Annotated in this window: 116 protein-coding genes, 2 pseudogenes and 1 other annotated feature (2 of these 119 cut by a window edge); of the genes and pseudogenes, 49 read left to right on the forward strand and 69 right to left on the reverse strand. The window is 66.9% G+C overall.

Annotated elements, in window-relative coordinates; all coding sequences use genetic code 11:
- Positions 1 to 497, forward strand: the 3' portion of a protein-coding gene (locus VH88_RS02015; protein WP_045809763.1) for an NADPH-dependent FMN reductase. Its footprint begins 58 nt before the window's first position; the window shows 497 of its 555 coding nt (coding positions 59–555); its start codon lies off the left edge, out of view; its stop codon occupies positions 495 to 497.
- On the opposite strand, the gene VH88_RS02020 is transcribed toward VH88_RS02015, so the two are convergent.
- Positions 494 to 934, reverse strand: coding sequence for a hypothetical protein (locus VH88_RS02020; protein ID WP_045809764.1), 441 nt, complete (start codon positions 932 to 934; stop codon positions 494 to 496). The genes VH88_RS02015 and VH88_RS02020 overlap by 4 nt on opposite strands.
- Positions 935 to 1,049: 115 nt before the next feature.
- Positions 1,050 to 1,262: a cold-shock protein gene (locus VH88_RS02025; protein ID WP_017505731.1), complete on the reverse strand. Its 213-nt coding sequence runs from the start codon at positions 1,260 to 1,262 to the stop codon at positions 1,050 to 1,052.
- Between the two features lie 239 nt (positions 1,263 to 1,501).
- Here VH88_RS02025 and VH88_RS02030 point away from each other — a divergent pair, with 239 nt between their 5' ends.
- Complete coding sequence (locus VH88_RS02030) at positions 1,502 to 1,693, forward strand: hypothetical protein (RefSeq protein WP_017505732.1); 192 nt, start codon at positions 1,502 to 1,504, stop codon at positions 1,691 to 1,693.
- A 3-nt stretch (positions 1,694 to 1,696) separates the two neighbouring features.
- Here the strand turns inward: VH88_RS02030 and VH88_RS02035 are convergent, their stop codons facing one another.
- From VH88_RS02035 to VH88_RS02050, 5 genes are all read right to left on the reverse strand, one after another.
- Complete coding sequence (locus VH88_RS02035) at positions 1,697 to 3,175, reverse strand: SulP family inorganic anion transporter (protein ID WP_231576565.1); 1,479 nt, start codon at positions 3,173 to 3,175, stop codon at positions 1,697 to 1,699.
- A 58-nt stretch (positions 3,176 to 3,233) separates the two neighbouring features.
- Positions 3,234 to 3,297, reverse strand: a sequence feature (sul1 is cis-regulatory element that is thought to sense ions involved in sulfur or methionine metabolism; They are found in Alphaproteobacteria).
- A gap of 49 nt (positions 3,298 to 3,346) precedes the next feature.
- Positions 3,347 to 4,015 carry a DUF1501 domain-containing protein gene (locus tag VH88_RS16380; RefSeq protein WP_231576552.1) on the reverse strand — a complete coding sequence of 223 codons (669 nt, stop codon included), beginning with the start codon at positions 4,013 to 4,015 and terminating at the stop codon, positions 3,347 to 3,349.
- A 132-nt stretch (positions 4,016 to 4,147) separates the two neighbouring features.
- Positions 4,148 to 4,528, reverse strand: coding sequence for a DUF1501 domain-containing protein (locus VH88_RS16385; RefSeq protein WP_231576553.1), 381 nt, complete (start codon positions 4,526 to 4,528; stop codon positions 4,148 to 4,150).
- Positions 4,525 to 6,015: a DUF1800 family protein gene (locus VH88_RS02045; protein ID WP_045809765.1), complete on the reverse strand. Its 1,491-nt coding sequence runs from the start codon at positions 6,013 to 6,015 to the stop codon at positions 4,525 to 4,527. Before VH88_RS02045 ends, VH88_RS16385 begins: the two co-directional genes overlap by 4 nt.
- 87 nt (positions 6,016 to 6,102) lie before the next feature.
- Positions 6,103 to 6,939 (reverse strand): metal-dependent hydrolase, encoded by an 837-nt coding sequence (locus VH88_RS02050; protein WP_045809766.1) that lies wholly within the window; start codon positions 6,937 to 6,939, stop codon positions 6,103 to 6,105.
- A 47-nt stretch (positions 6,940 to 6,986) separates the two neighbouring features.
- Between VH88_RS02050 and VH88_RS02055 the strand changes: the two genes are divergently transcribed.
- Genes VH88_RS02055 through VH88_RS02065 form a run of 3 tightly spaced genes read left to right on the forward strand, consistent with a single transcriptional unit; the run spans position 6,987 to position 9,895 of the window.
- On the forward strand, positions 6,987 to 7,580 hold the full coding sequence (locus tag VH88_RS02055) for a TetR/AcrR family transcriptional regulator (protein ID WP_045809767.1): 594 nt from the start codon (positions 6,987 to 6,989) through the stop codon (positions 7,578 to 7,580).
- A gap of 37 nt (positions 7,581 to 7,617) precedes the next feature.
- On the forward strand, positions 7,618 to 8,196 hold the full coding sequence (locus tag VH88_RS02060) for a GNAT family N-acetyltransferase (RefSeq protein ID WP_039244861.1): 579 nt from the start codon (positions 7,618 to 7,620) through the stop codon (positions 8,194 to 8,196).
- Between the two features lie 31 nt (positions 8,197 to 8,227).
- Positions 8,228 to 9,895 carry a bifunctional diguanylate cyclase/phosphodiesterase gene (locus tag VH88_RS02065; protein ID WP_045809768.1) on the forward strand — a complete coding sequence of 556 codons (1,668 nt, stop codon included), beginning with the start codon at positions 8,228 to 8,230 and terminating at the stop codon, positions 9,893 to 9,895.
- Between the two features lie 3 nt (positions 9,896 to 9,898).
- Here the strand turns inward: VH88_RS02065 and VH88_RS02070 are convergent, their stop codons facing one another.
- Positions 9,899 to 10,765 (reverse strand): MBL fold metallo-hydrolase, encoded by an 867-nt coding sequence (locus VH88_RS02070; protein ID WP_045809769.1) that lies wholly within the window; start codon positions 10,763 to 10,765, stop codon positions 9,899 to 9,901.
- Positions 10,766 to 10,836: 71 nt separating this feature from the next.
- On the opposite strand from VH88_RS02070, the gene VH88_RS02075 reads away from it, so the two are divergent.
- The 5 genes from VH88_RS02075 (at position 10,837) to VH88_RS02095 (ending at position 15,232) form a co-directional block, all read left to right on the forward strand.
- Positions 10,837 to 11,169, forward strand: coding sequence for a helix-turn-helix transcriptional regulator (locus VH88_RS02075; protein ID WP_045809770.1), 333 nt, complete (start codon positions 10,837 to 10,839; stop codon positions 11,167 to 11,169).
- A 5-nt stretch (positions 11,170 to 11,174) separates the two neighbouring features.
- The gene (locus VH88_RS02080; protein WP_197070965.1) at positions 11,175 to 11,723 is read left to right on the forward strand and encodes a rhodanese family protein; all 549 of its coding nucleotides are present in this window, start codon (positions 11,175 to 11,177) and stop codon (positions 11,721 to 11,723) included.
- A gap of 4 nt (positions 11,724 to 11,727) precedes the next feature.
- Positions 11,728 to 12,510 carry a sulfite exporter TauE/SafE family protein gene (locus VH88_RS02085; protein WP_045809772.1) on the forward strand — a complete coding sequence of 261 codons (783 nt, stop codon included), beginning with the start codon at positions 11,728 to 11,730 and terminating at the stop codon, positions 12,508 to 12,510.
- Between the two features lie 42 nt (positions 12,511 to 12,552).
- Positions 12,553 to 14,253 (forward strand): bifunctional protein-serine/threonine kinase/phosphatase, encoded by a 1,701-nt coding sequence (locus VH88_RS02090; RefSeq protein ID WP_045809773.1) that lies wholly within the window; start codon positions 12,553 to 12,555, stop codon positions 14,251 to 14,253.
- A gap of 142 nt (positions 14,254 to 14,395) precedes the next feature.
- Positions 14,396 to 15,232, forward strand: coding sequence for an outer membrane protein (locus tag VH88_RS02095; RefSeq protein ID WP_045809774.1), 837 nt, complete (start codon positions 14,396 to 14,398; stop codon positions 15,230 to 15,232).
- Positions 15,233 to 15,255: 23 nt separating this feature from the next.
- On the opposite strand, the gene VH88_RS02100 is transcribed toward VH88_RS02095, so the two are convergent.
- Positions 15,256 to 15,825, reverse strand: a complete 570-nt coding sequence (locus tag VH88_RS02100; RefSeq protein WP_039244846.1) for a YqgE/AlgH family protein — start codon at positions 15,823 to 15,825, stop codon at positions 15,256 to 15,258.
- Positions 15,826 to 15,954: 129 nt separating this feature from the next.
- Here VH88_RS02100 and VH88_RS02105 point away from each other — a divergent pair, with 129 nt between their 5' ends.
- On the forward strand, positions 15,955 to 16,440 hold the full coding sequence (locus tag VH88_RS02105; protein WP_039244844.1) for a peroxiredoxin: 486 nt from the start codon (positions 15,955 to 15,957) through the stop codon (positions 16,438 to 16,440).
- Between the two features lie 48 nt (positions 16,441 to 16,488).
- The gene (locus VH88_RS02110; RefSeq protein WP_197070966.1) at positions 16,489 to 16,920 is read left to right on the forward strand and encodes a very short patch repair endonuclease; all 432 of its coding nucleotides are present in this window, start codon (positions 16,489 to 16,491) and stop codon (positions 16,918 to 16,920) included.
- On the opposite strand, the gene VH88_RS02115 is transcribed toward VH88_RS02110, so the two are convergent.
- The 5 genes from VH88_RS02115 to VH88_RS02135 form a co-directional block, all read right to left on the reverse strand.
- On the reverse strand, positions 16,896 to 18,788 hold the full coding sequence (locus VH88_RS02115) for an ATP-binding protein (protein ID WP_052689456.1): 1,893 nt from the start codon (positions 18,786 to 18,788) through the stop codon (positions 16,896 to 16,898). The two genes, VH88_RS02110 and VH88_RS02115, sit on opposite strands and share 25 nt — an antisense overlap.
- A 70-nt stretch (positions 18,789 to 18,858) precedes the next feature.
- Positions 18,859 to 19,905, reverse strand: coding sequence for a quinone-dependent dihydroorotate dehydrogenase (locus VH88_RS02120; RefSeq protein ID WP_045809775.1), 1,047 nt, complete (start codon positions 19,903 to 19,905; stop codon positions 18,859 to 18,861).
- On the reverse strand, positions 19,902 to 20,246 hold the full coding sequence (locus VH88_RS02125) for a DUF952 domain-containing protein (protein ID WP_045809776.1): 345 nt from the start codon (positions 20,244 to 20,246) through the stop codon (positions 19,902 to 19,904). The genes VH88_RS02120 and VH88_RS02125 overlap by 4 nt, the downstream gene beginning before the upstream one ends.
- Positions 20,243 to 20,752, reverse strand: coding sequence for a histidine phosphatase family protein (locus VH88_RS02130; protein ID WP_045809891.1), 510 nt, complete (start codon positions 20,750 to 20,752; stop codon positions 20,243 to 20,245). The genes VH88_RS02125 and VH88_RS02130 overlap by 4 nt, the downstream gene beginning before the upstream one ends.
- Positions 20,753 to 20,812: 60 nt before the next feature.
- Positions 20,813 to 21,556 (reverse strand): methyltransferase domain-containing protein, encoded by a 744-nt coding sequence (locus VH88_RS02135; protein ID WP_045809777.1) that lies wholly within the window; start codon positions 21,554 to 21,556, stop codon positions 20,813 to 20,815.
- Positions 21,557 to 21,602: 46 nt separating this feature from the next.
- Between VH88_RS02135 and gloB the strand changes: the two genes are divergently transcribed.
- Complete coding sequence (gloB, locus tag VH88_RS02140) at positions 21,603 to 22,331, forward strand: hydroxyacylglutathione hydrolase (RefSeq protein ID WP_045809778.1); 729 nt, start codon at positions 21,603 to 21,605, stop codon at positions 22,329 to 22,331.
- Here gloB and VH88_RS02145 read toward each other — a convergent pair.
- The 19 genes from VH88_RS02145 to VH88_RS02235 all read right to left on the reverse strand — a co-directional run bounded on the left by VH88_RS02145 (position 22,328) and on the right by VH88_RS02235 (position 38,754).
- Positions 22,328 to 23,044 carry a DUF4908 domain-containing protein gene (locus VH88_RS02145; RefSeq protein ID WP_231576566.1) on the reverse strand — a complete coding sequence of 239 codons (717 nt, stop codon included), beginning with the start codon at positions 23,042 to 23,044 and terminating at the stop codon, positions 22,328 to 22,330. The genes gloB and VH88_RS02145 overlap by 4 nt on opposite strands.
- Positions 23,045 to 23,144: 100 nt before the next feature.
- Positions 23,145 to 23,870 carry an acetoacetyl-CoA reductase gene (phbB, locus tag VH88_RS02150; protein ID WP_039244832.1) on the reverse strand — a complete coding sequence of 242 codons (726 nt, stop codon included), beginning with the start codon at positions 23,868 to 23,870 and terminating at the stop codon, positions 23,145 to 23,147.
- A gap of 145 nt (positions 23,871 to 24,015) precedes the next feature.
- Positions 24,016 to 25,077, reverse strand: coding sequence for an NAD(P)-dependent alcohol dehydrogenase (locus VH88_RS02155; protein WP_045809780.1), 1,062 nt, complete (start codon positions 25,075 to 25,077; stop codon positions 24,016 to 24,018).
- Positions 25,078 to 25,153: 76 nt separating this feature from the next.
- Positions 25,154 to 25,903, reverse strand: coding sequence for a DUF72 domain-containing protein (locus tag VH88_RS02160; protein WP_045809781.1), 750 nt, complete (start codon positions 25,901 to 25,903; stop codon positions 25,154 to 25,156).
- Positions 25,900 to 26,220, reverse strand: a complete 321-nt coding sequence (locus VH88_RS02165; protein WP_045809782.1) for a type II toxin-antitoxin system RelE/ParE family toxin — start codon at positions 26,218 to 26,220, stop codon at positions 25,900 to 25,902. The genes VH88_RS02160 and VH88_RS02165 overlap by 4 nt, the downstream gene beginning before the upstream one ends.
- Positions 26,220 to 26,465, reverse strand: coding sequence for a type II toxin-antitoxin system ParD family antitoxin (locus VH88_RS02170; protein ID WP_045809783.1), 246 nt, complete (start codon positions 26,463 to 26,465; stop codon positions 26,220 to 26,222). Before VH88_RS02170 ends, VH88_RS02165 begins: the two co-directional genes overlap by 1 nt.
- Positions 26,466 to 26,519: 54 nt before the next feature.
- Positions 26,520 to 28,091 carry an ATP-binding protein gene (locus VH88_RS02175; protein WP_039244795.1) on the reverse strand — a complete coding sequence of 524 codons (1,572 nt, stop codon included), beginning with the start codon at positions 28,089 to 28,091 and terminating at the stop codon, positions 26,520 to 26,522.
- Between the two features lie 146 nt (positions 28,092 to 28,237).
- Positions 28,238 to 29,599 carry a glutamate--cysteine ligase gene (locus VH88_RS02180; RefSeq protein ID WP_045809784.1) on the reverse strand — a complete coding sequence of 454 codons (1,362 nt, stop codon included), beginning with the start codon at positions 29,597 to 29,599 and terminating at the stop codon, positions 28,238 to 28,240.
- A 69-nt stretch (positions 29,600 to 29,668) separates the two neighbouring features.
- Positions 29,669 to 30,388: a 16S rRNA (uracil(1498)-N(3))-methyltransferase gene (locus VH88_RS02185; RefSeq protein WP_045809785.1), complete on the reverse strand. Its 720-nt coding sequence runs from the start codon at positions 30,386 to 30,388 to the stop codon at positions 29,669 to 29,671.
- Positions 30,385 to 30,645, reverse strand: a complete 261-nt coding sequence (locus tag VH88_RS02190) for a Txe/YoeB family addiction module toxin (protein ID WP_045809786.1) — start codon at positions 30,643 to 30,645, stop codon at positions 30,385 to 30,387. The genes VH88_RS02185 and VH88_RS02190 overlap by 4 nt, the downstream gene beginning before the upstream one ends.
- Positions 30,642 to 30,899: a type II toxin-antitoxin system Phd/YefM family antitoxin gene (locus VH88_RS02195; RefSeq protein WP_045809787.1), complete on the reverse strand. Its 258-nt coding sequence runs from the start codon at positions 30,897 to 30,899 to the stop codon at positions 30,642 to 30,644. The genes VH88_RS02190 and VH88_RS02195 overlap by 4 nt, the downstream gene beginning before the upstream one ends.
- 43 nt (positions 30,900 to 30,942) lie before the next feature.
- Entirely contained in the window at positions 30,943 to 32,106 is a 1,164-nt protein-coding gene (locus VH88_RS02200) for an acyl-CoA dehydrogenase family protein (RefSeq protein WP_045809788.1), read from the reverse strand.
- Positions 32,107 to 32,201: 95 nt separating this feature from the next.
- On the reverse strand, positions 32,202 to 33,986 hold the full coding sequence (locus VH88_RS02205; protein WP_045809789.1) for an acyl-CoA dehydrogenase C-terminal domain-containing protein: 1,785 nt from the start codon (positions 33,984 to 33,986) through the stop codon (positions 32,202 to 32,204).
- 3 nt (positions 33,987 to 33,989) lie between these two features.
- Complete coding sequence (locus VH88_RS02210; RefSeq protein WP_039244783.1) at positions 33,990 to 34,472, reverse strand: MerR family DNA-binding transcriptional regulator; 483 nt, start codon at positions 34,470 to 34,472, stop codon at positions 33,990 to 33,992.
- 175 nt (positions 34,473 to 34,647) lie between these two features.
- Positions 34,648 to 35,064 (reverse strand): DoxX family protein, encoded by a 417-nt coding sequence (locus VH88_RS02215; RefSeq protein WP_045809790.1) that lies wholly within the window; start codon positions 35,062 to 35,064, stop codon positions 34,648 to 34,650.
- Between the two features lie 213 nt (positions 35,065 to 35,277).
- A complete protein-coding gene (locus VH88_RS02220) occupies positions 35,278 to 35,496 on the reverse strand; it encodes a helix-turn-helix transcriptional regulator (RefSeq protein WP_039244779.1) in 219 nt (72 codons plus the stop codon).
- A 12-nt stretch (positions 35,497 to 35,508) separates the two neighbouring features.
- Positions 35,509 to 36,036, reverse strand: a complete 528-nt coding sequence (locus VH88_RS02225) for a DUF2975 domain-containing protein (protein WP_045809791.1) — start codon at positions 36,034 to 36,036, stop codon at positions 35,509 to 35,511.
- 123 nt (positions 36,037 to 36,159) lie between these two features.
- A complete protein-coding gene (locus VH88_RS02230) occupies positions 36,160 to 37,605 on the reverse strand; it encodes a protein adenylyltransferase SelO family protein (RefSeq protein ID WP_045809792.1) in 1,446 nt (481 codons plus the stop codon).
- Between the two features lie 315 nt (positions 37,606 to 37,920).
- Positions 37,921 to 38,754: a hypothetical protein gene (locus VH88_RS02235; protein WP_052689457.1), complete on the reverse strand. Its 834-nt coding sequence runs from the start codon at positions 38,752 to 38,754 to the stop codon at positions 37,921 to 37,923.
- Between the two features lie 376 nt (positions 38,755 to 39,130).
- Here VH88_RS02235 and VH88_RS02240 point away from each other — a divergent pair, with 376 nt between their 5' ends.
- Positions 39,131 to 39,682 carry an OmpA family protein gene (locus tag VH88_RS02240; protein ID WP_045809793.1) on the forward strand — a complete coding sequence of 184 codons (552 nt, stop codon included), beginning with the start codon at positions 39,131 to 39,133 and terminating at the stop codon, positions 39,680 to 39,682.
- Positions 39,683 to 39,743: 61 nt separating this feature from the next.
- On the opposite strand, the gene VH88_RS02245 is transcribed toward VH88_RS02240, so the two are convergent.
- The gene (locus tag VH88_RS02245; RefSeq protein WP_045809794.1) at positions 39,744 to 40,445 is read right to left on the reverse strand and encodes an NAD-dependent deacylase; all 702 of its coding nucleotides are present in this window, start codon (positions 40,443 to 40,445) and stop codon (positions 39,744 to 39,746) included.
- A 31-nt stretch (positions 40,446 to 40,476) separates the two neighbouring features.
- The gene (locus VH88_RS02250) at positions 40,477 to 41,133 is read right to left on the reverse strand and encodes a DUF6624 domain-containing protein (RefSeq protein ID WP_052689458.1); all 657 of its coding nucleotides are present in this window, start codon (positions 41,131 to 41,133) and stop codon (positions 40,477 to 40,479) included.
- A 181-nt stretch (positions 41,134 to 41,314) separates the two neighbouring features.
- On the opposite strand from VH88_RS02250, the gene VH88_RS02255 reads away from it, so the two are divergent.
- The 5 genes from VH88_RS02255 to VH88_RS02275 all read left to right on the forward strand — a co-directional run bounded on the left by VH88_RS02255 (position 41,315) and on the right by VH88_RS02275 (position 44,913).
- Positions 41,315 to 42,421 carry an S-(hydroxymethyl)glutathione dehydrogenase/class III alcohol dehydrogenase gene (locus VH88_RS02255; RefSeq protein WP_045809795.1) on the forward strand — a complete coding sequence of 369 codons (1,107 nt, stop codon included), beginning with the start codon at positions 41,315 to 41,317 and terminating at the stop codon, positions 42,419 to 42,421.
- Between the two features lie 61 nt (positions 42,422 to 42,482).
- Complete coding sequence (locus VH88_RS02260) at positions 42,483 to 42,869, forward strand: VOC family protein (protein ID WP_045809796.1); 387 nt, start codon at positions 42,483 to 42,485, stop codon at positions 42,867 to 42,869.
- Positions 42,870 to 43,703, forward strand: coding sequence for an S-formylglutathione hydrolase (gene fghA / locus VH88_RS02265; protein ID WP_045809797.1), 834 nt, complete (start codon positions 42,870 to 42,872; stop codon positions 43,701 to 43,703).
- 7 nt (positions 43,704 to 43,710) lie between these two features.
- Entirely contained in the window at positions 43,711 to 44,670 is a 960-nt protein-coding gene (locus VH88_RS02270; protein ID WP_045809798.1) for a DUF4350 domain-containing protein, read from the forward strand.
- Positions 44,671 to 44,685: 15 nt separating this feature from the next.
- Positions 44,686 to 44,913: a hypothetical protein gene (locus tag VH88_RS02275; protein WP_045809799.1), complete on the forward strand. Its 228-nt coding sequence runs from the start codon at positions 44,686 to 44,688 to the stop codon at positions 44,911 to 44,913.
- 10 nt (positions 44,914 to 44,923) lie between these two features.
- On the opposite strand, the gene VH88_RS02280 is transcribed toward VH88_RS02275, so the two are convergent.
- Positions 44,924 to 45,214, reverse strand: coding sequence for a hypothetical protein (locus tag VH88_RS02280; RefSeq protein WP_045809800.1), 291 nt, complete (start codon positions 45,212 to 45,214; stop codon positions 44,924 to 44,926).
- Positions 45,215 to 45,363: 149 nt separating this feature from the next.
- On the opposite strand from VH88_RS02280, the gene VH88_RS02285 reads away from it, so the two are divergent.
- Both VH88_RS02285 and VH88_RS02290 read left to right on the forward strand, forming a co-directional pair.
- Complete coding sequence (locus VH88_RS02285; protein ID WP_017504687.1) at positions 45,364 to 45,975, forward strand: superoxide dismutase; 612 nt, start codon at positions 45,364 to 45,366, stop codon at positions 45,973 to 45,975.
- A gap of 94 nt (positions 45,976 to 46,069) precedes the next feature.
- Positions 46,070 to 47,008: an MBL fold metallo-hydrolase gene (locus VH88_RS02290; RefSeq protein WP_045809801.1), complete on the forward strand. Its 939-nt coding sequence runs from the start codon at positions 46,070 to 46,072 to the stop codon at positions 47,006 to 47,008.
- On the opposite strand, the gene VH88_RS02295 is transcribed toward VH88_RS02290, so the two are convergent.
- Positions 47,005 to 47,226 carry a hypothetical protein gene (locus VH88_RS02295; protein WP_045809802.1) on the reverse strand — a complete coding sequence of 74 codons (222 nt, stop codon included), beginning with the start codon at positions 47,224 to 47,226 and terminating at the stop codon, positions 47,005 to 47,007. The two genes, VH88_RS02290 and VH88_RS02295, sit on opposite strands and share 4 nt — an antisense overlap.
- A gap of 250 nt (positions 47,227 to 47,476) precedes the next feature.
- On the opposite strand from VH88_RS02295, the gene rpsD reads away from it, so the two are divergent.
- The 3 genes from rpsD to VH88_RS02310 all read left to right on the forward strand — a co-directional run bounded on the left by rpsD (position 47,477) and on the right by VH88_RS02310 (position 51,117).
- A complete protein-coding gene (gene rpsD, locus VH88_RS02300) occupies positions 47,477 to 48,094 on the forward strand; it encodes a 30S ribosomal protein S4 (protein ID WP_017504690.1) in 618 nt (205 codons plus the stop codon).
- Between the two features lie 195 nt (positions 48,095 to 48,289).
- The gene (locus tag VH88_RS02305) at positions 48,290 to 48,670 is read left to right on the forward strand and encodes a hypothetical protein (protein WP_082064339.1); all 381 of its coding nucleotides are present in this window, start codon (positions 48,290 to 48,292) and stop codon (positions 48,668 to 48,670) included.
- Between the two features lie 95 nt (positions 48,671 to 48,765).
- Positions 48,766 to 51,117 (forward strand): bifunctional diguanylate cyclase/phosphodiesterase, encoded by a 2,352-nt coding sequence (locus VH88_RS02310; RefSeq protein WP_045809803.1) that lies wholly within the window; start codon positions 48,766 to 48,768, stop codon positions 51,115 to 51,117.
- A 7-nt stretch (positions 51,118 to 51,124) separates the two neighbouring features.
- Here VH88_RS02310 and VH88_RS02315 read toward each other — a convergent pair whose 3' ends face one another.
- On the reverse strand, positions 51,125 to 52,231 hold the full coding sequence (locus tag VH88_RS02315) for an NADH:flavin oxidoreductase/NADH oxidase (protein ID WP_045809804.1): 1,107 nt from the start codon (positions 52,229 to 52,231) through the stop codon (positions 51,125 to 51,127).
- A 281-nt stretch (positions 52,232 to 52,512) separates the two neighbouring features.
- Here VH88_RS02315 and VH88_RS02325 point away from each other — a divergent pair, with 281 nt between their 5' ends.
- Complete coding sequence (locus VH88_RS02325) at positions 52,513 to 52,893, forward strand: hypothetical protein (protein WP_045809805.1); 381 nt, start codon at positions 52,513 to 52,515, stop codon at positions 52,891 to 52,893.
- Here the strand turns inward: VH88_RS02325 and VH88_RS02330 are convergent.
- The 7 genes from VH88_RS02330 to map all read right to left on the reverse strand — a co-directional run bounded on the left by VH88_RS02330 (position 52,877) and on the right by map (position 57,098).
- A complete protein-coding gene (locus VH88_RS02330; RefSeq protein ID WP_045809806.1) occupies positions 52,877 to 53,317 on the reverse strand; it encodes a thioesterase family protein in 441 nt (146 codons plus the stop codon). The two genes, VH88_RS02325 and VH88_RS02330, sit on opposite strands and share 17 nt — an antisense overlap.
- The gene (grxD, locus tag VH88_RS02335; protein WP_017504696.1) at positions 53,317 to 53,670 is read right to left on the reverse strand and encodes a Grx4 family monothiol glutaredoxin; all 354 of its coding nucleotides are present in this window, start codon (positions 53,668 to 53,670) and stop codon (positions 53,317 to 53,319) included. The genes VH88_RS02330 and grxD overlap by 1 nt, the downstream gene beginning before the upstream one ends.
- Positions 53,671 to 53,761: 91 nt before the next feature.
- Positions 53,762 to 54,664 carry an aldo/keto reductase gene (locus tag VH88_RS02340; RefSeq protein WP_045809807.1) on the reverse strand — a complete coding sequence of 301 codons (903 nt, stop codon included), beginning with the start codon at positions 54,662 to 54,664 and terminating at the stop codon, positions 53,762 to 53,764.
- A gap of 5 nt (positions 54,665 to 54,669) precedes the next feature.
- A complete protein-coding gene (locus VH88_RS02345; protein WP_045809808.1) occupies positions 54,670 to 54,912 on the reverse strand; it encodes a BolA family protein in 243 nt (80 codons plus the stop codon).
- A gap of 56 nt (positions 54,913 to 54,968) precedes the next feature.
- Complete coding sequence (locus VH88_RS02350; RefSeq protein ID WP_082064340.1) at positions 54,969 to 55,493, reverse strand: GNAT family N-acetyltransferase; 525 nt, start codon at positions 55,491 to 55,493, stop codon at positions 54,969 to 54,971.
- Positions 55,490 to 56,227 carry a DNA repair protein RadC gene (gene radC / locus VH88_RS02355; RefSeq protein ID WP_045809809.1) on the reverse strand — a complete coding sequence of 246 codons (738 nt, stop codon included), beginning with the start codon at positions 56,225 to 56,227 and terminating at the stop codon, positions 55,490 to 55,492. Before radC ends, VH88_RS02350 begins: the two co-directional genes overlap by 4 nt.
- A 52-nt stretch (positions 56,228 to 56,279) precedes the next feature.
- Positions 56,280 to 57,098 carry a type I methionyl aminopeptidase gene (map, locus tag VH88_RS02360; RefSeq protein ID WP_045809810.1) on the reverse strand — a complete coding sequence of 273 codons (819 nt, stop codon included), beginning with the start codon at positions 57,096 to 57,098 and terminating at the stop codon, positions 56,280 to 56,282.
- A 98-nt stretch (positions 57,099 to 57,196) separates the two neighbouring features.
- On the opposite strand from map, the gene VH88_RS02365 reads away from it, so the two are divergent.
- Positions 57,197 to 57,964 (forward strand): competence/damage-inducible protein A, encoded by a 768-nt coding sequence (locus VH88_RS02365; RefSeq protein WP_045809811.1) that lies wholly within the window; start codon positions 57,197 to 57,199, stop codon positions 57,962 to 57,964.
- Between the two features lie 162 nt (positions 57,965 to 58,126).
- A complete protein-coding gene (locus VH88_RS02370) occupies positions 58,127 to 59,476 on the forward strand; it encodes an OmpP1/FadL family transporter (RefSeq protein WP_045809896.1) in 1,350 nt (449 codons plus the stop codon).
- A 214-nt stretch (positions 59,477 to 59,690) separates the two neighbouring features.
- Here VH88_RS02370 and VH88_RS02375 read toward each other — a convergent pair whose 3' ends face one another.
- Together VH88_RS02375 and VH88_RS02380 are read right to left on the reverse strand one after the other, a co-directional pair.
- Positions 59,691 to 61,181: a DEAD/DEAH box helicase gene (locus tag VH88_RS02375; RefSeq protein WP_231576554.1), complete on the reverse strand. Its 1,491-nt coding sequence runs from the start codon at positions 61,179 to 61,181 to the stop codon at positions 59,691 to 59,693.
- Positions 61,182 to 61,457: 276 nt separating this feature from the next.
- A complete protein-coding gene (locus tag VH88_RS02380; RefSeq protein WP_045809813.1) occupies positions 61,458 to 62,021 on the reverse strand; it encodes a hypothetical protein in 564 nt (187 codons plus the stop codon).
- 164 nt (positions 62,022 to 62,185) lie between these two features.
- On the opposite strand from VH88_RS02380, the gene VH88_RS02385 reads away from it, so the two are divergent.
- Positions 62,186 to 62,938: a hypothetical protein gene (locus tag VH88_RS02385; protein ID WP_045809814.1), complete on the forward strand. Its 753-nt coding sequence runs from the start codon at positions 62,186 to 62,188 to the stop codon at positions 62,936 to 62,938.
- Between the two features lie 229 nt (positions 62,939 to 63,167).
- Here VH88_RS02385 and VH88_RS15530 read toward each other — a convergent pair whose 3' ends face one another.
- Both VH88_RS15530 and uvrB read right to left on the reverse strand, forming a co-directional pair.
- Complete coding sequence (locus tag VH88_RS15530) at positions 63,168 to 64,589, reverse strand: pentapeptide repeat-containing protein (RefSeq protein WP_082064341.1); 1,422 nt, start codon at positions 64,587 to 64,589, stop codon at positions 63,168 to 63,170.
- A 43-nt stretch (positions 64,590 to 64,632) separates the two neighbouring features.
- On the reverse strand, positions 64,633 to 66,975 hold the full coding sequence (gene uvrB, locus VH88_RS02395; RefSeq protein ID WP_045809816.1) for an excinuclease ABC subunit UvrB: 2,343 nt from the start codon (positions 66,973 to 66,975) through the stop codon (positions 64,633 to 64,635).
- A 141-nt stretch (positions 66,976 to 67,116) separates the two neighbouring features.
- Between uvrB and VH88_RS02400 the strand changes: the two genes are divergently transcribed.
- The 6 genes from VH88_RS02400 (at position 67,117) to VH88_RS02425 (ending at position 71,228) form a co-directional block, all read left to right on the forward strand.
- Positions 67,117 to 67,452 carry a PadR family transcriptional regulator gene (locus VH88_RS02400; protein WP_045809817.1) on the forward strand — a complete coding sequence of 112 codons (336 nt, stop codon included), beginning with the start codon at positions 67,117 to 67,119 and terminating at the stop codon, positions 67,450 to 67,452.
- Between the two features lie 26 nt (positions 67,453 to 67,478).
- Positions 67,479 to 68,591, forward strand: a complete 1,113-nt coding sequence (locus VH88_RS02405; protein ID WP_052689460.1) for a hypothetical protein — start codon at positions 67,479 to 67,481, stop codon at positions 68,589 to 68,591.
- Between the two features lie 72 nt (positions 68,592 to 68,663).
- Positions 68,664 to 69,365 (forward strand): hypothetical protein, encoded by a 702-nt coding sequence (locus tag VH88_RS15895; protein WP_156146728.1) that lies wholly within the window; start codon positions 68,664 to 68,666, stop codon positions 69,363 to 69,365.
- Positions 69,358 to 69,567, forward strand: coding sequence for a helix-turn-helix transcriptional regulator (locus VH88_RS02415; RefSeq protein WP_017504712.1), 210 nt, complete (start codon positions 69,358 to 69,360; stop codon positions 69,565 to 69,567). Before VH88_RS15895 ends, VH88_RS02415 begins: the two co-directional genes overlap by 8 nt.
- A 67-nt stretch (positions 69,568 to 69,634) precedes the next feature.
- Positions 69,635 to 70,717, forward strand: a complete 1,083-nt coding sequence (locus VH88_RS02420) for a bifunctional transcriptional activator/DNA repair enzyme AdaA (RefSeq protein WP_231576567.1) — start codon at positions 69,635 to 69,637, stop codon at positions 70,715 to 70,717.
- Complete coding sequence (locus tag VH88_RS02425) at positions 70,701 to 71,228, forward strand: methylated-DNA--[protein]-cysteine S-methyltransferase (protein WP_045809821.1); 528 nt, start codon at positions 70,701 to 70,703, stop codon at positions 71,226 to 71,228. Before VH88_RS02420 ends, VH88_RS02425 begins: the two co-directional genes overlap by 17 nt.
- On the opposite strand, the gene VH88_RS02430 is transcribed toward VH88_RS02425, so the two are convergent.
- Complete coding sequence (locus tag VH88_RS02430) at positions 71,225 to 71,935, reverse strand: LamG-like jellyroll fold domain-containing protein (protein ID WP_045809822.1); 711 nt, start codon at positions 71,933 to 71,935, stop codon at positions 71,225 to 71,227. The two genes, VH88_RS02425 and VH88_RS02430, sit on opposite strands and share 4 nt — an antisense overlap.
- A gap of 109 nt (positions 71,936 to 72,044) precedes the next feature.
- On the opposite strand from VH88_RS02430, the gene VH88_RS02435 reads away from it, so the two are divergent.
- Positions 72,045 to 72,443: a host attachment protein gene (locus VH88_RS02435; protein ID WP_017504716.1), complete on the forward strand. Its 399-nt coding sequence runs from the start codon at positions 72,045 to 72,047 to the stop codon at positions 72,441 to 72,443.
- A 37-nt stretch (positions 72,444 to 72,480) separates the two neighbouring features.
- Here VH88_RS02435 and VH88_RS02440 read toward each other — a convergent pair whose 3' ends face one another.
- Together VH88_RS02440 and ilvA are read right to left on the reverse strand one after the other, a co-directional pair.
- Entirely contained in the window at positions 72,481 to 74,688 is a 2,208-nt protein-coding gene (locus VH88_RS02440) for a methyl-accepting chemotaxis protein (protein WP_045809823.1), read from the reverse strand.
- A gap of 69 nt (positions 74,689 to 74,757) precedes the next feature.
- Positions 74,758 to 76,272 carry a threonine ammonia-lyase, biosynthetic gene (gene ilvA / locus VH88_RS02445; protein ID WP_045809824.1) on the reverse strand — a complete coding sequence of 505 codons (1,515 nt, stop codon included), beginning with the start codon at positions 76,270 to 76,272 and terminating at the stop codon, positions 74,758 to 74,760.
- A 190-nt stretch (positions 76,273 to 76,462) separates the two neighbouring features.
- On the opposite strand from ilvA, the gene nadA reads away from it, so the two are divergent.
- The 4 genes from nadA to nadC are packed head-to-tail and all read left to right on the forward strand — an operon-like array spanning position 76,463 to position 80,850.
- Positions 76,463 to 77,554: a quinolinate synthase NadA gene (gene nadA / locus VH88_RS02450; protein WP_231576555.1), complete on the forward strand. Its 1,092-nt coding sequence runs from the start codon at positions 76,463 to 76,465 to the stop codon at positions 77,552 to 77,554.
- A gap of 58 nt (positions 77,555 to 77,612) precedes the next feature.
- Positions 77,613 to 78,485 (forward strand): metalloprotease, encoded by an 873-nt coding sequence (locus VH88_RS02455; protein WP_045809825.1) that lies wholly within the window; start codon positions 77,613 to 77,615, stop codon positions 78,483 to 78,485.
- The gene (locus VH88_RS02460) at positions 78,482 to 79,996 is read left to right on the forward strand and encodes an L-aspartate oxidase (RefSeq protein WP_045809826.1); all 1,515 of its coding nucleotides are present in this window, start codon (positions 78,482 to 78,484) and stop codon (positions 79,994 to 79,996) included. Before VH88_RS02455 ends, VH88_RS02460 begins: the two co-directional genes overlap by 4 nt.
- Positions 79,993 to 80,850 carry a carboxylating nicotinate-nucleotide diphosphorylase gene (nadC, locus tag VH88_RS02465; RefSeq protein ID WP_045809827.1) on the forward strand — a complete coding sequence of 286 codons (858 nt, stop codon included), beginning with the start codon at positions 79,993 to 79,995 and terminating at the stop codon, positions 80,848 to 80,850. Before VH88_RS02460 ends, nadC begins: the two co-directional genes overlap by 4 nt.
- Positions 80,851 to 80,871: 21 nt before the next feature.
- Here the strand turns inward: nadC and VH88_RS02470 are convergent, their stop codons facing one another.
- On the reverse strand, positions 80,872 to 81,996 hold the full coding sequence (locus tag VH88_RS02470) for a cell wall hydrolase (RefSeq protein WP_082064342.1): 1,125 nt from the start codon (positions 81,994 to 81,996) through the stop codon (positions 80,872 to 80,874).
- A 449-nt stretch (positions 81,997 to 82,445) separates the two neighbouring features.
- Here VH88_RS02470 and VH88_RS02475 point away from each other — a divergent pair, with 449 nt between their 5' ends.
- Both VH88_RS02475 and VH88_RS02480 read left to right on the forward strand, forming a co-directional pair.
- Positions 82,446 to 82,631, forward strand: coding sequence for a hypothetical protein (locus VH88_RS02475; protein WP_045809828.1), 186 nt, complete (start codon positions 82,446 to 82,448; stop codon positions 82,629 to 82,631).
- A gap of 246 nt (positions 82,632 to 82,877) precedes the next feature.
- Positions 82,878 to 83,234: a DUF6481 family protein gene (locus VH88_RS02480; protein WP_045809829.1), complete on the forward strand. Its 357-nt coding sequence runs from the start codon at positions 82,878 to 82,880 to the stop codon at positions 83,232 to 83,234.
- A 63-nt stretch (positions 83,235 to 83,297) separates the two neighbouring features.
- Here the strand turns inward: VH88_RS02480 and VH88_RS02485 are convergent, their stop codons facing one another.
- Positions 83,298 to 86,537: a PAS domain S-box protein gene (locus tag VH88_RS02485; protein ID WP_231576556.1), complete on the reverse strand. Its 3,240-nt coding sequence runs from the start codon at positions 86,535 to 86,537 to the stop codon at positions 83,298 to 83,300.
- Positions 86,538 to 86,773: 236 nt separating this feature from the next.
- Here VH88_RS02485 and VH88_RS02490 point away from each other — a divergent pair, with 236 nt between their 5' ends.
- From VH88_RS02490 to VH88_RS02505, 4 genes and pseudogenes are all read left to right on the forward strand, one after another.
- Positions 86,774 to 87,955 (forward strand): cell wall hydrolase, encoded by a 1,182-nt coding sequence (locus VH88_RS02490; protein ID WP_045809831.1) that lies wholly within the window; start codon positions 86,774 to 86,776, stop codon positions 87,953 to 87,955.
- A gap of 79 nt (positions 87,956 to 88,034) precedes the next feature.
- Positions 88,035 to 89,972, forward strand: coding sequence for a PAS domain-containing protein (locus VH88_RS02495; RefSeq protein WP_231576557.1), 1,938 nt, complete (start codon positions 88,035 to 88,037; stop codon positions 89,970 to 89,972).
- Positions 89,973 to 90,020: 48 nt separating this feature from the next.
- A pseudogene (locus VH88_RS02500) lies at positions 90,021 to 90,443 on the forward strand (response regulator); the annotation flags it as partial.
- A gap of 69 nt (positions 90,444 to 90,512) precedes the next feature.
- A complete protein-coding gene (locus VH88_RS02505; protein ID WP_045809833.1) occupies positions 90,513 to 91,472 on the forward strand; it encodes an aldo/keto reductase in 960 nt (319 codons plus the stop codon).
- Positions 91,473 to 91,488: 16 nt separating this feature from the next.
- On the opposite strand, the gene trxB is transcribed toward VH88_RS02505, so the two are convergent.
- A complete protein-coding gene (gene trxB / locus VH88_RS02510; protein ID WP_045809834.1) occupies positions 91,489 to 92,496 on the reverse strand; it encodes a thioredoxin-disulfide reductase in 1,008 nt (335 codons plus the stop codon).
- Positions 92,497 to 92,565: 69 nt separating this feature from the next.
- Here trxB and VH88_RS02515 point away from each other — a divergent pair, with 69 nt between their 5' ends.
- Positions 92,566 to 92,856: a hypothetical protein gene (locus tag VH88_RS02515; protein WP_052689467.1), complete on the forward strand. Its 291-nt coding sequence runs from the start codon at positions 92,566 to 92,568 to the stop codon at positions 92,854 to 92,856.
- Positions 92,857 to 92,980: 124 nt separating this feature from the next.
- Here VH88_RS02515 and VH88_RS02520 read toward each other — a convergent pair whose 3' ends face one another.
- From VH88_RS02520 to VH88_RS02540, 5 genes are all read right to left on the reverse strand, one after another.
- On the reverse strand, positions 92,981 to 93,988 hold the full coding sequence (locus tag VH88_RS02520) for a mitochondrial fission ELM1 family protein (RefSeq protein ID WP_197070968.1): 1,008 nt from the start codon (positions 93,986 to 93,988) through the stop codon (positions 92,981 to 92,983).
- Positions 93,979 to 94,452, reverse strand: a complete 474-nt coding sequence (greA, locus tag VH88_RS02525; protein WP_017504734.1) for a transcription elongation factor GreA — start codon at positions 94,450 to 94,452, stop codon at positions 93,979 to 93,981. The genes VH88_RS02520 and greA overlap by 10 nt, the downstream gene beginning before the upstream one ends.
- Positions 94,453 to 94,598: 146 nt before the next feature.
- Complete coding sequence (locus VH88_RS02530) at positions 94,599 to 94,799, reverse strand: hypothetical protein (protein ID WP_045809837.1); 201 nt, start codon at positions 94,797 to 94,799, stop codon at positions 94,599 to 94,601.
- A 54-nt stretch (positions 94,800 to 94,853) separates the two neighbouring features.
- Positions 94,854 to 95,519, reverse strand: coding sequence for a glutathione S-transferase family protein (locus VH88_RS02535; protein WP_045809838.1), 666 nt, complete (start codon positions 95,517 to 95,519; stop codon positions 94,854 to 94,856).
- Positions 95,520 to 95,593: 74 nt separating this feature from the next.
- On the reverse strand, positions 95,594 to 95,794 hold the full coding sequence (locus VH88_RS02540) for a hypothetical protein (RefSeq protein ID WP_045809839.1): 201 nt from the start codon (positions 95,792 to 95,794) through the stop codon (positions 95,594 to 95,596).
- 127 nt (positions 95,795 to 95,921) lie between these two features.
- Between VH88_RS02540 and VH88_RS02545 the strand changes: the two are divergent.
- Positions 95,922 to 97,220, forward strand: a pseudogene (locus VH88_RS02545) (dicarboxylate/amino acid:cation symporter).
- Here VH88_RS02545 and VH88_RS02550 read toward each other — a convergent pair.
- From VH88_RS02550 to VH88_RS02565, 4 genes are all read right to left on the reverse strand, one after another.
- Positions 97,210 to 97,488 carry a DUF1294 domain-containing protein gene (locus VH88_RS02550; RefSeq protein ID WP_045809840.1) on the reverse strand — a complete coding sequence of 93 codons (279 nt, stop codon included), beginning with the start codon at positions 97,486 to 97,488 and terminating at the stop codon, positions 97,210 to 97,212. The pseudogene VH88_RS02545 and the gene VH88_RS02550 sit on opposite strands and share 11 nt — an antisense overlap.
- 70 nt (positions 97,489 to 97,558) lie before the next feature.
- Positions 97,559 to 100,858, reverse strand: a complete 3,300-nt coding sequence (carB, locus tag VH88_RS02555; protein WP_045809841.1) for a carbamoyl-phosphate synthase large subunit — start codon at positions 100,856 to 100,858, stop codon at positions 97,559 to 97,561.
- Positions 100,859 to 100,883: 25 nt separating this feature from the next.
- Positions 100,884 to 101,198, reverse strand: coding sequence for a ribonuclease E inhibitor RraB (locus VH88_RS02560; RefSeq protein WP_038293704.1), 315 nt, complete (start codon positions 101,196 to 101,198; stop codon positions 100,884 to 100,886).
- 136 nt (positions 101,199 to 101,334) lie between these two features.
- Positions 101,335 to 102,036, reverse strand: a complete 702-nt coding sequence (locus tag VH88_RS02565) for an HAD family hydrolase (protein ID WP_045809842.1) — start codon at positions 102,034 to 102,036, stop codon at positions 101,335 to 101,337.
- 41 nt (positions 102,037 to 102,077) lie between these two features.
- Here VH88_RS02565 and VH88_RS02570 point away from each other — a divergent pair, with 41 nt between their 5' ends.
- Positions 102,078 to 102,788, forward strand: coding sequence for an SDR family NAD(P)-dependent oxidoreductase (locus VH88_RS02570; RefSeq protein ID WP_045809843.1), 711 nt, complete (start codon positions 102,078 to 102,080; stop codon positions 102,786 to 102,788).
- Positions 102,789 to 102,802: 14 nt separating this feature from the next.
- Positions 102,803 to 104,110 carry a S41 family peptidase gene (locus tag VH88_RS02575; protein ID WP_231576558.1) on the forward strand — a complete coding sequence of 436 codons (1,308 nt, stop codon included), beginning with the start codon at positions 102,803 to 102,805 and terminating at the stop codon, positions 104,108 to 104,110.
- A gap of 1 nt (position 104,111) precedes the next feature.
- Here VH88_RS02575 and VH88_RS02580 read toward each other — a convergent pair whose 3' ends face one another.
- The 5 genes from VH88_RS02580 to tkt all read right to left on the reverse strand — a co-directional run.
- The gene (locus VH88_RS02580; protein ID WP_231576559.1) at positions 104,112 to 104,342 is read right to left on the reverse strand and encodes a YbdD/YjiX family protein; all 231 of its coding nucleotides are present in this window, start codon (positions 104,340 to 104,342) and stop codon (positions 104,112 to 104,114) included.
- Positions 104,335 to 106,422 (reverse strand): carbon starvation CstA family protein, encoded by a 2,088-nt coding sequence (locus VH88_RS02585; RefSeq protein ID WP_045809845.1) that lies wholly within the window; start codon positions 106,420 to 106,422, stop codon positions 104,335 to 104,337. The genes VH88_RS02580 and VH88_RS02585 overlap by 8 nt, the downstream gene beginning before the upstream one ends.
- A gap of 254 nt (positions 106,423 to 106,676) precedes the next feature.
- Positions 106,677 to 107,873 (reverse strand): formate-dependent phosphoribosylglycinamide formyltransferase, encoded by a 1,197-nt coding sequence (gene purT / locus VH88_RS02590; protein WP_045809846.1) that lies wholly within the window; start codon positions 107,871 to 107,873, stop codon positions 106,677 to 106,679.
- A 5-nt stretch (positions 107,874 to 107,878) separates the two neighbouring features.
- A complete protein-coding gene (locus VH88_RS02595; protein ID WP_045809847.1) occupies positions 107,879 to 108,271 on the reverse strand; it encodes a VOC family protein in 393 nt (130 codons plus the stop codon).
- Positions 108,272 to 108,332: 61 nt separating this feature from the next.
- Positions 108,333 to 109,589, reverse strand: partial view of a transketolase gene (gene tkt / locus VH88_RS02600; RefSeq protein WP_082064343.1) — the 3' portion only. 735 nt of this gene lie beyond the right edge of the window; the window shows 1,257 of its 1,992 coding nt (coding positions 736–1,992); its start codon lies beyond the right edge, outside the window; it ends in the stop codon at positions 108,333 to 108,335.

Consider the following 109,589-nt stretch of genomic DNA (forward strand, 5'->3'; position numbering starts at 1 on the left):
CCATCGGGATGGAACTGAAGGCGCTGGCCGAGCCCGGACTGGAGATCGAGCCGGTCGAGATCGGCGACCTGCCGCTCTATGACCCCGACCTGGAGACCGACAGTCCGCCGCCGGCCTGGAAGCGGTTCCGCGAGGAGGTGGCGACGACCGAGGCGGTGCTGTTCGTCACGCCCGAATACAATCGCTCCATCCCCGGCGCGCTGAAGAACGCCCTGGACGTCGGCTCACGCCCCTATGGCCACAGCATCTGGCAGGGCAAGCCCGCCGCCATCGTCAGCGTCTCGCCCGGCGCCGTCGCGGCCTTCGGCGCCAACCACCACCTGCGCCAGCCGCTGGTCTTCCTGAACATGCCGACGATGCAGCAGCCCGAGGCCTATATCGGCAATGTCGCCGACCTGCTGGACGAGAACGGCAAGCTGAAAAAGGACGACACCAAGGCTTTCTTAAAGAGCTTCACCGACGCCTTCGCCGCCTGGATCGACAAGACGAAGGTTTAGATCTTCAAAGCCGAGAGGAGTTTCGCGGGGTCGCGTACCCGCATGTCGATGACGACCGGATTTCCCTTGGCGGTGAGTGTCAGCCGGACATTCATGCCCGTCCAGTCCTTACGTGCTTCGGCCCTGACGAGGGCGACAGGTTTGCGGAACTCAAGACCGAACGCCCCGTAGGGCATGAACAAGGTGATTGGGAAAACGGGCGAGAGCCAAAGCTCTCGGTCATCGACGACCACCATCAGGCAGTTACTCGCGCCGCCCCACTTGCCCTTCTGTTTACCGGAGGCTCGCGTGTCAGCGTAACGGGCCGAAGCGGGGGGTCTGGGCATGACAGGTTCGCCCCGTGCTCGTCGGCTATTTACCGCATACCAGATCATGACTGGCCAAGTGACGATCACGCCGATTGCCCAGATGGTCAGGAAGATGATCTCTGGTTTCATATGGCCAAGTTAGGACCGAGTTTGACCGAAGTCATCCGTTCCAGACGCAGAGCCCAAAATGAAAACGGCGGCTCCGTGGGGAGCCGCCGTCGCCAGTTCAGCCGTGAGGCTGAAATCAGCCGATGGTTTGCAGCTGGCCAGCCGATTCCTTGCCCGAACGCTTGTCGCGTTCCAGCTCGTAGGAAACCTTCTGGTTTTCGTCCAGGCCGCGCAGGCCGGCGGCTTCTACAGCCGAGATGTGAACGAAGACGTCCTTGCCGCCGTCTTCAGGCTGGATGAAGCCGTAGCCCTTGGTGGCGTTGAACCATTTGACAGTGCCGGTAGCCATTTTGAGACCTCCGTTAGAAATTGACCGAGGGAACGTCCCTGCGGCCTGTCGGGTCTGAATGGGAGCGGCCTTGACTCGTGCGTTCGCAGAGAGAGTGGGCGTTACGCAGAGAGATCGACGAGCCGTATGTGCGCAGATATCGGCTGTGGATGCAAGCTTGGGGCGACGGGTCCGAAAATCCAATGATCGGAACGGTTTAGCTTGGGGTGCGTTACCGAACAGCACGAAAGGCCATCCCCATGAACCGCACCCACGTCGTCGAGCGCGCCTATCAGCTCGCCCGCACCAACGATTGTCTGAACACCGGCGACGTCGTCAAGGCGCTGTCCGGAGAAGGGTATTCGGGCGCCGAAATCTCGCATTTCCAGGGCAGCTCGATCCGCGCCGACCTGAACCGCATCTGCAAGATGCCCAAGCCCGAAGCCGCCTGAGCCCTAATGCGCGCCGGCGCCGTCCGGCAGATGCATCTTCTCGAACCGCCCCACCCGCGTGACCAGGGTGCGGGCGGCGTCGTTCATGCCCGTGACCTCAACGTCCGCGCCCTGACGGCGATAGCGGAAGACGACCTTGTCCACGGCGGCGACGCCGGTCAGGTCCCACAGATGGGCGTCGCTGAGATCGATCTCGACGCGCGTGGGTTGGCCGTGATGCTCAAAGCTGGCGGCGAACAGATCGGCCGAGGCGAAGAACAGCTGGCCTGAGACCCGGTAGCGCAGCACGCCCGGTTCCGGCGTCGGAACCTCGGTCACGGCAATGGTCTTTCCGACCTTGCGCATGAAGAAGGTCGCCGACAGCAGCACGCCCAGGATCACACCCTTGGACAGGTCGTGGGTGGCGACGACCGTCACGGTGGTGGCGATCATGACGATGGATGACTGAAGCGGGGTGGAGCGCAGTTTCATCACCGAGGACCAGTCGAAGGTGCCGATCGAGACCATGATCATGACGGCGACCAGCGCGGCCATCGGGATTTGGGCGACCCAGGTCTGGAGCGCCAGCATCAGGAACAGCAGGAACAGCCCGGCCCACAGGGTGGACAGACGCCCGCGCGCGCCCGAGGTGACGTTGATCATGGACTGGCCGATCATGGCGCAGCCCGCCATGCCGCCGAACAGGGGCGACAGGATGTTGGCGATCCCCTGACCGCGCGTCTCGCGATCCTTGTCCGAGGGGGTGTCGGTGATGTCGTCGATCAGGTTCGCGGTCAGCAGGCTTTCCAGCAGGCCGACGAAGGCCAGTGTCGCCGAGATGGGCGCGATGATGACCAGCGTCTCCCATGTCAGGGGGACGGCGGGCAGGTGGAACATCGGCAGGCTGGTCGGCATCTGGCCCATGTCGCCGACGGTGCGCACATCCAGCTTCAGCACGATCACCAGGGCGCTGATGGCGACGATGGCGACCAGGGGCGAAGGCACGGCCTTGGTGATGCGCGGAAAGCCGTAGATGACGACCAGGGCCGCCGCGACCAGGGCGTAGGTGATCCAGCCCCGGCCGATCAGCTCGGGCATCTGGGCCAGGAAGATCAGGATGGCCAGGGAGTTGACGAAGCCGGTCATGACGCTGCGGCTGACGAACTTGATGTAGCGGCCCAGCTTCAGCAGGCCGATGACGATCTGGAACACGCCGCACAGGATCGAGGCGGCGAACAGATATTCCAGCCCGTGGTCGCGCACGAGCGTGACCATCAGCAGGGCCATGGCGCCGGTCGCGGCCGAGATCATGGCCGGCCGCCCGCCGACGAAGGCGATGGTCACGGCGATGACCACGCTGGCGTAGAGGCCGACGGCGGGATCGACGCCGGCGATGATGGAAAAGGCGATGGCTTCGGGGATCAGGGCCAGGGCCACGACGGTCCCCGCCAGAAGATCGCGGCGAGGATTGGCGAGCCATTGCTGGCGCGCGGAGGCGATGATGGACATTTCAGGATTTCATCTGGATGAGCCTGACCGACGTTTCGGTTTCCGGCGGCTCGGTTTCCCAGCGGATCGGCGGCGGGGATAGCCACCCGTCGCCTGCGAACAGGGCCGGGTCCAAGGTGATGGCGTCCTGATGCGATGTTGCGCCGCAAAAAGCAAGCGTGGCGGCTAGATCAGACCGTCCATCGTCGGCGCCTCGGCGGCGCTGCCGGGAAAGACGCGGGCGTCCAGCGCGGCGCGGTCGAGGCCCATGTGATCGCGCAGCACGCCCTTGAACACCGAACGGATGTCCAGGGTCGGCGCCAGGTCGCGGTTCTCGAACAGGCGGTTGTCGGCCAGGGTCGGCCAGTCGCCGATGGGGCCGCCGCGCTTGACCGCACGGCCTGCCAAAAGAAGCGACGAGCCGGTGCCGTGGTCGGTGCCTTGGGTGCCGTTGGCGCGGGCGGTGCGGCCGAACTCGGTGGCGACGATGACCGCCGTGCGCGACCAAGCGTCGCCTAGGCCGTCCTTCAGGCCCGTGACCAGTTGATCCAGGCCCGTCAGCCGGGTCTGAAGTTGCGCCCGCTGACCCGCATGGGTGTCCCAGCCGTCCAGCGAGACGGCGACGATGTCGGCGCCTTCCGGTCCGGTCATCAGCCTGGCGACGGCCTGACCCAGGCCCTGGACGTCGTTGCGACGCAGGCGTTGGTCGCCGCCGTCCATGCCGACCAGCTGCTCGGTCGCCAGACCCCGCGCCAAGTTCTGGCCCAGCATCGGATCCTCGACATAGAGGTCCTGAAGCAAGGAGGCGATGCGGTCGCCGTCGCGCACCAGACCGCCGGGCGCCCAGCTGGACACCGGCGCGTCGCCGCGCAGGATCAGCGGGGTCTGGGCGCCGATCGACAGGCCCTTCAGCGACGTTCCGCCGGCCGCGACGATGGCGCGGTTCAGCCAGCCGTCGGACTGTTGGCGCAGACCTTCGCCGCCGTTCTACAGCACGTCCTGGGCGTCGAAGTGCGAGCGGATGCGCACGGGCAAGGCGACGGCAGGGGCGAACCGCATCTGACCCTGACCATAAAGGGCGTGCAGGCCCGCCAGCGCCGGATGCAGGCCGAAGCCTTCGCTCAGGGCCAGGGCGCCGTTCGCCTCGCCGGGCGCGGCGATGGCCAGACCGCCGCGCAAGGGGACGTAGTTTGGATCGGCGTAGGGGACGGTGACGGACAGGCCGTCCATGGCGCCGCGCGCAATGACGACGACCCGCTTGTTGGCGGGGCCGGCGGTCTGGGCGGCGACGCGGCCGGCGAAGGCCAGACCGATCCCGGCGGAGGCGGCGGCCAGCAGATGGCGGCGATTCACATTGAGGGCGGTCATCGGCGTTGGAACTCCGGCGACATGAACAGAAGGGTGAGGGCCTCGGGCCGACTTTCGGCGCGGGCGACGGCGAGGCGGGTGCGTTCGCCGAGGCGCGGGCCGAGGGCGGATGCGGCGACCGCATTGGGGTCGCTTGCCTGCGCCAGATCGGCGGCGGTGCGCGACCAGTTCAGCCGTTTGACCAGGACGTCGGGGCCGGCCCAGTCGGCGGCCGTGTCCGGCCAGCCCTCGGGCGACGGGGGCGCGAACGGCGGCTGGCCCATGTCCAGCAGGGCCTGGCGCAACGGCTGGATTCGCTGAGGCCGGGTTCCCAGCGCGCGATGCGCCGAGACGATGAAGTCGTAGGGCGTCTTGACCTTGGCGGGTTGGGGCGTCCAGGTCTCGGGCGCGTCGATCAAGGCGCGGGCGACCTGGGCCAGATCGCCGCCGGAGCCGGTCCAGGCCGCTTCCAGCCGGTCGACCAGGGCGGGAGGCGGATCGTCGGCGACGAAATGGGCGGCGAGACGGCGCGACAGGCGTTTGGCCGTCGCCGGATGCCGGGCCAGGTCTCGCAGGATGGCCTGACCCTGGGCCAGGCCCGCCGCCGGATAGGTCTTGCCCATCACGGTGCGGGCGCCGGGTTCGTGGACGTTGGCGCGGAAGACGAAGCCGTCGGGACCGGGTTCGGCCTGGGCGGCCATGTTGCGCGCGCGGCGCGGACGGTTGGGCTGACGCTGGTCGCGGGCGGCGGGGATCGACCAGCCGGTCAGGGCGCGCGCCAGTTCAGTGACATCGGCCTGGGTGTAGCCCCCGTCAGCGCCGACCGTGTGCAACTCCATCATCTCGCGGGCCAGGTTTTCATTCAGACCGGCGTTGCGGCGCGCGCCGGCCATGCTGTCGGGACCGACCGAGCGGGCCTGATCCAGATACAGAAGCATGGCAGGATGCTGTTCGGCTGCCAGGACCAGATCCTCGAACCGGCCGAAGACGTGGGGGCGGATGGCCTCGCGCTCGTACTGACCGACGAAGGCGCCGCTGGCGAACTTGGCGGCCGAGACCGTCAGGGCGTTCGACCAGAACAGGGCCCAGCGCTCGGCGAAGCCGTCGTCGGTGGTCGCGCCGAGCTGGGCGCGAGCCAGGAACTCCTGCGCCGTGTCCTGGGTGATGTCGCGGCGGGCGGCCTGACGGGCTTCGCGCCGGGCGACGGCCTGCGGATCGGCGGCGTCCGGCATGGCTGGCGAGGGAGCGGGCGCGGCGTCGGCCGTCGCCGGAGCGGCGGCGCGTCGGTCGCGGCGAACGAGGCCGGCGTCGCTCTGATAGTCGATATATTGGGCGACGCGTTCGGTGGTGTCGGCGAACTGGCCGGACGGCTGGGGCGCGCCCTGGGGCCGAATCTGGCCCATGGCCCAGCCGCGCGGATCGGCGGCGACGCGGTCGATCTCGCCCGGCCGGGCGCCCAGACCTAGGCGCGTCAGGGCGACGGCGGCGTCGGTCGGTGATGAAGCCATGGCCTTCTCCTCGTCCGTCCCCCGCACATTGTAACGCCTTTGGGCGAAAACTCCGTCGCGGGGTCGGATTTGAGGTTAGGCGACCAATCAGGCGGGTTGGGCCAAACCGGCCTCCGCGTCCGCGATCAGCTCGCGGTCGTCGACCTGCCACGGGTGGAAATCGGGTTTGTAGAAGGCCAGGTAGTCGCCGATCATCCTGCGATACAGGCCCGGCTTCAGCCACAGCCAGCGGAACAGGCCCAGACGCGCGCGCCAGCCGACGATGCCGTCCTGCTTCAGCAGCATGAAGGTCGTCTCGCGCACCGTGCGGGTGAACAGCAGCGTCGTCAGGAACATGGCCCAGCGGCGGATGCGCCAGCGCTTCAGCAGACTGAGGTCCCGGGTCGCGTGCAGGAAGACGTCATAGGCCACGCCCTTGTGTTCGATCTCCTCGATGGAGTGCCAGCGCCACAGGCGGGCCAGGTCGTGGGGCGAGCCCTTCAGCAGTTCGGGATCGGCCAGCAGCCGATGGGCGAAGGCGGCGGTGAAATGCTCCAGCGCCATGGTCGCCGCCAGCTGGGCCAGGGCCGGACGGGCGCGGGCGATGTCGAGACGGGCGGTGACATAGGCCTCGATCTCGGCGGTGTCGTAGCCGGCGCGTTCGGTGATGGCGTTGAAAGCCATGTGTTCGCGAGTGTGGGCGCCCTCCTGGACCGTGAAGGCGCGGATGTCGGCGGCCAGGGCCGGGGGCGCGTCCTTGGCGAACCGCTTGACCGACTGGATGAAGAACCGCTCGCCGTCGGGGAAGGTCAGGCTGAGGGCGTTCATCACGGCGGTGCCGAACGGGTCGCCGTTCAGCCACCAGCGTGGCGTCGGAGCCTTGCGGTCGATATGCAGGTCGCGCGGCTTGATCTGGAGGTCGGCGGGGGTGGCGGATTTCGCCATGGTTCTGCTCCTCGATTTCAGGCGGATGATGGAGTTAACTGACATCAATGTCAACTAATGGTCCGGTGAAGCGACGGCGCGGGGCGTTGGCGCGCGAAGAGGCGCTGGAGGCGGCGCGCGACCTGCTGCTGACCGGCGGGCCGGCGGCGGTGACCCTGAAGGCGGTGGGCGAGCGGATGGGCGTGGGGCACGCCAATCTGATCCACCATTTCGGCTCGGCGGCCGGGCTTCAAGGCGCGCTGATGGATGCGATGGTGCGCGACCTGGCGCAGCGGATCGAGGCTGGCCTGGGAGAAGGGCGCGACGGCGTCGAGCCGGGGCGGCTGATGAGCGTGGTGTTCGACGCCTTCGGGCCGGGCGGGGCTTCGCAGATGGCGGCCTGGTTGGCGCTGGCGCGCGAGCAGGGCCGGGCGGAGAGCTTCGCCGAGGTGGTGCGCGATCTGGCCGAACGGCTGGCGGCCATGGCGCCCGATGATCCCAGGGCGGCTGAGCGGGCCAAGGCCCTGGTGGTGACGGCGGCCTATATGGCCTTCGCCGAGGGGCTGATCGGAGACATCCTGACGCCGATGCTTGGCGCGCCCGAGGGGCTCGGTCGCGACTTGGCGCTGAAGCTGACCGCGACACTTTTGGCCGAACCGTAAGGTTCAGAGCCGAATCTTGATGCTATAGTCCCCACCGATGGCGCTTCTGGACTGGATGAGCGATGTGGCCGGACCCGTGATCCGGGGGGACGGCGTGCTGCTGCGCCCGCCACGCGCCGCCGATTACGCCGCCTGGTCCACCCTGCGCGACGGCTCGCGCGACTATCTGCAGCCGTGGGAGCCGGCCTGGCCCGAGGACGACCTGACCAAGGCGGCCTTCCGGCGCCGGCTGTCGATCTATGCGCGCGAGATGGAGTTGGGCAACGCCTGGCCCTTCTTCGTCTTCGTGCAGGACGGCAAGACCCTGGCCGGAGCGGTGACCCTGTCGAACGTGCGGCGCGGCGTCGCCGAGACGGGGACGCTGGGCTACTGGATCGGCCAGCCGTTTTCCGGTCAGGGCGTGGCGACGGCGGGGGTTCGGGCCGTGGTCGGATACGCGTTCGACAAGCTGAAGCTGCACCGGCTGGAGGCGGCCTGTCTGCCCACCAACCACGGGTCGCGACGGGTGCTGGAGAAATCCGGCTTTCGCAACGAAGGTCGGGCTCGCGCTTATTTGAAAATTAACGGCGAGTGGGCAGACCATTTGTTGTTCGGCCTGGTCGAGGACGAGCGTTGACGGCCGGGGGCCGTCTGGAAGGGCGAGACGCGTGACACCACGATCCCGATCGCTGGCCTGGGACGCCACGACCGCCATCGAGGCGCTGGCCGCCGCCGAAACGGCCCTGTGGGTCTGGACGCCCGCGGCGGACGAACTGCGGTTCACCGGCGCGACGCGATCGCTGGGCCTGGGGCCGCTTGCGCCGGAATGCACGGCCGCCGGTTTCGTCGCCCTGGCCATGCCGCAGGATCGCAGCCTGGCCGAACGGATGCTCAAACCCCAGGACGAGGGCGCCGAGATCGCCGTGCGTCTGCGCATGCGCGGGTCCGAGACCTGTCTGTGGCGTGGCGTCTGGCTGGAGGACGGCCTGCGCGCCGCCGGCGTCGTGGCGCTGGAGACCAAGTTCGCCGGATCGGACCGCGATACGCTGACGGGCCTTCTGGATCGTCGCGCCTTTCTGGCCCGCGTCAGCGAGGTGCTGACCCAGCCCGGCGAATACGAAATCGTTGTCGGCGACGTGGACCGGCTGCGGCGCCTGAACGAGGCGCTGGGGCACGAGCGGACCGACCTGGTGTTGTCGGCCCTGGGCTCGCGTCTGGCCGCCGCCTTCAACAAGGACGCCTCGGCCGCGCGGATCGGCGAGGACGAGTTCGCCATCATCGTCCCCAAGACCGCGTCCCACACCAGCTATCGCGTGCGTGACGCGCTGGAGCAGCCGCTGCGGGTCGCGGGCTTCGACATCTATCCGACCGTCTCCATTGGGGCGGTGATGGTGGAGGGCGGGCCGGATGCGCCCGACGCCGCCGAACTGTTGCGCCGGGTCGAGTTGGCGGTGGAATCGGCCAAGGGCGCCGGGCGCGGCGGATCGGCCGCCTATGGCCGGGCGCTGGAAAGCGACAGCCTGAGCCGTCTGGCGCTGGAGGCGGATCTGAGGAACGCCTTCGTGCGGGGCGAGATCGTGCCCTTCTTCCAGCCGATCGTGAACCTGAACACCGGGGCCGTCGCCGGTTTCGAGGCCTTGGCGCGCTGGCGTCACCCGCGCCGGGGTCTGGTGCCGCCGGACGAGTTCCTGGGTCTGACCGCCGACCTGGGGATGATGAACGACCTGGGCCTGCTGATGATGACCCAGTCGGCGCGGCAGCTGGCCGAATGGATCGAACGCCATCCGCTGGCCGGCAAGCTGTTCTGCAGCGTCAACCTGTCGGTCGGCGAGATCGAGCGCCCGCACCTGTGCGAGGACGTGGCGCGCATCATCAAGGAGACGGGCCTGCCCAAGGGCGCGCTGAAGCTGGAGGTCACCGAGGGCGACATCATGCGCGACACCGCCCGCGCCGCCGAGGTGCTGCAATCGCTGAAAGACGTCGGGGCGTCGCTGGCGCTGGACGACTTCGGCACCGGCTTCTCGTCGCTTTCCTATCTGGCGCGCCTGCCGTTCGATACGCTGAAGATCGACCGCTATTTCGTTCTGACAATGAACAAGGACGAAGGCTCGGCCAAGATCGTCAAGTCGGTGGTCAACCTGGGCCGCGACCTGTCGCTGGAAGTCGTCGCCGAGGGCGTGGAGAACGCCGAACTGGCCCGCCTGCTGCTGGACGCCCAATGCCACTACGGCCAGGGCTTCGGCTATGCCCCCGCCCTGCCGGCGCAGGAGGCCGAGGTCTATCTGGCCGAAAGCCTGGCCGACGGCACCGCGCCGTTGAAGCAGCGGTCGGCCTAGGGCTTAGATCGCGTTTAGCGGCAGGCGCAGGTAGCGCTGGCCGTTGGTGTCGGGGGGCGGCAGGTCGCCGGCGCGGATGTTGACCTGAAGCGAGGGCAAGATCAGTTGTGGCGCGCCCAGGGTGGCGTCGCGGGCCTCGCGCATGGCGACGAAGGCGTCTTCCGATACGCCGCCGCCGATGTGGATATTGTGCGCGCGTTGTTCGGCAACGGTGGTCTCGAACCGGTAGTCGGTGCGGCCCTGGGGCAGGTAGTCATGGCCGACGAAGATTCGGGTGTCGTCGGGCAGGGTCAGCAGGCGCTGGATCGAGCGATACAGGGTCCGGGCGTCGCCGCCGGGAAAGTCCGTTCGCGCCGTGCCGTAGTCGGGCATGAACAGGGTGTCGCCGGTGAAGACCGCATCGCCGATCCGGTAGCTGACGCAGGCCGGGGTGTGGCCGGGCGTGTGGATCACCTCCACCGTCAGGTCGCCCAGCATGAAGGCGTCGCCGTCCGCGTAGAGATGATCGAAAACGGCGCCGTCCGGGCGCACATCGTCGGCGCCGAACAGGGGACCGAAGGCGGACTGAACCTGGGTGATCCGCCCGCCGATGCCGATCGACACGCCCGTCGTCGCACGCAGATGCGCCGCCGCCGTCAGGTGGTCGGCGTGGGCGTGGGTTTCGAGCACGAGGGCCAAGGTCAGCGTTTCCGACCGCAGCGCCGCCATGACGGCGTCGATCGATCGCGTCGAGGTGCGGGCCGAGGGCGCGTCGAAGTCCAGGACGGGGTCGATGATCGCTGCCTGACCCGTCGCGGGGTCGCTGACCAGATAGGTGACGGTGTGGGTCGCGGGATCGAAAAAGCCGCGGACGTCGGGAGATTGGGCCATGGAGAACGCTCCTTTCGCGATCCAATATATTAGGCATTGCTTATTTAGCAAGTGCGCATATATTGCGCCCCATGATCGACCTTCAGACCATCGGACTTGAGCGTTTCCAGGCCAGCGCGGGCGAGGCGGCGGCGCTGCTGCGCGCGCTGTCCAACGAGAAGCGGCTGATGATCCTGTGTCAGTTGGGCGAGGGCGAGATGTCCGTAGGCCAACTGCTGCCCCAGGTCGGCCTGTCGCAATCGGCCCTGTCCCAGCACCTGGCCAAGCTGCGCGAAGAGGCGCTGGTCAGCACGCGTCGAGACGGCACGACCATCTTCTACCGCATCGCCGATCCGGCCGTCCTGAAGGTCATCGCCGTGCTGGCCGAAATCTATTGTCCCCCTGTTTCCTCCGAAAAGGCATGATTCCCATGAGCGTCCTGACCCCCCTCTCCCCCGCCGAGGTTTCGCGTCGGCTGAAGCAAAAGACGGCCGTGCTGGTCGATATTCGCGAGCCGGATGAGTTCGCCAGAGAGCATGTCGTCGGCGCCGTCCATGCGCCGCTGTCGGCCTTCGACGCCTTTACGCCCGCCGGCGTCGACAGCCGCGACGTCATCTTCACCTGCCGGACCGGCAATCGGACGGGCGTCAACTGCGAGCGTCTGGCGGCCAAGACGACGGGCCAAGCCTTTGTTCTGGAGGGCGGGCTGGACGCGTGGAAGGCGCAGGGCCTGGCCACCCACGCCGACCGCTCCAAGCCGATCGAACTGATGCGTCAGGTGCAGATGGTCGCGGGCGGCCTGATCCTGCTCGGCGCGGCGCTGGGCCTGCTGGTGCATCCGGCCTTCTGGGGTCTGTCAGCCTTCGTCGGCGCGGGCCTGTTCGTCGCGGGCGCGACGGGCTTTTGCGGCATGGCGCGGCTGCTGGCCGTCATGCCGTGGAACAGAACCGCGACCCGGCCAGTGACAAGAGCGGTCTGATCCGATGACGACCGAACTGACCCCGCTGGTCCTGACCGCCTTCAGCGGCGGCGTCGTCACCCTGCTGCTGACCCTGTTCGGCGGCGGCGGGTCGGTTCTGGCCGTACCGCTGCTGCTCTATGTCGTCGGCGTCGCCGATCCCCATGTCGCCATCGGCGTGTCGGCGGCGGGGGTGGCGCTGAACGCCCTGACGGCTCTGGCCGGTCAGGCCAGGGCAGGGCGGGTGCGCTGGCCCTGCGCGACCCTGTTCGCCATCACCGGCGCGGCCGGGGCCTGGTTCGGTTCGTCCCTGGCCAAGATAATCGACGGCCATCAGCTGCTGCTGATCTTCGCCGTGGCCATGGCGGCCGTGGGCGTGTCGATGCTGCGTCCCAAGGCGGCGGTCGCGCGGGACGAGCCCCGGCTGAACTGGTCCATGTCGCCGCGCGTCGGCATGGCGGGCGCCGGCGTCGGCTCGGCCGCCGGCTTCTTCGGCATCGGCGGCGGCTTTCTGATCGTGCCCGGCCTGATGGCGTCGACGGGGATGAGCCTGGCGACCGCCCAGGCGACATCTTTGCTCAGTGTCGCCGCATTCGGAGCGACGACGGCGGGCAACTATGCGCTGTCGGGCTGGGTCGATCCGGGCCTGGTCGCCGCCATGGCGGTCGGCGGGGTCGCCGGGACGGCGGCGGGTCTGCCGCTGGCGCGCCGGCTGGGGTCGAACGCCCGGCTTGGGCGCATCCTGTTTGCGGGCCTGATCCTGGTGGTCGCCGCCTATGTCGCGGTGCGCGCCGTCCTGGCGCTCTGACACCTCTGTTCAGCGGGCCGTCTTTCGACGACAGTTCCGCCCATGACCGACGCCAGACTGGAGATCGCCGCCGGCTTTGCGACCTTGCAGGGGCCCAAGGCGGATAATCAGGACTTCGGCGGCGTTCATATCGGCACGGCGGCCGAGCAGCGCGAGCATGGGGTGGTGGCGGTGATCGCCGACGGGGTGTCGGGATCCAAGGCCGGGCGAATGGCGGCGGAGCTGACGACGCGCAGCTTCATCGACGGCTATCTGGATCAGAACCCGCTGAACGGCATCGCCGCCAACGGCATCAAGGCGCTGAGGGGCTTCAACCGCTGGCTCCATTCGCGGGGACGGATCGATCCGGCCATGGAGGGGGCGGCGACGACGTTCACGGCCCTGATCCTGCGCGGGCGCGAGGCGACGGCGCTTCATGTGGGCGACAGCCGGGCCTGGCATTTCCGCGATGGGGTTCTGACGCGGCTGACGGAAGATCACACGCGGGCCCAGCAGGGGCTCAGCCATGTGCTGTACCGCGCGGTGGGCATCGAGGCGGATGTGAAGCTGGACGTGCGGCAAGTGCGGCTGGAGCCGCACGACCGGCTGCTGCTGACCACCGACGGGGTCCATGGGGTGCTGGGCGATGCGGCGATCGCGAGCCTGTTGGGGCGGCGCAGTTCGCCCGACGCGGACGCCAAGGCGATCCTGGCCGAGGTCGAGGCGGCGGGGCCGCGCGATAACGCCACCGCCATCGTCATCGACGTGGTCCGCACCGGCGCGCCCGACTGGGAGGCGATCACGGCGGAAGCGGAAGGGCTGGCCATCCTGCCGCCGCCCGTCGTCGGCGATAATGTCGATGGCTTCGCGCTGCAGCGGGTCGTGGCGGACGGGCGCTATACGACCCTGTTTCTGGCCAAGGACACACTGGGCGACGGCGGCGCGGTCGTGCTGAAGTTTCCCAAGCCCGCTGTGGTGTCCGAGCGCGGCGCCCGCACCGCCTTTCTGCGCGAGGCCTTCATCGGCCGGCGCATCGACAGCCCCTTCGTCGGCAAGGTGCTGAGCCTGGATGCCGGTCGCCAGAGCCGCCTCTATATCGCCCAGCCCTTCCATGCCGGTCAGACCCTGCATGCGCGGCTGGCGCAGGAGGGGCCGTTCGAGATCGGCGAGGGGATCGGCGTGGCGCTGCGCCTGTCGCGGGCGGTTTCGGCCCTGCACCGGGCGGGGGTGACGCACCGCGACATCAAGCCGGACAATGTGATCCTGGAGACACAGGGCGGGCTGAAACTGGTCGATCTGGGCGTCGCACGCTTGCGGCTGGCCGAGGAGTTCGCCGAGGCCGAGGCGCCCGGCACCGCCGGCTATAAGGCGCCGGAAATGTATGCGGGCGAGAGCGGCGACGCCGCCACCGACCAGTTCGCCCTGGGGGTGACGCTGTATCGCCTGTTCACCCGCACCTATCCGTGGGGCGAGGTGGATCCGACCGATGCGCCGCGCTTTGACCGGGCGCCCGCACCGCCGACGCGACACCGGCCGGACATGCCCGCCTGGCTGGAGGCGGCCATCATGCGCGCCGTCGCCGTCGATCCGAACGAGCGGTTCGAGGATGTCGAGGAACTGATCCATGTGCTGGAAACCGGCAGCGCCGTCGCGGCTCCGCCGCCGCGTCAGCTGTCCTTGATCGAGCGCGATCCGGTGCGGTTCTGGCAGGGGATCAGCCTGGTTCTGCTGATCGCTTTTCTGGTGTCGATGGCGACGCGTTAGCGGCCCATACGCTCAACCTCAGCGATCGGATGTGCGACATTTGGCGATGCAGAAGCTTGGGAACCTGTGGCCGCCTTCGGCTTTTGTGACGGCGAGCGGGGATGTCGCGCCCGCACTTTATCGGCACGAAAGCCTCCCCCAAATGATCAAGACACTTGCCTCCAGCGCCCTGGCCCTGGCCATGGTTTCCACCCCCGCCCTGGCCCAGTCCGTCGCCCCCGACTGGTCCGGCCCCTACATCGGCATCTTCGGCGGCTACAACCAGTCGAACGATGACGGCGACGAGATCCTGCGCTTCGACCGCAATCTGGACGGCAACTACGGCGACCAGGTCACCACGGCCGCCGGCGCCAATGCCTTCAGCCCCGGCTTCTGCGGCGGCATGGCGACCAGCACCGCGCCCGGCACCGGCTGCCGTGACGACAACGACGGCGTCGAAGCGGGTGTGCGCGCCGGTTATGACATGCAGTTCGGCAACTTCGTCGTCGGCGCCCTGGCCGAATACAGCGTCAACAATGTCCAGGATTCGGTGACCGGCTTTTCGACCACTCCGGCCTTCTACACCTTCACGCGCGAGCTGGAGAGCACCGCGGCCGCTCGTCTGAAGCTGGGCTATGCTTATGGCCCGGCCCTGATCTACGGCACCGGCGGCTATGCCTACGGCAAGTTCGAGAACAAGTTCCGCACCTCGAACCAGGCCAACAGCTTCACCGAAACCAGCGAGGGTGATGACGGCGACGGCTGGCAGGCCGGCGGCGGCGTGGAATACGCTCTGGGCCGTGGCCTGACGGTCAGCGGCGAATACCTCTACACCTCGCTAGACGTCGACAGCCCGGTGATCCGCGTCGGCAATACCGGCACGACCCCGGCGACCAACCCGTTCATCCTGGCGCCGAACACCACGGGCACGGACATGGTGCGCGGCAACGGTCGCTTCGGAACCCACATGTTCCGCATCGGCATGAACTACCGCTTCTAATCGTCAAGGGGGGCGGTCTGGCGTCAGGCCCGGCCGCCCTGGCTCGACAGCATGGCCGCGTCCACGCCCAGCTGGGCGAGGGCGCGCGTCCATTTCGACGTGTGTTCGCCGTCGAAAATCAGGTCCAGATCGGCGTCGGCGGTCAGCCAGACGTTGTCGGCCAGTTCTTCCTCCAACTGCCCCTCGCCCCAGCCGGCATAGCCCAGCAACAGGGCCGAGCGGCGCGGACCGGCGACCTCGTCGGTCATGGCGGCCAGCGCCTCGCGCGTGCCGGTCATCGCCAGACCGTCGCCAAAGGCCAGGGTGTCGTCGCCGACCGTCCAGTCGTCGGTGTGCAGCACGAAGCCGCGCTCGCGCTCGACCGGTCCGCCCATTAGGACCGCGCGACCGATGGATTGATCGGGCGCCGGCGCGTCCAGCTTGTCCAGAACCGTCTTCAGATCCACCCCCGGCGCCGGTCGATCCAGCCGCAGGCCCATGGCGTGATCCGGCCCGTGGGCGCAGATCAGGATGACGGCGTGTTCGAACCGGGCGTCGTCGATCCCGGGCATGGCGACCAGCAGTCGGCCGGTCAGGGTGGAGGCTTGGCTCATGATCCTGGCATCATCCGTCCGGAAAGCGGCGCAAGCAAGCCGAACCGGCGCTTGCGGTGTCGCCCGTGGTGTCTATGTGTCGCACACGGCCGTTCAAACGGGCCGGCCTCAAACCTCAGCGAGACAGACATGACCATCCAGATCGGCGATCGCATCCCGAACGCAACCCTCGCCCAAGCGACCGCCGAGGGGCCCAAGCCCGTCAGCACCGACGACATCTTCGCCGGCAAGACCGTGGCCCTGTTCGCCGTGCCCGGCGCCTTCACCCCCACCTGCTCGGCGCGCCACCTGCCGGGCTTCAAGGATCACTTGGCCGACATCCAGGGCAAGGGCGTCGATACGGTCGCCTGCATCTCGGTCAACGACGCCTTCGTCATGAAGGCCTGGGGCGAGAGCCAGGGCATCACCGACGACAGCATCGTCATGCTGGCCGACGGCAACGGCGAACTGACCCGCGCCCTGGGTCTGGTGCTGGACGGTTCGGGCTTCGGCTTGGGCGAGCGCTCGCAACGCTATTCAATGCTGGTCAAGGACGGCGTCGTCGAGCAGCTGAACATCGAACAGGGCGGCGAGTTCAAGGTGTCCTCGGCCGAGCATCTGCTGGCGCAGCTCTGAATTGGATCAATCCACGCTACCGCTTCGCTACTTGAGCGTGGATTGATCGTGAACTCGGATGTGTTCAGCCCGGAGAAGCGCAGCGCCGTGATGCGTCGCGTGAAGGGGCGGGACACGTCGCCGGAACTGGCCGTGCGCAGGATCCTGCGTGCGGCCGGGATCGGCTATCGACTGGGCGGCATGGGTCTGCCGGGTCGCCCGGATGTGGTGATGAAGGGTCGCAAGGTCGCCCTCTTCGTCCACGGCTGCTTCTGGCACGGTCATGATTGCGCCCGTGGATCACGCCAGCCCAAGACCAACGCCGATTACTGGATCGCCAAGATCGGTCGAAACCGCGTTCGCGACGCTGTTGCTGTCCAGGCGCTGGAGGCCTCGGGCTGGCGCGTGGTCGTCGTCTGGGAATGCGAGATAAAACGGCCTGATTTCGCCGCGCGTCTGACCGCGACCATTCGGGGTCAGGCGGCCTCGGTCGCGGCCTGAGCGGCGGTGTCGTTCAGGACGTGCTGCAAGGCGCCGATCAGGGCGGGCGGCGTCAGGGGCTTGGAGACGAAATAGGCCATGCCGGCCGCCTGACAGGCCGCGACGTCCTCGGGCGCGGTGTCGGCGGTGACGGCGACGACCGGGGTGGCGGCGTTGGGTCCGCCGCCGGCGCGCAGGCGACGGGTCGTCTCGCGCCCGTCCAGCTCGGGCATGCGCACATCCATGAAGATGATGTCGAACACCGCCTCCTGACAGCGTTCCAGCGCGATCATGCCGTCGGCGGCGGTGGTGATCTCGCAGCCCAGCGGCTGAAGGATCAGCTGCACCGCGCGGCGGTTGATGTCGTGATCGTCCACGACCAGCAGGCGCAGCGGTTGGTCTTCGGCCTCGTCGGCGACGGCTGGGTTCGCGACGACCGGCTCGGGCGCGGGTGCTGGTTCAGGCGCAGGCGAGACGGCTGCGGGCTTGGGCGCGGGCGCGACCGAGGGCGTCAGCGAGCGGGCGATGTCCAGGCGGCTTTCATCGACGACCTCGACGATCTGCGTCGCCTCGTCGCCACGCGGCAGGATCAGCGAGACGGTGAAGCGCGAGCCCTGACCCGGCGCGCTGCGCACGGTCAGTCGGCCGCCCATCAGGTCGATCAGGTTGCGACTGATCGCCAGTCCCAGGCCCGAGCCGCCGTAGCGGGCGGAGACGCCGTCCGCGGTCTGGTCGAACGGAGTGAACAGGCGGGCCAGTTGATCGCTCGTCATGCCCGGACCCGTGTCCACGATCTCGAACAGCAGGGCGTATCCCGACGGTTCCTCGGGCCAGGCCTGGACCCGCAGGGTGATCTGGCCCTGCTCGGTGAACTTCATGGCGTTGGACATCAGGTTGTTCAGCACCTGACGGATGCGCATGACGTCGCCCTTGACGTGGCGGGGCATGGCCGAGGCGCCTTCGATGCGCAGCTTCAGCCCCTTGGCGTCGGCGACGCCGCGCCACAGCATCAGGGTCTGGGCCAGCATCTGCCGCAGGTCGAAGTCCTTGGCCTCGACCGTCATCCGTCCGGCGCCGATCCGGGTGTGGTCCAGCAGGTCGTCCAGCAGGGCCTTCATCATCAGGCCGGCGTCGGTGATCAGGTTGGCGCTGTTGCGCGACTGGGCGTCGGGCGCGCGCAGCTCGGCGGCGCCGGCCAGGATCGCGCCGATCGGGGTGCGCAGGTCATGGCCGATCGCGGCCAGGAAGGTGGTGTGGTCGGCCAGGCTGCGCTCGGCCCTGAGACGGGATTCTTCGGCCAGGGCGTGGGCGCGAACGACGGTGACGCTGGCCTCGACCATGCGCTGGCCGGTGATGGCGACATAGAAGGTGAACAGCACCACGGCCGCTGCGGCCGACATGACCAGCGGGCCGGGCGCGTGCAGCGCATAGACGAAGAAGGGGGTCGCCAGCAGGAAGCCGACCTGGGGCGCGAGGCCGGCGACCATCACGGCCTGGCATCGGGTGGCGTTCACGATCGCCGTCAGCATGACCGCGGTCAGCATCAGGACGGCGCACACACCGCCGAACGCGCCGCCGATCCACCACAGGACCAGGGAAAGCGAGGAGAAGACGGTCGAATTGGCGAAGACGACGGCCAGGATCGCCAGCTTGCGGCCCGTGGAAAGCTCGTCGGGACCCTTCAGGATCGGTCGATAGACGACCACCTCCATGGCCTGGACAGCCATATACAGGACGACCCAGCCCAGGGTGAACCGCACCCCGACCATCGGGGTCACGACCAGGGCGACAGCCGCCGCCGCCACGACCCGTTGCACCGCCGCGCCCGTGCGCTGACGAACGGCGGCGGTCCAGCTGCTTTCAGCGATATCGACGGCGGTCGATTTCATTCAGGCCCTCGAATGACGAACGCAGATCGCTCGCATCGGTCACTCTAGGCCTATCGACACTAACGCTCCGTCAACGGGGCGCGCCGACCGCCTCGGCGGCTGTGGAAAAGCCGTCGGCGCGCAGGCGGGCGGCCAGATCACGCTTGATGCGGGCGACCAGGCCGGGGCCTTCATAGATCAGGGCGGAATAGATCTGGACCGCCGAAGCGCCCAAGCGGATGCGGGCATAGGCCTCGGCCCCACTGTCGATGCCGCCGACAGCGATCAGGGGCAGACGACCGGCCGCCGCCTCGGCCGCCGCGCGCAGGGCCTTTTCCGCGAACGGACGGATGGGCGCGCCGGACAGGCCGCCGGTTTCGCGGGCGTGCGGCGAGCGCAGGCTCTCGGGACGTTCCAGCGTGGTGTTGGACACGATCAGACCGTCGATCCGGTGGGCCAGAGACGCCTCGACGATCATGCCGATCTCATCGGCGATCAGATCGGGCGCGATCTTCAGGAAGACGGGTACGCGGTCAGGCGCGGCGACGGGACGGGCGGCGTCGATACGGCCCAGCAGGTCATCCAATTGCTCGCGGCCCTGAAAGGCGCGCAGGCCGGGCGTATTGGGTGAGGAGATGTTGACGGTGAAATAGGAAGCGCGGCCGGCGAGGCGTTGCAGACCGGCGACATAGTCAGCCGCCTTGTCTTCGGTGTTCTTGTTGGCCCCCAGATTGGCGCCGACCACGACGCCCCTCGGGCGCTGGTCCAGCCGCTCGGCGAAGGCGTCCAGCCCGGCGTTGTTGAACCCCATCCGGTTGATGATGGCCCGGTCCTCACTGAGGCGGAACAGGCGGGGCTTGGGATTGCCGGGCTGGGGCCGGGGCGTGACCGAGCCGCATTCGACGAAGCCGAAACCAAGGCGCGACAGGCCGCGCAAGGCCTCGCCGTTCTTGTCCAGACCCGCCGCCAGGCCGACCGGATTGGGCAGGTCCAGCCCCGCCAGCTGTGTTTTGAGGATCGGATCGTCGGCGGGCGGGACGGGCAGGGGGGCGAGGGCCAGTCCCCTGATCGCCAACTGGTGCGCCTGCTCCGGGTCTAGCTGACGCAGCAGGGCGGCGCTCACATTCGCCAGGCTCATGCGTCGTCCTCGAATGCCATCTCGCCGTCGGCCGTGACCGAGAAGGCGCGCGAGGCCGTGACGGTGGCGACGGGCAGGGGGGCGTAGAGATGCGGAAACAGATCGCCGCCGCGCGACGGCTCCCAGATCAGGTGGTCGCCGAACCGGCCGAGATCGACGGTCAGCAGCAGCAGGTCGCCGCGCCCGGCGAAATGCCGTCGCGCAGTCTCGGCCAACTGCGCCTCGGTCGACATATGGATGTAGCCGTCGGCCAGATCGACGGGCGCGCCGTCGTATCGGCCCTCGGCGACGGCGGCGCGCCATTCGGCGGCATCGACGATCTTGTAAGCGACGTCGCTCATGCGGATGGCGCGCCCAGCGACCGCGGCGTCAGGAAGCCTTCGTAGGTGCAGCGCCCCGCGACATCGACGCTAAACAGAGCGGCGGCGCCGGTCGGGAAGCCGGCCGACAGCTTGTCCACCACCGCCGGCGAGGCGGCGCTTTCGATCAGATATTCGGCGGCCAGCACGTGCACCCCTGGATTATGGGCCAGGATCAGCAGGCAGCCGGCCTCGTCCTCGCTGGCCTCGACGAAGCGGCGGATCACGTCGGAGGGGGCGTTGTAGAGGGCGTCCTCGTCGCGGACTTCCACATCGCCGAAGGCGTCGTGCATCTGCTCCCAGGTCTGGCGGGTGCGCACGGCGGTGGACACCAGGGCCAGGTCCGGCTTCAGGCCCCGCTCGGCCAGGGCGCGCCCCATCAGCAGGGCCTCGGCGCGGCCGGCGGCGGACAGGGGGCGGGCTTCGTCGCCGCCAGAGGGGGCGGAGGCTTCGGCCTGGGCGTGCCGCATCAGGATCACTCGGTGCATGGCCTTCGCCATAAGGCGGTTTCGTGCTGCCCGCCAGATGGGGCGACGGTCAACTCGCCGTCAGTCGCGGTGTTCGCCCCGCGAAGAGACGGAGGCGGCCGGCTGGGGCGCCAGGACGGGGGCCGCGACGCGCTGGGTATGGCCGCTGGGGCGGATGCGGGCATAGCTGTGTCGCGAGGCCTCCAGCAGGATCAGCCCGGCGGTTCCGGGAAAGACCCGGCGCCCGACTTGTTCGAACCCTTCGGCCAGCGGCAGCATCGGTCCCCAGGGCGGGACATAAAGGGTTTGGGACCAGGCCATCGGCTCCAGCCCGACATCACGCACCAACCGCTCCAGCTGGCGCCGGGTAAAGGGTCGGCCGTGACCAAAGGGGGTGTTGTCCGCCCGCGCCCACAGGCCGCCGCGCGCCGCTGCCGCCAGGATGATCCGCCCGGTCGGCGAAAGCGCGCGCACCGCTTCCAGCAGCAGGGCGGCGGGGTCGTCGGCCTCTTCCAGAGCATGGACCAGCAGGATGCGATCGAACGATCCGGCGGGGAAGGGCAGGCGGCGGTCGTCCACCAGCAGGGTGCGGTTGCGCCCGACCGTCGGCCAATGCTCGACGCCTTGCCCGCCCGGCATGGCCGCGACGACGCGCCGCGCGCCGACGAAGGCGTCTAGCCAGGGGGTGGCGTAGCCGACGCCCAGCACGTCGCAATCGGCCGCCTCGCCCCAGGCGTCGTCCAGCCGTCGCGCCACCAGCCGTCGCGCCAGCGCCCCGGTCGGCTCGCCGTAGAAGGTTCGAAGCTCGTCGATGCTGCGCCGCATGGGCCCACTATAGGCCTGTCGGCGGCCCTGCTGCTAGGATGGGCGCATGACCCTGGATGTGCATCTGTTTCCCTGCCGCAGCGACAACTACGGCTTCCTGATCCGCGATGCGGCGACCGGCGTGGTCGCGGCTGTCGATACGCCGGACGCGGCGCGCATTCTGGAGGAGCTTGAGGGCCTGGGCTGGGGGCGTCTGGACCTGATCCTGAACACCCACTGGCACCCCGATCACACCGAGGGCAACGCGCGGCTGAAGGCCGAATGGGCCTGCGAAATCGTCGGGCCGGAAGAGGTGCGCAAGATCGCGCCGCTGGACCGCTTGGTCGCTGACGGCGATGTGGTGATGGTGGGTGAGACGCGGTTCGAGGTCGTCGAAACGCCCGGCCATACGCTGGGCCATGTGGTGTTTCATGCGCCGGGGGACGATCTGGCCTTTACCGGCGACACCCTGTTCGCCCTGGGCTGCGGCCGGTTGTTCGAAGGCACGCCCGAGCAGATGTTCGAAAGCCTGCAGCGGCTGAAGGCCTGGCCCGACCAGACCGTGATCTGGTGCGCGCACGAATATACGGCGTCCAACGCGCGCTTCACCCTGAGCCTGGATGACCGGCCCGAGACCGCCGCCCATGCCGAGGCGATCTTCGCGGCGCGTGAGCGGGGCGAACCGACCGTGCCGACGACGCTGGGGGTGGAGAAGCGGTTCAACCCGTTCCTGACCGCGACGGACGCCGATCAGTTCGCCGCGCGCCGGGCGGCCAAGGACAGCTTCCAGGGTTAGCGGTTCAGGGCGTCGCCGCCGACGACCCGCACGATCCGGGCCGACGACGGGCGGCCGGCGATGCCGGCGTCGGCGTCAATGACGATCCGCAGCGTGCCCTGGACCAGGCTGACGCCGGGACGTCCCTGATCGGACACCACGACGCGACGTACCCGCTCGACCTGGGCGCGCAGGTTGGAGGACCGCGCCATGCGCACGATGGCGTCGCTGGCGGCCGAGACGGTGTCGGCGGCGACCTGTTCAGAGCCGGGCTGGATATCCACGTCGATGACGATCAGCCGGCCCATCGCCTGGCTGGCGCGGTAGCTCTGGCGCATGAAGTAGTCGACCAGCTGCGCGCCGGTCATGGCCGCGCTGGCCAGACCCGGCGCCTCGCCAACGCGCGAGGCGGGCGAGCCTTGGGGGGCGGTGGTCGTGTAAAGGGTGATCGCGCCGTCGGGCGTGACCTTCAGCACCTGATCGCCATTGTCGTTGCGATAGATGATGTCGCCGCGCGGCGCGGGAGTCGGCCGCAAGACCCAGATCTCGGTCGAGCGTTCCAGCCGCATCAGAGGCCGCGACCCGGAGGTGTCCAGGATGAACCCCTGACCGTTGCTGCTGACGTAGCGGGCGGTCGGCGGCACGGTCCGGCGGGACTGGGCCTGGCTTTCGGTCGGGACGACCACGGGCGCGGCGACGCCCACGCCAATGACCGCGATGGCGGCGACCGCCATCGCGGTCACGCGTGGCGACTTTTTCGCCCTGACCGATCCCAACAACTTCATGACAGACTTGATGAAACCCGCGCGCGGCGGATTTTGGGCGAAGCCCGCCTCAACCCACCAGGTACTGACCGCCGTTCAGCGACAGTGTGCAGCCTGTGACATATCCGGCACGCTCGCCCACCAGCCAGGACACCATGTCGGCGATCTCCTCGCCCTTGCCCAGGCGACCGACGGGGATGTGGCTGATGATGCCTTCCAGCACCTTGGGGTCCATGGCGCCGACCATTTCGGTGTCGATATAGCCCGGCGCGATGCAGTTCACGGTCACGCCCTTGCGCGCATTTTCCAGCGCCAGCGCCTTGGTGAAGCCGATCATTCCGGCCTTGGCGGCGGAATAGTTGGTCTGGCCGATCTGACCCTTCTGGCCGTTGATCGAAGAGATGTTGACGATGCGCCCGTGACCCCGGTCGCGCATGCCGTTGATGACCTGGCGCGTCATGTTGAAGACGCTGTCCATATTGACGCGGATCACGTCGGACCACTGGTCGTGGCTCATCTTGTGGAAGAAGCCGTCGCGGGTGATGCCGGCATTGTTGACGAGGATGTCGATGGGGCCGAGCTGTTCCTCGACCTCCTTCACCGCGCGGGCGCAGTCGTCGAAGCTGCCGACATTGCCCTTGACCACCATGACGTCCAGCGCATCGGCGATGGCCTTGGCCGCCTCGTCGTTGCCGGAATAGCCGGCGGCGACCTTGAAGCCGTCCTCATGCAGGCGCTGAACGATCGCCTTGCCGATGCCCCGGGTCCCGCCCGTCACGAAAGCTACGCGCGCCATATCGTCTCCTGTCCCTGTGCAGACCCTTCAGAAGGCCTTGTCGCAGTTCAGGATTAACGTGCGAGCGCGAGCGCGCAAGGCGAGAATCTGACGCGACGGAAGTTTCATGCCTCCGTCGCGTTTCGTTGATCTTCGCCTCAGGCGATCAGGCGGCCAGCTTTTCCATGTCGATGACGAAGCGATAGCGGACATCGGATTTCAGCATCCGCTCATAGGCGTCGTTGATCTGATCCGGAGCGATGGTCTCGATGTCGCAGGCGATGCCGTGCTCGGCGCAGAAGTCCAGCATCTCCTGCGTTTCGCGAATGCCGCCGATCAGCGAGCCGGCGATGCGGCGACGACGCCACAGCAGCGGCAGGGCGAAGACCGGCAGGCCCTCGGTCGTCAGGCCCAGCATGATCATGGTGCCGTCGCGCGCCAGCAGCTGAATGTGGCTGGCGATCTCGTGCGTGGCCGAGACGGTATTGATGATCAGGTCGAACTTCTCGGCCGCCGCCTTCATCGCATCCTTGTCGGAGTTGATCAGGAAGTGTTTGGCGCCCATCCGCTCCGCGTCGGCCTTCTTGCGGTCCGAGGTGGACAGGACGGTGACTTCGGCGCCCATCGCGGCCGCCAGCTTGACGGCCATGTGGCCCAGGCCGCCCAGGCCGATGACCGCGACCTTGGAACCGGGGCCCACGCCCCATTCCTTCAGCGGCGAATAGGTGGTGATGCCCGCGCACAGCAGGGGGGCGGCGACGTCCAGGGCCAGGCTGTCGGGGATGGACAGGACGAAATGCTGATCGACGGTGATGTGGTCGGAATAGCCGCCCTGGGTGATGGCTTCCGACGTGCCGCCCTTCTTGTCCTTGCCGCCGTAGGTGCCGGTGAAGCCGGGGATGCAATATTGTTCGACGCCTTCCCGGCAGGAGGCGCATTCGCGGCAGCTGTCGACCATGCAGCCGACGCCGACGCGGTCGCCTTCCTTGAAGCGGGTGACGTTCGATCCGACCGCCCTGACCACGCCCGCGATCTCATGACCCGGCACCAGGGGGAAGGCCGTGCCGCCCGTCTCGCCGCGCGCGGCGTGCAGGTCGGAGTGGCAGACGCCGCAGTATTTGATGTCGATCAGCACATCGTTCGGGCCCGGATCACGGCGCTCGAAGCTGTAGGGGGTCAGCGGCTTGTCGGCGGCGGTCGCGGCGAAGGCGCGTGTGGCGATCGGCATGGGAAAGTCCTTCAGGCTTTGCAGTGAGTCGGCCTCAGATGAGAGGGCGGCCGCGGGTCCGCAAGCGTACGGACCGCTATTTCAGCTTGGCGATCAGCGCCTGAGCCGCCGCAGGGTTCCGCACCTTCGCGCCCGAGATGAAATAGGCGAAGACCTCGCCGCGTTTGGCCCAGGCTTTCGCCTGATCCGCCACCGCCTCCAGCTCGGCCGCCGTCATGCCGGTCGGCTCGTCCTCGCGGCTGGACATCAGCCGCGCGTAGCTGAAATCGGCGGTCGCCACGTCGATCTGGGGCCAGGTCGGCTCCTCATCATCGACCGCATAGACGATGGCCGCGCCGTATTTGCGGGCCAGGTCATAGAACTGTTCGGTGGCGAAGGTCGGGTTTCTGACCTCAAGCGCGTGCCGCAGCCGCACCCCGTCCTTCTCCTTGGGCAACAGCTTCACGAAGCCCTCGAAGTCCTCGGCATCGAACTTCTTCGTGCCCATGAACTGCCAGTTGATCGGCCCTAGCTTGTCGCCCAGCTCGGTCAGGCCCTGAGACAGAAATTTGTCGAAGCTTTCCGCGCCTTCGGACAGCACCTTGCGATTGGTGCAATAGCGGCTGGCCTTGACCGAAAAGACGAAGCCGTCCGGCGTCTCGTCGCGCCATTTGCGCCAACTGTCGGGCTTGAAGGTCGAATAATAGGTGCCGTTGATTTCGATCGAGGTCAGTTTCGACGCCGCATATTCCAGCTCGCGCTTCTGAACCAAACCCTCTGGATAAAAGACCCCGCGCCAAGGCTCGAACGTCCAGCCGCCGATGCCGACATGGATGGGGTGGGTCATGGTTCGCTCCGTTCGTCGCTCGATCCGACGCCAGTTGCGTCGGACTGCCAGTCTTCCAGCGCGTGCCGAATGCGTCGGACGAACACGTCCGCATCGTCGATTCGATAGAGGATGGCGTGGCTTTTGTAGAAGATCACATGGGCGTCCGCGCTCAACTCTGGTCGAGCCGCCCCAAGACGTGGAAAATCCGCAAGCAAGTCCAGTTTCGCGAACAGACCCTCGATATAGTCATCGGCCTGACAGCTCCCGAACAGCTCGAGGCCTTGCAGATAGACCTGCTGCAAGTCCGCCCGCGCCGCGCGGCTTAGGCGGAGCATCAGGAGGCGCGACGCAACTGGGCGCGCAGTTCCTCGATCACTTCACGTGGCGACTGGTCGGAAACACCGGAGGCGTCGGCCTCTACGATCAGCCTTTGCCAATGCGCAATCTTCTCGGCCTTGACCTGCTCGCGGCGGATTAGGTCGCGCACCACGTCCGACGTGTTTGCGTAGCGCCCGGATTTCGCCTGTTCCTCGACCCAGGCCTTCATTGGATCGGGCAGTGAGATGTTCATCGTCGCCATGGTCAGCTTCCTATCAACGAGAATGGCCGCTTGGCAAACTTTGTCAATGTCGGATCAGGGCGCGGTCGCCGCCTGGATGCCAGCCAGCAGGCTGGCGGCCGTGATGGGCTTGGGGATGTGCAGGTCGGCGCCGGCGTCGCACGCCTGGTCGCGGTGCTCGCTCATGGCGTTGGCGCTGAGCATGATGATCGGCGTGCGGGCCTGATCGGGACGGGCGGCCTCGACCTGACGAATGGCGCGGGTGGCGGTCAAGCCGTCCATGCCCGGCATCTGCATGTCCATCAGGATCAGGTCGAAGGTCTCGGACTGGAAGGCGGCCAGGGCCTGTTCACCGTCAGCGACGGTGACGACCTGCATGGCGTGGGCCGCCAGGATCAACTGCACGACGCGCTGATTGACCGGGTGATCCTCGGCCAGCAGCACGCGCAGGGGCGCCAGGGGGCGGTCAGCCTCGGCCGCACGCGCGCGTCGTTGGGCATCGTGTTCGGTCAGCGAGGCGGCGCGCTTCAGGGGGATCTCGACGGTGAACCGGCTGCCGACGCCTGGGGTGGAGGCGGCGGAAATCCGCCCGCCCATCAACTCGACCAGCGAACGACAGATCGATAGGCCCAGGCCCGTGCCGCCGAACCGGCGCGTGATGGTGCTGTCCGCCTGGCTGAACCGATCGAACAGGCGGGCCGCGTGGTCGGAAGAAAAGCCGACGCCGGTATCCTCGACCCGCAGCGTCAGCTGGGTCAGGCCGTCGAAATCCTCGTCCACCGCAAGGACGACGCCGACCGAGCCCTGATGGGTGAATTTGATGGCGTTGGACAACAGGTTGTCGAGCACCTGACGGATGCGGGTGCTGTCGCCGACGAACATGCCGCGCGCATCGGCGTCGCGGCGGATGTCGAAGGTCAGTCCCTTGGCCTCGGCCTTCAACCGCATGACATCCAGCGGGGCGGCGATGGCCTCGTCCAGATCGAAGGGTCGGCTTTCCAGGTCCAGATGCCCGGCCTCGATCTTGGACACGTCCAGAATGTCGGACACCAGCCGTTCCAACGTCACGCCGGATCGTGCGATCAGGGCCACCATCTCGGCCTGCTCGGGCGTCAGCTCGGTGCGCGACAGGGCGTCGACGATGCCGATCACGCCGTTCAGGGGCGTGCGGATCTCATGGCTCATATTGGCCAGGAAGTCGGACTTGGCGCGGTTTGCGGCCTCGGCGGCGGCGGTGGCCTCGCGCAGGGCGCGTTCGGCAGCGACCTTTTCGGTCACATCGCGCGCGATGCCATAGATGCGGTCGCCCTGGCGATGGGCGCGCCACTCGACGGTGACGTAATGACCCGCCTTATGGCGATAGCGGTTGATCTGGCCGATGACCGGATCGCCCGGCCGCCGGTTTTCGACCTCGACGATGCTCTGGCGGGTCGCGGCGTGGTCATCCGGGTGGATCAGCCGCAGCAGGCCCTGGCCCTCGATCTCGTCGGGGCGATAGCCCAGCACCGTGAACCACGAAGCGCTGGCCTTGACCACGCGCCCATCCAGTTCGCGCACCACCAGCAGGTCCAGCGACACATCGAAGAAGGTGTCCAGATCGACATCGGCTGTGGGAAAGGCCAGGGCCGCAACGGGCGAACAGGTCATGGCGCACTCTCTCGAACTCAAACCCATGTTACGGCGCATCGGTTAAGCTCGCCTTTGCAGGGGATCGAAATGCGCCGACGGCGACGGCGACAGCCTATCCGAGCGGCGCCTCGCGATTCGAAGATTCGCTGGAGAAGCCGCCGTCCCTAGTAGGCGAAGTCGGCGTAGATGCGCTTCACGTCGCCCTGCCAGGCGCCGTGATACAGGTCCAACAGGCGCTCGGCCGGGGTGATCCCGCTGTCGGCGATGTCTTCGAGTTCCGACAGATAGCCGCGCTCGTCCACCATGCCGCCCGAGAATTTGGCGCGGTTCTTCAGCCCCTGTTTGGCGATGTTCACGAGATCGACGGCGATGTCGCGCACCGACCGGCCCGCCACCTCGGCCTTCAGACCCAGCCGGGTCACGTCGCGGCGCAGGCGTTCGTGATCGGCGATGTCCCAGTCCTTGACCAGATCCCAGGCGGCGGCCAGCGACGGCGCGTCGTACAGAACCCCGGCCCACAGGGCGGGCAGGGCGCAGATCCGGCTCCACGGTCCGCCGTCGGCGCCGCGCATTTCCAGATAGGCCTTCAGCCGCACCTCGGGGAAGAGGGTGGTCAGATGGTCGTTCCAGTCCTTCAGGGTCGGATATTGACCGGGCAGGGCGGGCAGCTTGCCGGCCTGGAAATCGCGGAACGACTGGCCCGAGGCGTCGATATAACGGCCGTCGCGCTTGGCGAAATACATCGGCGTGTCCAGCGCATAGTCGGCGTAGCGCTCGAAGCCGAACCCGTCCTCGAACACGAAGCCCAGCATGCCGGTGCGGTCGGCGTCGGTGTCGGTCCAGACGTTGGCGCGGGCCGACAGGAAGCCGTTGGGACGGCCCTCGGTGAAGGGCGAGCAGGCGAACAGGGCGGTGGCGATGGGTTGCAGCGCCAGGGAGGTGCGGAACTTCATCACCATGTCGGCTTCTGAATCGAAGTCGAGGTTGGCCTGGATGGTGCAGGTGCGCAGCATCATGTCCAGGCCCAGTGTCCCGACCTTGGGCATATAGGCGCGCATGATGTCGTAGCGGCCCTTGGGCATGACCGGCACCTGTTCGCGGGTCCATAGCGGGTCGAAGCCGGCGCCCAGGAAGCCGAGGCCGATCTGGTCGGCGACCTGCTTGACCTCCATCAGGTGCTGGCCGGTCTCGTTGCAGATGTCATGGATGGTCAGAAGCGGCGCGCCCGACAGTTCGAACTGACCGCCCGGTTCCAGGCTGACGGAGGCGACGAAGCCTTCGCTGTTCCTGCGCTCCAGTCCGATCAGAAAGCCGTTTTCCTCGACGGGCGACCAGCCGAAGCGTTGCAGCCCCTCCAGCATCGCTCTGATGCCGTTCGGGCCGTCATAGGCGGGGCGGGCCAGCGTGGTCTTGTCGAAGCCGAACTTCTCGTGCTCGGCGCCGATGCGCCACAGGTCCTTGGGCTTGATCCCCTTGGACATGGCCTCGATCAGAGCGTCTCTGGAAAGCGGCGCGTTCTCGGCCATCTGTAACCCCTGCTGTCGCGGCTAGATGGCGGCTAAAGCCAAGTTCCTCAAGGGGTGGAGCAGAGTATTCTATCGCGCCCAATCACCGACGGCCGCCTGCCACAGGGTCATGGCGGCGATGGCGGCGGTGTCGGCGCGCAGGATGCGCGGGCCCAGCGACACGGCGGTTGTGAAGGGCAGGGACCGCAGCCGCTCGCCCTCTTCCGGCGAAAACCCGCCCTCCGGCCCGATCAGGATGGACCAGGGGCCTTCGCCTGCGTCGCGCAGGGCCGAGACGGCGGGCGCCCCGCCCGTCTCGTCGCAGAACATCAGCCGGCGTCCAGTCTCCCAGCCGTCCAGCAGGGCGTCCAGCTTGATCGGATCATCGACGGCGGGCACGTCCATCCGCCCGGTCTGTTCGGCGGCTTCCTCGGCGATGGCGTCCAGACGGTCCAGGCGGATGCGGTCGGCGTTGGTGCGTTTCGTCAGGACCAGCCGCACCCGGCGCGCGCCCAGTTCGGCGGCCTTCTCCACGATGGTCTCGACCCGCGCCTTCTTCACCACCGCAACAATCAGTTCCAGATCGGGGCCGAGGGTCTGGGGTCGCACCTGTTCCTCGGCGCGCAGGATGACGCCCTTCTTCAGCACTTCCGCGACCGTGCAGCGCCATTCCCCGTCGCGCCCGTTGAACACGAGCAGATCGTCCCCGGCCTTCAGCCGCATGACTTGGGTCAGATAGCGCGACTGGTCCAGCGTGGGCGCGACGGGCGCGGCGACGGCGAGCGGCGATGTAACGTGAAGGCGGATCATCGGTCGTAGTGATAGCGGCATTGGGCGATCAGAAGCGCATCGTCGGTCATGCGATAGACGAGGCGATGTTCCTGGTCGATGCGCCGCGACCACCATCCCGCAAAATCGCCCTTCAACGGCTCTGGCTTTCCAGTCCCGGAAAAAGGCGTCCGCTGGCATTCCATGATCAGCCGATTGAGCTTTCGCAGCATCTTTCGATCATGCTCTTGCCAGTGAAGGTAATCCTCCCACCCGTAGGTCTGGAAGGTCAGCTTCATTCTTCGATCAGTTCGCGAACCTGACCGCCGCCCGCATCGAGTTCGGCGATCGCTTCACGCAATCGCGCGGCGTTCGCCGGGCTGCGCAGCAGATACTCCGTCTCCTGCCACGAGGCGAAATCCTCCAGCGACATCAGCACCGCCGCCGGCTTACCGCCCTCGCGCGTGATGATGGTGTAGTCATGATCCGCCGTCACCCGGTCGATGGCCGCGGCGAGGTTCTTGCGCAGTTCGGTGACGGACATCGCGTTCATGGCCCTAATGTACAGAGTTCTGTACATTAGGGCAAGCGGGCTGTCAGAGCGTCCGCGCGATCAGCAGCTTCATGATCTCGTTGGTGCCGCCGTAGATGCGCTGGACGCGGGCGTCCTTGTACAGCTGGGCGATCGGATATTCGTTCATGTAGCCATAGCCGCCGTGGAGCTGGAGCATCTCGTCGATGGTCTCGCCCTGGATGTCCGTGACCCAGTATTTGGCCATGGAGGCGGTGGCGGCATCGAGTTTGCCCTGCAGATGCAGGCTGATGCAGTGGTCGGTAAAGATCTTGGCGACGGTCAGCTTGGTCTTGACCTCGGCGAGCTTGAACTGGGTGTTCTGGAAGTCGATGACCCGTTTGCCGAACGCCTTGCGCTCCTTGACGTAAGCAAGGGTCGCCTCAAGCCCGCGCTCGGCGGCGGCGACGCCTTGGACGGCGATGTTCAGCCGCTCCTGAGGCAGTTGCTGCATCAGCTGGACGAAGCCCTGGCCCTCGGTTCCGCCGATGATGTTGTCGCCGGGGACCTTCACGTCGTTGAAGAACAGTTCGGAGGTGTCGTTGGCCTCCATGCCGATCTTGTGCAGGTTGCGACCACGCTCGAACCCTTTCGCGCCGTCGGTCTCGACCACGATCAGCGAGGTGCCCTTGGCGCCCTCGGCCGGATCGGTCTTGGCGACCACGATCAGGAAGTTGGCCAACTGGCCGTTGGTGATGAAGGTCTTGGAGCCGTTGACGACATAGCCGTTGCCCGACTTGACCGCCGTGGTCTTGACGCCTTGCAGGTCCGAGCCCGCGCCCGGTTCGGTCATGGCGATGGCGCCGACCAGTTCGCCCGACTGCAGGCGCGGCAGCCAGCGCTGCTTCTGCTCCTCGGTGCCGTAATGCCAGATGTAGGGCATGACGATCGCATTGTGCAGCGAAATGCCGAAGTGGTCCGCGCCCTTCCAGCCCAGCTGACGCATCAAGACGACCTCGTGCCGATAGTCGCCGCCGAAGCCGCCGTCCTCTTCCGGCAGCGACAGGCCCAGCAGACCCGCCTCGCCCGCGTCGTTCCACAGCTGACGCGGCACCGAGGAGTCGGCGATCCACTGCTGCACCTTCTCAAGCGGCGCGTGCTCGTCGATCCATTTGCCGACGCTGTCGGAGAAGAGGGTGATCTCTTCTTCACGCATGAAATCGGGATCGGGGCTGCCCAGTACGTTCATCGGTTTCGTCCCTGAGGTTCGCGGGCTTTTGCCCGTCTGGTCGGTAAGAAAAACGGGCCGGCGAGATCGCCGACCCGTTCGTCGTCAGTTTGAGATCAGAACGCCTCGGCCGGCATGGCCATCAGCACGTCGGCGCCGGTCTTCATCTTCTTCAGATGGGCTTCGGCGTCGGGCAGGATGCGCTCGACGAAATAGCGGCCGGTCTGAAGCTTGTTGGCGTAATAGGGGTCGGTCGAACCGGCCTCGACCTGGGCTTGAGCGACCTTGGCCATCTGCGCCCACATATAGGCCAGCGCTGTCAGGCCGAAGACGTTCAGATAGTCGGTCGATGCGGCGCCGGCGTTGTCCGGATTGGCCATGCCGTTCTGCATCAGCCACATGGTGCCGTCCTGCAGTTTGGCCTTCACGTCCGCCAGGCCGTCGACGAAGGGCTTGATCGCTTCATTGCCGCTGTTCTCGGCGACGAAGGCGTCGATCTCGCCGAACCAGGTCATGATGGCGCGACCGCCGTTGGCGGGCAGCTTGCGGCCGACCAGATCCAGCGCCTGGATGCCGTTGGTGCCCTCGTAGATCATGGTGATGCGGGCGTCGCGCAGATACTGCGAGGCGGTGAAGTGTTCGGTGTAGCCCGAACCGCCGTGCACCTGCATGCCCAAAGACGCGACATGGAAGCCCTTGTCGGTCAAATAGGCCTTCAGCACCGGCGTCAGCAGGCCCATGTAATCCTTGGCCTTCTGGGCCACGGCCGCGTCCTCTGACTTCTCAAGGTCGGCGTGAAGCGCCGTCCACAGGATGAAGGCCTGGCCGCCTTCGACGAAGGCCTTGGACTCCAGCAGCATGCGGCGCACGTCGGGGTGGACCATGATGCTGTCGGCGGGGCCGTCCGGGTTCTTCGGTCCGGTCAGCGAACGGCCTTGCAGGCGGTCCTTGGCGAACTCGACGGCGGCCTGATAGGCGGCGGTGCCGATGGCCAGACCTTGCAGGCCGGTGCCGAGGCGGGCCTCGTTCATCACCACGAACATATTGTTCATGCCGCGGCCTTCTTCGCCGATCAGCCAGCCCTTGGCGCCGTCGTACTGCATGACGGCGGTGGCGTTGCCGTGGATGCCCATCTTGTGCTCGAGGCCGGCGCATTCCAGGCTGTTGCGCTCGCCCAGCGAGCCGTCCTCATTGACCAGGAACTTGGGCACGACGAACAGCGACAGGCCCTTGATGCCCGGAACCGCGCCTTCGACGCGGGCCAGCACCGTGTGGATGATGTTGTCGGCGAAGTCGTGCTCGCCCGCCGAGATCCAGATCTTCTGGCCGGTGATCGAATAGGAGCCGTCGCCGTTCGGCACGGCCTTGGTGCGCACCATGCCCAGATCCGTGCCGCACTGCGGTTCGGTCAGGTTCATCGTGCCCGACCATTCGCCGGTCGCCATCTTGGGCAGATATTTCTGCTTCAGCTCTTCGGAGGCATTGGCGTGGATGCCGGCATAGGCGCCGGCCGTCAGGCCCGGATACATCGAAAAGGCGGCCGAGGCGCCGGCCGTCATCTGGCCGAAGGCCGAGGCGACCACGCTGGGCATGCCCTGCCCGCCGTAGGCCGGGTCGGCGGCCAGCGCCATCCAGCCGGCTTCGGACATGGCCTTGTAGGCTTCCTTCCAGCCCTTGGGTCCCGTCACCACGCCGCCCTCGGCCCAGTGGCAGCCCTCCTTGTCGCCCGGATTGTTGATCGGGGCGATGACCTCGTCGGCAAACTTGGCGCCTTCTTCCAGGATCTGGCTGACCAGATCCGAAGAGACGTCCTGGAAGCCCGGCTGGTTGGTGTAGCGGTCGATCTCCAGCACTTCATTCAGGATGAAGGTGAAGTCGCGGACAGGCGCCTTGTAGGCCATGGATTACGCTCTTGCTTTGAAGGGGTGGTGGTGGTCGTGGTTGAGACGCGCGCGCAGCAGCTTCTCATAGTCTTCGGCGCCCGGCAGCAGGTCGGGGCGGTGTTCGGACAACTTGGATTCCATCCAGGCGCAGGCCTGTTCGGCCGTCTCGATGGCGCCTTCGATGTCTTCCAGCTGCTGTTTCAGCGCCGCGATCTGGGCGCGGTGCCGCACCAGGGCCACGGCCATCTGGTGGACGTTGTGATCCTTCTGATCATAGAGATCCATCATGTCCTGGATCTCCTGAAGGGTGAAGCCGATGCGGCGGCCCCTCAGGATCAGTTTCAGCCGGGCGCGGTCGCGCGCGTCATAGACGCGGGTCTGGCCCTTGCGCGCGGGCGTCAGCAGGCCCTTGTCCTCATAGAATCGCAGGGCGCGCGCCGTGGCGCCGAACTCGCGGCACAGCTGGCGAATGGAATAGGTGCGGTGGTCGTCGGCGGTGGCCATACGCCTTCATAACTTGACGTGCGCGTAAAGGGAAGAGGCTTACGCGCACGTAAGGGTAAGCTTTTCTTCCTTACCGACGATCAGGCATGAAAAAGCCCGGAGCCTGGGGGGAAGCTCCGGGCGCAAACGCCGGACTGGAGGGGGGAGAGGGGTCCGGCGTTCGATCTCGTTCAAATCAGGCCTTGCGGCGGCCCAGCAGCACCGGGACGGTGATAGCCAGCAGGACGGCGTTGACCGCCGCCAGCCCGAAGTCCTGGCTCAGCGCATGGATCGTCATCATGGTCGCTTCCATGATGATCAGGCCCACCGTCGCCGTCAGCAGCAGGGGGCGACCCACCCGCCACGAGATCAGCGGGCTCAGCACGCCCATGGCCAGAACGATCTCGACCACGCCCAGGCCGCGCACCATGTTCTCGGGCGCGACGGCGGGCCAGCCCATCAGATTGATCAGGTTGGTCATCGGCTCGGTCGGCTTGGCGTAACCGGCGGCGATGAAGAACATCGCGATCCAGCCCTGCAGCGTCCAAAGGGCGATGTTGGCGTAGGCGGCGCGGTTGCGCGACGGCGCGGTGGTGAAGGTCGAGGTGGTCATCGGGGAGGACGCCTGAAGGTCATGAACGGCTGCGATCCGGCCTGGGGGCTTTTTCCCCCGGGGAGCCGTTCGCTGAAGCCTATATAGCGGCGCTTCAGAGCGTTGTCATCATGCGATGACATCAACTGATGACATCAGTTGATGACTTTCTGTTACGGGCCGGGGGCATTGGGCCGATTCCCAATGCCCCACAAGGCTTTGCGATGCGCGATTTCAGTCTTCGGGCTGCGGCCCCGGCGTCTGGACAATCAGGTCGCCGGGTTGGCAATCCAGTTCGCGACACAGGGCGTCCAGAGTCGAGAAGCGCACCGCGCGGGCCTTGCCGGTCTTCAGGATTGACAGATTGGCCAGGGTGACGCCGACGCGGTCGGACAGTTCGGTCAGGGACATCCGGCGTTCGAGCAGCAGCCGGTCCAGTTGGATCATGATCATGGCGCGCGCTCCTCAGACCGTGGTCAGCTGTTCGTCGCGCATGGCCGACCCCTGCCGGAACACCTCGGCCAGGATGAAGACCACCAGAATGCCCAGCCAGGACCCCAGGTCGAAGTCATAGTCGGCCGGCGACTGGCCGATGCTCTGCGGGGCGACGAAGACCAGCAGCAGCGCTGTCAGCTGGATGCCGATCAGGCCCGGGCCCACGCCTTGCAGCCGTTTGACGTTGGCGAACTCGAAGGCGTCGCCCTGATTGACCGACAGCAGGATGCGCCGCAGCCGATTGATGATCCACCAGGTGAAGCCGCAGGCCAGGAAAGCGCCCAACAGCGTTAGACGCTCCGGCCAGTGCAGATCGCGGGCTGTGCTGTTGTCCAGATCCTTCATTCCGTCGATGAAGCCTGCTGCGAAGTCCGGCGATATGACGCTGCCCAGCAAACAGATCGCCATGACGATCGTCGCCAGCATGACGAAGACGTTTGCGAACCCTAAGCACCAGCGCAGGGCGCTTGCGATTGAATATTTGCCGATCAGTTTCATCTCGAAAGCCCTTCCCTTCGGATCGCCCTCCGCGACCGCCTTGGTGACTATCGATATGGATTTATCGATAAACAGGCAAGAACATTATCGATAAACGAGATGAAGCTTTCGTAAGGTTCGGCGTCAGGCCGTAAAGCCCCAGGCCAGACGCGCCGCCTCCAGTCGATCTAGCTTGGCCTGGAAGGGCGCCCAATCGTCGGCGTCGGCGATGGCGGCCCAGATCGCCTCGACCTCGTCGATCAGCATCTCCTCCGGTTCGCGCGCGGCGAACATCGGATGTTCCAGCCGTTCGATCCGATCCGGTTCGTGCTCCATCAACGCAAAGCGGAAGGCGTCGAAGGCCTCGCCCTGATACCGTTTCGCGCGCGGTCCCGACAGGGCGCGGGCCGAGGAGGCGAAGCCGCCGAACCAGTCGAAGAACAGCGGCTCCCACCGCAGCGCCGCGCCGCCCTCCCGCAGCAGGGCCAGGGTCGTATCGACCAGCCGCTGATCCGCCGCCTCGCCCAGGCTGTGGACGCCCAGCCGCATCAGGAACGCGGCCCGCAGCTCACGGATATAGGCGGGACCGAAGCCGTTCAGCGCATCCGTCAGCGGCTCGACCTCAGCGACCAGTTTCAGGCACCCGGCCAACTGCGTCAGGTTCCAGAACACCGCCTCGGGCTGACGCGCGAAGGCGTACAGGCCCGTCTGGTCGAAATAGGCGGCGGTGAAGGCCGGGTCGTATTCGGGCAGGAACCGCCAGGGGCCGTAGTCGAAGCTCTCGCCGGTGACGTTCAGATTGTCGGTGTTCAGAACCCCGTGCACGAAGCCCGCCGCGATCCACCGCGCCGTCAGTTTCGCCGAGGCCTCGACGATGGCGGTCAGCAGGGCGGGCGCATCGCCGGCGGCGACGCCCGGATGATACAGGCTGCGCACGTGTTCGATCAGCGCTTCGATCTGGTCCTTGCGCCCCAGATAGGCGGCGCGCTGGAAAGTCCCGAACCGCACATGGCTGTGCGACAGCCGCACCAGAACAGCCGACCGCGTCGGCGACGGCTCGTCTCCGCGCTCCAGCGCTTCGCCGGTCTCGATCAGCGAAAAGGCGCGGCTGGTCGGGACGCCCTGCGCCTCCAGCATCGTCGCCGCCAGCACCTCCCGCACCCCGCCCTTCAGCGTCAGCCGCCCATCGCCGCCGCGCGACCACGGCGTCTGGCCGGTGCCTTTGGTCCCCAAGTCGAGCAGCCGGCCTTGAGCGCTATCACTCGCGACGCGGTCGCTCGTTGCTTGAGCGCGCATCTGCGCCGCCAGAAACCCGCGCCCGTCGCCCAGATCGGGATTGTAGTGCCGGAACTGATGCCCGTGATAGCGCATGGCGATCGGACCGGGCTGTCCCGGCAACGGCTCAAACCGCCCGAAGGCGGCGATCCATTCCGCCTCGCTCAGCCCCTCCAGCCCGACCTCGGCGGCGGCGCGGTCGTTGCGAAGCCGCAGGATCGTCTGAGGAAAATCCGCGGCCTGAACCGCATCGGCATAGTCCGCGCCCAAATCGAAGAAGCGCGGTTCGGGGCGATAGTCGGGAGAGACGGGCATGGCAGGCTAGGTGCGTGTCCGGCGAGGGGAGCGCAACCGCGCGCGCGTCTTTCTTTCATTATCCTCCAGTTTCGCTCCGCTCGACGCACGATCGCCAAGAGGTCGGCCATCCTATTCGCCTGAGGTCAGTCCAATATTTTCAATCTGCTATCGCCCGCCGGCGTCATCTTCCTGCCCACGCTTCTAAGCCGTGCGATCCTGTCTCGGTTCATCCGCACAAAACACATCGCATAGTCGGGGAGAGAGAAATCAGACGAATTAGACGAATTAGACGGTGTTTTTCCGATGCGACCGTCTGAATGGACGTTTGGGGTATCAGCCTGCGCCCAGCAGGTCCGACCAGCGCCAGCTGCCCTTGCCCAGGGCCAGTTGCGCGCCGCCGGGGCGGTCTTCCAGCCTCAGGACCGCCAGGCCCGTCATGCGCTGGCTCTTGCACTCGGCCGGGGCGAAGGCGACTTCCAGGGCGATGGCCTGGCGCACGCCGGCCAGACCCTTGCCGGCCTGGTTGCGGCTTTGCAGCCAGTCGCCGTTCCAGACCAGGATGGCGCGGCCGTTCGCATCCATGTCCTGAGATGCGGCGATGACGGCGCGGCGCACGGCCTGGTCATCGCGCACGGCGTCCTGGACCCAGCGCACCATGTCGCACGACCCGCCGCCCGAACCTGATCCCGCGCCGGTCCCGCCAGAGCCGCCCGATCCGCCGACGCCCTTTCCACCGCCGCCGCCCGGACCTGCGCCGACCGTCATGGCGCCGGCGATCTGGGCTGCGCCCAGCAGGGGCAGGGGCGGACCCGGCGGGGCCGGCGCGGCGGGCAGGGGGTCGACGTCGGGCGGACGTTTGCTGACCACCAGTCGCGGTCGCGCCGCCGCCACGGCCGGCGGTCGCCGCTGGGGCGCAGGTTTGGGCGGCGCGGCCGCCTGGGCGGCGGCGGCCGGCGCGTCGGGCTTGGGCGAGGGATCGGGCGCGATCACGCGCGCGGGCGGGGGAGGCGGCGGGGGCGGCTCGACCAGTTCGACCATCATCGGCGACGACTGCGGCGCCTCGACGATCGGCTCCGCACCGCCGCGCATCAGCAGCGCCAGCCCCAGATGCGCGGCCAGGATCGGCGTCGCCGCCAGCGCCCAGCGCCGTGTGCGCGCCGCGCTCAATCGCCGATCCGTGATGGGAGTTGAACACGCCGCCGCATGGTCATCGGGACAAAACGCCTGTAAAAAACCAACAGGCCCCGTTGAAAACATTCGGTCGCGTCAGGAAAGTGGCGTCGGCGTGAATACAACCGTGCGACTGCGCAGGGCGGCGATAGATGAGCGTGTCCGCCCTCCGGCATCGGCCGTCGGCGGCGCAACGTCTTCACTGAGGCGGTGGTTCCATGCTCATGCAAGAATAACGCGAATATTCGGTCTGCTTATGGTCAAGCTGACACGATGCCGCCCAAAGCGCGTCATTACTCCGCCTTGTCTCATACGCCATTTTCATCTTGCGCATGAACTGGGTGTGGCGCTCCCGGCAAGAAGGAGACAGAACTTGAGCAGATCGAAACTCAGGACGGCGGTCGTCGGCGGCGCCCTCATCGCCCTCGGCTTTGCGGCCAGCGGCTGCGCCAGCCATCGTTTCGTGCGTGATCAGGTCGAAGTCGTCGACAACCGCGTGACCACCGTCGAAGGCACCGCAGGCCAGGCCCTGCAACGCGCCAACGACGCGCACAAACTGGCCGAGGGCAAGTTCCTCTATCAGGTCGTGCTGTCGGACGGTTCCGTGAAATTCCCCACCGACGCGGCGGCCCTGTCGCCCGAGGCCGAGCAGCGCCTGGCCCAGTTCGCCCAGCGTCTGCAGGGCGAGAACAAGAACATCTATCTGGAAATCCAGGGCTACACCGACTCGACCGGCACGCCCGAGCATAACGACCAGCTCGGCGAGCAACGCGCCGAGGCCGTGCGTCGCTTCCTGAACCGCCAGGGCGTCGCCCTGAACCGCATGGCCACCATCTCCTATGGCCAGGAACAGCCGGTGGCCTCGAACGACACGCCCGAGGGCCGTTCGCAGAACCGCCGCGTAACCATCGTCGTCCTGGCCTAAGCCGCCTCGACCTCGAACGCCGGAACGGCGGCCGCCTTCGCAGCGGCCGCCGTTTTCGTCTCTACAGCGTGTCGAAGAAGGCCGGCACGGCCTGCGTCGCCAGCCCGTAAACGCCTTCGTCAAACAGGCGTGCCCCCGACGTCGGCTCCACGTTGATCTCGACCGTCCGCGCCCCGGCATACCGCGCCGCCTGCACGAACCCAGCCGCCGGATAGACCGCGCCCGAGGTGCCGATGGACACGAACAGGTCGCACCGCTCCAGGGCCCGCTCGATCCGCTCCATCTGAAGCGGCATCTCCCCGAACCAGACGATGTGCGGCCGCATGAGGCCGTCGGGATGATGCGGCGAGGCCTCGTCCGCCGCCATGTCCCCGGCCCAGTCCATCACCATGCCCGACCGTGTGCAGCGGCCTTTCAGCAGTTCGCCGTGCATATGGATCAGCTCGAACCCGGCGGCCGGCGGCGTCGCTTCATGCGCCCGGTCGTGCAGATCATCGACGTTCTGCGTCACCAGCAGGAAGTCGCCTTCCCACCGCGCCGCCAGATCGGCCAGCGCCCGGTGCGCCGCATTGGGCTGGACCTCAGCCAACTGCCGCCGCCGCTGATTATAGAAGTCCTGCACCAGCGCCGGATCGGCCGCATAGCCTTCCGGCGTCGCCACATCCTCCACCCGATGCCCGCACCACAGCCCGTCCGACGCCCGAAACGTCGGCACGCCGCTCTCGGCCGATATGCCGGCCCCGGTCAGGACGACGAGGTTCATGATCTGACTGTGTGCCAGCTCTATTCGGCATTCAGCAAGCGCCGAAGTTCGCCAGATAAGCGTTATAGTCGGGCCAGCGGAACCCCATTGGCGCGCGGCGTTGTTCCAGCCGTTCCGGGTCTTCCGTCGGGGCGGGGACCATGCGACCGGCGACGCATTGCATCTGGGTGCCATAGCGCTGCGGGCGATTTTCGGCGACCGCAATGCGGTCGTACATCATCGCGTACTGCCACTTCAGCGCGTCGCCATGGTCAGCCATCGCTTGCAGGGCGGGCAGGAAGCGCTTCTGTAATGCGGTGTCGGCATGTTGGATGACCAGAAAGGCTCCAGTCGCCGCATCCTGGCCGTAGACGGCGTTGGAGAACCAACCTTCCGCTGAAACGAGTGACAAGACGGTGGCGACGGTCTCTTCACTGAGAGCGTCGAGCCGCGCTTCGGCCGCAGCACGCGCGGTCCGTCGATCCGCCTCCGAAAGGGTGGAGAGATCAACGCTGTGCATCGCCTTGAGGGGTTCCTGATCCAGGGCCAGCGCCAGCTCCAACTGTTCGCGCGGCGAAGGGTTGTCGGGCAACGCCGCCTGTTTGGCTCGCGCGCTCGCAATCGCCTCCGTCAGGGGACGAAGCGCCGCTTCGACGGCAGGCGATAGATCGGTCAAGCTCAGGGCGGCTGCAAGGAACCAGGCCAGCATAATCGGTGTCTCTTCGTTGCCGGCCCAGACTATTGGAGCGAGTGGGTGATGCAAGTCTGTCGTGTGTCTCGATGGCGCCCGGTCTGCGGACGGATGCGAAAAATCGTCATGCATTCCAGCACGGACTAGCGCTTGCCGCGCCGCTCGTGACACACAGGCGTCAAACTAAGGAGCCCCCGCCATGAAAACCCGCGCCGCCGTCGCCTTCGAGGCCAAACGTCCGTTGGAGATCGTCGAGGTCGATCTGGAGGGGCCGCGCGCCGGCGAGGTGCTGATCGAGATCAAGGCCACCGGTATCTGCCACACCGACGCCTATACGCTGGACGGCCTGGACTCCGAGGGCGTCTTTCCTTCGATCCTGGGGCACGAGGGCGCGGGCGTGGTGGTCGAGGTGGGGCCGGGCGTGACCTCGGTCGCGGTCGGCGATCACGTCATCCCGCTGTACACGCCGGAATGCCGCCAGTGTAAGTCGTGCCTGAGCCGCAAGACCAACCTTTGCACCGCCATTCGCGGCACCCAGGGCAAGGGCGTCATGCCCGACGGCACCAGCCGCTTTTCCTACAAGGGTCAGGCCATCGCCCACTATATGGGCTGCTCGACCTTCTCGAACTACACCGTCCTGCCCGAGATCGCGGTGGCGAAGATCCGCAAGGACGCGCCCTTCGACAAGGCCTGCTACGTCGGCTGCGGCGTGACCACGGGCGTCGGCGCGGTGGTCAACACGGCCAAGGTCGAGCCGGGCGCCAACTGCGTCGTCTTCGGCCTGGGCGGCATCGGGCTGAACGTCATCCAGGGGCTGAAGATGGTCGGCGCCGACATGATCGTCGGCGTGGACATCAATGGCGACAAGGAAGAATGGGGCCGTCGTTTCGGCATGACCCATTTCGTCAATCCCAAGGATGTGCCGGACGTGGTGGCCCATCTGGTCCAGCTGACCGACGGCGGCGCGGACTACACCTTCGACTGCACCGGCAACACCGTCGTCATGCGTCAGGCGCTGGAGGCCTGCCACCGCGGCTGGGGCGAGAGCGTCGTCATCGGGGTCGCCGAATCCGGCAAGGAGATCGCCACCCGCCCGTTCCAACTGGTGACCGGCCGCGTCTGGCGCGGTTCGGCCTTCGGCGGCGCGCGCGGCCGCACCGACACGCCCAAGATCGTCGACTGGTACATGGACGGCAAGATCGAGATCGACCCCATGATCACCCACACCTTCGCCCTGGACGACATCAACAAGGCCTTCGACCTGATGCATGAGGGCAAGAGCATCCGCTCGGTCGTGGTGTTCTGACGCCTTGCGCGTCGCCGGGTTCGTTGTTTAAGAAAACGGACTGGAAGAGGGAGGTCTGACCATGTTCACCCACGTCACCGTCGGCGCCAACGACATCGAGGCGTCACGCCGGTTCTATGACGCCGCGCTCGGCGCCCTTGGCATCGAGCCGGGCCAGGGGCCGGACCCCAGGGGCCGTTACTGGTGGCGCACCCGCATGGGCGCCTTTGCGATCGGCGCGCCGATCGACGGCGAGCCGGCCTGCCACGCCAACGGCGGCACCATCGGCTTTCACGCCAAGACGGCCGAGATGGTCCAGGCCTTCCATGACGCCGGCGTCGCGGCCGGCGGTCGCGCCATCGAGGACCCGCCCGGCGAACGCAAGGGCCCCTTCGGCCCCATGATCCTGGCCTATCTGCGCGATCCCTCCGGCAACAAGCTCTGCGCCATGCACCGAAAGACCGACTGAGTGGAAACCACCAAGACCCACGCCGTCCACGGCGGGACCCTGCGCTATCTGAAGCACGACAGCACGGCGACCGGCACGCCGATGACGCTGTCGGTCTTCACGCCGGCGGGCGAGGGGCCTTTCCCGGTGCTGATCTGGCTGTCGGGCCTGACCTGCACCGAGGATAATTTCACCACCAAGGCGGGGGCCTACCAGGCCGCCGCCGACCACGGCGTCATCATCGTGGCGCCGGACACCAGCCCGCGCGGAGACGGCGTCGCCGACGATCCCGCCTATGATTTGGGTCAAGGCGCGGGCTTCTATCTGGATGCGACGCAGGCGCCCTGGGCGCCGCATTTCCGCATGGAGACCTACGTCACCGAGGAACTGATCGCGCTGATCGACGCCGAGTTTGCGACCACGGGCGTCCGCTCGATCAGCGGCCATTCGATGGGCGGTCACGGCGCCCTGACGCTGGCGCTGAACCATCCCGACCTCTTCCGTTCGGTCTCCGCCTTCGCGCCGATCTGCTCGCCCACCCGGTGCGCCTGGGGTGAAAAGGCCTTCACCGCCTATCTGGGCGACGACCGTGCGACGTGGGACCGCCACGACGCCGCCAAGCGGATCGCCGCCGGCGCAGCGCGCGGCGTCTATGACGACATCCTGATCGACCAGGGCGACGCCGACAGCTTCCTGACCGACCAACTGAAGCCGGAACTTCTCAAAGCCGCCGCCGACGCCGCCGGCCAGAAGATCACCCTGCGGATGCAGCCCGGCTATGATCACTCCTACTTCTTCATGGCCAGCTTCATCGCCGACCACATCGCCTTCCACGCCGAACGCTTGAAGGTCTAGGCGCCAGATGGGACGCCGGGGTTGGATCGCCGTCGCAGTCCTGCTGCTGGCAGGCCCGGCCTTGGCGCAAGAGCAGGTCGGCGATCTGGATTGGCGGCCAAAGGTGGCCTCGCCGGCTTATGCGACGGATGGGCCTGTCGTGCTTGTCGATCAGGGCCACGGCAGCGAGCAGACCATCGAAGGTCGTTATGCCGCCTTCGCCGCGCTTTTGCGGGCCGATGGATATCGGATCGAAGCCAGCCGGGAGCGGCTCGATGCGCCCGGCGCGCTTAATGGCGTGGCGGTGTTGGTCATCGCCAATCCGGCGCGACCGGCGGACGGCTCGCGCGCCTCGGCTTTTGACGACGCCGAGATCGAGGCGATCCGCCGATGGGTGGAGCAGGGCGGGGCGTTGCTTCTGGCCGCCGATCACGCGCCCCATGGTTCCGCCGCCGAAGCCCTGGCTGCCAAGTTCGGGGTGACGATGGGGACGGGTTATGCCTTCCAGCCCGTGGGCGACGACGTTACGGCCAATCTGGTCTTTCCGAGCGCGGCGCTTGCGGATCATCCGATCATCGAGGGCCGCAATCAAAGCGAGCATTTGAAGGTCGTCAAGAGCTTCACCGGGCAGTCACTGTCGGGGCCGGCAGACGCAACGGTATTGCTGGCGATGAGCGCAGATGCGCGAGAGGCTCCCGATCTCGGAGCCTTGCAAACGATCCGAACGCAGTTTCGGGCCGGCCAGGATCCAGCCGTCGTCCTTGCCGAGCTGTCGCGGCCCGCCTTACCCGCGCAAGGTCTGGCTTTGCGCTTTGGCGCGGGGCGGGTCGTCGTGCTGGGAGAGGCGGGGATGCTCACGGCCCAGGTCGTGCGTTTTACCGAACAGCCGGATCGCGAGCCCGTTCGCATGGGTTTGAACACAGCCGGTCATGACGATCAGCAGTTCGTGCTAAACCTGATGCACTGGCTGTCGCGTCTGCTCCCCTGATGCTAAGGGGCCGGGATGAGCGCTTCTGATCCCTACGAACCGATGTTTTCCGCCCTTTGCCGCGAGGTGGGTTATTGCCTGCATGCCAAGGGGCAGAAGCGGGTGATCGAGGCCCTGCCCAAAGGGCTGGACGCCGCCGTGCGCGCCGTCTTCGCGGCGGAGGGCGTGGACGAGCCCAATGCGCCGGGCGATGTGAAGCGCGCCGTTCGCGATTGCTTGAAGGCGAACTTGCCAACCGCCTAGCCTGGTCTGGTCAGGGCGTCGGCACAAGCTCGGTCGTGCTTCCCGAGGGCGTCGTGACGGTGCGGATGGTGATGGGCGCCTTGCCAGTCTCCTCGACGGTCGTCGTCGTCGAAGACCAAACCGTGTGACTGACGCGGCAGGTCTTACCGCCATAATTGTCCGCGCCGATCGCGGGGTCTTGGGTGCAGGTCGGCGTTTGCCTAGCCATATCCGCCGCCGCCTCGTCCAGCGCCTTGAAGCCGGCGCAACCGCTTCCTGAAAAGGCCAGCGCCAGCAGGGCGATTAATCCGATACGCGACATGACAGCCTCCGATTGACGGGTGGACAATCGCGCGCATCATGGGTCAATGCAAATGGCAAAGCTGAACAAAAACGCGACGAAATCGCTTGGGTCATACGCCATAGCCCCTAAATGGGGTTCAGGAACAAACCCGTCTTCAGGAGACTGACATGGCCTTCACCCTGCCCCCGCTGCCCTACGCCTATGACGCGCTGGAGCCGGCCATCGACAAGGAGACGATGACCTTCCACCACGACAAGCACCACCAGACCTATGTCGACAACCTGAACAAGGCCGTCGACGCCGACGAAAACCTAAAGGGCAAGTCGCTGGAGGAAATCTTCACCAGCATCTCCACCGCGCCCAAGGCCGTGCGCAACAACGGCGGCGGTCACTGGAACCACAGCCTGTTCTGGGAACTGTTGGCCCCGGCCGATCAGGCGGGTGAGCCCTCGGCCGAGCTGAAGGCCGCCATCGACGCCGATCTGGGCGGCATGGACAAGTTCAAGGAAGACTTCAACGCCGCCGGCGCCGCGCAGTTCGGTTCGGGCTGGGCCTGGCTGATCGTGCAGAACGGCAAGCTGAAGATCACCTCGACCCCGAACCAGGACAATCCGCTGATGGACGTCGTGGACGAGCGCGGCGAGGTCATCCTGGGCGCCGACGTGTGGGAGCACGCCTACTATCTGAAATATCAGAACCGCCGCGCCGACTATCTGAAGTCGTTCTGGACGGTGGTGAACTGGAACAAGGTCAACGAACTCTACGCCGCCGCCAAATAAGGCCGGTCCAGCCCAGAGATCGAGAGATGACGACGCCCGCCGGAACCTCCGGCGGGCGTTTTCGATTGCGTCATCGCAAACGGAGATCGAAGCGATGCGGATGATGATGACGGGGGCTGCTTTCGCGGCCCTGATGCTGGCGGCCTGTAACCCTCAGGCGAACGGGCAGAAGCCCGGCGATCCCGCGCCGCCCAATCCCACCCAGACCGTCGCCGCCCCAGCCGAGAAGCCGGTCTATCGCTTCAAGATCGGCGCGCTGGACGCCATCGCCCTGTTCGACGGTGAGAACCCGGTCAAGAACGACAACCAGACCTTCGGCGTCGGCCTGACGCCGCAGGCGGTCGCCGCGCCGCTCACCGCCGCCGGACAGCCGGCCGATCCGATCATGCTGGAAATCCATCCGCTTCTGGTCAGGAACGGCGCCCGCACGATGCTGTTCGACACGGGCTTGGGAGAGGGCAAGGGCCAGTTGATGGACAGCCTGCAAAAGGCGGGCGTCGATCCGGCCTCGATCACCGACGTGCTGATCTCGCACGGCCACCCGGACCATGTCGGCGGCCTGATCCGCCACGGCGGCCTGGCCTTCCCCAATGCAGCGATCCGGATGTCGCAGGCGGAATGGGCGTCCATCCGCGCCAATCCTGAGCTTGCCGATCTTGTGCGGATCATCACGCCCAAGGTCCAGGCTTTCGAGCCGGGCGGCGAGGTCGCGCCGGGCGTCCAGTCTCAGGACACGGCTGGCCATACGCCGGGCCACGTCGCCTATCTGATCGCCGACGGCCAGAACCAGCTGCTCTACACCGGCGACCTGATGCACCACTGGATCCTATCGGTCGAACATCCGGACTGGAAGGTCGGCTATGACGACGATCAGGCGGCGGGCCTAAAGGCGCGGCTGGACGAGGTGACGGCGTTGCGCAACTCCGGCGCCCACATCTACGCCTATCACTTTCCGTTCCCGGGCCTGGGCAAGGTGGCGACCCGCGAAGGCCGCGCCATGTTCATCTCAGAAGCGCAGTCTGCGAAGGACTAGATGCGAAGGTCCACGCCGTGCCGGGTCCGTGCGTTCATGCGCTCGGCATGGTGCTGGCGGACCATGCGGCGCTGGCGCAGCATCTCATGGATGCCGTCGGCGAGATCCAGCAGCTGGTGGTCGCTCAAAGGCTCGACCAGATCGACCAGCTGCGTTTTCAGCGTCTGCATGGCCTCGTCGGACAGGCCGGTCTGAAAGCTGTTGGGTTCGGTCTGCATTCCACTCCTCCTTGTCCTCATGCGTGGTTTGGTTGCGTCGAAGGAAGGGCGGGGCGACGGGATCGTTCCATGCCATCGTGCTTAACAGCCCGCCGTGCTTGACTCCGCCGCCCTCGCTGGCCATAAGCGCCGCCTTCCATGGGTCCGCTTCGGCGGAGCCGGGATGAATGACGGAAGATGCGTGGACCGCCGTTGAGATCGCATTCCCAATCCAGGGGATGCCGGGCCGTATCGTCGAAAAGAGAATAGAATGTCCAAGCGCCACAGCGCCAAGTACAAGATCGACCGGGCCATGGGTGAGAACCTGTGGGGCCGCTCCAAGTCGCCGGTCAACAAGCGTTCTTACGGTCCCGGCCAGCACGGCCAGCGTCGCAAGTCCAAGGTTTCGGACTTCGGTCTGCAACTGAAGGCCAAGCAGAAGCTGAAGGGCTACTACGGCAACATCACCGAAAAGCAGTTCGCCAAGACCTATGATGAGGCCGCCCGTCGCAAGGGCAACACCTCGGAAAACCTGATCGGTCTGCTGGAATCGCGCCTGGACGCCATCGTCTACCGCGCCAAGTTCGTCCCGACCGTCTGGGCCGCCCGCCAGTTCGTCAGCCACGGCCACGTCCTGGTCAACGGCAAGAAGGTCGACATCGCCTCCTACCGCGTGAAGCCGGAAGACGTCGTCACCGTGAAGGAAAAGTCGCGCAACATGGCTCTGGTGCTCGAAGCCCAGCAGTCGTCGGAACGCGACGTGCCGGATTACCTGGAACTGTCGGACCGCTCGTTCTCGGTTCGCTACGTCCGCGTGCCGGAACTGTCGGACGTGCCGTACGCCGTGAAGATGGAACCGAACCTGGTCGTCGAATACTACGCTTCGTAAGCGAAGCTTACGAAGCGTTCTTCAAGGGGGCTATCGCCCTTCGGGCTGCTTGAGCCCCGTGGCGGTCCCTTTGAAGTGTTCAGTTTGGAGGGCCTCGGATTCGTCCGGGGCCTTTCGTTTTTTATCCTGTTCCCTCCAGGGGCGAACAGGCGCATTCTCGGCCGGTTCAGGCTTTGAGGCAGGGGAGGTCGTCAGTTGCGCGACTCCATCATGAAACGCTTGGCTTTGATCGCCGCCGCATCGGCGGGCCTGGCCGCCTGCGCCAGCCGCGGCGAGCCCACCGTCTCCACCGCGGGCATGCCCGGCGCGCTTGAGCCGATCCACGCCGCCACCTTCACCAAGGATCAGGCCGTCTTCTGGGTCAGTTCGAACGGCTGCACGGCCAAGGAAGACCTGATCCCGATCGTCAGCCTGCAGGGCGGCAGCGCCGTCATCACCCTGCGCCGCATCGACGAGGACAAGTGCAAGCAGGACCTGGTCCAGGGCGTCGAGCTGAAGTGGTCGTTCGAGGAGCTGGGCCTGACGCCCGGCTCGCCCGTCAGCGTCAACAACCCCTATCAGATGCCCCGCTCCTGAAAACGGCCGTAGCGTTTCGTTAAGCCTGTTCGAGCGCGTCTGATTAAGCAACGTCCGCTACGACGACAGACCGTCCCCCCAAGGTCTGTAGCTTCATGCGCTTTCTCACCTGCCTGACCGACGACCATAATCTCTGGCTCGTCGCGTTGGCCGCCGGCCTGTGCCTGATCGGTTCGATCATCACCTTCGACCTGTATCGCCGCCTGCGCGCCGCCGAAAAGGGCACGCGTCTGGCCTGGGCCTTCATGGGCGCGGTGGCGACCGGGGCGACGATCTGGTGCACCCATTTCGTGGCGATGATCGCCTATGAACCCGGCGTCACCATCAGCTACGGCCCCGTGCTGACCGGCCTGTCCCTGGGCGTCGCCATCGCCGGCAGCGCGCTGGCGCTGTGGGTGGCCTCGCGCCGGATGCCGGTCTCGGCCGAGATCGGCGGCGTGCTGTTCGGCCTGACCGTGGTGGCCATGCACTATACCGGCATGGCGGCCTTTGCGACCGACGCCGTCATCCACTGGTCGGCCGCCTATGTCGCGGCATCGGTGGCGGGGGCGGTCGTCCTGGGCGCCTTGGCGTTCAATCGCGCCCGGCAGTCCGGCAAGGTCGTTCCGGTCGTGCTGATGGTCCTGGGCATCGTGGCCCTGCACTTCACCGGCATGGCCGCCATGACGATCGTGCCCGTCGGCGCGCTGGTCGATATGGGCGCTGTCGGATCGACCAACCTGGTCCTGGCCTTCGCCGTTTCCGCCGTCGGATTGATGATGCTGGGCACCGGCGTCGCCAGCCACGCCCTGGACGTCCAGTCCCGGCTTCAGGCCAAGGCGCGCCTGGATCATCTGATCGAGGGCAGCGTCGATGGCATGGTGGTCGAACAGGACGGCGTCATCCTGGCCGCCAACGCCGCCTTCGCCGATCTGGCGGGCGTCGCCCACCACGCCCTGGTCGGCGAGCCGCTGTCGCGCTGGATCGCCGGCGTCGCCGATCTGGCGGTCAACGGCCTCAGCCAGTCCAAACTGGTCGCCGAGGGCGGGGCGGACATCCCCGTCGAGATCGCTGTGCGCCGCGACTGCGGTGTGGATCACGTCATGATCTACGCCGTGCGCGATCTGCGCATGCGCCAGGCGCAGGAGCGTCGCATCGCCCATCTGGCGCGCAACGACGGCCTGACCGGCCTGCCCAATCGCTCGTCCTTCCTGGAATGGCTGACGCGCCAGACCGCCGACCTGACCGTTTCGAACAAGGTGGCCCTCTTGGCCATGGACCTGGACCGGTTCAAGGAGGTGAACGACGTTCACGGCCATGCCGCCGGCGACCAGCTGCTGATCCAGATCGCCGAACGGATGCGCGCCTGCCTGCGCCACGACGAGTTCATCGCACGTCTGGGCGGGGATGAGTTCGTCGCCGTCGTGCCGATCCAGCACAAGGACGACGCCTTGGATCTGGTCGCGCGCCTGCGCGACGCCGTCACCGCGCCGGTCGTGCTGGACCATGCCGAGGTCGCCTGCGGCCTCAGCACCGGCATCGCGATCTGGCCCGACGACGCCCACGACCCGTCCGCCCTGATCAATGACGCGGACTTGGCCATGTATCGCGCCAAGGCCTCGCTGGGCAACGATGTCTGCTTCTACGAGGAGGAGATGGACGAGGCGGTGCGCAATCGCCGCCGCATGGCCCAGCAGATGCGCGAGGCGCTGGATCAGGGCCAGTTCAGCCTGAACTGGCAGCTGCAGGCCGCCGTCGATACCGGCGACATCACGGGTTACGAGGTGCTGCTGCGCTGGATCCAGCCGGACGGGACGTTTATCTCGCCAGCCGACTTCATTCCTTTGGCCGAAGAGAACGGCCTGATCCTGCCGATCGGCGAATGGGTGCTGCGCACCGCCTGCGCCGAGGCCGCCAGCTGGACCGAACCGCACAAGATCGCCGTCAACCTTTCGCCGGTCCAGCTGGGTCACGTCGACCTGCCGCGCTTGGTGCATCAGGTCTTGGTCGAGACCGGCCTTTCGCCGTCGCGGCTGGAGCTGGAGATCACCGAGACGGCCATGATCACCGACATGGAGCGCACGACCCACGTCCTGCGTCAGCTGAAGCTGCTGGGCGTCTCCATCGCCATGGACGACTTCGGCACCGGCTATTCGTCGCTGTCGACCCTGCGCGCCTTCCCGTTCGACAAGATCAAGCTGGATCGCTCCTTCATGTCCGAACTGGACGGCGGACCTCAGTCCGCCGCCATCATTCGCGCCGTCCTGGCCCTGGGCGAGAGCCTGCACATCCCCGTCCTGGCCGAGGGCGTCGAGACGCTGGAGCAGCTGTCCTTCCTGCGCGACCAGGGCTGTGACGAGGTTCAGGGCTATCTGCTCGGCCGCCCGCAAAAGACGGCCGATGCCGAGGTTCAAGCCGCCGCACGCGTTCTGTGGGCCGTCGATCCGTCGATGGAAAAGGCCGCCTGATCAGGCCTTAGGCGTCGGCCTTGCCGTACCCCGGCCAATGCGCCTTGCCGGCCCGCTCGTATTGCGGCGGCAGGCCTTCATCCTCGCCCAGGGCGACCGCCGCATGGTGCGCCCAGTGCGGATCGTCCAGCGCCGCGCGGGCTATGGCGATGAAGTCGGCCTGACCGGAGCGGACGATCTCTTCGGCCTGCTGCGGATCGAAGATCATGCCGACGGCCATCACATTGGCCTCAGGCGTCGCCGCCTTCACGGCCTGGGCGAACCGCAACTGATAGCCCGGCTCGCCGCCCGGAATCTTCGCCTGGGCGACGTTCCCGCCCGACGTCAGGTGCAGATAGTCATAGCCCATGTCGTGCAACGCCTGACCAAAGGCCGTCACCTCGTCCAGGGCGATGCCGCCCTCGACCCAGTCCGAGCCGTTGAAGCGCACGCCCAGCGCCTTGGTCCGGGGCCAGGCGTCGCGCAGGGCCTGGGCGACCCGCAGCGGGAAGCGCGCCCGGTTCTCGTACGATCCGCCGAACTCATCGGTGCGGTGGTTGGATGCCGGCGACAGGAATTGGGTCAGCAGATAGCCGTGGGCGGCGTGCAGTTCGACCAGGTCGAACCCGGCCCGATCCGCCCGCCGCGCCGCGTCCTCGAAGGCCGCGACGACGCGGTCCATGTCGGCCGGGGTCATGGCGGTCGGCGTGTGCCAGTCATCCTTGAACGGTTCGGCCGAGGCGCTGAAGGTTTCCCACGCGCCGTCTTCGGCCTTCAGGGCGCCGCCGCCCTTCCACGGCGCGCTGGTCGAGGCCTTGCGTCCGGCGTGGGCCAGTTGGATGCCGATGGGTGTGTCGCTGTAGGTGCGGAGGTCGCGGATGATCCGGGCGAAGGCCTCTTCCTGGGCGTCGTTCCACAGGCCGGTGTCGTCCGGCGTAATCCGTCCCGCCGCCTCGACCCCCGTCGCCTCGACGATGACCAGTCCCGCGCCGGAGATCGCCAATCGTCCCAGATGCTGCACGTGCCAGGGCTGGGGCACGCCGTCGATGGCCGAATACTGGCACATCGGCGCGATGGCGACGCGGTTCTTCAGCGTCAGGGGGCCGACGGCGCGGGGTGAGAACAACTGGCTCATGAAGGACGATCCGTGGGGCAGGAGAGGGGGACTGTAGCTATGGCGGTTGCGGTCGCGTTCAACCCCGATCCTTTCCGATTGTTCACCCAGCTTTCCGATTATTCACGTGTGCGCGCCCGTCCCACGCGGCACAAAAGGGTCAAGCTTCAACTGGGGAACACACCAATGCTTCGTCTCGCTCTCGCCATCGCCATCGCCGCGCCGCTGCTGTCGGGCTGCATCATCGTCTCGACCGAAAAGCCGACCACGCGCGTCATCACCGCGCCGGCCTCGGGCCAGTGATGCGCGGCCTTGCCAAAGGTCTGGCGGTCGCGGCCCTGATCGCGCCGCTGCTGTCGGCCTGCGTCATCTATGACAGCGACGCGGGCGAGAACGTCTCGGTGAACCTGCGCCGCGATGACGCCCCGCCGGCCGAGGCCATCCGCGAAGCCCGCTTCGCCGACGGCGCCCTGGTCGCGCGCGTCGATTCCAACGGCTGCACCCAGGCGTCGGATTTCGAGGTGTCGGTATCGGACGGCTCGCCGGTCGAGATCACGCTTCGCCGCACCAAACAGGACCTGTGCAAGGCCTTGGTCCCGGACGGCGTCGAGCTGCGCTGGACCTATGCCGACCTGGGCCTGGAGCCCGGCACGGCGGCCCGCATCCTCAATCCGCTGAAGTAGGCGTCTCGAACACGATCAGCATGTCTGGCGGAATGCGCTGCGGCCTCAGGGTCGCAGCGTCCACCAGCACCCATTCGGTGACGCCCTGGGCGCAGACGCAGCCTTGGGCGTCCTCGATGCGGACGTAGCGGGTGAAGCGCGGTCCCTGCGGATCGCCGACCCAGGTGCGGGCGACCACGCCCTCGGCGCCCGGCGCGATGCCGCGCAGATAGTCGATCTCATGCCGGGTCGCGACCCACGACCATTTCGCCCGCGTCGCCTCGTCGAAGCGCGCGTTCCAGTGGGCCGTGCCCGCATCCTGCAGCCAGCCGACATAGACGACGTTGTTGACGTGGCCGTTGGCGTCGATGTGCTCGGGTCGCACGTCCAGCGGCACGACGAAGACCTCGCGGTCCTCGCGCGGCGTGAGGGTCTTCCTGGCCATCAGGCCTCGCCGAGCGGCACGCCCTTCTCGACCATCAGGGCCTGAAGTTCGCCGGCCTGGAACATTTCGCGGATAATGTCCGATCCGCCCACGAACTCGCCCTTCACATAGAGCTGCGGAATCGTGGGCCAGTCGGTGAAGCTCTTGATGCCTTCGCGCAGGGCTTCGTCCTGCAGCACGTCCACGCCCACGAAGCCGGCGCCGACATGATCCAGGATTTGCACCGCCAGGGAGGAGAAGCCGCAGCGCGGCTGGTCCGGCGTGCCCTTCATGAACAGAACCACGTCGTTCTGGGCGACGGTTTCGCCGATGAAGGCGTGGACGGGATCGGCGGCTTGGGCGGTGTCGGTCACGGATACGGGCCTTTCGTGAAGCCCGTCAGCTAGGGAGCCGAACGTTCGCGGTCAAGGCATTCGCGACGTTCTGCACAACCGCTGAGGCCGGTCAGGCCGCCTGATTGGCCACGACGCGCGCCATCTCGATCTGCGCGGCCAGGCCCGGCGGCATGTCCCTCTCGGGCGCCGCGGCCAGTGTCGCCAGCCGATCGGTGTCGGTCGGAGTGACGATCACGCTGGACACCGACGGGTCTGTCAGCACGTAGGACAGGCAGATCGCCTCGGCCGTCCAGTTCTGGGTGCGGTACAGGAAACCGAAGGCGTCCTTCTTGGGCGTATCGACGGGACGCTTGTCCTTGCCGAAGCCGAACAGCCCCTTTTTGAAGATCGGCGCATCGGGCGCCCGCGCGCGCCGGTCGGCGTAGAAGTCATAGGCGAAGACCGCCATGTCCTGCTCGCGCGCCGAGCGGATGCGGTTTCGGATCTTCCAGTCGGCGTTGATGTCGAACGGCGTCAGCAGGGCGTCGAACGCCCCTGTCGACACATAGGCGTCCATCACGTCGCCGCCGCCGGCGATGCCCAAAAGCTTGATCCGTCCGGTGGCGCGCATGGCCTTCAGCGCGCTGAGCGACGATTGCGCCAGTTCGGTCTCGCCCGGCTCGTGCAGCACCGCAACGTCGATCCAGCCCAGGCCCGAGAAGTGCAGCACCCGATCGATGGCCGCCGTCATGCCTTGTGCGGAGAAGTCGCGCTGCTGGTCGCGACCGTCGCCGGCGCCCAGCGTCAGGCTGACATAGACCAGCTTGCGATCCACATGCGACAGGGCCTCGCCCAGCACTTCGGCCGCCACCGGGTCGGCGGTCTCCAGCCGATAGCTGTTCACCCCCGCTTCCAGCGCCGAATACAGCAGGTCCAGCCCGGCCTCGCGCCCGCGCTTCAGCACGCCGGCGCCGAAACTCAGCGTCAGGTTCGAGATGGCGGAGCCGGAGACGCCGAAGGGGCGATAGCGCATGGCCTTCAGCCCTCCTTGGCCGGCGCGGAGGTCTCCAGCGCCAGGGCGTGCAGTTCGCCGCCCATCTGACCCTTCAGCGCGGCATAGACCATCTGGTGCTGACGCACGCGCGGCAGACCGGCGAAGGCGCTGGACACGATCCGCGCGCGATAGTGGTCGCCGTCGCCCGCCAGATCCTCGATCTCGATCTCGGCGTCGGCGAAGGCGTCGACCAGATGCTGGCGCAGCGTTTCCACGGACATGGGCATGGCGGGCACTCACACTTCGTTGGACGCCAGTTTGCCCGGTAATCCTTAATGGCGGCCTACGCTCCGTAGCGCTGCCGTTCGAACAGCTGCACCGGATGATCTTTGTAGGTCGCACTCGCATAGGGGCGATAACCGACCCGCGCCGCCAGCTTCAGCGAGGCCAGGTTCTCGGGCGCGATCATGCAGACGGTTCGCCCCTCCAGCCTCCGGTCGGTCCAGTCCAGGGCCGCCGTTAGCGCCTCGGCCGCATAGCCCCGCCCCTGAAACCCCGGCGCCACGCCCCAACCCAGCTCCGGCGCGTCGAACGGCGGCTCCAGCTCGCGGCGATAGTCGAACACCCCGACGCTGCCCAGATAGGTTCCGTCGTCCCGCAGCCGGATCGTCCAGTTGCCATGGCCCGTCGCCGCCCAATGGCCGAGATCGCGCAGCAGCCGGAACCACACCTCCTCGCGGCCCAGCGCCCGGCCCATGATGTGGCGCGTGAAATCCTCATCGGACCACAGCGTCAGCAGATCGTCGAAATCCTGTGTCGAGACGGGGCTCATCACCAGCCGCTCGGTCGTCAGAATCCTGTCGTTCACATCAGGCCCAGTTGCTTGAAGCTGGCCACCCCGTCGCGGCCGACGACCAGATGGTCGTGAACCTCGACGTTAAGGGCGCGGCCGGCCTGCACAACCTGTTTCGTGATCTCGATGTCGGGGCGGCTGGGGGTGGGATCGCCCGACGGATGGTTGTGCACCAGGATCAGGGCGCTGGCCGACAGCTCCAGCGCGCGCCGCACGACCTCGCGCGGATAGACCGGCGCATGATCGACCGTGCCGCGGTTCTGCACCTCGTCCAGGATCAGCTGGTTCTTCTTGTCCAGATACAGCACCCGGAATTGCTCGCGCGGCTCGTGCTGCAAGGCGACGCGGACATAGGCCAGCAGCGCCGTCCAGGACGAGATCACCGGCCGCTTGGCCGTCGGCTCCTTCGCGATCCGCCGCGTCACGTCGAAGATCAACTGAAGGTCCAGCGCCACCGCCCGCGTCGCCTTGCCGACAGCATATCCCATCGACCGCGCCACCTGATCCTCGATCGCCTCATGGCTTGCCGCGCCGATCCCCTCCAGCCCTCCGAACCGCGCCAGCAGATCCTTGGCCAGCGGCTTGGTGTCCTTGTAGGGCACGCTGCGAAACAGCAGCAACTCCAGCAGCTCATAGTCGGGCAGGGCGCCCAGGCCTCCTTTCGCCGCCCGCTCACGCAGCCGGTCTCGATGACCGCTGTGGCGCGGCTTGGGCTTGTCCCCGACTTCGGACGCCTTGTCGTCGAGCATGATCCCTCCCGCTCAACGCAACCTGTGCGTATTGCGATTGGGGATCAAGGGTTCAGTTCGGTCGGAACAGCCCCGCCGGAGACGCCGTAAAGATTTCCAGCCCGTCTTCGGTCACCCCGATGGTGTGCTCGCACTGGGCCGACAGGGACTTGTCGCGCGTCACGGCGGTCCAGCCGTCGGACAACACCTTCACGTGCGGCTTGCCCAGGTTCACCATCGGCTCGACGGTGAAGAACATGCCGGGTTTCAGCACCGCGCCCTCGCCGCGACGGCCATAGTGCAGGACATTGGGGCTGTCGTGGAAGACGCGGCCGATGCCGTGGCCGCAGAAGTCGCGCACCACGCTCATGCGCTGGGCCTCGACGAACTTCTGGATCGCATAGCCGATGTCGCCGAACGTATTGCCCGGCTTGACCTGCTCCAGGCCCAGATCCAGCGACTGATAGGTCACGTCGATCAGCTTTCTGGCCCGCGCATTGATCTCGCCCACCGCATACATGCGGCTGGAATCGCCGTGCCAGCCGTCCACGATCACGGTGTGGTCGATGTTGACGATGTCGCCGTCCTTCAGCACCCGGTCGCCGGGAATGCCGTGGCAGACGACGTGGTTGATCGAGGTGCAGACGGTCTTCTCGTAGCCCTTGTAGCCCAGGCAGGCGGGCAGGCCGCCGTTGTCCAGGGTGAACTCGCGCACCAGATCGTCGATCGTGCTGGTCAGGACGCCCGGCTTCACATGCGCCGCGATCATGTCCAGCGCCTCGGCGACCAGACGGCCGGCCTTGCGCATGCCCTCGAAGTCTTCCGCCTCATGGATGCGGATGGCGCTGGAGCGGACCAGGACGTCGGTTTCGAGTTCGGGCGTTTCGTACATGGGGGCGATCGGTCTGCAAAAGGCGGGATACGGCGCAATCCGTTCGCCGCAGATGGGCGTTATAGCATGAAACCTCAAGCCTGCCCCCGGATTCCCGCATGACCGACGCCGCCTCAATCGCCTCTGCGCCGACCGCCGCCGTCCTGGTCATCGGCGACGAAATCCTGTCGGGCCGGACCCAGGACACCAACACCAACACCATCGCCCGGTTTCTGGCGGCGTTGGGGATCGACCTGATGGAGGCCCGGGTCGTCAGCGACGATCACGGCCGGATCATCGAGGCGTTGGACGCCCTCCGCTCACGCTGGGACTATGTGTTCACCACCGGCGGCATCGGTCCGACCCATGACGACATCACCGCCGACGCCGTGGCGGCCGCCTTCGGCGTGGCCCTGCCCGAACATCCCGACGCGCTGGCCATCCTGTCGCGCCGCTATGGCGACGAATTCAACGCCGCGCGCCGTCGCATGGCGCGCATCCCCGAAGGCGGCGTTCTGATCGCCAATCCGGTCACCGACGCGCCCGGCTTCCAGATCGGCAATGTCTTCGTCATGGCCGGTGTGCCCAAGATCATGCAGGCCATGCTGGAGGATGTGGCCCCGCGCCTGCGCACCGGCGCCATCGTGCATGCCCAGACCCTGAAGGTCACTGGCGTGGGCGAGGGGGCGGTGGCCGACGTGTTGCGAGCGGCGGCCAATCAGCGCCGTGACCTGTCTTTCGGCAGCTATCCGTTCGGCCATGGCAGCGTCGGCGAGATGGGAACTCAGCTGGTCATTCGTGGCCGCGATGCCGATCAGGTCGATGCAGCGGCGCATGATTTGATCGCAGAACTGCGTAATCTGGGCATCGACGTTGCCGCTGCGTAACCTCGCAAAGCCGTGATCGTGTGCGGCTCAGGCGCCACGGTTTCGCCTGTTTCCGGTCCGATGGGGGCCTTGCCCGCAACGCTTTCGCGCCGCGAACGCTGAGAGGGCTCCTCCCCTGATCGACCGCGCGTAATGCGGCCGACGTTGACTTAGGTGTATGAAATGACCTCCAGGAACTTCGCCCGCATGGGCGGGATCGCCCTGACGACCGCCCTGCTGGCCGGCGTCGCCGCCCCGGCCATGGCCGGCTCCTTCTATGTCCAGGAACAATCGACCCGCGGCCAGGGTCGCGCCAACGCCGGCGTCGGCGCCGACAAGGGCGTCCAGTCGCTGTGGTGGAACCCCGCCGCGATCGCTGGCACCCAGCGCGAAGTCTACCTCGGCGCCCACGGCCTGATCTTGGACTCCGACGTCGACAACACCGGTTCGACCCTGACCTACAACGTCCCGGTTCCGGGCGTCGGCGTCGTCAGCCGTTCGGCCCCCGTCAACGGCGACCCGCACGTGCATGACGTGGTCGAAAGCGGCATTGTGCCGAACTTCGCCGTCTCCATGCCGATCGGCGACCGCTTCAATGTCGGCCTGGCCGTCCAGGCGCCCTACAACTTCACCACCAAATATCTGCCCGACGACTTCGCCCGTTACGACGCGCTGACGTCGGAACTGCGCTCGGCCAACGTCAGCCTGGTCGCCGCCATGACGGTCACCGACTGGCTGGACCTCGGCGTCGGCTTCGACGCCCAGTACGCCAAGGCGACCCTGTCGTCCGCCCTGCCGAACGTGCCGATCCCGGCCGTCCTGTCGCCGGCCTATGTCGTTTCGCCGTCGACCGACGGTCGCAACCAGTTGGAAGGCGACGGCTGGGATTACGGATGGAACGCCGGCGCCCAGATGCACTTCGGCAAGCTGGACCTGGGTCTGTCCTACCGCTCCAAGATCGAGCACGAGCTGGAAGGTTCGGTGAACATCTCGGGCCTGACTGGCGTCCTGGCCGGCGCCAACGTCTCGACCGATGGCGGCGCGTCGTTCACCACGCCTTGGTACGCCACCGTCTCGGCCCGCTACGCCGTCAACGATCGCCTGACCCTGAACGCCCAGGTCAATCAGATCGGCTGGAGCGAGTTCGACGCCATCCGCGTCGCCTACACCGGCGGCGGCTCCACCATCGTTCAGGACTATGACGATGTCACCACCGGCGCGATCGGCTTCGACTACAAGATCGATCCGTCCATGACCTTCCGCGCCGGCCTAGGCTACGACCCGACCCCGACGCCGGACGATCACCGCACCGCCCGTATCCCGGACGGCGATCGCTGGCTCTACGCCGCCGGTCTATCCAAGACGATCGGCAACATGACCTTCGACGGCGCCGTGACCTACATCGACATCGACACCGCGACGATCAACGACACCCGCGACGTCTATGGCAACGGCCTGGTCATCTCGAACCTGCGCGGCGAAGCCCAAGGCTCGGGCGTCGGCTTCTCCCTGGGCGCGACCTGGAACTTCTGAGGTCCGCTCAGCCCCGGCTGACATGAGAACGGCGGCTCCTTCGCAGGAGCCGCCGTTTTTTTATTCCTCCACCGCGCAGCGGGGAAGGGGGACCGCGCGAAGCGGGGTGGAGGGGGCGGAAACGGGCTCGATCTCCGACATTTGGTGCCGTGCGACGTTCGCCCCCTCCACCGCTTCGCGGTCCCCCTCCCCCGCAAACGGGGGAGGATCTAGGTCAGCCCTTGGCGGCGCCGCCGTAGCCCTTGCCGCCGTTCGAGGGACGGCGACGGGGGCGGCGCTTCATCTGACCTTCCGCCGGCTTGGCGTTGTCATTGATGGAGGGCACGCGCTCGCCGGCCAGGGGGTTGTAGACGCGCTCGGGACGCGGGGCCGCCGGGGTTTCGCCCGGACGGTTGCGACGCTGGCGGTGCGGCTGGCCGCCGCCTTCCGGACGCACGCCGTCGCGGTGGGGATTGCGACGGCCGCGACCACCCCGTCCGCCTTCGTTGCGCTCGCCGCCTTCGCGCTCGGGCAGGGTCGCCTTCTTGCCGACGCCGGTGGCCATGATGGTGGCGTCCAGCTGGCCCAGGGCCTTGTCGTTGCGGCGGTCGATGGCGGGGATCTTCTGGCGCGTGACCTTTTCGATGTCGCGCAACAGCTTCATCTCGTCGCCGGCGACGAAGCTGACGGCCGTGCCGTCCTTGCCCGCCCGCGCGGTGCGGCCGATGCGGTGGACGTAGCTTTCCGGCACGTGCGGCAGTTCGAAGTTCACGACGTGCGAGACGCCGTCCACGTCGATGCCGCGCGCGGCGATGTCGGTGGCGACCAGGACGCGCAGCTTGCCCTTCTTGAAGGCCTCCAGCGTGCGTTCACGCTGGGGCTGGCTCTTGTTGCCGTGGATGGCGCCGGCCTCGACGCCGCCGGCTTCCAGATAGGCCGCGACCTTGTCGGCGCCGTGCTTGGTCTTGGTGAAGACCAGGCAGCGCGTGTATTCGGGATCGCTGAACATCTCGGTCAGCAGGGCGCGCTTTCTGCCCTGTTCGATATAGACGACCGACTGGCTGATGCGCTGCACCGTGGTCGACTGCGGCGTGACCTGGACCTTGACCGGATCCTTCAGCAGTTCGCCCGCCAGCTTGCCGATTTCGCTGGGCATGGTCGCCGAGAAGAAGAGGTTCTGGCGCTTGACCGGGATCTTGGAGACGATCTGGCGGATCGGCTTGATGAAGCCCAGGTCCAGCATCTGGTCGGCTTCGTCCAAGACGAAGATCTCGGTCGAGGACAGGTCCAGGTTCTTCTGCTGGATGTGGTCCAGCAGGCGGCCGGGCGCGGCGATCAGGATGTCCAGACCCTGTTGCAGGGCCCGCTCCTGGGCGCCGTATTTCACGCCGCCGAAGATCACCGCGACCCGGAAGCCCAGGTGCGCGCCGTAAGCCTTGAAGCTGTCGCCGATCTGGGTGGCCAGCTCGCGCGTGGGGCTCAGGACCAGCACGCGCGTCGTGCGCGGCCGGGGCGGAATGCGGTTTTCGGCCAGGCGATGCAGGATCGGCAGGGCGAAGGCGGCGGTCTTGCCGGTACCGGTCTGGGCGATGCCCAGCAGGTCCTTGCCGGCCATGACGTCGGGGATGGCCTTTTCCTGGATCGGGGTCGGCTTGGTATAGCCGGTCGAGGCCAGGGCCTGCAGCAGGGCCTTGTTCAGGCCCATGGATTCGAATGTGATGCTCACAGCAGTGTATCTTTCGCGTAGCGGCAGGGCGCTATCAGCCATGGCATGACGCCGTCGGGCCGCGCACCGCCAGTCCCGACGGGGCCTCGGGGAGGAGGCCTGCGGGGTGGATCGGGCGCCGCCCCGCGTGTCCGGGCAGCGAATGGATATGAGGGGCCGGCGGCTTCTACAGACAGGTCCGAGTGCGACCCACACGCGCTGGAGACGCCGGAGATCGCGAGTGTGCGACGCCGCGCAAATGGGCGCTTATCGCCGATAAGTCAACTGCAGCACACATCAGGGCGCGTATCGCGTCGCCGCCTCGGGCAGTCCGTCGGGCAGGCCGATGGCCGCGCGCCAGTCCTCGGGATGCAGCCGCGCCATCTCCAGATCCAGCCACGCCAGCGGCTTCAGCGCCCCATCCTCGTTCCAGAACCGCTCGGCCCACGGCTGGCCCGTCTCGATCGCCCGCGCCCGGTCCCGCGCCGTCGCCTCGGGCCCCAGATGCGTCGCGCGCCAGTGATACAGCCACGGAATATGCCAGTGCGGCGCCCGGCTCAGCCGCTCATCCGTCATCGCCGCCGCCAGACATTCCGCCAGCGCCCGCGCGTCCTCCAGCTGGGCGTTGAAGGCGTCGCGCCGCGCCTGGATATGCCGGTCCCAGCCCTCGGCCGGCTCGATCGGCGCCAGCGTCGGCTCGGGCCGTTTCCAGCCCTCCGCCTCGCGCCGCTTCCACAGGGCGGGCACCCCGACGTCATAGCGTGCGGCGACCGACCGCGCGGTCTCGCCGTCCTCCCACGCCTTCCTGACCTCGGCCCAGACGGCGTCCGGCCGGATCTTGCGATGTATGCCCTGGCTCATGGGACAGGGGTGTCGCACGCCCCTGCGTCATCATCGGTCGCACCCGCGCCTCATGCACAGCTGGCGCGTGACCCCTGACATCTCGCGATGTGGAAAATCAAATCTCTAGCCTCGAAAATCGGCCTTCTCCCGGCCTGGGGTAGAGACCGCCCCATAATGCCCGCATGGAAAAACGCCGCTACAAGATCAAACCGCCCGAGGTCTGGACCCAGGTCCGAAAGGACTATCTGTCCGGCCTCGACGCCAAGACCGTCGCCGCCCGCCACGACGTGACCGAGGCCTCGATCCGCGCTCGCGCGACGAAGGAGGGCTGGTCCCGCCATCCGCGCAGCGAGGCCGCGACGCCCGCGCCCCAGCCCCTGTCGCCGCAGGAGGCGGCCGACCTGTCGCCCGACGACCCCAATGACCCAGCCGCCCTGGCGCGCGCCGCCGCCCAGGCCTCGGGCCGCGCCCTGCACGCCCAGGACTTCGCCCAGGCCCGCGCCCTGGCGGCCCTGGCCGAGACCTATCGCAAACTGGCCGACCGCGACGGCCCCGGCCGCGCCGCCCGCCTGACGGTGAAGAACGCGCCCCTGCAACTGGTCTTCGACATCCTGACCAATGAGGCGGAGGCCGAGCGCCGCTTCGCCATGAACACCAGCGACAAGAGCGACTGGGAACTGCGCGGCCAGTACTGGCAGGCGAAGCAGAAGCTGGAGCGCGCCAACACCGAATGGGGCCACGCCCAACTGGCCCGCCGCGTCCAGCTGGACCGCCGCATCGCCGCCCTCGAAGACCAGCTCCGCGCCGCCGGCCTCGACCCCGTCATCGAACGCGAACAGGACCGCCGCATCTCCCAGGGCCTCGACCTCTTCCTTGGCCCCCTGCGGGGGAGAGTGACGATGGAGGAGTGGGAGAAGACGCTGGATGAGTTGTGACCACCAATCCTTCTCCCCTTGCGGGAGAAGGTGGCCGAGCGAAGCGAGGTCGGATGAGGGGTCGTTTCGGCTCAAACCACAAAAGGCGGTGAAATCCCTAATCTGATCTTGCTTCCAGCAGCTAATCTCTTCGGATAATCAGTAGGCGCAGTTATAGTAAATGTTAACGGCGCAACAAGTCAGTGGCAAAGTTGCCGCCTGATATTCCCGTCATTTTAGTCAGCAGCAGCTATGGGATTGGCTTGAGCATCTCAATAGCTTGGGCTAGCCACGCAAATCTTTCAGGATATGCATTGGCGAGGGTAATGGCAACTTTACTTGTAAATAACGCGACGACTAATCCCGCCATACTTGTGCCGACAACCTTCGCCAAGTTTTCTCTGAAGCTAGTCCAAGCGTCGCCTAAAAAGCGCTTAGCTTCACGCACGATCCAGGTGATGAGGCTCCGGAAAAGGTTTTCGACGCTGGCAAAGGCATTGAAGACGGCAAGCTTCTGAGCATCATCACTTATATCGACTTCTTCCGCGACTATTTCGATAGCTCGTGGTACTTGAGACTCGCAAGCGTCTTGATAATTGTCCAAAACATTCGCTACTTCCGCACTGCTGTTTTTGGCCGCTTCCCGATCGTCGGTCGAATATGGAGCTAGCGCAGCTTCTTCTAAAAATGCCTTCCACTTATGAGACTGACTGATGAATAGGAAATGTTGAAGTAGGATTGCCCTCATGCTTCCGACAGCGTCAGGAAGCATTTCGGGAGCATCAGCATCATTGGACCCTGAAACAGCGGCAAAAATAGTCTGCATCTTTAATCCACGAACGCCGATCATGATGATGTCGCCATCATCTTTTCTAAGTTCCTCGACGTAACGATTTACCGCTCGGACCAATTCAGGAACGTTACCCCATCGAGGCATTAGTTGCTCGATGTCAGCAAGAATTTCTCTGCGCAGAGCAACGGGGTCGGCTGTTGATGCAAAATGCGCATCGCCAGGTTGTCGGGAAAGTTGGACGATACCGCCGATAACAGCAACTTCAACGCTGGCGGGTATGATGCGAAGATCTTCGATGCCTTCGTCGTCATTATGGCGCTCGCCTTCATAAATGTCCCAGCTTGCAGGCGCATAAAGGTGGTGTGGGAGACGAGTACGACCATCCCCAATAGCGTCATCAAGCTGCGCTTGGTCTAGTCCACGGGTGCTGCTTAAATCCACCCCGCGGAGGTCGCAGCCTATGATCGACGCAGACGTGAGGCTGGCGCGACGTAAGTCTGCACCTCGCAGATCTGCAAAGTCTAAAATCGCGCCTCTCAAGTAAGCGCGCGACAAGCGCGCATATCGTAAATTTGACCGAGAGAGATTTGCCTCGATCAGCCGGCATTCATGAAGATCTGCATAGGCAAGATCGACGCTCTCTAGGTTTGAGCGCGATAGATTCGACCGATAAAACGAAACATTTGTAAGATTGTATCCCGAAAATCGGCGATCGGTTAAGTCTGTGACTGAAAGATTTACGCGCGAACGTTGATGATCGCCAAAAATGTCGCTTTCCTGACGCCATGCGTTCCATGCGTCAGCATCGCCCGAGCGAGCAAGCTCGTAAGCGATGAGACGTTTGCCGCCTTTGATGAAGGTGCCGGTTCTAGAGTTCACAACTGATCAATCAACTTGATCGGAAGTGATTCGCGGAGTCGGCTTACAGCCGCCCCTTCCTGAACCGCTCCTGCGCTTCCGCCGCCGCCTCGGCGCGCCAGCGTTTGGGCGCGGACTTGTCGACGGTTTCGCCGGCGCCGGTCAGGGCTTCGTTGGCGAACTCCAGGTCCATCAGCTTCATGCGCTTGATCTCGTCGCGCAGGCGGCCGGCTTCCTCGAACTCCAGGTTGGAGGCGGCCTCGCGCATGCGGCCTTCCAGGTCGCGCAGGGCGGCCTGGAAGTTGGAGCCGACGAAGGGTTTGGAGGCTTCGGCCACGCCCGGCCTGGTCAGGCGATCCATCTCGCGCGACTCATAGGGGCTGTCCATGATCTCCTTGATGTCGCGCTTGACCGTTTCGGGCGTGATGCCGTGTTCGGCGTTGTAGGCCATCTGCCGTTCGCGGCGGCGGTCGGTCTCGGCGATGGCGCGCTCCATGCTGCCGGTCATGCGGTCGGCGTACAGGATGACGCGGCCGTCCACATTGCGCGCGGCGCGGCCGATGGTCTGGATCAATGAGGTCTCCGAGCGCAGGAAGCCCTCCTTGTCCGCATCCAGGATGGCGACCAGGCCGCACTCGGGGATGTCCAGACCCTCGCGCAGCAGGTTGATCCCGATCAGACAGTCGAAGGTGCCCAGCCGCAGATCGCGCAGGATCTCGATCCGCTCCAGCGTGTCGACGTCGGAGTGCATGTAGCGAACGCGGATGCCCTGCTCATGCATATATTCGGTCAGGTCCTCGGCCATCTTCTTGGTCAGGGTGGTGACCAGGCTGCGATAGCCCTTGGCCGTCGTCGCCTTGACCTCGTCGATGACGTCGTCGACCTGATTTCGGGTTTTGCCCGAGACGGGGCGGATTTCGACCGGCGGGTCGATCAGGCCGGTAGGGCGGATCACCTGTTCGACGAAGACGCCGCCCGCCTGTTCCATCTCCCACGGGCCGGGGGTGGCCGACACGTGTACCGTCTGGGGGCGCATGGCCTCCCATTCCTCGAACTTCAGCGGGCGGTTGTCGATGCAGGAGGGCAGGCGGAAGCCGTATTCCGCCAGCGTCGACTTGCGGCGGTAGTCGCCCCGGAACATGCCGTTGATCTGGCCGATGGTGACGTGGCTCTCGTCCACGAACAGCAGGGCGTTGTCGGGGATGTATTCGAAGAAGGTCGGCGGCGGCTCGCCCGGCGCGCGGCCGGTCAGCCAGCGGCTGTAGTTCTCGATGCCGGCGCAGCTGCCGGTGGCCTCCATCATCTCCAGGTCGAAGCGGGTGCGTTGCTCCAGGCGTTGCGCCTCCAGCAGCTTGCCGTTCTCGACCATCCAGTCCAGCGTCTCCTTCAGCTCCGCCTTGATGCCGGCGGCGGCCTGGTTCAGCGTCGGGCGCGGGGTCACATAGTGGCTGGCCGCATAGACGGTGATCTCGTTCAGATCGGCCGTCTTCTTGCCCGTCAGCGGATCGAACTCCTGGATCGCCTCCAACTCGTCCCCGAACAGGCTGATCCGCCACGCCCGATCCTCCAGGTGGACCGGGAAGATCTCGATCACGTCGCCCCGCTTCCTGAACATCCCCCGGTCGAAGTTCAGGTCGTTGCGCTTGTACTGCAGCGCGATCAGATCCGCCCGCAGCTTCGCCTCGTCGATCTGGTCCCCCACCTTCAGCGTGAACGTCATCGCCGTATAGGTCTCAACCGACCCGATCCCGTAAATACAGGACACTGACGCCACAACAATGACGTCTTCCCGTTCTAGTATAGCTCGCGTCGCAGAGTGCCGCATCCGGTCAATCTGCTCATTGATGCTTGAATCTTTCTCAATGTACGTATCCGTACGCGGAACATAAGCTTCTGGCTGGTAGTAGTCGTAGTAGCTGACGAAGTATTCGACCGCGTTGTCGGGAAAGAACGATTTGAACTCGGAATAGAGCTGGGCCGCCAGCGTCTTGTTCGGCGCCAGGATCAGGGCAGGGCGCTGGGTTTCCTCGATCACCTTGGCCATGGTGAAGGTCTTGCCCGAGCCGGTGACGCCCAGCAGCACCTGGTCGCGATCCCCAGCCTGTGCCTGGGCCACTAGTTCGGCGATGGCGGCGGGCTGGTCGCCGGCGGGCGTGTATTTGGTTTCCAAGCGGAAGCGGCCGCCCTTCTTCTTGCCCTCGTGCGAGGGGCGGTGCGGCACCCAGTCGGCGGGCGCGGCGACCGGCTCCTCCGGCGTCAGGCGCGGCCCGGCGACCGGAGCGAACATCGGCATTTTTCCGGTGTCGCGCAGGAAGGCGGCCGACGCCTCCTGCACCCCCGGATTTGGCACGTGAACGGGCTTGGCCGGCTTGGCGGCGGCGGGCTTCGGCGTCGAAGAACGGTTCATGAACAGAACTTAGTGCTTGAGGATGTCTCCCGCCATAGCGCGCTGACCTGCGCCTAGTTGCGGTCGGCCTAGCTTGACATCCTCACACAGTATGCCTCATACACTGTGTATCACACACTATGCGGCGCACGGAGGTGGCGGGTGAGCGAGAACGACGAGGCGTTGCTGTTCGAGAGTCTGCGGCTGGAGCTGCGGCGGGGGTCGTTGATCCTGGCCGTGCTGGCGAGCTTGCGGCGCGAGCAATACGGCTATTCGCTGCGGGTCACCCTGGGCGAGGTCGGGGTCGAGATGGAGGAGAGCACCCTCTATCCGCTGCTGCGTCGGCTGGAGAGCCAGGGGCTGCTGGACAGCGAATGGCGCGAGGAGGAGCGGCGCCGGAAGCGGTTCTACCGCCTGTCGCCGCGTGGGGAGGCGATGCTGGAACGGCTCGCCGTGGAATGGCGCGGCCTGTCGGCCTCGCTGGAGAAGATGCTGTGAACACCGGGAAAGAGGGAGAGGCGAGCATGGACCTGGTCGAACGTTATCTGAAGGCCGTGGCGGCCCAGCTGCCGAAGGAAAACCGCGAGGACATCGTCGCCGAGCTGCGCGACGAGATCATGGGGCGTCTGGAGGCGCTGGAGGCCCGGCTGGGAGGGGCACCGACCGACGACGAGGTCGAGAATCTGTTGCGCGAGGTCGGTCATCCGCTGAGCGTGGCGGCGCGCTATCGCGCAGGACCGCAGGCGCTGATCGGGCCTGAGCTTTATCCGTGGTGGATGTTCGGGCTGAAGGTCGGTCTGACGGTCATGGCGGCCGTCACCCTGATCGGCCTGGCCGTGCGGGTCCTGGTCGGCGACGTCTATGTGGGCCAGGCGATCGGGCAGGGCATTTCCAGCCTGATCAGCGGCGCGATCACGGTCGTCGGTCTGCTCACAGCCGTCGGCTTCGTGCTGGAGCGTCAGTCGAAGAAGCCGGACTTCATCGCCAAGTGGCGCGTCAAGGACTTGGGTCTGTTCGAACTGGGCGGCGATTTCGACGCCGAGCAGTGGGGGCAGAAGCTGGCGAACGGCGAGTGGTCCGGCCGGAGCATGGGGCAGGCCAAGTCGGGCCGCGCCGTGCGCAAGAGCGCCGAGATGTCGCCTGTGTCGCGTGCGGTGGCGAGCGCCATCGGCTGGACCGTGGTGCTGCTGTGGTGGACGGGTCTTTTGCAGGTGGCGCCGATCCGGCCGGAAGAGCTGGCTGGAGTCGTCGACGGCGTCGATTACGGGCGCATTCTGGCTGACATGGTGCGGGTCGCCTATTGGCCGGTCGCCCTGTTCGCCGCCTGCCGCATCGGCTTCGACCTGATGCGGGCGGCGTCGGGCGGCAACGCGCGAGTCACGGCGCTGGGCGACCTGGCGTTCGGGATCGCCGCCGCCTTGGGTCTGCTGTGGGTCTGGTTCGGGTCGGCGCTGTCGCCGCTGATCTGGGTCGGCAGCGTCACCGAATTCGTGGATCGGATTCGGGTTCTGATCGGCCGCTCCGGCGAGGACGTCGGCGGCGTGGCGACGATCCTGATGGTCATGGTGGTTTGGGCCTTCGCCGCCGAAGTGGTGCGTGTGATCCGCGCGGCGGCGCGTCTGGTCATCGGTCGATAAAGGCGACGCCCTTCTTGACGGCGTGTAACCTATAGGTGATATGTCACCTCAAGGTTACTTCAGGAGGAAGTCGTGAACAAGGATGAAAACGCCGCGGTTTTGCGGGTGAAAAGTGAACGGCGCAAATGCTGGTGGGGCGGCATCGCGATTTCGGTCGTCGGTGCAGTCGCCCTAGTAAACGGTGCGGGCTTCGCCTTTTTTCTCGGAGCCGATGGTGATGAAGCGACGACGGCGGGTGTGGCTGCGGGCGTGGGTTTTGGCCTCTTGATCGTGGGTGGGCTTATGGCCTGGTGCGGGCGGCCCGGCCGGCCGATTGATGTGACTGCAAGTGGAGAAGGGTCGCGCCGCGACAAGCTGCAGCGCGAGCGCGCAAGACTACTGATTATCTATCCGGTTATCATGCTGATGTTCATGGTGCAGGCTCACAGCGCCATGCAACGGGTCTTGGGCGGGGACCATAATCTCGGCGCCTATGTGCAGATTCTGCTGCCGGTCCTGTACGGCTGGCTGATCCCTGTTCTGCTGATGGGCTGGGATTGGAACGCGAAGAAGAACCGCCGTCTGATGGAAGATGAGCTGACCCAGGTTCTGCGGGCGCGGTCGATGATCCTGGCCTTCGTCGTGCTGATGGGCGGGGTGACCGTGGCGCTGGGTCTGGGCCTGTGGCGCGCGGACTATGGCGTGCTGGCCCTGCCTTATGTGCTGGCGCTGGGCGGGGCGTCGGCGGGCCTGCGGTTCGCCTGGCTGGATCGCGAGGCCGGTCGCGATGGGTGATCCCAGACTCGGCTCGCGGCTGAAGGAGGCGCGCACCGCCGCGGGCCTGACGCAGCAGGGGCTGGCCGACAAGGCCAGCGTCTCGCGCAAGACCATCAATACGGTCGAGAACGGCGTCTTCGTGCCCTCGACCGTTCTGGCGCTGGAACTCGCCCGAGCCTTGGATACGACGGTCGAGGCCTTGTTCTTCCTGAGAGACTGATCCGATCCATGTCCGAAAACCGCGAGACATCGTCGGGCGGGCGGCGCATTCTTCAGACATGGATCAGGTGTTGGATCAGGAGGCTTGCTGGCGCGCCGTCGTGGCGCGGGACGCCCGTTTCGACGGGCGTTTCTTCACCGGCGTGACCTCGACGGGCATCTACTGTCGTCCCATCTGCCCGGCGCGGACGCCAAAGCGCGAGAATGTGGTCTTTCACCCCAGCGCCGCAACGGCCGAGGAAGCAGGTCTGCGGGCCTGTCTGAGGTGCCGGCCCGAGACGGCGCCGGAAATGGGCGCCTGGCGCGGCACGTCCAACACCGTCAGCCGCGCCCTGGCCCTGATCGAGGCCGGCGCGCTGGATGTCGGCGACACGGACGCCCTCGCGACACGGCTGGGCATGGGCGAGCGGCAACTGCGCCGCCTGTTCCGCCAGCATCTGGGCGCGGCCCCGGTCAGCGTGGCCCAGACACGGCGCGTCCTTCTGGCCAAACAGTTGATCCACGAGACCGACCTGTCGATGGCCGAGGTGGCGATGGCGTCGGGTTTCGGCAGCGTCCGGCGCTTCAACGAGACGTTTCAGGCCCTGTATGGTCGCGCGCCGTCGGACTTGCGGCGTCGCAAGGTCGAGGCCGAAGCGGGCGGGGTGATCAAGATCGGTCTGTCCTACCGCCCGCCCTATGACTGGCCCGTCATGATGACGACCTTGGCGACGCGCGGCGTCGCGGGCGAGGCGGTTGTCGATGGCGTCTGGACTCGGCGGCTGCGCTCCGACGTGGATGGCACAGAGGGTGCGGTGACGGTGCGCCCCGCTCAACCGGGCGAAGCGGCGGTTGAGGCGCGGATCGACAATCTGAAAGCCTTGCCGGGCGTACTGGCGCGGGTGCGGCGCGTGTTCGACCTCGCCGCCGATCCCGAGGCGGTCACGCGCGACCTGTCGGCCGACCCCGTTCTGCACGCCGCAATCAGGGCCACGCCGGGGTTGAGGCTTGCGGGCGACTGGATCGACGCCGGCGAGGATGCGCCCAGCGACCGGTTGGCGACGACGGACGCCGCGCTGCTGGCGCGCGCCGAGCGGTGGCGGCCGTGGCGGGCCTATGGCGCACTCTATTGGGCCCTGAGCGAGGAGCGGCGAGATGACCAAGCAGCCTGACATGCATCTGACCCTGGATCGCATCCCGTCCCCGGTAGGCGAGGTGCTGGTCGTCACCGACGCCGACGGCGCGGTACGCGCGCTTGATTTCCACGATTACGAAGCCCGTCTGCGCCTGCTGCTGCGTCGACACTACGGTGAGGTCGTGCTGACCGAAGGCCGCGCGCCGGAGCCGGTGCGTCGGGCGGTCGAGGCCTGGTTCGGCGGCGATCTCACCGCCTTCGACGCCATCACGGTCCGCACCGGCGGCACGGAGTTCCAACGCGCGGTGTGGAAGGCGTTGCGCGACATCCCGACCGGCGAGACCCGCACCTATGGTCAGCTCGCTGCGGCCATCGGCGCGCCCAAGGCCGTCCGCGCCGTGGGTCTGGCCAACGGCGCCAATCCGGTCGGCGTCATCGTGCCCTGCCACCGCGTGATCGGCGCGAACGGGACCCTGACCGGCTATGCGGGCGGACTTGAGCGCAAACGCTGGCTGCTGGCGCATGAAGCGGGCGGCCGGCTGCTTTAGCCGCGCGTGAACCGTTCGGGCGGCAGGGCGGCGTGGGTGAAGCGGGCCTGACGCACCGCGCCCTTGAAGTAGTTCACGCGGTTGATGCGGCAACCGACCGAGGCGCGGCCTGGCCCTTGCGGCTTGAACGCCACCGGGTGTTCGCCCTGCAGGACGCCGTCGACATAGGCCCGGTACAGGACGCCGTCGAAGGTTTGCGCGACGTGGAACCACTGTCCGCACGGATGGAGCCGCTCGGGGAAAATCAGGGTGTGGTTGTAGCCGGGCCCGCGCGTGAAGGCGTCCAGGTACCAACGGTCCTGAACCACGCGGATCTCGAACAGGAAGCGCGTCTGCGACGGCGGCTGACCGGCCGGCGCCTCTTCGGCGAGATGAAACCAGCGTTGCTCGAAGGCGCCGCCGTCGGGTCGGAACAGGGCTTCGAAGGTGAAGGTTTCGGCCCCGGCCAGCGGATGCTGATCGATGAACAGGGCATCGTCCACGCCGTCGAACCGAACCGCTTGGCCGAAGGGGCTGTCGATCAGGCCCGGCGCGCCCTCCACGCGGGTCTCGATCCCCCCGATGTCGGCCAGGCGATCAAAGGTCCATACCGTCTGGCGCGGCGATGCAGCCGTCATGGTCGCGCACCCCGGCAGCATCGCAGCCGCGGCGCCCGATGCGCCCAGGGCCATCAGGCGGCGGCGGTCCAGCGGCAGGACGTCAGGCATGGTTCATCTCCCGGCGGTTTTGTCGCGCGACACTATGGGATCGGCGGCGCGAGGCAACGGCCTGCGTCCCGGTTCGTTGTCTCGATCCCTACACACTGGAGTATCGACGATGAAACTTTCCAATGGCGCGCTGGTGGCGGTGGTCGATGGCGAGAAGCTGGCCCTGTTCAAGAATACGAACGCTTCGGACATCAAGCTGACGCCGCTGGAAACCCCGGCCATTGCGGATCGCGTGTCGGGTTCGGCCGGCCGCCGATCCAATGAGGCGAACCCCGACAATGACACCCAGGCCGAGGACGGTTTCGCCATGGGCGTCGCCGAGGTGCTGAACAAATGGTCGGTTACCAACAAGATCGACGAACTGCTGGTGATCGCCGCGCCCAAGACGCTGGGCGAACTGCGCAAGCATTGGCACAAGGACCTTCAAGCCAAGCTAGTCGGGGAGATCGCCAAGGACCTGACGGGCCATTCCAGCGATCAGATCGCCGCCGCCATCGACAAGGCGTGAAGACAGACGGGCGCTATACGTGGCGCCCGTCGCTTGATCAGGCGGCGCGTCTCGACTGCGCCGTCTGACCTAGATCAAAGCGACTGATCAGACCCTCCAGTTCGCCGGCCTCGTTTGTCAGGGCGTGGCTGGCGGCGGTGGATTCCTCGACCATGGCGGCGTTCTGCTGGGTGAACTGGTCCATCTGATTGATCGCCACATTGATCTCGCCGATGCCGACCGACTGTTCGCGCGTCGCGGCGGCGATCGTGCGAACCAGGGCGTTGGCCTCCGCCACCTGGACAGCGATTGCGCTGAGGCTGTCGCGCGTCAGCGACACCTGATCGGATCCGCGCTGCACATTGCTTTGCGACAGGGCGATCAGCGCCTTGATCTCCTTGGCGGCGCTGGCCGACCGTTCGGCCAGGCCCCTCACCTCGGAGGCGACGACGGCGAAGCCGCGTCCGGCTTCCCCGGCCCGGGCGGCCTCGACGCCGGCGTTCAGGGCCAGAAGGCTGGTCTGGAAGGCGATCTCGTCGATGACGCCGACGATCTGATTGATCTGGGTCGACGACTGCTCGATCTCCGACATGGCGCCGATGGCGTCCTGCACCACGGCCTCGCCCTTGTCGGCCGCCGCCTGAGCGGCTTGGGTGATGTCGCGCGCGCGCTCGGCGTTTTCGGCGCTGCTGCGTACCGTCTGCGTCAGCTGGTCCAGCGCGGCGGCGGTCTGTTCCAGACCGGCCGCCTGCTGCTCGGTGCGGCGCGACAGGCTGTCGGCGGCGGCGGCGATGTCCTGACATCCGCCGCGCATCGACTGAGCCGTGGTCCAGATGCCGGTCATCGTCGTGTGCAACTGATGCAAAGCGGCGTTGTAATCTTCCGGGATGCGACGCGTGTCGGCGGTGAAGCCCGCCTCCGGCATTCGCCAGGCCAGTTCGCCGGCGGCGAGGCGCGACAGACCTTCGCCCAAAGTCTCGACGGCGCGCGTTTGCGAGGCGGCGAAGAGCTCCGTCTCCTCGGCGTGCCGGCGACGATCGGTTTCGGCGGCCGCACGTTCGCGCTGTTGCTGGTCGCGCCGCGCCAGACCGTCCGCAAGCTCGAGCCGGAACCCTTCGAGCGCCCGCGCGATCTGGCCCAGTTCGTCGGCCTTGTCCGCACCGGCGACGGGGATGTCATAACGCCCTTCGCTCATGGTCCGCACATCGGCCGTCAGACGCGCAAGCGGGCGTCGGATGAGACGGTCGCTGGTGATCAGTAGGGCGACGATGATGGCGGCGATGATCAGAACGCCGCCGACCAGAAGCATCAAGGCCAACTGCCGCGCCGGGGCCTCGATCGTCGCGACGGGAATGTCCAGTACGACGACCCAGGTCGCCTTTTGACCGGGCAGGATCACAGGCTGCACCAGACGTCGAACCGGCTCGCCGTTCACGCTGACGCCCTCGACCGCCTGGGCCTGGCGTTTGGCGATGACGTTGCGCACGATGTCCGCGCCAGCGTCCGCATAGGCTTGGCCTCGCACGGCGGCGTCCGGATGGGCGACCCAGACGCCCTTGTTCGACACCAGGGTGACGCGACCCGTGCCCAGCGGCTTCATCGCCGCCAAGCGCTGCGACAGGTTGGCCAAGGTGATGTCCAGGCCCGCGACTCCGATGATGCGGCCGTTGGCGCGCACCGGATAGGCGACCGAGGTCATCGCGACTTTGCCGCCGCCAATGTTCTCTTCGTACGGCTCGACCACGACCGGCGCGCCGCTGGCCATGGGCTCGGTATAATAGGCCTGTTCGAAGTCCGAGCCGTCAGCCTCAGGCTCCAGGGAAATCTGACCGTCGCGGCGCACCCAATAGATTGAAAGTCGTCCGTTGACGTTCGAACTGCTCGCCGCATCCCTGATGTGGGCGGCGTCGGCCCCGACGGCGTCCGGGGCGGCCATGAACCAGGCGCCCATCACCTGATCGGTGGCTTCGGCGTTCGGCTTGACCAGCGCCATATAGGCGGCGCGGTCGGTCAGTCCCGTCTGTCGTGCGGCGCCCAAGGTCGCGGCCAGGGTCTTGGCGCCCGTGCCGGCCGAGATGATCTCGTTGCGGATTTCTTGCGAGGCTTCTAGCGCAGCGCTTTCGGCGTATCGGCCGGCCATGTCGCGGACGATCGCGCCGGAATAGGCCGTCACGCCGATAGCGGCGACGATCATCAAGGCGCCGATGGCGAGCCCCGCCACGACGGCGAGCGTCAGGGCGATGGACAGGCGATTGAACGAGAACATGACGGGCTCCGTAGGCCTGTACTCATGCGCCGCCGCCCGCAAACGCCCGGTTAAGGTCGCACTACGTAGTTACGCGCCGTCCAGAAACAGGCGGCACGCCGGATTGGCGGTTTCGTCGACGTAGGGGTAGCCCAGATCGGCCAGGGCGGCGGTCAGTTGATCCTGTTCCTGGGGCGGCACGCTGATGCCCGCCAGCACACGACCGACGTCGTCGCCGTGATTGCGATAGTGAAACAGCGTCAGGGCCCAGGCGGGTTGCAGGCTATTCAGGAACCGCAGGAAGGCGCCGGGGCGTTCTGGGAACTGGAAGCGCAGGATGCGTTCGTGGGGCAGGCCGACGGTGCGGCCGCCCACCATGTAGCGGACATGCAGCTTGGCGGTCTCATTGTCGCTCATGTCCTCGACCGCATAGCCGCCAGCGCGGAGGGTCGCGATCAGATCGTCGCGCTCGTGCGGGCCGTTTCGCAGGGCGACGCCGACGAAGATTTGCGCCTGCCCGTCGCCGGACCAGCGATAGTTGAATTCGGTGACCGAACGACCGTCCAGACTATCCAGGAATCGACGGTAGTCGTCGCGGTCGTCCTTCATCGCCACGGCCAGCAAGGCCTCGGCGCCCTCGCCGATTTCGGCCCGTTCGGCGACGTGGCGCAACCGGTCGAAGTTCAGATTGGCGCCCGAGTTGACGGCGATCAGACTGCCGCTTCCGGGATGGGCGGCGGCCCAGGCCTTCAGCCCGGCCAGCGCCACGGCGCCCGAGGGCTCGGCGATGGCGCGGCTGTCGTCGAAGATGTCCTTGATCGCGGCGCAGATGGCGTCGGTGTCCACCAGCACGATCTCGTCCAACAGATCCTTGCACAGGCGGAAGGTTTCGGTCCCGGCTCGACGCACGGCGACGCCGTCGGCGAACAGACCGACCTCGTCCAGGGTCACGACCTGGCCCGCGTCGATGGCGGACTTCATCGTCGGCGCATCCACCGGCTCGACGCCGATGATCCGGGTCTCCGGACGCAGGAATTTGACGATGGCGGCGACGCCTGCGGCCAGACCCCCGCCGCCAATGGGCACGAAGACGGCTTCGATCGGGTCGGCGTGCTGACGGGCGATCTCGAGCCCCACCGTGCCCTGGCCTGCGATGACGTCGGGGTCGTCGAAGGGGTGGATGAAGGCCGCGCCGGTCCGGCTCTCCAGTTCACGGGCGTGGGCGTAGGCCTCGTCGAAGCTGTCGCCTTGCAGAACCACGTCGCCGCCCAGGGCCCGGACAGCCGCGACCTTGATGCCGGGCGTGGTGGTGGGCATGACGATGGTGGCGGGAATGTCGCGACGTGCGGCCGCCAGGGCCACGCCTTGCGCATGATTGCCGGCCGAGGCGCAGATGACGCCCTTGGACAACTGATCCTCCGACAGGCCGGCGATCTTGTTATAGGCGCCGCGGATCTTGAACGAGAAGACCGGCTGCAAGTCTTCCCGCTTTAGCAGAACGGGCCGCTCGAGCCGGGCCGACAGGCGGCGCAGCGGGTCGAGAGGCGTTTCCTCCGCCACATCATAGACGCGGGCGGTGAGGATGCGGCGGATGGTGTCCTGCATGGAAATGTCGTGAATAGGCGCTTAAAGGCAAAGAAGTAGGCTGCCGTCTAGGCGATATCCGCACTGTTGGGAACGGTTTTTGCACATCGCAGTCGTCGGTGAGTTGCGGAAATAGGAATGCATTTCCTCTTGCACAGCGCCCGCATCGGCCTACATTGCGCCTGCTTATGCTAAATGTGAGCATAAGGGTATGGAGATGATCATGGCTGACGGCGCCTTTGGTCTGACGAAAGAGTTGGAGCGGGAAACCGCCGGGGTGTGGGCCAAGGTCAAGGACCACGTCACGCCGCTGGAATGGCCTGCGCAGGCGCGGCTGATCAGCGAGATCAACCGGCTGAAGCGCGAGCGCGACGCCGTGATCCTGGCCCATAACTATATGACGCCCGAGATCTTCCACGGGGTCGGCGACTATGTCGGCGACAGCCTGGGGCTGGCCAAGGAGGCCGCGCGGTCGGATGCGAGGGTGATCGTCCAAGCGGGCGTTCACTTCATGGCCGAGACGTCCAAGATTCTGTCGCCGGAAAAGACCGTGCTGATCCCCGACCTGCGCGCCGGGTGCTCGCTGGCGTCCTCCATCACCGGAGCGGATGTGCGGCTGATCAAGCAGCGCTATCCGGGTCTGCCGGTCGTGACTTACGTAAACACCACCGCCGATGTGAAGGCCGAGACCGACATCTGCTGCACCAGCGCCAACGCCGTTCAGGTGGTGGAATGGGCGGCGAAGGAATGGGGCGTGGACCGCGTCATCCTGATCCCCGACGAGTTCCTGGCGCGCAACGTCGCGGCCCAGACGACAGTCGGCATCATCGCCTGGAAAGGCCGTTGCGAGGTGCATGAGCGGTTCACGGTGGACGATATCGCCGAGATGCGCGCCGCCTATCCGGGCGCGGAAATCCTGGCGCACCCCGAATGCCCGGAAGATGTGCTGGCGGCGGCGGACTTCGCCGGATCGACGGCGGCGATGACCGACTATGTCGAGGCGCGCCGGCCCAGACAGGTGGTGATGATCACCGAATGTTCGATGGCCTCGAACGTGGCCGGCGACGTGCCGGGCGTGCAGTTCATCGGCCCGTGCAACCTGTGCCCGCACATGAAGCGGATCACGCTGCAGAACATCCACGACTGCCTGCTGAACATGCAGTTCGAGGTCACGGTGCCGGCCGACATGATCGAGCGTGGACGCCTGGCGGTGCAGCGAATGATCGACCTGCCGCCGCCCGCCATTCCCGCGCGCTACGACCTGGTCAAGGCGCGCCACCACGTCGATGTGGAGCTGATCTGAGCGTGACGCGGCGATCGGTCCCGGCGACGGGGCGGATCCTTGCGCCCATCTGGACGCCATGAGCAACACAGACACGACAGATCAGACGCCTGACCGTACTCTTGGCCGCACGCCGGGACCGTGGGACGCCAGGCCTGAAACGACACGGGCGCGTGAGACTGCGCCGGCGCCCGCAGCCGAAGCGCCGATCGATAAGGACCAGAGCCTGGTCTGGGCGATACTGTCCACGGCGCTGATGGGCGGCTTCCTGTGGTGGATCACGGGCAGCGCCATCGTGGCGGGCGCGGTGCTGATCGGCCTGTTCGTCCATGAGGCGGGCCACGCCCTGGCGATGAACAAGCTCGGCATGGGGCCGGCCCGCATCTACATCATCCCGTTCCTCGGCGGCCTGGCCAAGGCGCGGCGTGAGCCGAAGAGCGAGTGGGACGGGGTTCTGGTGTCGTTGGCCGGACCGGCGTTCGGCCTGCTGGCGATGATTCCCTTCGTCGGGGTCTGGATGGTTCTGGGGCAGGGCGAATGGCTGATGGGCGCCTTCTTCATCGCCATGCTCAATCTGGTGAACCTCGTGCCGGCGCCGCCTCTGGATGGATCCAAGGCTCTAGGGCCGATCCTAACGCGTGTGCATCCGCGTCTGGAGCAGATCGTGCTGCTGGTCATCGGTGTCGCGGTGGTCTGGTGGGGGCTGACGACCGGGCGGTTCATCCTGGCCGCCTTCCTGGCCCTGTCGGTGTTTAGTCATCTGAAGCGCGGCGTCTGGCGTGCGGCCTGGGGCACGCTGAGCTGGTCCGAGGCGGGCAAGAGCCTGGCCCTCTATCTGCTGACCCTGGCGGTGTGCGCGGCGGCGGCCGTCGGCGCCCTAATGCCGATGACCGCGGGCGATCCGTCCGGCGCAGTGCAGTTGGGCCTCAACTACCTGGGCTTTGGACGATGAACCGAACGCGGCATGACGGACCTCTGATCGTCGGGGCGGGCCTGGCGGGGCTGTCGGCCGCGCTGGAGGCGGCGAAGGCTGGGGCCAAGGTTCTGGTCGTGACGCCCGAGCCTTTGCTGAACGCCTGTTCGTCCGCCTGGGCGCAGGGCGGGATGGCGGCGGCGCTGACAGGACAGGACTCGGCCGCATTGCACGCCAGGGATACCGAGGCGGCGGGCGCAGGTCTGGTCGAGCCGGTCGCGGCGCGCGCCCTGACCGACGCCGGGCGCGAGACGGTCGAGTGGCTGGCGGCCCTGGGCGCGCCGTTCGACCGGAATGCGGACGGCGGCTTCGTCGTCAGCCTGGAGGCGGCCCATTCCGTTCCCCGCGTGGCCCGGGTCGGCGGCGACGGGGCGGGCCGGGCCATCCTGTCGGCCGTCGTTGCGGCGGTGCGGGCCGAAAAGTTGATCGAGGTCTGGGACGACGCGCGGCTGAAGGCCCTGTCGCAGGACGCCCACGGCCGAGTGGTCGGGGCGGTGGTCGTGCGCGGCGACCGCCTGGTCGAGATCACGGCGACGGCGGTGGTGCTGGCCACGGGCGGGGCGGGCGGTCTGTTCGCAGCGACCACGACCCCGGCGGCGTTGAAGGGCGAGGGGATGGCCCTGGCCGCGCGCGCCGGCGCGGAAATCCTCGATCCCGAGTTCGTGCAGTTTCACCCCACGGCTATCGACGTTGGACTGGACCCCGCGCCGCTGGCGACCGAGGCTTTGCGGGGTGAGGGCGCGCGACTGATCGATGGTCAGGGGCGCTTTCTATTGGGCGAGGCGGACGACGCCGATCTGAAACCGCGCGACGTGGTGGCGCGCGCAGTTCATGCGGCGTGCGCCGACGGGCGAGGAGCCTTTCTGGATGCACGCACGGCGATCGGGGACGAGTTTCCTCATGCGTTTCCCGCCGTCTTCGGTGCCTGTATGCGCGCCGGTCTGGACCCGCGCGTCAGCCCGATCCCGGTGATGGCGGCATGCCACTATCACATGGGCGGGATCGCCGCCGATGCCGACGGCCGCACGACGGTCGCGGGCCTTTATGCGGTCGGAGAGTGCGCGGTGACCGGCGTCCACGGCGCCAACCGGCTTGCGTCCAACTCCCTGCTGGAAGCGGCGGCCTTCGGTCGACGCGCGGGCCGGTCGGCGGCCCAGGAAGTCGGCGGCGGCCGCCCCTTGGCGGCTGACATCTCGCCCGACCTGCCGGATGCGGCGATGGCCGAACTGCGGACCGCCATGACGGCTCATGCGGGTGTCGTGCGTGCTGCGCAGGGACTGCAGACCCTGATCGCCCTTATCGACCGGCTGGAGAGCCGGCACGGGCCGGCGGCCGTCCTGTTGGCGGCGAGGCTGATCGCCAAGGCGGCTTTGGACCGGCGCGAGAGCCGGGGCGGGCACTACCGGTCGGACTATCCGCAGACGGATGGGGCGGCGGTGCATACGCGAGTGCGGATTCCCCACCCGGCGGCGCTGGAGGCGGCGGAATGAGACGACTTCCAGAAGTTCTGATCGAGCCTGTCGTGCGGCTGGCGCTGACCGAGGATCTGGGTCGAGCCGGCGATGTGACCGCCATGGCCTGCATCCCAGAGGGTGCGCGGATGAAGGCGGCCTTTGCAGCCAGGAAGCCCGGTGTTCTGGCGGGCATCGACTGCGTGCGTCTGGCCGTTCTGGCCATGGACCCCAGGGCATCGGTCGATTTGAGATTGAGAGACGGCGACGCCTTTGACGCGGGCGCCGTGCTGGCTGTTGTCGAGGCCGACGCGCGCGCCTTCCTCTCGGCCGAGCGAACGGCGCTCAATCTGGTCGGACGGCTCAGCGGCGTGGCGACCTTGACGCGCACCTATGTCGAGGCCGTCGCCGGGACGAATGCGCGGATCGCGGACACGAGGAAGACCACGCCGGGGCTGCGCGCGCTGGAGAAGCACGCCGTGGCCTGCGGCGGCGGGATTAATCATCGCTTCGGTCTGGATGACGCCATCCTGATCAAGGACAATCACGTCGCCGTCTGCGGCGGGGTCGCCGAGGCGGTGCGCCGGGCCAGGGCCTTTGCGCCGCATCTGATGAAGGTGGAGGTCGAGGTCGATGGGCTGGATCAGCTGGACGCCGTATTGGCCCTGATCGAAGAGGGCGCGGCGCCCGATGTCATCATGCTGGACAACTTCAGCCTCGACGACCTGCGCGCCGCCGTTGCGCGCGTCGCAGGGCGGATCGTGCTGGAGGCTTCGGGCGGGGTCGATCTGACAGCGGTGCGCGGCATCGCCGAAACGGGCGTGGACGTCATCTCGGTGGGCGCCCTGACCCATTCGGCGCCGGTTCTCGATATTGGCCTGGACGCGCTCTGACCGCTTGCAGGCCTCCGCCGATCAAGCGGGGCTGGAGGCCGTCTCGGCGACGTCGGTCTTGGCCGGCGTGTCGTTCGCCCGTGCGGGGCGGGAAGCCGGCTGGGACGCGGCGGCGCGTGTGGCGGCAGGCGAAGACGTCGTCGACTGGGCCGCCGGCGCGGGCAGGGCGCGACCTTCCTGCGCGAGCACCATCGAATAGGCGACCGCCTGTCCGGCCTGACGCGCGGTCTCGACCGGGTTCAGGCCGGCCTGGATCAGGCGCGGCTGGTCCGCCGGCGCCGCGCGACGGGCGGCATAGGTGAAGGTGCCGCCGCTGCTCGAACGGCCGCCGAAGCGATAGAACAGATGGCTGCCGACCTGGCTGACCTGCACCAGCGACGAACGCCAGCCCGGCGTCACGGCGGTGGTGTGGAAATGGGTCGCATTGCCGACGCGCGAGAAGACCGACCCCGACATGGCGTTCGAGGCCACGGTCCTGGCGCGGTTCCAGGCGGCCTGATTGACCCGGCCGCGCATCGCGCCGGAGCAGGTGAAGGAGAACTGGCAACCGGTGCTGCGCGCCGCGCCCTGGAAGACGACGCCGCAGACGGTCTTGGGGAAGGCGGGGTGGCGCACGCGGTTCAGGACCACCTGAGCCACGGCCTTCATGCCGTCGGCGCCTTCGCCACGGGCTTCGTAATAGACGGCCTGGGTCAGGCAATCGAGATCGCGGCTGGCGTCCAGGGCGTTGGCCACGCGGAAGGCGGGCGCGGCGGTCGGTGCGGTCAGGCTGGCGCGGCGAAGATTGGGATCGCCCGGCGCGCGGAGTTGTTCGAGACGAGCGGCCAGCAGTTCGGCCTGTCGATCGCGCTGGGCCGAGCCCGCGCTGGTGTAGGGATCATGACGGCGCGCGATGGTCAGGGCGCTGGCGTCGAGGCCGCCGGCGGCGGCGGCAAGGGCTTCTTCCGTGAAACCGGCGGCGGTGGCGCCCTGAATCCGTTCGGCCTGGGCGCGCAGCGTCGTCGCGCGCGCCGTCGTGCCGCCCAGATAGGCGCATCCGATCGCCAGTCCCAACAGACCGCCAAAGGCTGCAGCCGCCGTCATGGGCTTGATCTTGGCCACACGATCGGCGCGCAAAATGGCGCGCGTCTGCGAGGAATGCGACAACGAGGTAGTCCTGTTCAGCAGGGCGAGAAACGCGGCCCCCGGGGTAGTCTTGCCGGCAAGGCGACCCATTGCGGTCGCGGTCCAGCCTGCAAATTCCGGCGCTCGGCTCACTGGCCCGGGCGTCGAGGACGGGCCTTTAGCCAGCCTTTTATGGCCTCAATGTGTTCGATTCGCAATCCTATGGTTAACGCGTCGATTTCGGTGAGCATTTTTTAGTCTCGGCGCCCTGTGTGGCTGCAAACCGGCAAGGTCGGATAAATCTATCGCTTGAATACTGTATCCGACTACAGTGAGACTTGTTATCTGTAGATATGTTGCAGCGCGACAGACTAAAACGTACATATCAAATCTGTTTAGAAATGTGGCCTGGAGTGTCCACGCAACTAGAACCCAAGCCAGGAACCGCTGTGCGGCGTTTGCGTTGAAGCGTGGCCTTTGGAGAGAAGCCCATGACAAAAATCATAACCCTGACCGCAGCCGCTGCGGCGGCGCTCGCCCTGTCCGCCTGCGGCACCACCATCGAGCAGAAGGCCGCCAGCGGCGCCATCGCCGGCGCGGTCGTCGGCGGGCCGGTCGGGGCCGCCGTTGGCGGCGCGGCCGGAACGGCTGTCGGTCAGGCGCAAAAGCCGAACTAAGACCGCCTTGATCGACGCACGCTCTTATCGCCGCGCTTGCGATACGGGCCGCGTCGCTTATCTGATTGAGGTGTTGCGGCCGCGCCGCCGCGACGCTTCAAATGACGCATCAGGCCGATTTGCGGGCTGCGAACCTTGATTTTCGCGCGCTTATCGGCTTTGTGCGCCCCGCTTCGGGCCGTGCGTGGCGCAGCCTGACCCCCGACGACCGCCCTGGTCGCTCACAAGGAACCCTGACGCTTTCGCATGAAAGATCTGAAGACCGGATTCTCCGACCGCATTACCGCCCAGCAAGAGGCCAAGAAGGCCCTGCTCGCCAAATTCAAGCCCAAGGCCGCCGCGCCCGATCCCGAGTTCGAGCTGCTGGCCGAAAAGCGCGCCGCCGAAAAGGAAGCCCTGCGTCAACAGCACGAACTGGCCAAGGCCGAGCTGCGTCGCGAGAAGGCTGAAAAGGAAGCCGCGCGTCTGGCCGCCGAACTCGCCGCCCAGGAAGAGATCGACGCCGAGAAGCGCGCCGACCGCAAGGCGCGCAAGCAACTGACCAAGGAAGAGCAGAAGGCCAAGCGCGACGCACGCTACGCCGCCCGCAAGGCCCGCCGCTAAATCCAGCTGCAGCTCCAGACAGATCGACGCGTCGCATCGCTGCGGCGCGTTTTTCTTTGGCTGTCAGATCGCCGGAGCAGCGCTTAGGCGTTCCAGCAGGGCGCGCAACTGGTCCGACGAATAGGGTTTTCTCAGCAGCGGCCAGACCGTGTCGGCCAGCACCGCATCCACGTCTTCGCCGACGTAGCCCGAGGTCAGGGCGATCCGCAGATCCGGCCAGCGCGCCGCCGCCTCGCGCGCCAGTTCGATCCCGCTCATGCCGCCGGGCATCACCACGTCGGTCAGCATCAGATCGAAGTCGTCGGCCTGAAGGAACTTCAACGCATCGTCGCCCGTCTCGGCCCAGTCGACCTCCAGCCCGAAGCCTTCCAGGATTTCCAGCGCGATGGCGGCCACGCCCGCGTCGTCCTCGACCAGCAACATCCGCCCGCCCTCGACCAAGCCGGCGCCATCCGCGGCGACCAGGCTCGACGTCACTGCGGCGTCTTCCGCCGACAGCGGGGCCAGGAAGATGCAGATTTCGGCCCCGCGCCCCGGCTCGGAGATGATCTGGACCCCACCGCCCGACTGCCGCGCGAACCCATAGACCTGGCTCAAGCCCAGGCCCGTCCCCTTGCCGACGCCCTTGGTGGTGAAGAAGGGTTCGAACACCCGGTCGCGGATGTCCGGCGACATGCCTTCGCCGTTGTCGGCGACGCTGACGCAGACATAGTCGCCGGCCGACAGTTCGGCGATCTGTCCGGCTTCGACGGTGCAGGCCCGCGTCTGCACGGTGATGCGGGCCTGGCGGCCCTTGGCCCCGGTCACATCGCCCAAGGCGTCACGCGCATTGACGATCAGGTTCAGCAACGCGGCTTCGAACTGGGCCGGATCGACATTGGCGGGCGCGCCGCCGCGCTTCAGCTTGACCTTGAAGTCCACGGCCTCGCCGACGGCCCGACGCAGCAGCGGTTCGCTCTCGCGGATAAGGGCGTTGAGATCGATCGGCTCGGGCCGCAGCGCCTGACGACGCGAGAAGGCCAGCAACTGATGCGTCAGGCTCTCACCTCGTCGCGCCGCCGCCAGCGCCGCTTCGCCCAGCTTCTTGCGCTTGGCCGCATCCTCGCTGCGCAGGATGATGTCCAACGCCCCGATCACGACGGTCAGCAGATTGTTGAAGTCGTGCGCGACCCCGCCGGTCAGCCGCCCCACCGCCTCCATCCGCTGGGCGTGGACCAGTTGCGCCTCGGCCTGGGCCTTTTCGACCAGGGCCTCGTCGACCCGTTCTTCCAGCAGTTCATTGATGCGTTTCAGATCGTCTTCGGCCCGCTTCGCGTCGGTCACATCCAGACAGGCGCCCACATAACCCTGGAATAGGCCCGAGGCGTCAAAGCGCGGCACGCCTTCGGTCCGCAGCCAGCGCGGGCCGAGCGTCGGGTGGTTGATCCGCGTCAGCGCCTCGAACCGATCCCGGGCCACGAAGGCGCGCATGAAGGCGGCGGCGAAGACCCCTTCATCGTCCGGGTGGATCAGGCGTCGCCAGCTATCGGGCAGGTGCGCATCGGCCTCCACGCCGAAGAAGGTGCGATAGCGCCTGTTGGCGAACACCATCTGGGCGGCATCGTCGCTCATCCAGATCAGGGCGGGGGCGCTGTCGGCGACGGTGCGGAAGCGGTTTTCGGATTCCTCCAGTCGCGCCTGGGCCGTGCGCATGTCCGTCACGTCGAACGCCACGCCCACGAAGCCGACAACCTCCTGACCCGCCAGTCGGGGACGTGAGAAGGATTTCAGCCAGCGCCATTCGCCATCGTGACGGCGATAGCGCGCCTCCATCGAAAAGGGCTCGCGCGTCGCTTCTCCATTCACGGACTCCGCCAGAATGCGCGCCTGATCCTCAGGATGCAGCACGTCGCGCCAATCCAGGTTGAGAACGGTCTGATAGTCCGAGCCGTGGAAATCGACGTAGGCGCGGTTGACGAAGGCGCGCGTGCGATCCTGTTTCGTGACCCAGATCAGAACCGGCGCGGTGTCGGCGATGGCGCGGAAGCGCTGCTCGCTCTCACGGGTCTCGTTTTCCGCGCGGGCGCGCTCGACCTCGGCCCAGGTGCGCGCGGCGACTTCCTCGACAAGGCTGACCTCAGCCTCGGTCCAGTCGCGCGGGGTCGCGGAATGGACATAGAGGAACGCGCGCAAGCGTCCGGTGCGGATCAGCGGCGCGCGCACCAAGGCGCGGGTCTGGATGGCGTCGAAGGCGTCGGCGACCGCCGCCGTCCGAGGATCCTCGCGCACATCCGAAATCTGGATGGTGCGGCCTGCGTTCAGGTCCGCGATCAGACCTTCGCCAAAGGCGTTCAGGCTGAACTGACCCTGGGCGCTTTCGACGCCGGCGGTCCAGTCGCGGCTCATGGAGACGACGCCTGCCGCCTGATCGACCTCGCCATAGCCCACCCGCTCGACATCCAGCAGGGCGCCAAGGGTGCTCTCCACATCGGCCATGATGTCTTCGGGATCGGTCAGGTCGCGCAGTCGGTCGCTGAGATCCAGCAGGAAGGCCTGACGTCGCGCGGCGCGCGCTGCGGCATCCAGCGCCTCGTGGGTTTCGGTCACGTCGAACGAAATGCCGGCATAGCCGACGAAGGCGCCTTGGCCATCGAAGCGTGGACGCACGACGGCCCGCATCCAGCGCCAGACGCCATCCTGTCCCTGAACGCGCGCCTCCATCTGGAACGGTTTACGATCAGCCGCGCCGGCCTTCTCGGCCGCCTTTACGGTTTCCAGATCGTCGGGGTGCACGGCTGTCTTCCAGCCGCCTTCGCGCAACGCCTCGATGTCCAGCCCGTGCAGGGTGAAGACGGCGGCGTTGACGAACTCGAACTCGCCCTTGGCGTCCAGCAGCCAGATCGGCGAGGGGGCGGTATCGGCCAGTTCGCGGAAGCGGGTCTCGCTTTCACTCAGCCGCGACAGAGCCTTACGCAGTGATGACCCCACCAACGCGAAGAACAGGCCGACCAGAACGAAGTTCCAGGTCGCCGCACCGCCGATGGCGTCAAGCACGCCATCCTGACCGGTCGCCGTCAGCGCGACGATCGCCCAGCCGCCGCCGGTGCAGACCAAAAGCGCCGCCAGAGCGCCCGTCCAGCCGGCCGCCAGAGCCGCCAATGTCACCGCCGGCAACAGGATGGTGAAGCCGGTCACCTCGCCATACAGCGGCGACGCCGCCGCCCGGATCGCCAGCCCGGCGAGCGCGATGCCGATCCCGATCAAAAGACGACGCGACGCAGAGGGCGCGGGCAAGCGCGCCAGGCCGACCAGCCAGCGATCCATGCCTGCGATCCGCCCTTTCGATCCGCCTGCGCTCATATCGTCGGTTCGCCCCACCAGCGACGCGTTTGCGCCGCTGGAACATAGCTTTACACCTTGCGTTTGGGGCGACCACCCCTGACGCGCAAAGGGGTGCGATAACGGCGGTCGTCGTGGCGCCGGAAAATGGCCTATAAGTCGGACTAGACGCGCGATCTCAGCGAAAGGCCGTTGCGCCGATCGCGGCTGTTGGACCCTGAATGACCCGGTTGCCCTGGAAGACGATGTGGAAGGCGCTCAGGCGTTCGGCGGCGGCCTTGCCCGCAGCCGGCGCGGTGCTGGGCGTCGCCATGGCGGCAGGGTCTAGCGTCCGTCCCGATATGGACCGGACCGCTGAGGCGGTCTCGCGCATCACCGGCGGCGATCTCGGCGCGGGCGGGTTGGCGGCGATCAAGGGGCGTCTGACCCCGTCGCAGCTGGCTATCGCCATGCGGCATGATCCCAACCTTCTGCAGCCGGCTCTCTACGGACTGACGCCGGGTTGGGAGAGCCTGACGCTGGCCGGCAAGCCGGGTCTGGAACCCGGCAAGAGCGGCCTTGAGGCCCAACGTCTGAACGCGGCGATGGCGCCGGCGTCCGGCGCGCTGCGTCCCGCCTTGCCGTTCGTGTTCAAGGGCAGCGCCGAGGATCGCAGGCGGGCTTTGCGCTGCCTGACCCAAGCCGTCTATTACGAGGCGGCGCTGGAGCCGGACAACGGCCAGGCGGGCGTGGCGCAGGTGGTCCTGAACCGCGTGCGCGATCCGAACTACGCCAACACCGTCTGCGGCGTGGTGTTCGAGGGCGCCGAACGCGTCACCGGCTGTCAGTTCAGCTTCACCTGCGACGGCTCGCTGAGCCAGGCGCCGGTCGGCTGGGCGTGGGATCGGGCGCGCAAGGTGGCGGAGCGGGCGCTGAACGGCGCCGTGGCTCAGGACGTCGGCACCGCCACCCACTACCACGCCGACTATGTGCATCCCTGGTGGGCGCCGACGGTGGCCAAGGTGACGCAGATCGGTGCGCACATCTTCTATCGCTGGAAGGGCGTCTATGGCGAAACGGCCGCCTTCCGCAAAACCTACAATGGGCGCGAACCGGCGATCGACGAGGCGCGCTTCTCGCGTCCCCGTATGACGATCGCGGCGGGCTCCGCAACCGGCGGCGCCGATCCCGATGCGCCGGTCAAGGATGCGCCGTTGAAGACGGTCGAGATCAATGGCCAACAGCGGGTCGTCGGCGTCGTCAGCCTGGGCGGTCGGCGCCTGCCGACGCGTGACGAAGTCGCCGCCATCAACGCGCGCCTGAACGCCCTGGAGCGGCCCGCAGCCGCCACAAAGCCGGCCGCTCCGGCCCCGGCGGGCGTCACGACAATGGATGTGGAGGAAGTCGGTCGCCCCGTGAACTGACATCCAGCATTGCAACGCTTCGTCACTCCGAGCATTGATGTCGATGGCCGGGCCTGACCGGCCCAACGAGGACGCCTGCTTGACCCACCCCGAAGTCGATTGTCCGAGGTGGGACGGAGCCGACCGTCTGAAGGCCCTGACGAGTTACGGCGTGCTGGACACGACGCCTGAAGGGTCGTTCGATGATCTGGCGTCGCTCGCCGCGCGCATCTGCGAAGCGCCGATGGCCGCCGTCAGTCTGGTCGATTCCCAGCGTCAGTGGTTCAAGTCCGAGGTCGGTCTGGGCGTGCGCGAAACGCCGCGCCCGCTGTCGTTCTGCGCACACGCCATGCTGGGCGACGACGTCATGGTCATCCCCGACGCGATGCAGGATAACCGCTTCATCGATAATGACCTGGTGACGGGCCCGCCGCACATCCGCTTCTATGCCGGCTATCCGCTGAGGACGCCCGACGGCGTGCCGCTGGGCGCCCTTTGCGTTCTGGATGACAAGCCGCGCCCGCAAGGTCTGACCGAGCTTCAGCTCATGGCGCTCAAGACCCTGGCGCATCAGGTGATGACGCAACTGGAGCTGCGTCGCGCCCTGTTGGACCGGGACCTCAGCGACCGCACCGCGCGGCTGGCGATAGAGGCCTCGGCCTATGTCGGGGCCTGGGACTGGGACATTCCCGAGAACCGCGTGATCGCCGACGAACGCTTTGCTCGCATGTATGGCGTGGATCCCGAAGCGGCGCGCGAGGGCGCGGCCATCGAGGTTTTCACCAGCAACGTCCATCCCGACGACGCCCAGCGCGTCGCCGACGAGATCGACCGGGCCATGACGGGCGACGGCGCCTTCGTCAGCGAATATCGTCTGGGCCAGGGCGATGACGAGCGTTGGGTTCTGGCGCGCGGTCAGGTCTATTTCGACACGGAGGGCAAGCCGATCCGCTTCCCCGGCGTCGCGGTGGACATCACTGAGCGCAAGACCATCGAGACGGATTTGGCCGAAACCGCTCGTGCTCTCAGTGAAAGCGAGACCCGGTTTCGGGTTCTGGCCGACGCCATGCCGCAGATGGTATGGTCCACCCAGCCCGACGGTTTCCACGATTACTACAACGCGCGTTGGTATGAGTTCACCGGCGTGCCGGTCGGCTCCACAGACGGCGAAGGTTGGAACGATATGTTCCACAAGGACGATCAGGAGCGGGCTTGGACGGCCTGGCGTCACTCGCTTGAGACGGGCGAGCCCTACGAAATCGAATACCGCCTGAAGCATAATAGCGGCGTCTATCGCTGGACGCTGGGACGTGCGGTGGCGATCCGTGACGAAGACGGGCAGATCACGCGGTGGTTCGGCACCTGCACCGACATCGATGAACTGAAGCGGCTGGAGCAGGGCCGCGAGCTGGTCAGCCAGGAGCTGAGCCACCGGATAAAGAACATCTTCGCCGTGGTCACCGCCCTGGTCGCCTTGTCGGCGCGCCAGTATCCGGAGGCCAAGGCGTTTGCCGCCTCGCTGCGCACACGCATCGCCGCCCTGGCCCGGGCGCATGAGTTCGTGCGACCGCATACAGAGACGTCCAAGACCACGATCGGTGCGACGACGCTGCATTCCTTCCTGTCCGACCTGTTCAAGGCCTATACGGACGAGACGGGCGGCACGCGCGTCATCATCCGGGGTGAGGACGCCGTCTTCGACGACCAGGCGGCGACTTCCGTGGCTCTGCTGTTCCATGAGCTGGCGACCAACGCCGCCAAATACGGCGCCCTGTCCGAGCGCGGAGGAGTCGTGACGCTCGACACGGAACGACAGGAGGATCGCTTCGTCCTGACCTGGTCGGAAACGGGCGGTCCGGTCATCCAGGGCATGCCGCAGCGCACCGGCTTCGGTTCCTCCCTGGCCAGTCTGTCGGTCGAGGGACAGCTGGGCGGTCGGTTGTCGCGCGAATGGCGACCAGAGGGTCTTCAGGTCATCGTGGATCTGCCGGCGACGGCCTTGTCCAGGCGACGCGCGGCGGGCGGGTATTCAAATTAGTCCTCTATTGAAACCTATCCCTCACACTGACGTTACGTACGTTCCCGAACCCCCGACCGAGCCATGACTGCGCGTATCGTCATCATCGAAGACGAAGCTCTCGTTGCGATGGAGCTCAGGTTCGTCCTGGAGGATCTCGGTCACGAGGTTCTGGGCGTCGCCGCGACCGCACAGGCCGCGCGCGATCTGGTGCGCGAGAACGACGTCGATCTGGCGCTGGTCGACATCCACCTTTCCGATGGTCCGACAGGGATCAATCTGGGTCGCGAACTGGGCCAGGACATGGGCGTCTCCGTCCTGTTCATGACGGCCAATCCCGGCATGGTGCGCGAGGGCGTGGCCGGCACCATCGGCGTCCTGTCCAAACCGACCGACGAACATGCGGTGCAGACGGCCGTGGATTACGCCCTGCGTCGGCGTCAGGGCCAACCGGTCGATTACGCGCCTCCGGGTCTTCAACTCTTCGGCTGACCGCCGCCGAGGCGGTTGCGGTCGTAGCGATGCGGCATATGTCGAGGGCTCCCCAGAGGAGACCTCCCCATGACAACCCTTCCCAAACGCAAGCTCGGCTCCAGCGGCCTGGACATCGCCCCCTTGGTGTTCGGCTGCAACGTCTTTGGCTGGACGGCGGATGAGGCGACGTCATTCGCCCTGCTGGACGCCTTCGTCGAGGCCGGCTTTGACGCCATCGATACCGCCGACGCCTATTCGCGCTGGGTCCCGGGCCATTCCGGCGGTGAAAGCGAGACGATCATCGGCAAGTGGCTGAAGGCGCGCGGTCGGCGCGACGACGTCAAGATCCTGACCAAGGTCGGATCGGACATGGGGCAGGGCCACAACGACCTGTCGCCGGCCTGGATCGAGACGGCGGTCGAGGCGTCGCTGCGCCGGCTCCAGACCGACTATATCGACCTGTATCAAACGCACTGGCCCGATCCGAAGACGCCGCAGGAGGGGACGCTGCGCGCGCTGGACAAGCTGGTGCAGGCCGGCAAGGTGCGCGCCATCGGCACGTCCAACCATTCGGCCGAGCAGGTGTCCGAGGCTTTGGATATCTCGCAACGTGAGGGTCTGGCCGCCTATGCGACGATCCAGCCGCACTACAACCTCTACAGCCGCGACACCTTCGAGGGCGGGTTGCAGGATTTGGCCGTCGAGAAGGGCTTGGGCGTCATCACCTACTTCAGCCTGGAGAGCGGCTTCCTGACCGGCAAATACAAGACCGTCGATCAGATCGCCGGGACCAAGCGCGAGGGCATGCTGAAGGACAAGTTCGACGAGCGTGGCGTGCGCATCCTGGCGGTTCTCGACGCGGTGGCTCAGAAGAACGAGGCCACGCCCGCCCAGGTCGCCTTGGCCTGGCTGCTGGCCCAGCCGGGCGTCACGGCCCCGATCGTCAGCGCCACCTCGACCGAACAACTGGCTGACACGCTCAAGGCGGCGACGCTTAGGCTGTCAGATGAGGATCTGGCGGAACTGACGGAGGCCTCGGCCTACTGATCGCGCAGGATCGGGGTCACCAGACCCCGATCTTCTCCGCCTCGGCGTGGCTGATGGGGTGGTGAGCCTTGGCGTGGTCCTCTTCGGCGAGGAAGCGGCTGACTTCCAGGGCGGCCATACAGCCCATGCCGGCGGCGGTCACCGCCTGGCGATAGACGTCGTCCGTCACGTCGCCGGCGGCCCAGACGCCTTCGATCTCGGTCGAGGCGGTGCCGGGCTTGACCCTCAGATAGCCGCCGGCGTTGGTCTCGAGCTGGCCCTTGAACAGTTCCGACGACGGGGCGTGACCGATGGCGATGAAGACGCCGTCGGCGGGGATTTCCCGGGTCGAGCCGTCCTGGACGTTCTTGAGCCGAACGCCGGTGACGTTCTTGGCCATGCCGTCCACAACGCCGACGATCTCCTCGATCGCCGAGTTCCAGATCACCTCGACCTTGGGGTGGGCGAACAGCCGGTCCTGCAGGATCTTCTCGGCGCGAAACTCGTCGCGGCGGTGAACGACCGTGACCTTGGAGGCGAAGTTGGTCAGGAACAGCGCCTCTTCGACGGCGGTGTTGCCGCCGCCCACGACCACGACTTCCTTGCCGCGATAGAAGAAGCCGTCGCAGGTCGCGCAGGCCGAGACGCCAAAGCCCTGATAGGCGGCCTCGCTCTCAAGCCCCAGCCATTTGGCCTGGGCGCCCGTGGAGATGATGACGGTCTCGGCCAGCATCTCCTCGCCGCTGTCCAGCGTCAGGCGGAACGGCCGTTGCGACAGGTCGGCGGAGACGACGATGTCGTGGATGACCTCGGTTCCGACATGCAGGGCCTGGGCCTGCATCTGCTCCATCAGCCACGGGCCCTGGATGGTGTCGGCGAAGCCGGGATAGTTCTCGACGTCAGTGGTGATGGTCAGCTGGCCGCCCGGCTGGATGCCAGCGATGACGACGGGGTTCAGCGAGGCGCGGGCGGCGTAGATGGCGGCGGTCCAGCCGGCGGGACCGGAACCGATGATGGCGACGCGAACGGTACGAGCTTGGGTCATGGCCCCTATTTAGGCGGTGATTCCCGTTTGCGCGATGCTAGTCTCGCCCGACATGAAGGGGAGATGGGGATGACGAACAAGAACGCGGCCTTCTTGCCGATTGGGATCGGTCTGGGCCTGTCAATCGGCGTGGCGCTGGGCGTGGCGTTGGACAACGTTGGCCTGGGTCTCGCTCTGGGCACGGCCATCGGATCAGGGTTCGGCGTGGCTCTGATGGGGGCGGCGAACATGAAGGCCAAAAAGGGCGGCGGATCGGACGGCGGCGCTGTCATGCCGTCATCGGATACGTCCCAGCCCAGCGACTCTGACTGCAGCGCGGACAGCGGCTGTGACGGCGGCGGCGGGGGTGGCGGCGACTGAAAAGGCCGTTTCAGAATCTTTTTGTGCACTTTTGTGCAGATTTTTGCGAACCGTTCTTAGAAGGCCTGCTGTTGACGGTCGTCACCTTAGGGCGTGACGGCGTCAGGAACGGACGTGGGTCTCGCTATCGCGTCTGCATCGCTTCCAGAACGGCGCGCGCGGCGCGGTCGGTCTCGGCCAGCGGCTCGTAGGTCCAGCCGTCCAGCGCGCCGTCGAACGGACGGGTGGCGCCGCGCGATTGCAGGTCGTCGTGCAGGTGGGCGAACTTGTCGCCGGCCTTCAGCGGGATCATCGGCAGGACATGGACCGGCTTGCCGGTGGAGGCGGCCTCGGCCGCCATGTTGGCGCTGTCCTCGGTGACCAGGATGTGATCGGCGAAATGCAGGAAGCCGAACAGGGGATTTTCGCCTGTCCCATCCCAAATCCAGCCCGGCAGGTCCGAAAGGCGCGCCGTCATGACGGCCTTGGCGGCATCGGGCGTCCGGCGTGAGAAGGTCAGCATCAGTGCGCCGCCGGATGCTCGTACGGCGTCGGCGATCTGGTCGGCCAGTTCAGCCGCATGGGCGGGGGGCAGGTCGAAGGCCTTGGACTTGCCGCCGATCAGCACCGCGATGCGCGGATGGGGCAGTGGGGCGATCCGGTCGGCGAAGGCGGGTGCGGCCTGGGCGATCCGCTGCGGCGTGATGCGGTGGGGCGAGCCGGTGATCTCGAAGACATTGTCGCCCGACAGACCGTCATGGGCGGGGGCGACGATCAGGTCGTAGCGGTCGTTGGCCCAGCGGGGATCCTGGGTCTGAACGATAAAGGTCTTGCCGCCGCTCCAGGCCTTGATGCGGGTCGACAGCGGCAGGGTCGCGCGACCCGTGGCGATCCACAGATCGGGCCAGGGGCCGGTCAGCGGCGCGGACGCCAGCATCGCCGGGGTCTTCAACGCCGACGGGAGGCGGTCGAAGATCGGCCGCCAGCGGATATGTTTGATCGTGATTTCGGCCGGGGTCAGGCGCTGAACGGCCTCGGCGAGACCCAGGGCCTGATTCTCGATGCCGGCGCGGCCGTCGGAGACGACCCAGATGGCCAAGGGATCGGGAGAGAGGGGGCGCGCGGACGCCGCCCCCGCCACTGTTACTTCCACTCGACCTTGAGGATCTCGTACGCCTTCACGCCGCCGGGGGTGTTGACCTCCACGACGTCGCCGACCTCCTTGGAAATCATGGCGCGCGCGATCGGCGAAGCGATCGAGATCTTGCCCTTCTTCACATCGGCTTCGTGTTCGCCGACGATCTGATAGGTGGCCTCTTCCTCGGTGTCTTCGTCCACCACGGTGACCGTGGCGCCGAACTTGACCTGGCTGCCCGACAGTTTGGACACGTCGATGACCTGGGCGCGGCTGATCTTGTCCTCGATCTCGGCGATCTGGCCTTCGATCCAGCCCTGACGCTCCTTGGCGGCATGGTATTCGGCGTTTTCGGACAGGTCGCCGTGCTCACGCGCCTCAGAAATGGCGGCGATCACGCTCGGCCTTTCGACCGACTTCAATTGCTTCAGTTGATCGTCGAGGACGCGGTAGCCCTCGGCCGTCATCGGCACTTTTTCCATTGTGTCGTGATTTTTCTGGTTCGCCCGGAGACTGGAAAGACGCGAGATAAGCACACAAAAGGCCGCGGGGCGGGCGCGGCCGGGCATCAAGACTAGGGTTTCTCGCTCAGCAATTCAAGAGCGTAACGCCCGCCCCGGTTGACCCCTCAGGCGCGGGCCGGCGGTTCGGGCTTGTGGTCGCGCCGGAGGACGCCCTTGATGAGGCTGTAGGCCAGCCAACCCACGGCGGCGAGGCCGGCGAGCATGAAGATGCCGGAAATCAAGGCGGCTCCTGCCGCCATGAAGGCGAGGACGAAGGCGACGGCCGCAGCCAGTCCGGCCACGATCTGAATGGTTTGAAGGCGCATGAGACCTTAACGCCCTCGACCACGGCGGGTTGCGCCGTCGCGATCACGATCCGATCACGCGTAGCTGTAGGGACCGCCGCGTTCGAGCGCGCGCTGATAGGCGGGCCGTGCATGGATGCGGTTCAGGAAGGCCTTCAGGCGGGGCTTGGTCTCGGCATCGAAGGCGCGGTCGGCGCCCGCCTCGACCGGAAAGCTCATCATGATGTCGGCGGCGGTGAACTGATCGCCCGCGAACCATTCCGAGCGGCCCAGTTCGTCTTCCCAAAAGCCGACATGGGTGCGCAGTTGCGGGTCGACGAAACTGGCGATCGCCTTGTTGGCGACGCCATTGACGATGGGTTTCAGCAGAGCGGGGGCGCGGCGCGGCAACATGCTGAAGACCAGCTTCAGCAGCAGGGGCGGCATGGCCGACCCCTCGGCATAGTGCAGCCAATAGGTGAACCGACGGCCGTCCTCGGTTCCCATCGCCGGACGCAGGCGGCCTTGGCCGTAGGTATCGAGCAGATATTCGACGATGGCCCCGGTCTCTGCGACCTTGACCGCGCCGTCCTCGATGACCGGCGACTTGCCCAGCGGGTGTATCGCCAGCAGTTCGGGCGGGGCCAGTCGGTTGCCGGGGTTTCGTTCGTAGCGCACGACCTCATAGTCGAGGCCCAGCTCTTCGAGCAGCCACAGGACGCGTTGCGAGCGGCTGTCGTTCAGATGGTGGACTTTGATCATGGGTCGGCTCCGGGGTGGGGGCGAGGCGTGACTATTCGCAACGCCGCCCCAGAAGTCGAGCGGCGATTGCGGCCTCAGCGCGGACGGCGACCGCTCCAGCGTCCGCGCGGTTGCGGAGTGACCTTGGGCTTGGCGCCCTCGCGCCGGCTGCGCCACACCTCATAAGCCAGGGTCGCCAGGGCCAGTTTGCCGGCGTGGCGTCCGGCGACGCGACGGCCGCCCTTAGAGAGCAGTAGGCTGCCGATCAATGGGACGAGTTTGTGCAGACGGGACATGATGGAGTTCCTTTCGTCGCATCAACGCGCTTTATGCGACCGGGGTTCGCCCTGCGACGACATGAACTGTCAGCGACCGACAGAAGTTTGACGCGCGCGATGCGTCAAGCGGTGCTAGCGCTAGGGTATGAGCCAATCCCGCATCGCCGCCTTCTTCACCTCCCTGAGCTTTTTCGTCATCGCGGCCCTGGTCGCCGGCGTCGTCGTCGGCGCCCTGGCGCAAGGGTCGCAGGCCGCCTGGCTGACCGGCGCTTTGGGCGTGGTCGAGAGCCTGGGCCAGGTGTGGCTGAACGCCCTGCGCATGACGGTCATTCCCCTGGTGTTCAGCCTGCTGGTGACCGGCATCGTCTCCATCGCCGATGCGGCGGCGACGGGCCGGATCGCGGTGCGGTCGCTGGTGGTGTTCGGCGTGCTGCTGGTCGGGGCGACGCTCTATGCGATCCTGGCGGGTCTGGGCCTGCTGGCGGTCTGGCCGATCGATCCGCAGGCAGGGCGTGTGCTGCTGGCGGGCGTCAGCGCCGAATCCTTGGCGACCGTGGGCGAGGCGGCGCGCACCGACGGCCTGCGCGCCTTCCTGGCCAGTCTGGCGCCGGCCAATGTCATCAAGGCGGCGTCCGACGACGGGGTGCTGGCGGTGGTGGTCTTCGCCGTCGCCTTCGGCTTCGCCGCGACGCGGATCAAGGCCGAGCTGCGGCGGCCCCTGGCCGGCTTCTTCGAGGCGGTGGCCGAGACCATGGTGGTCATCGTCCACTGGGTGCTGCTGGCGGCGCCGTTCGGGGTGTTCGCCCTGGCGCTGGGCGTGGGTTTGCGCGCGGGCCTGGGGGTGGCGGGGACGCTGGCCCATTATGTCGCCATCGTCTGCCTCAGCCAGATCGGCCTGATCCTGATCATCTATGTCGTGGCGGTCGTGTGGGGGCAGATTTCGCTGGGCCGGTTCGCGCGCGCCGTGGCCCCGGCCCAGGTCGTCGCCGTCTCGACCCAGTCGTCGCTGGCCAGCCTGCCGGTCATGATCGAGCGCGCGCGCGACTGGCTGGGCGTGCCACAGACCTCCGCCGGCCTCGTTCTGCCGCTGGCGGTCGCGGTGTTCCGCATCACCAGCCCGGTCGCCAATCTGGCGGTCTGCCTCTATGTGGCGCAGTTGCACGGGGTGGAGTTGGGACTCGGCGTGCTGATCGCCGGCGGTCTGACGGCCATCGCCGTGTCCATCGCCTCGGTGGGCCTACCGGGCTAGGTCAGCTTCTTCGCCGCCATCGGCCCCATCTGCCTGGCCATGGGCCTGCCGCTGGGCGTGCTGCCGCTGCTGCTGGCGGTCGAGGTCATCCCCGACATCTTCCGCACCGTCGGCAACGTCACCGCCGACCTGGCCGCGACGCGGATCGTGGCGGGTGAGGATGGGGCGGGCGAGGGCGATCGCGTTATAGAATGACCCAGGCGGCGGCGCCCGCCAGCAGGATCAGGTGAAGCAGGACGATCAGGCCGAACTGGGTCCTAAACGGCTCCTTGCGCGTCTTGTGGCGCAGGATGTGCTGACCCATCCAGGCGCCCAGCCCGCCGATCAGGCCGAACAGCAAGAGCGTCGATTCCGGCGTGCGCCACAGGCCGGCCTTGGCGCGCCGCTTGTCCCTGGCGAAGGCGAGAAACCCCAGCACTTCGCCGCCCAGGATGGCGATCAGGGCGAGGTCGAGATTGGACATCGGCGTGTCTCCGGTGTTCGGCCGCTACAGCCTCGCAGCGTGCGGCCGAAAACCGGAGATTTCGTCAACGTCAGGCGTAGTCCTGGATCGCCCGCACATCCAGGTCGCCGGCCTTGATCGCGCCGATGGCCTGGGCAACCGCCAGGGCGCCGGCGGTGGTGGTGTAGTAGGGCATCTTCATCATCAGGGCGGTCCGGCGCAGCGAGAAGCTGTCCTGCAGCGACTGCTTGCCTGATGTGGTGTTGAAAACCAGCTGAACCTCGCCGTTCTTCATGGCGTCCACGATGTGCGGGCGGCCCTCAAGCACCTTCTTGACCAGCTTCACCTCCAGCCCCTGTTCGACCAGATAGGCATGGGTGCCGCCGGTGGCCATCAGGCTGAAGCCTTCGGCCAGCAACGTCCTGGCGGCGTCGACGATGAAGGGCTTGTCCTCGTCCTTGACCGAGATGAAGGCGCAGCCCGAGGTCGGCAGTTTGGCGCCGCCGCCGATCTGGGACTTGGCGAAGGCGCGGGCGAAGGCGGGGGCCATGTCGGCCTCTCCCGACCGCTTGAAGTCCAGGCCCATGACCTCGCCGGTCGAGCGCATTTCCGGGCCCAGGACGGTGTCCACCCCGGCGAAGCGGGCGAACGGGAAGACGGCTTCCTTGACCGCGATATGGTCGTAGGGCTTGTCCGTCAGACCGAAGGATTTCAGCGGCACGCCGGCCATGACCTTGGCGGCAATGGAGGCGATCGGTTGGCCGATGGTCTTGGCCACGAAGGGCGCCGTGCGGCTGGCGCGCGGATTGACCTCCAGCACGAAGATGCGCGGGTTTTCGCTGTGCGGCTCCTCGATGGCGAACTGCACGTTCATCAGGCCGCGCACCTTCAGGGCCTTGGCCATTTCCGTGGTCTGGCGCTTCAGCTCGTCCACGATCTCGGGCCGCAGCGAGAAGGGCGGCATGGAGCAGGCGCTGTCGCCCGAGTGGACGCCAGCCTCCTCGATATGTTCCAGCACGCCGGCCACAAAGACCGTCTCGTCGTCGCACAGGGCATCGACGTCCACCTCGGTGGCGCGGTTCAGATAGTGGTCGATCAGGACCGGATCGTCGCCCGAGACGCGCATGGCCTCGTGGACGTAGCGGTCCAGCTGCTCGCGGTCGTGGACGATCATCATGCCGCGACCGCCCAGAACGTAGGAGGGACGTAGCACGACGGGATAGCCGACCTCTTCGGCCTTCTGCGCGGCTTCCTCGGCCGAACGGGCCAGGCCGTTGGGCGGCTGGCGCAGGCCGATGCCTTCCAGCATCTGCTGGAAGCGCTCGCGGTCCTCGGCCAGGTCGATGGAGTCGACGCTGGTGCCCAGGACGGGGATGTCATCCTCTTGCAGGGCGTGGGCCAGCTTCAGCGGGGTCTGGCCCCCGAACTGGACGACGCAGCCGATCAGCTCGCCGTTCGAGCGCTCGACCTCGATCAGCTCCAGCACGTCCTCGGCCGTAAGCGGCTCGAAATACAGGCGGTCGGAGGTGTCGTAATCGGTCGAGACGGTCTCGGGGTTGCAGTTGACCATGATCGACTCGACGCCGATCTGGTCGAAGGCGAAGGCCGCGTGGCAGCAGCAGTAGTCGAACTCGATGCCCTGGCCGATCCGGTTCGGACCGCCGCCCAGGATGATGGCCTTCTTCTTGTCCGACGGTTCGCTCTCGCACTCAGGGATCTGGCCGAGCGCGCCGGTCTCATACGTCGAATACATATAGGCGGTGGCGCTGGCGAACTCGGCGGCGCAGGTGTCGATCCGCTTGAACACCGGGCGGACGTTCAGGCCGCGACGGGCGGTCCGGACGGATTTTTCGCTTTGGCCGGTCAGCTGCGCCAGACGGGCGTCGGAGAAGCCCTTGGACTTCAGACGGCGGAACTCGGTCGGGTCGGTCGGCAGGCCCTTGACCCGGACGTGGCCTTCCTCGCGAACAATGTCGGCGATCTGGCGCAGGAACCAGGGCTCGTAGGCGCAGGCGGCGTTGACCTCTTCGACCTTCAGCCCGTGGCGGAAGGCCTGGGCGATGACGCGGATGCGGTCGGGGGTCGGAACGCCCAGCGCCCGCACGATGGCGCCGCGGGCCGTGGCGTCGTCCTCGGCGCCGGCGACGCCTTCGATCTCGACCTCGTCAAAGCCCGACAGGCCGGTCTCAAGGCCGCGCAGGGCCTTCTGCATCGATTCCTGGAAGGTGCGGCCGATGGCCATGACCTCGCCCACCGACTTCATCGAGGTGCCCAAGAGGGGCTCGGATCCCGGATATTTCTCGAAGGCGAAGCGCGGGATCTTGGTGACGACATAGTCGATCGACGGCTCGAACGACGCCGGCGTGACCTGGGTGATGTCGTTGGTCAGTTCGTCCAGGGTGTAGCCGACCGCCAGACGCGCCGCGACCTTGGCGATGGGGAAGCCGGTGGCCTTGGACGCCAGGGCCGACGAGCGCGACACGCGCGGGTTCATCTCGATCACGACCATGCGGCCGTCGGCGGGGTTGATCGCCCACTGCACGTTCGAGCCGCCCGTCTCGACGCCGATTTCGCGCAGCACATTGATCGAGCCGGTCCGCATCCGCTGGTATTCTTTATCCGTCAGCGTGAGGGCGGGGGCGACGGTGATGCTGTCGCCGGTGTGGACCCCCATCGGATCGACGTTCTCGATGGAGCAGATGATGATGCAGTTGTCCGCCGTATCGCGGACGACCTCCATCTCGTATTCCTTCCAGCCCAGCACCGACTCCTCGATCAGCACCTCGGTGGTCGGCGACAGGTCCAGGCCGCGCAGGACGATCTCCTCGAACTCCTCGCGGTTGAAGGCGATGCCGCCGCCGGTGCCGGCCAGGGTGAAGGACGGGCGGATGACGGCGGGCAGGCCGACGAACTCCAGCCCCTCCAGCGCCTCTTCCATCGAATGGGCGGCCTTGGAGCGGGGCGATTCCAGGCCCAGCTTGTCCATCGCGTCGCGGAACTTCTGACGGTCCTCGGCCTTGTCGATCACCTCAGCCTTGGCGCCGATCATCTCGACCCCATGCTTCTTCAGCGCGCCGGATTCATGCAGGGCTAGGGCCGTGTTCAGCGCCGTCTGGCCGCCCATCGTCGGCAGCAGGGCGTCGGGCTTTTCCTTGACGATGATCTTCTCGACCATTTCGGGCGTGATCGGCTCGATATAGGTGGCGTCGGCCACCTCCGGGTCGGTCATGATGGTGGCGGGGTTCGAGTTGACCAGGATGACCCGATAGCCTTCCGCCTTCAGCGCCTTGCAGGCCTGAACGCCGGAATAGTCGAACTCGCACGCTTGGCCGATGACGATCGGGCCGGCGCCGATGATGAGGATGGACTTGATGTCTGTGCGCTTGGGCATCGCCAGCTCTTCTTCTTATTGAACGCTAGTGGGTCACGACCGCGCATTCCCAGCCGTCATACTCCAGCTGGAAGGCCGCGGCCCAGGTCTGCATCATGGCCGAGGTCGCTGCAAACGACGCCTCGTCCACCGCCATGGTCGTTTCGAGCACCGTCATGTCGTCGGCGCCGCGCGTCAGGAAGCCGGCGCGCCGTGCGACCTCGTTCAGGTCGCCGTGGTCGCCCTCGCCATAGAAGTAGAACAACGTATGGCGCGGCGTCACGCCGCTGTCGCCCTGTTCGGCCAGCGCCGCGCGCACCATGGCGTCGCGTTCATCATGACGGATGTCCGAGGCGTCCAAGGGAGTGCGTCGTCCTTCGTTCTCTGTCGTTCTCTGGGCGCGCGAGAAGTCCCCGCAGAGCCTGGCCCTGCGACGCTCACGTCTGCTTGTCGGTTAAGCGGCCCGTTTAGAGAGGGAGGGGCGAGGGGGCAAGACCTTAAGCGTCTGCGATCGCCGCGATCCAGTCGGGGAGTTCGTCGATGCGGGCGAGGGAGACGTAGCGGGGCTCGTCGACGGGAGCATCGGCCAGTTCGTGGGCCCAGGTGACGTGGTAGGGGATGTGGACGCCGAAGGCGCCGGCGGCGATGGCGGGAAGGACGTCGGACTTCATGGAGTTGCCGGCCATGACGGCCTCGGCCGGGCCGGTGCCGTGGCGGGTGAAGACCCGTTCGTAGGTGGCGCGATCCTTTTCGGAGACGATCTCGACGGCGCTGAACAGGTCGCCCAGGCCTGAGGCCGCTAACTTGCGCTCCTGATCCAGCAGGTCGCCCTTGGTGATCAGGACCAGGCGGTATTTTTCGGACAGTTCGGCGACGACTGCATCCACGCCGGGCAGGGTCTCGACCGGGTGGGCCAGCATCTCGCGACCGGCGGCCAGGATCTCGCGCACGACATGGGGCGGAGCCTCGCCGTTCGTCAGCTCCATCGCCGTCTCGATCATCGACAGGGTGAAGCCCTTGATGCCGTAGCCATAGAGCCGCAGATTGCGTTGCTCGGTTTCGGCCAGGCGCGCCTCAATGGTCGCCTCGTCGCCGTGGTCGGCCAGAAGATCGACGAACCGCGCGTGGGTCAGGCGGAAGATCGTCTCGTTGTGCCAGAGGGTGTCGTCGGCATCGAGGCCGACAGTGGTGATGCTCATGCCGCGCCCCTATCATGGGATGAACGCGGAAGGGAGACGCGATGAACGGATCGGCGGTGGTGATCGGGGCGACGGGCGGCATCGGCCGGGCGATGGTCGAGCGGATCGTGGCGGACGGCGCGTTCGAGACGGTGTGGGCCGTGTCGCGGTCGGGCACGGATGTGGCGGGCGCGCTAGGGTTGGCGGCGGATCTGGAGGATCAGGCCAGTCTGGCGTCCGCCGCTGAACGAATCGGCCAGGGACCGGCGCCGACGTCGATCGTCGTGGCGACCGGGGTGCTGCACGACGGGCTTCAGCCGGAGCGGTCGTTTCGCCAGTTGGATGCGGAACACCTTTTGCGGGACTACCGCGTCAATGCGGTGGGGCCGGCGCTGGCGGCGAAACATCTGCTGCCGCTGATGCCGCGCGATCGGCGGGCGGTGTTCGCGGCCCTGTCGGCGCGAGTGGGGTCGATAGGCGACAACCGGCTGGGCGGCTGGCACGCCTATCGCGCGTCCAAGGCGGCGCTGAACATGATCCTGCGCAATCTGTCGATCGAGATGGCGCGCAGCCATCCGCAGGCCGTGATCGCCGGCCTACATCCCGGCACGGTGGCGACGGACCTGAGCGCGCCGTTTCAGAAGGGGGTGGCCGAGGGCCGGCTGTTCATGGCCGACTATTCCGCCGAGCGGCTGCTGTCCGTGCTGTCGAACCTGACCCCGGCCGACAGCGGCGGCGTCTTCGCCTGGGACGGGGTGCGGGTGCCCGAATAGCGCGCAGTCGTGACTTGAGCGAACTGGCCGACTGGCGTCAGATGGTGGTCATGCGTCTGAGCGTTTCCGCCCGGCTTTTCAGCCTTCTGTTGCTCGGCCTGCCGCTGAGCGTTTCGGCCGTGGCCCAACCGATCGATTCGCCGGTTGTCGATCCGGCGGTCGCCACAGCGCCCTCGCGGGATCGCGTGCGGTTGAACCAGCGGGTCTTCGATCGGGTGTGGAGCGAGGTGCGGCGGGGCTATTATGATCCGACCCTGCACGGCGTGGACTGGAACGCCGCGCGGGCGACGTTCCGGCCCCAGGCCCTGGCGGCGAGTGACGAGCGGGGGCTGTACCGCGTCATCAATGCGATGCTGGATCTGCTGGACGACGGTCATGCAGCGGCCAGTCCGCCGGCGGCGGTGCGGCGTCAGGAGGCGCAGTTCGCCCGGCGCGCCGTGATGGGCCTGACCCTGATGCGGGGCGAGACGCCGGACGACTGGACCGTCGAGCGCATCCGGCCGGGCTCGCCGGCCGAGGCGGCGGGCGTGCAGATGGGCTGGGCCCTGAAGTCGGTCGATGGGAAGCCCTGGGGACCGGATGTCGAGACCTATGACGGGGTTCCGGTGCAGTTGGTCCTGACCGACGATGCGGGACAGAGGCGCGACATCGCCCTGACGCCGCGGGTGATGGAGGCCATCGAGCCATTCACCGCCGACACGTCGCGACCGGGGGTGCTGGTGCTGCGCGTCGAGCAGTTCGACAAGGGCCTGGGCGCCTGGATGGGCAGCGAACTGGAAGGCTTGCCGCCGGATATCGATGTGGTGCTGGACCTGCGCGGCAATCCCGGCGGGCGGCTGATGGAGGCGGAATCGGTCCTGACCTGTTTCCTGCCGCGCGATCAGGTCTGGGCGACGCGGACGGGACGCAGCGGCCGGCCTGTGGTGCTGAGGGCGGCGGGTGACTGCGGCGATCGGCGCGATCCCTTGGCCAATGATGTGGCGGTTCTGGTGGATCAGGGCAGCCGCAGCGCCGCCGAACTGACGCCGGCCGCCTTGCAGGAGGCGCGACGCGGAATCGTGGTGGGCGAGAAGACCGGGGGATCGGTGCTGATCGCGCAGGAGACCAATCTACCGGACGGCGGGCGGCTGACACTCAGCCGGGCTGACTTCGTGACCTCGGGCGGGATTCGGCTGGAGAAGCGGGGGGTCACGCCCGACATCGCCGCGCCTCGCACCGTGGCCCAGCGCCGCGCGGGCGACGACCCGACGCTGGAGGCGGCGATCGCCGCGCTTCGAGCGGAGGAGCGGGCGAGGGCTTCGACCCCCGCCAGCGGCCTCTAGATCAGCAGCACTTGAACCCGCCGGCGCCGCCGAAGCGGCGCTGCTCGTGCAGGCGGAAGAAGGCGGTCTTGTCCAGCGGCGGCTGGTCGGGATGGGTTGCCGCCGCGTGATCGACATAGGCCTGATAATCCGGCTGACCGATCATGGCGCCGGCCGTGCGCCGGACGCCGCGACCCCACCGCAGGGCGGTGTCGCGGCACAGGCACAGCAGGTCGTCCTGAACGTCAGGCACGGGCCGCATCCGCCGCCTCGTCGGCCGCCGTCAGTTGGTGGCTTTCCGGATATTCGCGGACCGTCGGGCGGTTGTTCGCATAGGCCTTGCGGCACGCAAGGACGCCATAGACGACCATGGTGACGACCACGAACAGGAAGCCCGCCGTCAGGGTCGAGTTGACGTAGTCGTTGACCACGATGCGGTGCATGTCGCCGATGCTCTTGGCCGGGGCGATCAGTTCGCCGGCGCCCAGCGCCTCCTGATACTTCCGGGCGTGGGACAGGAAGCCGATCCGGAAGTCCGGGTGGAACAGCTTCTGGAAGCCCGCCGTCAGGGTGCAGATCAGCAGCCAGGTCGCGGGAACGATCATGACCCAGGCGAATTTCTCGCGCTTCATCTTGAACAGGACGACGGTCCCCAGGATCAGGGCGACGGCGGCCAGCATCTGGTTGGCGATGCCGAACAGGGGCCACAGGCTGTTGATGCCGCCCAGCGGATCAACCACGCCGGTATAGAGGAAATAGCCCCACAGACCGACCGTCAGGGCCGTGGCGACGACGTTGGCGCCCCACGACTTAGTCTCGCGCATCTTGGGCACGGCGACGCCCAGCAGGTCCTGGATCATGAAGCGACACACCCGGGTGCCGGCGTCGACCGTGGTCAGGATGAACAGGGCCTCGAACAGGATGGCGAAATGATACCAGAAGGCCATCATGGCCTTGCCGCCGATCATGCCCGACAGGATGTGGGCCATGCCGACCGCCAGGGTCGGGGCGCCGCCTGCGCGCGACAGGATCGAATGCTCGCCCACGTCGCGCGCCAGCTGCTCAAGCTCTCCGGGCGTGATGTGGAAGCCCCATTGCGCCACGGCGGCGGCGGCCGAAACCGCGTCGTTGCCGATGACGGCGACCGGGCTGTTCATGGCGAAATAGACCGCCGGATCCAGAACCGTGGCGGCGATCAGGGCCATGACGGCGACGAAGCTTTCGCACAGCATGGCGCCATAGCCGATCATCGGGATCTGGCCTTCGTTCTCCAGCAGTTTGGGCGTGGTGCCCGAGGAGATCAGGGCGTGGAAGCCCGACACCGCGCCGCAGGCGATGGTGATGAACAGGAAGGGGAACAGGGCGCCGGCGAAGACCGGGCCGGTGCCGTCGATGAAGGGGGTGATGGCCGGCATCTGCAGGTGCGGGCGCACGATCAGGATGCCGACCGCCAGGGCTACGATCGCGCCGATCTTCAGGAAGGTCGACAGATAGTCGCGCGGCGCCAGCAGCAGCCACACCGGAATGACGGAGGCGATGAAGCCATAGACCATCATCAGAATGGCCAGGGTCGGGCCGGTCAGGGTGAAGGCCGGGCCCCAGAACGGATCCGCGGCGATATGGCCGCCGCCGATGATGGCCAGGATCAGCAGAACGACGCCGATGACCGACACCTCGCCCACGCGGCCCGGCCGCAGGAAGCGGGTGTACAGGCCCATGAAGATAGCGATGGGGATGGTGGCGGCGACGGTGAAGGTTCCCCACGGGCTTTCGGCCAGGGCCTTCACTACCACAAGGGACAGAACCGCCAGGATGATGATCATGATCATCAGGACGCCGATCTGAGCGATGATGCCGGGGATGTTGCCCATTTCGGTGCGGATCATGTCGCCCAGCGACTTGCCGTCACGACGCGTGGACATGAACAGAACCATCATGTCCTGCACCGCGCCGGCCAGCACGGCGCCGACCAGAATCCACAGGACGCCCGGCAGATAGCCCATCTGGGCGGCCAGAACCGGCCCGACCAGCGGGCCTGCGCCGGCGATGGCGGCGAAGTGGTGGCCGAACAGGACGTTCTTGGGCGTCGGCACATAGTCCAGCCCGTCGTTGCGACGCATGGCCGGGGTCAAGCGCGCGGGATTCAGCTGCATGACCTTGTTGGCCAAGTAGCGGCTGTAGAACCGATAGGCGATCGCATAGGTGCAGACGGCGGCGACCACCATCCAGACCGCGCTGATGCTTTCACCCTGATGCAGGGCGATGATGCCGAGGGACACCGCCCCCAGGATGGCGATGGCGCCGAAGATTATGGGTGTGCTGAGTTTGCCCACGACAGATCCCTCCCGGCCGGCTGACTGCGACCCTCGCCCTTGGTTTGCACCACAATCCGGGACAAGGCCAATCGACTAAAGTCGTAGAAATGAACGAGGAGCGGGCGTCTCCTCCCCATTTATGGGGAGGTGGCTCGAAGCGCAGCGGAGAGACGGAGGGAGTCTTCACCGCATCGCGGGCGCCTGCGGGGATTCCAGAACCCCTCCACCGCTTCGCGGTCCCCCTCCCCACAGGTGGGGAGGAGACGGTGGTGTCAGCCCCGAACCACCTTCACACAGCCTGCGGCTTCACGCGCGCGGTCGCGGGCCTGTTCGACGTCGGCGCCGCGCGCGGTCGCCACGCCCATGCGGCGGCGCTCGAAGGCTTCGGGCTTGCCGAACAGACGCAGGTCGGCGGTCGGGACCGACAGGGCCTCCGCGACGCCCTCAAAGGCGATTCCTTGCGCGTCCAGACCGCCGTAGATGACGGCGCTGGCGGCGGGCTCGCGCTGGGTCACGTCGACGGGCAGACCCAAGATGGCGCGGGCGTGAAGTGCAAACTCGCTCATCGTCTGGCTGGCCAGGGTGACCAGACCGGTGTCGTGTGGGCGGGGCGAAACCTCGGAGAACCAGACCTGGTCGCCCTTGACGAACAGTTCGACGCCGAAGACGCCGTAACCGCCCAAGGCCTCTGTGACCTTCGCGGCGATGTCCTGGGAGGCGGCCAGCGCAGCGGGCGTCATGGCCTGCGGCTGCCAGCTTTCGACGTAGTCGCCCTTGACCTGTCGGTGGCCGATGGGCGCGCAGAAATCCGTGCGGGTCGAGCCGTCGGCGCCGCGCGAGCGGACGGTCAGCAGCGTGATCTCGAAGTCGAAGTCGATGCGTCCCTCGACGATGACGCGGGCGCCGGCGACCCGGCCGCTGTCCTGCGCATAGGTCCAGGCGTCGACGATTTCATCGGCGCTTTCGACGAAGGACTGGCCCTTGCCCGACGAGGACATGACCGGCTTGACGAAGTTGGGATAGCCGACGGCCTCGGCGCCGGCGGCCAGTTCCTCGGCCGAGCCGGCGAAGGCGTAGGGGCTGGTGGGCAGGCCCAGCGCTTCGGCGGCCAGTTTGCGGATGCCCTCGCGGTTCATCGTCAGTTGCACCGCGCGAGCCGTCGGGATCACCGTCGCCATGCCGGCGGCCTCGATATCGGCCAGGACCTTGGTGGCGATGGCCTCGATCTCGGGCACGATGAAGTGCGGGGCCTCGGCCAGGATGACGCCGTTCAGCACCTGGGCGTCGGTCATGGGGATGACGTGGCTGCGGTGCGCCACCTGCATGGCCGGGGCGTTGGGATAACGATCGACGGCGATGACCTCGACGCCGAGCCGCTGAAGCTCGATGGCGACCTCCTTGCCCAGTTCGCCCGAGCCCAGCAGCATGACGCGCACGGCGGTGTCGGAAAGCGGGGTGCCGAGTTTCATGGGCGTCAGGCTCCGATAGCGGGTTCGATCAGGTCCCAGGCGTTGCCATAGAGGTCTTCGAAGACCACCACCTTGCCATAGGTTTCATGTCGCGGGGTTTCGCGAAAGTGGACGCCGGCGGCAAGCCAGGCGTCGTGGTCGCGCATCAGGTCGTCCGTCTCCAGAAACAGCCAGACCCGGCCGCCGGCCTGGTTGCCGACCTGAGCCTTCTGCGCGTCGGTCGTGGCGCGCGCCAGCAGCAGGCTGGTCTCGCCGCCTTTGGGGGTGACGCGCACCCAGCGTTTGCCGCCGCCCATGTCGGTGTCTTCGCTGAGCTCGAAGCCCAGCTTTCCGACATAGAAGGCGACGGCCGCGTCATAGTCGTGAACAAGCAGGCTGATCGCGCCGATGCGGCTCATGGCTTCTGCTTTCAAAAAATCTCCCCCGTAAAGCGTCGCGCACGGGGGAGTGATCCAAGTTTTACAGCCGCGCCTTGACCGCCGCGACGATGGCGTCCGAGGTGATGCCGAACTTCTCGTACAGAACCTCGGCCGGGGCGGAGGCGCCAAAGCCGGTCATGCCGATGAAGGCGCCGTCTTCGCCGATGAAGCGTTCCCAGCCTTGCTTGATCGCGGCTTCCACGGCGACGCGGACCGTGCCGCGACCGATCACAGAGGCCTGGTAGGCGGCGTCCTGCTGTTCAAACAGTTCGAACGAGGGGACCGAGACGACGCGGGTCGCCACGCCTTCGGCTTCCAGCGTCTCGGCGGCCTTCAGCGCCAGGGCCAGTTCGGTGCCTGTGCCGAACAGTGTGGCCTGGGCCTCGCCATTGGCGGCCTTGATCTCATAGGCGCCCTTGGCGGACAGGTTTTCGGTCGTGGCGACGGTGCGGACGGCCGGGGTCTTCTGGCGCGACAGGGCCAGGGCCGACGGCGCGGTCTTGGTCTGCAGGGCGACCTGCCAGCATTCCATGGCCTCGATGGTGTCGGCGGGGCGGAAGACCATCAGGTTGGGGATGGCGCGCAGGGCCGCCAGATGTTCGACCGGTTGGTGCGTCGGGCCGTCTTCGCCCAGGCCGATCGAGTCGTGGGTCAGGACATGGATGGCGCGCACGCCCATCAGGGCGCCCAGGCGGATGGCCGGGCGGCTATAGTCCGAAAACACCATGAAGGTGCCGCCGTAGGGAATGACCCCGCCGTGCAGGGCCAGTCCGTTCATGGCTGCGGCCATGCCGAACTCGCGGATGCCCCAGTTGACGTAGCGACCTTCATAGGTCGGCGCATCCAGGATCGGCGTACCCTTGACGAAGGTGTTGTTCGAGCCGGTCAGGTCGGCCGAGCCGCCGACCAGTTCGGGAATGGCGGCGAACAGTTCGTCCAGCGCCGCGCCCGACGACTGGCGCGTCGCCTGGGCCGGCTGGGTCTCGACCAGTTCGGCGATCTTGGCGTTCAGGGCGTCGAAGGCGGCCTCGGGCAAGTCGCCCTTCATGGCGCGGGTGAAATCGGCGGCCTGGGACGAGGCGTCGAGGCGGGCCTCCCACTTCTTGCGGTCCTTGGCGCCGCGACGGCCGACCTTCTTCCAAGCGTCGGCGATGGTCTGGGGCATTTCGAACGGATCGTGATCCCAAGCCAGGCCCAGGCGCGTGGCGGCGATCTCGGCGGCGCCCAGGGCCGCACCGTGCGTCTTGTGGCTGCCTTCCATCGTGGCGGCGCCCTTGCCGATCTTGGTCTTGCAGGC

Source organism: Brevundimonas sp. KM4, from assembly GCF_000964075.1.
Classification (GTDB): domain Bacteria; phylum Pseudomonadota; class Alphaproteobacteria; order Caulobacterales; family Caulobacteraceae; genus Brevundimonas; species Brevundimonas huaxiensis.

Coding starts and splice junctions, on each gene's coding strand:
- VH88_RS02275 (WP_045809799.1), top strand. CDS start 44,686: ATGAGCGCTTCTGATCCCTACGAACCGATGTTTTCCGCCCTTTGCCGC.
- map (WP_045809810.1), bottom strand. CDS start 57,098: ATGTACGAAACGCCCGAACTCGAAACCGACGTCCTGGTCCGCTCCAGC.
- VH88_RS02425 (WP_045809821.1), top strand. CDS start 70,701: ATGACCAAGCAGCCTGACATGCATCTGACCCTGGATCGCATCCCGTCC.
- VH88_RS02325 (WP_045809805.1), top strand. CDS start 52,513: ATGCGCGGCCTTGCCAAAGGTCTGGCGGTCGCGGCCCTGATCGCGCCG.
- VH88_RS02480 (WP_045809829.1), top strand. CDS start 82,878: ATGAAAGATCTGAAGACCGGATTCTCCGACCGCATTACCGCCCAGCAA.
- VH88_RS02155 (WP_045809780.1), bottom strand. CDS start 25,077: ATGCCGATCGCCACACGCGCCTTCGCCGCGACCGCCGCCGACAAGCCG.
- VH88_RS02285 (WP_017504687.1), top strand. CDS start 45,364: ATGGCCTTCACCCTGCCCCCGCTGCCCTACGCCTATGACGCGCTGGAG.
- VH88_RS02060 (WP_039244861.1), top strand. CDS start 7,618: ATGGCGCTTCTGGACTGGATGAGCGATGTGGCCGGACCCGTGATCCGG.
- VH88_RS02460 (WP_045809826.1), top strand. CDS start 78,482: ATGAACCGAACGCGGCATGACGGACCTCTGATCGTCGGGGCGGGCCTG.
- VH88_RS02365 (WP_045809811.1), top strand. CDS start 57,197: ATGACCGACGCCGCCTCAATCGCCTCTGCGCCGACCGCCGCCGTCCTG.
- VH88_RS02340 (WP_045809807.1), bottom strand. CDS start 54,664: ATGCGCTATCGCCCCTTCGGCGTCTCCGGCTCCGCCATCTCGAACCTG.
- VH88_RS02080 (WP_197070965.1), top strand. CDS start 11,175: ATGAGCGTCCTGACCCCCCTCTCCCCCGCCGAGGTTTCGCGTCGGCTG.
- VH88_RS02595 (WP_045809847.1), bottom strand. CDS start 108,271: ATGAGCCGCATCGGCGCGATCAGCCTGCTTGTTCACGACTATGACGCG.
- VH88_RS02085 (WP_045809772.1), top strand. CDS start 11,728: ATGACGACCGAACTGACCCCGCTGGTCCTGACCGCCTTCAGCGGCGGC.
- VH88_RS02550 (WP_045809840.1), bottom strand. CDS start 97,488: ATGTCCAATCTCGACCTCGCCCTGATCGCCATCCTGGGCGGCGAAGTG.
- greA (WP_017504734.1), bottom strand. CDS start 94,452: ATGGAAAAAGTGCCGATGACGGCCGAGGGCTACCGCGTCCTCGACGAT.
- VH88_RS02415 (WP_017504712.1), top strand. CDS start 69,358: ATGGGTGATCCCAGACTCGGCTCGCGGCTGAAGGAGGCGCGCACCGCC.
- VH88_RS02095 (WP_045809774.1), top strand. CDS start 14,396: ATGATCAAGACACTTGCCTCCAGCGCCCTGGCCCTGGCCATGGTTTCC.
- VH88_RS02045 (WP_045809765.1), bottom strand. CDS start 6,015: ATGGCTTCATCACCGACCGACGCCGCCGTCGCCCTGACGCGCCTAGGT.
- VH88_RS02145 (WP_231576566.1), bottom strand. CDS start 23,044: ATGGCGGTCGCCGCCATCGCGGTCATTGGCGTGGGCGTCGCCGCGCCC.
- VH88_RS02090 (WP_045809773.1), top strand. CDS start 12,553: ATGACCGACGCCAGACTGGAGATCGCCGCCGGCTTTGCGACCTTGCAG.
- VH88_RS02030 (WP_017505732.1), top strand. CDS start 1,502: ATGAACCGCACCCACGTCGTCGAGCGCGCCTATCAGCTCGCCCGCACC.
- phbB (WP_039244832.1), bottom strand. CDS start 23,870: ATGGCGCGCGTAGCTTTCGTGACGGGCGGGACCCGGGGCATCGGCAAG.
- radC (WP_045809809.1), bottom strand. CDS start 56,227: ATGCTCGACGACAAGGCGTCCGAAGTCGGGGACAAGCCCAAGCCGCGC.
- VH88_RS02230 (WP_045809792.1), bottom strand. CDS start 37,605: ATGCCCGTCTCTCCCGACTATCGCCCCGAACCGCGCTTCTTCGATTTG.
- VH88_RS02315 (WP_045809804.1), bottom strand. CDS start 52,231: ATGAGCCAGTTGTTCTCACCCCGCGCCGTCGGCCCCCTGACGCTGAAG.
- purT (WP_045809846.1), bottom strand. CDS start 107,873: ATGAAACTCGGCACCCCGCTTTCCGACACCGCCGTGCGCGTCATGCTG.
- VH88_RS02490 (WP_045809831.1), top strand. CDS start 86,774: ATGACCCGGTTGCCCTGGAAGACGATGTGGAAGGCGCTCAGGCGTTCG.
- trxB (WP_045809834.1), bottom strand. CDS start 92,496: ATGACCCAAGCTCGTACCGTTCGCGTCGCCATCATCGGTTCCGGTCCC.
- VH88_RS02170 (WP_045809783.1), bottom strand. CDS start 26,465: ATGGCGACGATGAACATCTCACTGCCCGATCCAATGAAGGCCTGGGTC.
- VH88_RS02055 (WP_045809767.1), top strand. CDS start 6,987: ATGTCAACTAATGGTCCGGTGAAGCGACGGCGCGGGGCGTTGGCGCGC.
- VH88_RS02430 (WP_045809822.1), bottom strand. CDS start 71,935: ATGCCTGACGTCCTGCCGCTGGACCGCCGCCGCCTGATGGCCCTGGGC.
- VH88_RS02165 (WP_045809782.1), bottom strand. CDS start 26,220: ATGCTCCGCCTAAGCCGCGCGGCGCGGGCGGACTTGCAGCAGGTCTAT.
- VH88_RS02070 (WP_045809769.1), bottom strand. CDS start 10,765: ATGGCCCAATCTCCCGACGTCCGCGGCTTTTTCGATCCCGCGACCCAC.
- VH88_RS02380 (WP_045809813.1), bottom strand. CDS start 62,021: ATGAGCCAGGGCATACATCGCAAGATCCGGCCGGACGCCGTCTGGGCC.
- rpsD (WP_017504690.1), top strand. CDS start 47,477: ATGTCCAAGCGCCACAGCGCCAAGTACAAGATCGACCGGGCCATGGGT.
- VH88_RS02120 (WP_045809775.1), bottom strand. CDS start 19,905: ATGAGCCTGGCGAATGTGAGCGCCGCCCTGCTGCGTCAGCTAGACCCG.
- VH88_RS02485 (WP_231576556.1), bottom strand. CDS start 86,537: ATGGATCGCTGGCTGGTCGGCCTGGCGCGCTTGCCCGCGCCCTCTGCG.
- VH88_RS02180 (WP_045809784.1), bottom strand. CDS start 29,599: ATGGCCGAGAACGCGCCGCTTTCCAGAGACGCTCTGATCGAGGCCATG.
- gloB (WP_045809778.1), top strand. CDS start 21,603: ATGACCCTGGATGTGCATCTGTTTCCCTGCCGCAGCGACAACTACGGC.
- VH88_RS02405 (WP_052689460.1), top strand. CDS start 67,479: ATGGACCTGGTCGAACGTTATCTGAAGGCCGTGGCGGCCCAGCTGCCG.
- VH88_RS02195 (WP_045809787.1), bottom strand. CDS start 30,899: ATGAACGCGATGTCCGTCACCGAACTGCGCAAGAACCTCGCCGCGGCC.
- VH88_RS02075 (WP_045809770.1), top strand. CDS start 10,837: ATGATCGACCTTCAGACCATCGGACTTGAGCGTTTCCAGGCCAGCGCG.
- VH88_RS02250 (WP_052689458.1), bottom strand. CDS start 41,133: ATGCTGGCCTGGTTCCTTGCAGCCGCCCTGAGCTTGACCGATCTATCG.
- VH88_RS02205 (WP_045809789.1), bottom strand. CDS start 33,986: ATGGCCTACAAGGCGCCTGTCCGCGACTTCACCTTCATCCTGAATGAA.
- VH88_RS02220 (WP_039244779.1), bottom strand. CDS start 35,496: ATGATCATGATCCAACTGGACCGGCTGCTGCTCGAACGCCGGATGTCC.
- VH88_RS02530 (WP_045809837.1), bottom strand. CDS start 94,799: ATGCGCCTTCAAACCATTCAGATCGTGGCCGGACTGGCTGCGGCCGTC.
- VH88_RS02310 (WP_045809803.1), top strand. CDS start 48,766: ATGCGCTTTCTCACCTGCCTGACCGACGACCATAATCTCTGGCTCGTC.
- VH88_RS02540 (WP_045809839.1), bottom strand. CDS start 95,794: ATGTCCCGTCTGCACAAACTCGTCCCATTGATCGGCAGCCTACTGCTC.
- VH88_RS02190 (WP_045809786.1), bottom strand. CDS start 30,645: ATGAAGCTGACCTTCCAGACCTACGGGTGGGAGGATTACCTTCACTGG.
- VH88_RS02185 (WP_045809785.1), bottom strand. CDS start 30,388: ATGATCCGCCTTCACGTTACATCGCCGCTCGCCGTCGCCGCGCCCGTC.
- VH88_RS02050 (WP_045809766.1), bottom strand. CDS start 6,939: ATGGCGAAATCCGCCACCCCCGCCGACCTCCAGATCAAGCCGCGCGAC.
- nadC (WP_045809827.1), top strand. CDS start 79,993: ATGAGACGACTTCCAGAAGTTCTGATCGAGCCTGTCGTGCGGCTGGCG.
- carB (WP_045809841.1), bottom strand. CDS start 100,858: ATGCCCAAGCGCACAGACATCAAGTCCATCCTCATCATCGGCGCCGGC.
- VH88_RS02225 (WP_045809791.1), bottom strand. CDS start 36,036: ATGAAACTGATCGGCAAATATTCAATCGCAAGCGCCCTGCGCTGGTGC.
- VH88_RS02025 (WP_017505731.1), bottom strand. CDS start 1,262: ATGGCTACCGGCACTGTCAAATGGTTCAACGCCACCAAGGGCTACGGC.
- VH88_RS02385 (WP_045809814.1), top strand. CDS start 62,186: ATGGAAAAACGCCGCTACAAGATCAAACCGCCCGAGGTCTGGACCCAG.
- VH88_RS02455 (WP_045809825.1), top strand. CDS start 77,613: ATGAGCAACACAGACACGACAGATCAGACGCCTGACCGTACTCTTGGC.
- VH88_RS02290 (WP_045809801.1), top strand. CDS start 46,070: ATGCGGATGATGATGACGGGGGCTGCTTTCGCGGCCCTGATGCTGGCG.
- VH88_RS02570 (WP_045809843.1), top strand. CDS start 102,078: ATGAACGGATCGGCGGTGGTGATCGGGGCGACGGGCGGCATCGGCCGG.
- VH88_RS16385 (WP_231576553.1), bottom strand. CDS start 4,528: ATGACCGCCCTCAATGTGAATCGCCGCCATCTGCTGGCCGCCGCCTCC.
- VH88_RS02210 (WP_039244783.1), bottom strand. CDS start 34,472: ATGGCCACCGCCGACGACCACCGCACCTATTCCATTCGCCAGCTGTGC.
- VH88_RS02215 (WP_045809790.1), bottom strand. CDS start 35,064: ATGACCACCTCGACCTTCACCACCGCGCCGTCGCGCAACCGCGCCGCC.
- VH88_RS02435 (WP_017504716.1), top strand. CDS start 72,045: ATGAAACTTTCCAATGGCGCGCTGGTGGCGGTGGTCGATGGCGAGAAG.
- ilvA (WP_045809824.1), bottom strand. CDS start 76,272: ATGCAGGACACCATCCGCCGCATCCTCACCGCCCGCGTCTATGATGTG.
- nadA (WP_231576555.1), top strand. CDS start 76,463: ATGGAGATGATCATGGCTGACGGCGCCTTTGGTCTGACGAAAGAGTTG.
- VH88_RS02475 (WP_045809828.1), top strand. CDS start 82,446: ATGACAAAAATCATAACCCTGACCGCAGCCGCTGCGGCGGCGCTCGCC.
- VH88_RS02130 (WP_045809891.1), bottom strand. CDS start 20,752: ATGCACCGAGTGATCCTGATGCGGCACGCCCAGGCCGAAGCCTCCGCC.
- VH88_RS02565 (WP_045809842.1), bottom strand. CDS start 102,036: ATGAGCATCACCACTGTCGGCCTCGATGCCGACGACACCCTCTGGCAC.
- VH88_RS02100 (WP_039244846.1), bottom strand. CDS start 15,825: ATGAGCCAAGCCTCCACCCTGACCGGCCGACTGCTGGTCGCCATGCCC.
- VH88_RS02370 (WP_045809896.1), top strand. CDS start 58,127: ATGACCTCCAGGAACTTCGCCCGCATGGGCGGGATCGCCCTGACGACC.
- VH88_RS02160 (WP_045809781.1), bottom strand. CDS start 25,903: ATGACCCACCCCATCCATGTCGGCATCGGCGGCTGGACGTTCGAGCCT.
- VH88_RS02255 (WP_045809795.1), top strand. CDS start 41,315: ATGAAAACCCGCGCCGCCGTCGCCTTCGAGGCCAAACGTCCGTTGGAG.
- VH88_RS02105 (WP_039244844.1), top strand. CDS start 15,955: ATGACCATCCAGATCGGCGATCGCATCCCGAACGCAACCCTCGCCCAA.
- VH88_RS02135 (WP_045809777.1), bottom strand. CDS start 21,556: ATGCGGCGCAGCATCGACGAGCTTCGAACCTTCTACGGCGAGCCGACC.
- uvrB (WP_045809816.1), bottom strand. CDS start 66,975: ATGAACCGTTCTTCGACGCCGAAGCCCGCCGCCGCCAAGCCGGCCAAG.
- VH88_RS02515 (WP_052689467.1), top strand. CDS start 92,566: ATGACGAACAAGAACGCGGCCTTCTTGCCGATTGGGATCGGTCTGGGC.
- VH88_RS02020 (WP_045809764.1), bottom strand. CDS start 934: ATGAAACCAGAGATCATCTTCCTGACCATCTGGGCAATCGGCGTGATC.
- VH88_RS02330 (WP_045809806.1), bottom strand. CDS start 53,317: ATGGCCAGGAAGACCCTCACGCCGCGCGAGGACCGCGAGGTCTTCGTC.
- VH88_RS02125 (WP_045809776.1), bottom strand. CDS start 20,246: ATGAGCGACGTCGCTTACAAGATCGTCGATGCCGCCGAATGGCGCGCC.
- VH88_RS02295 (WP_045809802.1), bottom strand. CDS start 47,226: ATGCAGACCGAACCCAACAGCTTTCAGACCGGCCTGTCCGACGAGGCC.
- VH88_RS02270 (WP_045809798.1), top strand. CDS start 43,711: ATGGGACGCCGGGGTTGGATCGCCGTCGCAGTCCTGCTGCTGGCAGGC.
- VH88_RS02115 (WP_052689456.1), bottom strand. CDS start 18,788: ATGAAATCGACCGCCGTCGATATCGCTGAAAGCAGCTGGACCGCCGCC.
- VH88_RS02505 (WP_045809833.1), top strand. CDS start 90,513: ATGACAACCCTTCCCAAACGCAAGCTCGGCTCCAGCGGCCTGGACATC.
- VH88_RS02535 (WP_045809838.1), bottom strand. CDS start 95,519: ATGATCAAAGTCCACCATCTGAACGACAGCCGCTCGCAACGCGTCCTG.
- VH88_RS02440 (WP_045809823.1), bottom strand. CDS start 74,688: ATGTTCTCGTTCAATCGCCTGTCCATCGCCCTGACGCTCGCCGTCGTG.
- VH88_RS02200 (WP_045809788.1), bottom strand. CDS start 32,106: ATGAACGTACTGGGCAGCCCCGATCCCGATTTCATGCGTGAAGAAGAG.
- VH88_RS02345 (WP_045809808.1), bottom strand. CDS start 54,912: ATGCCCATGTCCGTGGAAACGCTGCGCCAGCATCTGGTCGACGCCTTC.
- VH88_RS02260 (WP_045809796.1), top strand. CDS start 42,483: ATGTTCACCCACGTCACCGTCGGCGCCAACGACATCGAGGCGTCACGC.
- VH88_RS02280 (WP_045809800.1), bottom strand. CDS start 45,214: ATGTCGCGTATCGGATTAATCGCCCTGCTGGCGCTGGCCTTTTCAGGA.
- VH88_RS02245 (WP_045809794.1), bottom strand. CDS start 40,445: ATGAACCTCGTCGTCCTGACCGGGGCCGGCATATCGGCCGAGAGCGGC.
- VH88_RS02175 (WP_039244795.1), bottom strand. CDS start 28,091: ATGACCTGTTCGCCCGTTGCGGCCCTGGCCTTTCCCACAGCCGATGTC.